Here is a 112,554-nt window from a genome sequence, read left to right as displayed (position 1 = left end):
GTCGAGGGGGTAAACACATAAACAAGGGTCAACGGCATCAATAGTGATGATCAACTGGCCGGAACTTCTCGAAATCAGCTCGTCGCGATACCGGCTCGGCATAGCGAGACGGCCCTTTGCGTCGAGACTGATAGCGTTAGCTCCGCGAAACACAGATGCGTTTCTCCAAATTTTAGCGTTTTACGTTCAAAAAACCCACTTTGTGCCACTTTCCGCCACTTGCGCACACTATAGGAATGCGCCCACCACACCGTCAAGGCACGGATTCAAGGAAAAGCCTTACAGAACGGAGATTTAGGAGCGTAAAAGGAGGAGAAACCAGAGTTCGGCGATAATTTTGACCCAACAAGCACAGCAAGCTCATAGAGCTATTGCTTGAAGTTAAAGTAATTTATTAAGAGTAAGATTTTTTTGGTATTACGAAGATGCATCTGCCAATGATTTGGCAGGGAGGGATTCTTGCGTTACTACCGGTTTTCTGCCCGAGATTCGGATAGAGGGAAATAAGGTGGAGAGTCGATCTATAAGCCGGGTTCTGTCTTGAACAGTCATTCGTCTACGATGGCCATCACTGGACATCTTTAGCAACCTACCCGGTCCCAGCGCGGGCCACGCCTTGGGACCCTATTTGGTCTTGCTCCAAGTGGGGTTTACCTAGCCACGAACTGTTGCCAGTCGTGCGGTGCGCTCTTACCGCACCTTTTCACCCTTACCGGCACCGAAGTGCTTAGGCGGTTATTTTCTGTGGCACTTTCCGTAGGCTCACGCCTCCCAGGCATTACCTGGCACTTCGCCCTATGGAGCCCGGACTTTCCTCCCCCCCCTAATTTTCATAGAGGGCAGCGACTGTCCAATCGACTCTCCGCCGCGCAGGTTAACGGCACGACGGCCTCAGGACAAGTATTAAAAGTACCCGACTGCCATCACCATCGGACGAAATGCTGCATTCAACCCGGAACTATTCGGCTTTCTGTTTATCCAGCGCCACTTGATACAGGACGTTCTTACGCACGCCGGTAATTTCCGCCGCCAGAGCCGCAGCCCGCTTGAGAGGCATCTCCTTGAGCAGCAAGTCCAGCACGCGCATGGCCTCGCTGCCGACGGCATCCTCGCTTTCCGGTGCCGTCCAGCCCGCCACCAGCACCACACACTCACCACGCTGTTGATTGCTGTCGCCTTCGACAAAGGCACGCAGCGCTTCCAGGGGCAGGCCTTTGAGGGTTTCGAAGGTTTTGGTCAGCTCACGCGCCAGCAACGCAAGACGCTCCCCGCCGAACACCAGCTCCATATCCTGCAGACATTCCAAGATGCGGTGCGGGGCTTCGTAAAAAATCAGCGTGCGCGGTTCTTCTTTCAACGCTTCAAGGCGCGCACGACGCCCAACGGCCTTGGCGGGCAGGAAACCCTCGAAGATAAAACGATCGGATGGCAGGCCAGCCGCTGACAGAGCCGCGATCAGCGCGCACGCCCCCGGAACAGGCACTATATTGATGCCTGCAGCGCGCGCTTGGCGGACGAGATGATATCCAGGGTCGGAGATCAGCGGCGTGCCGGCATCGGAGATCAACGCCACGTCATCGCCGGCCAGCAGACGCACGATAAAACGGCTGCCCTCTTCGCGCTCGTTGTGTTCGTGACAGGCGGCCAGAGGAGTACTGATGCCAAAATGCTGCATCAACCGCTGGGAGTGGCGAGTATCTTCCGCCGCGATCAATTTAACGTCGCGCAACACTTTCAATGCGCGGGCACTGATGTCGTCCAGGTTGCCAATGGGCGTCGCCACGACAAAAAGCGAGCCTGCAGTGGAATTCAGGGAACCTGGAGCAGTCAAAACGCACACCTCGATGAATGGCAAAAAAATCCATTGTAGCGCGTAGATGCCTCGAAAATATGCCATCGAAACCGATGATGTTTCAGCCATCAATGGTCAGCAGCGCACAATCAGCAACATTTGCACGACCTAAATCGACGGTTTCACGCCAGTAACATCGCGCCTGGGCCAGTGCTTGGGTACAATTCCACGCTAATTTGATCGGTATCAGGAACACTTACATGATCGCTTGTCTGCGGCTGCTCTCCGCCCTCTGCCTCGCTGCCTTACTGGCCGCCTGTGCCAGCTCGCCCTCGTCCAGCCTTGGCGACCTCCCCCGGACCCCGGACGCCAGTATCGAGCAACTGCTCGAACAGGCCACGACCGCCAAGACGCCAGAAAAGGCGGCATTATTGCGCTTGAGCGCGGCGGACATGGCCTATCACCAGAACAACCCTGGCCGCTCGTCGCAGATTCTTGCCCAAGTGCCCCTGGACGCTCTCAAACCGGCCGCACAAGTATTCGCCAGCACCCTGGCCGCCGAACTGGCCATGACCCGCAACCAGCCGAAGGCCGCGTTGACCGCCCTGAGCCACCCGAGCCTGCAGAGCCTCAAGGACTTGCCGGCCGAACAGCAGATTCGCACCGGCACCGTGCATGCCCGTGCTTACGAGGCCGACGGCCAGACCCTGGCCGCCGCCCGCGAGCGTGTCGCCATGGCGCCATTGCTGACCGGCGACGCCGCCCATAGCAACCATGAAGCCATCTGGGTCCTGATTGCCGCCGTGCCGGCCGACCAACTGCAAGCCAGCGGCAACCCGGTGCTCGACGGCTGGATCACCCTGGCGCAGTCGGTCAAGGCCGCCGGCACCCTGGAGCAACAGCAGGCCGCTATCGATACCTGGCGCGCGCAGAACCCGAACCATCCGGCAGCGTTGCAATTGCCGACCCCACTGATCAAGCTCAAGGAGCTGGCCAGCCAACCCCTGAACAAGATCGCCGTGCTGTTGCCACAGGACGGCCCGCTGGCTTCTGTCGGCAAGGCGTTGCGCGAAGGCTTCATGGCGGCTCACTACCAGGCCGAACAGGCCGGGCAAAAGCCGCCGGTCATCGAGTTCTATGACAGTTCCCGCCTGACCTCCATCGACGATTTCTATGCCAAGGCCCAGGCCGCCGGCGTGCAACTGGTGGTCGGTCCGTTGGAGAAGCCACTGGTCAAACAGCTCAGCGCGCGCCCTCAATTGCCGATCACCACCTTGGCGCTGAACTACAGCGAAACCGATCAAGCACCACCGCAGTTGTTCCAGTTCGGCCTGGCCGCCGAAGACGAAGCCCGCGAAGTATCGCGTCGTGCCCGTGCCGATGGCCTGCACCGCGCTGCCGCCATGGTGCCGCGTGGCGAATGGGGTGAGCGGGTCTACAAAGCCTTCCGTCAGGATTGGGAAGCTCATGGCGGTACGGTGATGGGTGTGGAATACGTGGACCAGCCGGTCGCCCTGGCCCAGCAAATTGCCGACCTGTTCCAACTGCGTAAAAGCGAAGGCCGCGCCAAGAGCCTGCAAAACACGGTGGGGACCGATGTGGCGGCACAACCTTCGCGTCGCCAGGACATCGAGTTCATCTTCCTGGCCGTGACCCCGCAACTGGCCCAGCAGATCAAACCGACCCTGAACTTCCAGTACGCCGGCGACGTGCCCGTGTATGCGACGTCCCACGTATTCAGCGCCAGCGGCGACAAGAACCAGTACCTGGACATGACCAACGTGATGTTCTGTGAAACCCCTTGGCTGCTCAACACCACCGACCCGCTGCGCAACCAGGTCGCCGCGCAATGGCCACAAGCCAATGGCAGCCTCGGGCGTCTCTACGCGATGGGCGTGGATGCCTATAGTCTGGCGCCACGCCTGGGCCAGCTCAAGGCGCTGCCGGACACTCGGATTGACGGTCTCTCGGGCAACCTGGGAATCAGCGGCAACCAACGCGTAGATCGCCAGATGCCGTGGGCGAAGTTCGTCGGTGGTCAGATCCAGCGCCTGCCGGACACCCCGCGCTGATGCCCGAGCGGTCCCGTGCGCAAAGCGGCAAGGATGCCGAACTTCAAGCTCTGAACTACCTGCAACAACAGGGTCTGCGCCTTTTGGCGCAGAACTGGTTATGTAAACGCGGCGAGCTTGATCTGGTCATGCTTGACGGCGATACAGTAGTATTCGTCGAAGTCCGCTACAGAAAACACGCACAATGGGGTGGCGCGCTCGCCAGTATCGACGGGCGCAAGCGTCAGAAGCTAATACTCGCCGCGCAGTTTTTCCTGCAAGAAGAGCATCGCTGGGCCGACGCCCCCTGCCGTTTCGATGTGGTTGCCATAGAAAGCACACCGTCGGGTACCGCTGATCTGAACTGGCTCCCGAACGCCTTCGACAGCTGATTCGCCGGACATCTTCACCACACACTTTTGCTCTTTGCTTTGCGGGCTGCACATTCCTGTGCCAAACAGCCGCGCTACTTAAGGTCACACAGATGGACATGCAATCCCGAATTCGCCAGCTTTTCCAGGCCAGCATCGACACCAAGCAACAGGCGATGGACGTACTTGCACCGCACATCGAGCAAGCCAGTCAGGTCATGGTCAATGCCTTGCTCAACGAAGGCAAAATGCTTTCGTGCGGCAATGGCGGTTCGGCCGGCGACGCCCAGCACTTTTCCTCCGAGCTGCTCAACCGCTTCGAGCGCGAGCGGCCGAGCCTGCCGGCCATCGCCCTGACCACCGACTCGTCGACGATTACCTCGATCGCCAACGATTACAGCTACAACGAAATCTTCTCCAAGCAGATCCGCGCCCTGGGCCAACCGGGCGATGTGCTGCTGGCGATTTCCACTAGTGGCAACTCGGCGAATATTATTCAAGCGATCCAGGCCGCACATGATCGCGAAATGATTGTCGTAGCATTGACCGGACGCGATGGCGGCGGCATGGCCTCGTTGCTGCTGCCTGAAGATGTGGAGATCCGCGTTCCGGCCAATGTCACCGCACGTATCCAGGAAGTCCACCTGCTGGCGATCCACTGCCTGTGCGATCTGATCGACAGCCAACTGTTCGGGAGTGAAGAATGACCGTTAACCGCCTCAGCCTTTTGGCCATCACGCTGTGCCTCGCCATCAGCGGCTGCAGCACGGCAATCACCGCGACACGTGACACCCCCATCCAGGACGACAAGGGCACGCGCACCTTCGGCAGCAAGATCGACGACTCACTGATCGAAACCAAGGTCGAGGTCAACGTCGCCAAGGCCGCGCCGGACCTCGGCAATGGCGCCTCGCGCATCGTCGTCACCAGCTTTAATGGCGTGGTGCTGCTGGCTGGCCAGACACCTCGCGCCGACCTCAAGGCTCAGGCCGAACAAGCCGCCGCGGCCGTGCAGCGCGTGAAGAAGGTTCACAACGAATTGCAGGTGATGGACCCGATCACCCTGCTGGCGATCAGTAACGACGCGCTGCTGACGACCAAAATCAAGGCCCAGATGCTGACAGACAACGCCATCCCAGGCTCGCGCATCAAGGTCGTCACCGATAACGGCATCGTCTACCTGATGGGCTTGCTGACCCAGGCGGAAGCCACTCGCGCGGCCAACCTGGTGCAAGGCGTATCCGGCGTACAGAAGATTGTGAAAGTGTTCGAGTACATCGACTGAAGTAAATGCCGCCCACTAAAAAGGGCGCCGTGCATGGATTGCACGGCGCCCTTTTTAATGCCTGCTGTTTATTGGTACTGCTGGTATGGATTGCCCTGGAACTGATTATTTTGCTGAGGAGCCTGCTGGCCCGGCTGACCGTATTGCTGGCCAGGGATCGGACCGAGGTTGACCTCCACGCGACGGTTCTGGGCGCGGCCATTGACGTCGGCGTTACTGGCAATCGGGTTATCCGGGCCGGCACCGCGAGCGCTCAGGTTGGCCGGGCTCACGCCTTGGGAGGTCAGATAATTAGCCACGCTCTGAGCACGGCGTTGGGACAGGTCCATGTTCAGTTGGCGGCTACCGGTGCTGTCGGTATAGCCCACAATCTGGATGGTGTTTTGATTGAACTGCTTGAGCGAGTTGGCCAGGTTGTTCAGCGGCTGGTAAAAGCTGCTGGAGATCGCGTCTGAGTTAGTCGCGAAGGTGATGTTACCCGGCATGATCAATTTGATCTGATCCCCCTGGCGCTGCACCTCAACCCCGGTATTGGCCATGCTTTCGCGCAGTTTCTTTTCCTGCTGGTCGGCGTAGTAGCCATACCCGGCGGCACCTGCACCTGCCACTACCGCGCCGATCAGCGCGCCCTTACCACGGTTGTTGTGGTCAATGGCAGCGCCCGCCAATGCCCCGGCCAGGGCACCCAGACCGCCGTATTTGGCGGTTTTGCTCATACCGCCGGATTCATTATTCGCCTGTCCCTGGCTGCTGCCGTCATAAGGATTAGGGGAAGCGCAGCCGGACAACAAGGCTACGGCGGTAGCGACAACAAGCAGACGACGCGGAGTGAACATGAAAGAAGCTCCTACTTTTGCATTCTGTGGTGCAAAGGGCATTGGTAATGGACCTGTGCCGAGTTTGGAACGCGACAAACGGCAAAAATTCCATGACCGTTGCCGCGGCTGTAACAAAACATTGGTCACATTTGCCGCTATCAAAACCCTAGCAGACGCCTCCTGAATAGAACCTGCGTTTTCGCTTTAACGATGCACTCACTTACATCAGGCCCGAACAAACGGATTTTCACGCATCTCATCCCCCAGCCGCGTGTCCGGCCCATGGCCGGTCACCACGGTGGCGCCTTCATCCAGGGTGTACAGGCGCTGCTTGATCGAACGCACGATGGTCGCCTGGTCGCCGCCCCAGAGGTCCGTGCGCCCCACGCCACGTCGGAACAAGGTGTCCCCGGCAATCAGCAATTTGGCCTCAGCGAACCAGAAACTCATCGAGCCCGGCGTATGCCCAGGGGTGTGCAAGGCCACGCCGCAACCGCAGGCCAGTTCTTCGTCATCGGCCAGCCAGCGGTCGGGCGACGGCACCGGGGTGTAGGGCACACCAAACATCTGACATTGCATCTCCAGGTTATCCCACAAGAATTGGTCATCCTTGTGCAGATGCAGGGTGGCGCCGGTTTTCTCTTTCAATTGACCCGAAGCGAGGAAGTGATCGAGATGGGCGTGGGTATGAATGATGCTCACCACTTTCAGCCCCAGCGCATCGAGCCGCGCCAGGATCAGCTCATGATTGCCGCCTGGGTCGACCACGATGGCTTTTTTAGTGACGGGGTCGCCGATGATTGTGCAGTTGCACTGCAACGGGCCGACGGGGAAGGTTTCGCGGATGAGCGTGGGCGATGTGGTGTCCATGGGCAGTCTTCCAGTGCAAATCAATCAGGTGTCTCAGGCAGGTAGCGCCGCAACAATCGCCCTATTAAACCAGACTGGAACGCTGCGCAGACCACTCCAAGCAGGCTCGCTTAATGCTTAACCAATCAAACGCAATTCCTGCGCCCGCGCCACCGCCTGAGTGCGCCGCTCCACGCCCAACTTGCTATTGATATGGCTCGCATGGGTTTTGACCGTGTGCAGTGAAATAAACAGCCGATTGCTGATTTCCTGGTTGGAACAACCTTCGGCGATCAGTTGCAGGACCGCCAGCTCACGCGCACTGAGAGCTTCATGGGTGGGCGTGGGCGACATCGCTACTGCCTTGGGCAGCAAGGCTAGCAAGCTTTGACTCAACAAGCCGTGAGGGTCTTGGCCCAGTTGCTCGCGCATCCAATCCGGGTGGGTGTCCAACAGACGCTGAAAAGGTTGCAGCGCACCGCCTGCTCCCGCCTCCAGTGCCCGCGCCAGAATCGGGCGCGCCTTGGTTTCCTGGCCTCCCTCGAGCAGTAACTGTGCCTGCTGAGTCAAGGCCATCAGGGCGATCATCTGGCGACCGCTGTCGTGGGCTTCCTGCGCCAGTTCTTCCAGGCGCTGCAACGCGACGTCGTGCTGATGGCGCGTGGCGTCGAGAGCCGCTTGTTGCAGGCCGATATGCTGCGGCAGGTGCGGGTGAAATTCCGGCGCGGCGGCGGCGTGCTCGCCGTTGTAGGTTTGCTCCAGCCGTGCCAGCCAGGCTTCGGCCAGATCGGTGCGGCCCTGGGCCAGCCACAACTCGCACTTGATCAGAGTGATCATGGCCAGGTAGTAGATCGGCGGCACGTCCCAGATATGCATCAAGCGTTCGGCCTCGGCGAGTTCGGCGAACGCCAAAGGGAAATCACCGCGCCGCCCTTCGAAACTGGCGATCACGCAATGCCCGATTAACACACTGATATCGCGACAGGCCCGGGCTTCAGCCAATCCAGCGCGCAGGCGGACCATGCCGGCTTCGGGCTGAAACCGCACCAGCAGCAAGTAACCTTCATACAGCGAGAGGCGAGCCCGTACCGCATACAGCCGTTGAGGCGCCAGACCGTGCAGGCGCTGCAGGCCCTGGCGCACTTCGTCGAGGGAACGCAGAATTTCGCCCCGCGCTTGCAGGACCCGCGCGCGATCATAGTGGGCCAAGGCCTCGAACAGCGGGTTGCCGACGCGCTGCGCCAACTCCAACGATTCGCGATTCAAGCCGCGGGCACGCCATAAATCCCCATCGGCAATCGCCAGATTGGACAGAGTCGATAGGCACATCAGTCGCTGGCCGTAACGGCGCTGCGGCAGGCTGTCCAAGGCCTCGCTGCAATAGCGCTGGGTCAGCTCGCGATCGCCGCGACCACGGGCGATGATGCCGCTGAGCGCCAGCCACTGCGCCAGCATGGATTTTTGCGCGGTGGCCGAGGGCGCCGGCAGAAACCGACTGAGGTAGCTGGACAACTCTTGCGCCGCATCCAACTGACAGGCCAACCCCAATGCCCAGCTGTAGAGCACGATCAAGCGCGGTGTGCTGATCAGCAGGCTGTCGGGCAAGTCCATTTTCCAGCGCAGCAGCATGCCGACATTCTGCTCGGCCAGCAGTTGTTCTTCGGACAGGTTTTGCACCAGGTTCGCCGCCACATCCAGATGGCCGGCGCGCAACGCTTGTTCCACCGCCTCGTCGATCAAACCCTGGGCGTTGAACCAACGACAGGCGCGCAGGTGCAGGCTGGCGGCCGGCAGCACAGGGCTGCTTTCGCGTCGGCTGCGCAGCAGGTCGGAGAACAAATGGTGATAACGGAACCAAACGCCCTGCTCGTCCAAAGGCACTAGAAACACTTGGTGAGATTGCAGGTAACGCAGGATCTCCGCGCTGTCATGGGCTTCGCGCACGGCGTCGCACAGGTCACTGCAAAAGCGCTCCTGGGGCGCGGTGTCGAACAGAAACGCCTGCACCTCGGCCGGTAGGCAATCGATCACCTCTTCCAGCAGGTAATCGCGGATCAACCCTTCGCCGCCGTGCAGGCTCTGGGGCAAGGCACTCTCGTTGCCGGCTTCGGAGGCCGCCAGCAACCAGAAACGCAAACCGGCCACCCAGCCTTCGCTACGACGGATCAAGTTATCGAGGGCTTCGCCGCGCAAGGAGTTGCTATGGCGATCCAGCACCGCCAGGGATTCGGCATGGGTCAGGCGCAGGTCGTGTTCGTTCAGTTCCAGCAAATGCCGCGACAGCCGCAGGCGCGCCAGATGCCAGTCCGGGCGCTGGCGGCTGGTCACCAGCACTACCAGGCCATCGGGCAAATGGTTGAGGAAAAACTGCAGGCAACGGTCCAGCACCGGCCCCTGGGCCAAGTGATAGTCGTCCAGCACCAATAATAGCGGCGCGCGGGTGGACAGATGGTGGGCCAACTCATCGAGCAGGCCATCGAGCCATTCTTCAAACGCAAAGGGTTGGTGACGCTGACGCATTTTCAGCAGGCCCAGGGACTGGGCACCGAGCGGCGAGAAGTACTGTTGCAGACCTTCGAGCAGGCGCTCGAGGAAACGACCGGGGTCGCTGTCCCGTGGGCCCAAGCCCAGCCACAGGCTTTGCCAATGGGCCGGCAGGCTTTGGCAGAACTCGACCGCCAGGGAACTCTTACCGAACCCGGCCGGCGCGCTGACCAGCAACAAACGACCCTGCAATCCGGCACTCAGCCGTTCGCACAGACGGGGTCGCAGCACGTAGCCGTCAGGCAGCGGAGGCCTGTAAAAGCGAGCTTCCAGAGACGGGATCACCGCACTGGCAGGCCCTTGGATTCGGGACAGATCAGTCATCGCCGGGCTCTTATTGAAGGCTATTGTCGGCATTGCAGATGTCCGCAGACTAGCGGTAAAAGCCGCCACTTTGTAGATCTTTGCAACAATTGCCTGAAAAAGAACTGCGACAAAAAATATCGCGATAGGCAAAAAGCGGGAGGGAGCTTGCTCCCGATAACGAGGTAACAGTCAACGTAAATGCCGACTGTTATCCCGCTATCGGGGGCAAGCCCCCTCCCACCCTTTGATCGAGCTTTGCCAAATTATCATTCAATCTGGAACCCATCCCATGTGTGAGGGGGCCTGCCCCTCACACATTGGGTCGTGCAACCTAGCGCACACCATCCTGACGCAGGGCCGCCGGGGTGAATTCGCTAGTGGAGGCGGTGAAGCCGAAATCGTAGGCCTGTTTCTCTTCGTTCTTCATGCCCAGCGCCAGGTAGCGGCCGGACTGCAGGTCGTAGAGGGTTTCCAGGGCGTACCACGGCACTTGCTTGTCGTAGTAGTTCTCGGCATGGGCTTCGGCGACGCGCCACAGTTGGCCACGGCCGTCGTAGTGGTCGATCACCGCCGCTTGCCAGGTGTCTTCGTCGATGTAGAAGTCACGCTTGGCGTAGATGTGGCGCTGGCCTTCCTTCAAGGTGGCGACCACATGCCAGACGCGGCGCAGCTCGTAACGCGCCAGGTCCTGGTTGATGTGACCGGCCTTGATGATGTCGGCGTACTTGAGCTTCGGATCGTCGATCTTGTAGCTGTTGGAGGCGATGTAGATTTCTTTCTTGCCCTCCAGCTTCCAGTCATAGCGATCCGGCGCGCCGTTGTACATGTCGAGGTTGTCGGAGGTACGCAGACCGTCGGCAGCGGTGCCCGGGCCGTCATAGGACACTTGCGGCGCCCGGCGCACACGGCGCTGGCCGGCGTTGTAGACCCATGCCGAACGCGGCTCCTTCACCTGGTCCAGGGTTTCGTGCACCAGCAGCACACCACCGGCCAGGCGTGCCGGCGCGGTCACTTGCTGCTTGAAGTAGAACAGCACGTTGCCCGGGTTCTTCGGATCGAAGTCCTTCATTTTGTCGCGAAACACGAACTGGTCGCGGAAGTACACCAGGCTGTAGGAACCATTGGTTTGCGGGGTAGCCTGGGTAACCAGACGCGTCACGCTGCCGCCGCGATAGCGGGTGATGTGGTTCCAGATCACCTCGACGCCGCTTTTCGGAATCGGGAATGGCACCGCGGTTTCGAAGTTCTCCAGGCCGTTGCCACCGGACACCAGGTTGGTGGTGGTGGCGTTCTTCTTGATCGAGGCAAACACCTCGGCCGGCACGGTAGCGCCACGATGGGTCGGGTAGACCGGCATCTTGAAGGTTTCCGGGTAGCGCTTGAACATCGCGTACTGCCCCGGCGCCAGTTTGTCTTTGTACTGCTCGACATTAGCCGCGGTGATGGTGAACTGCGGCTGCTCATTGGCGTAGGGGTTGGCCAGGAAGCCACGGGCATCCACAGCGCCGGCGTTGGTCGGCATCGGCGACCATTTCGGGATAGTGCCGGCAGCGTTACCGGCCATCTCTGCGCCCATCGGCGTCAGGGTGGTACCCAGCTTGGCAGCTTCATCGGCCGAGACCGCCGCCATGACGTTGCTCGCCAGGATCGACAGCCCCAGCACACCTACGTGCAACAGACTTTTAGTTATTTTCATATTCCGGTCTTCCTGAAATTCAGTGTGCTTAGAAGTTCGCGCCGACGCTCAGGGCGACAAAATCACGGTCATCCACGGTGCTGAACTTGCCGCCGAAGAAGTTGGTGTAGGCCAGGCTTGCGGTGTAGGTGTTCTGGTATTCGGCATCCAGCCCCAGGCTGACCGCTTTGCGACCTTCTTCGAAGTTACCGCCAGGGCCTGGCGAGTAGCCCTTCACGTCGTGGGACCACGCCACGTTAGGCTTGAGGTTCACACCGGCGAACACATCCGGGTATTCCCAGATGGCGCGAGCGCGATAGCCCCAGGAGGTGGCGGTGGTGAAGCCATCGTTGTTGCAGTTGGTGTTCAAGCCTGAGGCGTTGGGCAAGCCAGCGCCATTGGCGGTGGACAGGTTAAGCCTGTCGCAGAAGCCACCTGGCAAGGTGCCAGGGCCGAATACCGGGTCACGGCCATAACGGGCTTGGGACTTGCTTTCCAGGCCGCCCACGTGGGTCACACCGATTTCACCGACGGTGGTCAAGCGACTCGCGCCCATCACTTGGTCGAAGAAGTGCGTGAACGTGGTCTGGAACTGGGTCACTTCCTTGCGGTTGTAACCGTGCAGGTCCTGACCTGGGGTGCCTTTGAGTACGGACGCGTTGCCAAAGCCTGGGATCGGCGTCACGCCGGCGAAGAGGATATCGGTGGTGCTCAACTGCACCGGTGCGTTGGGACGGTAGCTCAGTTCACCACTCCATGCGGTGCCTGTCGGCAACGTGGTGGAGAAGCTCAAACCGTAGAGGCGGATATCTTCCGGGTACTCGACAAAGTAATTGGAGTTACCGGCCACGACCAGTGGGCGCAAGGCGCCAAGCGGTCCCAGAGGACGGGTGTAGGCCGACGACGGCGCACCCTGCGCACTGAAAATCGGCGCACGGCTGTGGTAGTTCATGAAGTACGCGCCGAACTCGGTATCCAGCGGTTCGAAGTTGTAATGCATCGCCACGCCGAACTGTCCGCTGTCGCGAGCATCACGGTCGGGGCCACGACGGACCAGTACGCCTTCGTTGTTTACGTCCACACCCAAGGCAGTCAAGGTCGGCAAGGCTGCGCCCGGGATGGTCGAACGCTTATTCAGCACCCGCAGGTTATTGCTGCAACCATCGGAAATCACATCCGGCTGCGAGAAGAACGTACCGCAGTTATCAGTAACGGTCTGGTCCCATTCCAGCTGGTAAAACGCTTCGGCCGAGAGGTTATCGGTCAGGGTTTGCGACACGTAGAACATGTTGACCGGAATCAGGCCTTCCTTGATCTCGGCACCCGGACGACGGAACGCAGACACATCGATCGGGTTGATAGAGTTGATGCCGCCGCCGATAAAGGTGCTTTCGCCCCAGCTCACTACCTGCTTACCGAAGCGCACGCTGCCCGGCTGATCGGCAATCGCATAGTTGTGATAAACGAAGGCGTCGAGAATCTGCCCGCCGGAAGACTTGGCGCCTTCCTTGCGATTGTTGTCGCTGATGTCCTTGAACTCACGGCTTTCATCCTTGAGTTCGAAGTCGTACCAGTATTTGCCCCGCACGAATACGCCGGTGTCGCCGTACTTCAGCTCCAGGTCGTGGATACCCTTGAAGATCTTGGAGAAGGTCTCGCCGCGCTTGAAGTTCAGGTGGCCGTCATCGGACGTCTGGGACAAGCCCCGACCGCCGTTGTTGGCGCCGATCAAGTCCTTGTTGGGCTTGGCTGTCGACCAGCTCGCCCCCACGGAAAGCGACGAGTCAAAATTCCCTTCGATTTCACCGATATTGAAGCTGACGCCGAATGCGGGCCCGGCGAGCGTAGAGGCGAGGCTGACGGCCAGAGGCAATTTTGCCCGGCGCCAGAACTGGTTTACTGAGGTCATCGACGCTACTCCATGTGCATTATTGTTATGGCAGTGAGTTCTAGATGATGCGTGTAACAGCCGGAATACAACGATTCCAATGCTGCCTGGCAACTGAACCTCCGTGGCCCGAAGCGGTGCATCCTTGAAAAACTCTGAGTGGGACTATAGCCAGCAGGGGGTACGGCTTGATCCCTCTAAAGTGTGATTTGCATCACCGAGCCGTCTGCCACAGTCCTTTCGCCATGTCGGCGGGGGCCGACGCGGGAAGGATGGCTGAAAATCGGCAAATCACAAGTGAAGGCGCGAGATAGAGCATCGCCGTGCCACAGGGGCACGGCAAATCAGCTCAGAGGGTGGACAGGAACGTGCTGTTGTTGGCCTGCCATTCGATGATGTCAATGCGGATACGCTTCTTGTCGAGCTTACCGACACTGGTCTTGGGAATTTCCGTAACAACGGCGATCTGACTCGGAATCGCCCACTTGCTCAAATGGCCCAGTTCCACGAACGGTTTGAGGTGTTCCTTCAGCTCGCGGGCGCCAATTGCATGGCCTTCGCGCACCACCACCAAGGCAAACGGGCGCTCGCCCCACTGCGGGTCGGCGATGCCCACCACCGCTACTTCGCGTACCGCCGGGTGACGGCTGACCAGGTCTTCGAGGGCCAGGGACGAGACCCACTCACCGCCGGTCTTGATCACATCCTTGATGCGGTCGCGGATATCGATCACACCAAAGGCGTCCAGCGTGGCCACATCCCCGGTGTGCATCCAGCCGCCCGCCCACAACTCGGCGCCCTTTTGCGGCTCCTTGAAATACCCCTCGGTCAGCCACGGCGCGCGCAGCACAAGCTCGCCCTGGGATTCGCCATCGGCCGGCAGGAAACGACCCTCGGCGTCAATGATCGCCGCCTCCACCAACGGCCCCGGCACGCCAGCCTTGATGCGGTAGGTAATGCGCTCGTCTTCGCTGCCGGCCAGCAGTTCTTCGTTGAGGTGCGCACAGGACACCAGCGGTCCGGTCTCGGACATGCCGTACGCAGCGGTGAGTTGAATCCCACGAGCCTTGGAAGCTTCATACAGCGAACGATTCAGCGCACTGCCACCGATGACGATTTTCCAACCGGCAAAATCCACCCCCTGAGCGGCCTTGGCGTTGAGTACCATCTGCAGGATGGTCGGCACGCAATGGGAGAACGTGACCTTTTCCTTGCGCCACAGCTCCACCAGCAATTCCGGGTCGTAGCGGCCAGGGTAGACCTGCTTGAGACCGAGCATGGTAGCCACATACGGCAAACCCCAGGCATGCACGTGAAACATCGGCGTGATCGGCATGTACACGTCGTTGGTGCCCAGCAATCGCACGCTATCGACGCTGCCCATGATGGTCGCCACGCCAATGGTATGCAGCACCAGCTGGCGATGGGTGAAGTACACGCCCTTAGGGTTACCGGTGGTGCCGGTGGTATAGAACGTGGTGGCGACCGAGTGTTCGTCGAAATCCTGGAAGTCGTACTGGGGGCTGGCGGCGGCCAGCAGGGTTTCATACTCGCCCACCAGGTCAGGCAGATCGGCGGTTTTGGCTTCTCCGTCGGTGAGCAGCAGGGTCTTGTCCACGGTGGTGAGCTGCCCGGCGATGGCTTGATAGAGCCCGACAAACTCACTGTTGACCAGCACGAAGCGGTCTTCGGCGTGGTTCATGGTGTACAGGATCTGTTCCGGCGACAGGCGCACGTTGATGGTGTGGATCACCGCGCCGATCATCGGGATGGCGAACATGCATTCCAGATAGCGATGGCTGTCCCAATCCATCACCGCCACCGTGTCACCGGCCTTCACACCGGCCTCGGTCAACACATTGGCCAGGCGCGCGACGCGTTCGATCAAGGTGGGGTAGGTGTAACGCAATTTGTCACGGTAGACGATTTCCCGGGTCTTCTCGTAACGGGTGCCGGACATCAGCAGGCGCTTGATCAACAGTGGGTATTGGTACGCACCTTCGGCGGGCGGGATAACACGGGTCTGCAACATACGAATCCCTTTTATGACTGCACGGTCTTGGCTTGAAGACCTGCACTGTAGAGACGTTATGTGTGCGCTAAATCAGCCAAAGGAATGATTTGCAGACCTCAGCAAATGCTAGCTTTGCGCCAGCATTTGCACCGATTACTGGCCATGCGCACCGGGTGGGCCAATGTTATTTCATGCTGGTAAACGCCAGCTTCACACCTATGGCAATCAATACCGCGCCCATGGTCCGGTCGAACCAATGCCCCATCCGCGCAAACCCGGCGCGCACGCGTTGCTGGCTGAACAGCATCGCCACCAGGCAGAACCACAGCGCCGTCGCCACCGCCAGGTAGACGCCGTAGCCGGCCTGCACCGCCAACGGCGTGTGTGGATTGATCACCACGGTGAACAACGAGAGGAAGAACAACGTGGCCTTAGGGTTCAAGCCATTGGTCACGAAACCGGCGGTGAAAGCGCCGCGCGGGGTGCGTTCACCGGCTTCGCGGTGCAGCTCGCCCTCGGCGGCGGGTTTGGCCGGCTGGGCGCGCAGGGCTTTGAAGCCGATGTACAACAGGTAAGCAGCCGCGGCCCACTTGAGGGCGTTGAACAGCACGATGGACTGGGACACGATCAGCCCAATACCCAGCAACGAATAGCCCACATGCAGGAAAATCGCCGAACCCACGCCCAGCGCGGTCCAGGTGCCGGCGCGGCGGCCGTGGGTCACGCTCTCGCGCACGACCACGGCGAAGTCCGGTCCGGGACTGGCCACCGCCAACAAGTGAATCAAGGCTACGGTCAAAAACTCGGCGAGGTACATGCTCACTCCATTAAGTAACTGATTATTTCATCTGATAGGCTCGGCAGATTACGCCTTCGAACTCTGTCGCAAAAGGTACAGTTGATGACTGACAATCGCCACGCCGTCTTCCTTGATCACCCTTCCCTGGACTTGGGGGACCTCGACCTCAGCCAATTGCGAGACAGCTTCACAGAGTTGCAGCTGTTTTCGGACACGACGCCGCAAAATGTGTTGGAACGCCTGCTAGGTGCCCAAGTGGCCATCAGCAACAAGATCGTGCTCAACGCGCAAACCCTGGCGGCTTGCCCCGATCTCAGACTGATCCTGGTGTCGGCCACCGGTACCAACAACATTGATCTGGCCGCCGCCCGCGCCCAGGGCATCACGGTGAGCAACTGCCAGGGCTACGGCACGCCATCGGTGGCGCAGCACACGATGATGCTGCTGCTCAACCTGGCGACGCGGCTGAAGGACTATCGGCAGGATGTAGCCGCCGGCAAATGGCAACAGGCCAAGCAATTCTGCCTGCTGGATCATCCGATCATCGAATTGGAGGGCAAAACCCTCGGCCTGCTGGGCCACGGTGAATTGGGCAGCGCCGTGGCGCGTCTGGCCGAAGCCTTTGGCATGCGCGTGGTGCTGGGCGCGATTCCGGGGCGCCCTGCCCGGGCCGACCGCGTGCCGTTGGATGAACTGCTGCCCCAGGTCGACGCGCTGACCTTGCACTGCCCGCTCAACGAGCACACCCGCCATTTGATCGGCGCCCGCGAACTGGCGCTGCTCAAGCCCGGCGCGCTGGTGGTCAATACCGCGCGTGGCGGCTTGATCGATGAGCAAGCCCTGGCCCATGCGTTGCGCAGCGGCCATCTGGGCGGCGCGGCTACCGATGTGTTGAGCGTGGAGCCGCCGGTCGACGGTAATCCGCTGCTGGCCGATGATATTCCGCGCTTGATCGTCACCCCACACAATGCCTGGGGCAGCCGCGAGGCGCGCCAGCGTATCGTCGGTCAACTGGTGGAAAACGCCCGTGGCTTTTTCAGCGGCGCCCCGCTGCGGGTTGTGAGTTGATAAACTGCGCCCCTTTTCAAGGAGCAGACCATGGATCCGCGCAGTGAAGTACTGCTTCGCCAGGCCGAACTTTTTCAAGGCAACCTGCTATTGGTGGGGTTGCCCGCCGACGACTTGCTGGGGCGCCTGCCCAATGCCCACGGCTGGTGCTGGCATGCCGGCGACCAGGCGGCGCTGGACGCCCGTTTCCCCGAGCGCAGCCAGTTCGGCGTCAGCGTGCCGCAGCGTGCGTTCGACGCGGCGGTAATCTTTCTGCCCAAATCCAAGGACCTGACCGACTACCTGCTCAAGGCCGTGGCCGCACGCCTTCCCGGCGCCGAGCTGTTCCTGGTGGGCGAAAAAAAAGCCGGTATCGAAAGCGCCGCCAAGCAAATGATCCCCTTGGGCAAACCACGCAAGCTCGACAACGCTCGGCATTGTCAGCTGTGGCAAGTCACCGTGGCCAATGCCCCGCAGGCGGTGGCGTTGGAGAGCCTGGCACAGACCTTCGACGTACCGCTGGCCGAAGGGCCGTTGAAGGTGGTGAGCCTGCCGGGCGTGTTCAGCCACGGTCGCCTGGATCGCGGCACCGAGTTGTTGCTGGCGCATCTGGATAAACTGCCGAGCGGTCACCTGCTGGACTTTGGCTGTGGGGCTGGCGTATTGGGAGCCGCAATCAAACGTCGCTACCCGCACAACACCGTCACTTTGCTCGACGTGGACGCCTTCGCCGCCGCCAGCAGCCGCCTGACCCTGGCCGCCAACGGCCTGGAAGCCGAGGTGTTGACCGGTGATGGCATCGACGCCGCGCCGATGGGATTGAATGCGATTCTGAGCAATCCACCGTTCCATGTTGGCGTGCACACTGACTATTTCGCCACCGAGAACTTGCTGCGAAAAGCGGCCAAACATCTGGCAAAAGGCGGCGAACTGCGCTTGGTGGCCAATAGCTTCCTGAAGTACCAGCCGCTGATCGAAGAGCATCTGGGCGTGTGTGCGATCAAGGCTGAAGGCAACGGTTTTCGTATCTACCGCGCCAAGCGCGGCTGATCGAGGTTTAGAAAAGAACGCTTGCCGAATGGAATTTGCCTAGGCAGAATCCGCTCCGTCCTAGGGGAGTAGTCTCCCACGAGCACCACGCTCGTCCGGCATACGTCAACATACTTGGTCAGCAGACCATGGCGTATGCGACCCAGGAGTCCGCACAGACGGACCGGGGTTTGACAAGACCTATGACACGCACACCTTACCCGGGGCGGGAAGGCTGTACGTGTCATAGCCGTGTCGACCCGCCCCTGGAAACCTACCTGATGCTGGATTCATTGCTCGTTCCCACCGCAATCGTTGCCTTGGCCGAAATCGGCGACAAGACGCAACTGCTCGCCCTCATCCTGGCCGCCCGCTTTCGCAAACCCTGGCCAATCATCGCCGGTATCGTCGCCGCCACCCTGGCCAACCACGCCGCCGCCGGTGCCGTGGGCGCCTGGTTCGGCAGTTTCTTCTCGGATGCGGTGCTGCACTGGATCCTCGCGGCCAGCTTCTGCGCCACCGCGCTGTGGACCTTGGTGCCGGACAAACTCGACGACGACGAAGCCAGCACCACGCGCAAGTTCGGGCCTTTCCTGACCACGCTGATTGCGTTTTTCCTCGCGGAAATCGGTGACAAGACGCAGATCGCCACGGTGATGCTCGCCGCGCAATATCCGGAACTGTGGCTGGTGATTATCGGTACCACTCTGGGCATGCTGATTGCCAACGTGCCGGTGGTATTGGCGGGGAATTTCGCCGCAGAGAAACTGCCGCTGACGTTGATTCGCCGACTGGCCGCCTCAGCGTTTTTCATCCTGGCGATCGTGGCGGTGTACAAAGCCATGCAGAGCAGTGGCTGGATCTAAGAGTCTCAGCCTGCAAACCCAATTCAACGTGGGAGGGGGGCAAACCCTCTCCCACCGTTGGATCGTCACAGGGTCAAGATTTTTTGGCCTGCTGATAGAGCGGCATGACCTTTGGAATGGCCGCCTGCAGCGAGGCGATGCGGCTGTCGGACGCCGGGTGCGTGCTCATGAACTCCGGCGGCGCGCCCTCGGACGCCTTGGCCATCTTGTTCCACAGCGTGATCGCGGCGTTCGGGTTGTAGCCGGCCCGGGCAGACAGTTCCAGGCCGATCAGGTCCGCTTCGTTTTCATTGCTGCGGCTGTTGGGCAAGGTCATGCCGTAGTTGGCTACAGTGTCGGCCAGCGCCAGGCTGTCCTGACCCAGGCCAAACAGCGCACCGGCGCCCTGCTTGGCCATTTCGATGCCGTAAGCCTTGGACATGGCTTCGCGGCCATGCTCACGCAGGGCATGGGCGATTTCATGGCCCATTACCGCAGCCAATTCGTCATCGGTGAGCTTGAGGTTGTCGATCAGCGCGCTGTACACGAAGATCTTGCCGCCAGGCCCGCAGTTGGCGTTCATCTCATCGCTTTTGATCAGGTTTACTTCCCAGTTCCACTGCGCCGCATCCGCACGGAAGGTCGGTGCCTGGGCGATCAGACGCTTGGCAATGGCCTGCACCCGCTTGGCGTTGGCACTGGTTTTATCCACCAAGCCTTTGCCGCTGGCCTCACCCAGGGTCTGCTGGTAGGACTGGGCATACATTTGGTCGACTTCCTGGCTCGACAGCATGCTGAACATGTACTGCTTGCGCTCTACCCCAACGGCGCCGCCGCTGGTGGTGTTGACCGATTGACACCCGGCCAGCAGGACCGCTGCCGCCAATACACTTACCGCCAGTGATTTCTTCATCAATACACTCTCCCTGAAAAGACGCCCTGAAAACATGGCGCGTATCGTAGGCGTTCAACTGTATCGACGCCAGATACACCAGACGTGTAACCGCTGAATTTCGGATACATCTCACACCTCCCGCTGCGGCGGCGGCTGTCCCGTTTGCGACAAACGGCCGGCTTTTGCCCGCCCACCGCTCATGACCTGCACGCCCCCGGCCGATAGAACGGGCAGCCCATCTCTTCTGCGCGTGGAGTGCTCATGAAATTCAAGTCGATTCAGTTTTCGGTCGCCGCATTGGCCGGGGCCATTGTGCTGACCGTGGTCGCGGTGCTGGTGCTCTACGCGTTGTTCGCCGGCGCGCGCACCCAAGAGATGGTCCAGCAACGCACTCAGGCGCAGTTCGAGCAGATCATCGAGCAGCGCCTGACGTCCCTGGCGCAAACCCAGGCCACCCAGATCCAGCGTGAGCTGGAGGCGCCACTGGTGACCGCCAAAGGTTTGGCCACCGCCAACGCCCTGATTGCGATGAAAGACGCCAAGGGCGAGCCCGCGCTGCAGATCGGCCGTGAGCAATTGATCAATCTGCTGCGTGAAAGTGTGGTGCGCAACCCAAAAATCCTCGGCGCCTACATCGGCTGGGAACCTAACGCAATCGATCATAACGACGCCGCCTACGTGAACAGCCCCATCGTCGGCATGGGCGCCGACGGCCGCTTTATCCCGTGGTGGTATCGCAACGCGGACGGCAGCCTGGGCCTGGATAAGCTCGCCGACGTGGCCGACCAGAAAATGCTCTCCACCGGCGTGCGCGCCAGCGAGTACTACCTGTGCTCCAAGGAAAACCAGAAGCCCTGCGCCATCGACCCCGCCCCGTATAAAGTCGGCGACGTCATGGTGATGCTGGCCTCGTTCATCGAGCCGATCATGGTCGATGGCAAGTTCCAGGGCATTGTGGGGGCCGATCTGTCGGTGAACTTCATTCAGGACATGCTCACCAGTGCCGACCAGAAGCTCTATAACGGCGCCGGCGAACTGGCGCTGATCTCCAGCAACGGCCGCCTGGTGGCCTACACCAAAGACGCCAGCAAACTCGGCGAAAAGGCCAGCGACCTGCTCGACGCCAGCGAACTGGCCAACCTCAAGCAGCTCAAACCCGGCGAAGTGCGCTACAACATCGACCGCGAGCACGGCCATATCGAGTTGTTCCTGCCCTTCGGCATCGGCCAGACCGACGCACGCTGGACCTTGATGATGCAATTGCCATTGGCGGCGGTGATGGCCGACTCGCAGAAACTGCAAAGCGACCTGCAAGCCCAGCGCAAAACCGATACCGTCGGCATGGCGATCGCCGGCCTGGTGGTGGCCGGGCTCGGCCTGCTGGTGATCTGGCTGGTTGGCCATGGGATCGCCCGCCCGCTCAAACAGATGGTGGCCATGCTCAATGACATCGCCCAAGGCGAAGGAGACCTGACACGCCGCCTGACCAGCGACCGAGCCGACGAGTTGGGCGCAATCGCCAGCGGGTTCAACACCTTCCTGATCAAATTGCAGGGCATGATTACCCAGGTGGTGAGCTCGGTGCAGAAGGTCAGCGATTCGTCGGAGCACACCGCCGATATTGCGATCCGCACCAACCAGGGCGTGCATAAGCAGATGGTGGAAATCGACCAGGTCGCCACTGCCGTGCATGAGATGACCGCCACTGCCCAGGACGTGGCGCGCAATGCCACCCAGGCCGCGCAAGCCGCCAGCCACGCCGATCAGGCCGCGAGTCAGGGCATGCGCATTGTGCGCGACACCTCGGCCTCCATCGGTGTGCTGGCCGAGGAAATCGGCAAAGCGGTGGCGGTGGTGCAAACGCTGGCCAAGGACAGTGAAAACATCAACGCGATCCTGACTGCCATTCGCGGGATTGCCGAACAGACCAACCTGCTGGCGCTGAACGCTGCCATCGAAGCCGCGCGCGCCGGCGAACAAGGTCGCGGGTTTGCCGTGGTCGCCGACGAAGTGCGCAACCTGGCGCAAAAAACCCAGCAGGCCACCGAAGAAATCCAGGCCATGATCCAGCAGTTGCAACAAGGCACACGGGACGTGGTACGGGTGATGGAAGAAAGTCAGAACCGCACCGACGAAAGCGTACAACACGCGGCCAAGGCGGCTGAAGCGCTGGAGACTATTACTCAGGCAGTGTCGGTGATCAACGACATGAACACTCAGATTGCCAGTGCGGCCGAGGAGCAGAGCGCAGTGGCCGAGGACATCAATCGCAACGTGATTAATATCGGCCAGGTGGCCAATGAAGTGGCGGGCGGCGCGGACGAATCCAGCGCGGCCAGTGCGGACTTGACCAAGCTGGCGGAGCAGCAGCGGCGGCTGATCAATCAGTTCAAGGTGTAGGGCGCGCCGACAGGCTCACGCCGGGGTCAGGCACTCCGGCCCATTGAGCTTGGGATCGTTGACCAGGTTGGCCAGGACCCGCTCGCGCAACGCGCTCGGTTCACTGGCCAGCAATGCCTGCAACGCCGGCAGCGGTGTGTCGGGGTTGAGCCAGGCCGCTTGCCCTGCCGCATCCAGGATCAACGGCCGACGCTGACTTTGCGCGGCCTGCGTCACCACCGCCGTGCTCAGCCACACCTGTTCCTGCACGGGGTAGGCTTCCCAGATTGCGGCAAAAAACAACGAGGAGCCCTCCCCCGGCGTCAGCCAGTACGGGCGTTTGCGCTGGGTTCCGCGCCATTCGTAGAAACCGTTGGCTGGCAAAAGGCAGCGGCGCTGGCGAAACGCTTCGCGAAACATCGGTTGCTCGGCCAGGGTTTCGGCGCGGGCATGGGCCGGGGTGCGGGACAGGTCGGTGAGCCAGGGCGGCGTCAGCCCCCAGCGAGCGCGGGCCAGGGTGAGCTGCTCGCCTTCCAGGCGCTGGATCAGCACCGAATCGTTCGGCGAAATGTTCCACTGCGCCTGCTGATCGGCCGGAAAGCCCGGCAAGGCCGCGAAGGTGGGGTTCCAGCGAAACAGGGCATAACGTCCACACATGGGGCAACACGACTCTTGGATAAACCGGCCGACAGCCTAACAGACCAGCACGTCGGGGAAGCTGTCGGGTTCATCGCCGGGCAGCGGTTGCGCGCCGACATAGGCAGTGATCAGCTCGCGGGCGTCGAGTGCGCGGTCGTTGTCCACTTCCAGGCCAAGCAGGCCGAAGATCGGCAATTCGCCGGTGCCGCCGAGCAAATGGCGGCCCATCAGGTGCGCCTCGATACCCTCGCTGGCGAGCATCTGCTGCAGCAGCTCGCCTTCCATCAGGTTTTCCGGTTCGTAGACTCGCTGCATAGGCGTACCTGTTATTCGTTCTCGCTGCGGGTGTCGAGCATCCACTCGTCGCCATGCACCTGCAGATTGAAAATGATCGGTCTGCAACACACCTGGCAGTCTTCAATGTAAATCTGGTCACCGCCAGACAAATCCACCGATGTTTCAACCGACTCGCCACAATAAGGACAATCGTACAGCGCAGTTTCCAGCATCGCAGTCTCCCAGGTGACTTGTGCGTATAATCGCCGGTCTATTTACAGGGTTATACCCCGGCTGAGCCAATGACTCGGGCCGTACCCTGGTATTTCTTCTACTTACCCTAGCCGTTTCTAACAAGAGAGCATGATGGGCGAATTCGATACCATCCGACCTTACAACGACAGCGAAGTCCCGGCGGTGCTGGCGCGGCTGTTCAGTGACAAGGCCTTTCTGGACATCCTGACCCACTTCCGCTTCCCCCGCTTCGCCGGCACCCTTGGCTGGCTGCTCAAGCCCATGATCGCCCGCAAATTGCGCCGCGAATTCGCCGGCGTCACCACCGTGGCGACGCTGCAGGACAAAGTCGAGTATTACGTCGACCACACCATCGACCGGGCGACCGACGGCGTCACCTACACCGGGGTCGAGCAGCTCAAATCGGGCACCGCCTACCTGTTTCTGGCCAACCATCGCGATATTGTGATGGACCCGGCCTTCGTCAACTACGCCGTGTACCACGCCGGCCTGCCGACGCCGCGCATCGCCATCGGCGACAACCTGCTGCAAAAGCCGTTCGTCAGCGACCTGATGCGCCTGAACAAGAGCTTCATCGTGCACCGCTCGATCACCGGGCGGAAGGAAAAGATGGCGGCGTTCAACCTGCTGTCGGCCTACATCAACCATTCGATCCTCAATGACGGCCAATCGATCTGGATCGCCCAGGCCGAAGGCCGCGCCAAGGACGGCGACGATCGCACCGAATCGGCGATCCTCAAGATGTTCCACGTCAGCCGCAAGGACGAACCGTTCGCCGAAGTGATCCAGTCGCTAAACCTGACGCCGGTGTCCATCAGCTACGAATACGACCCCTGCGATGCGGCCAAAGCGCGCGAACTGTATATCCGCGCCACCACCGGCACCTACACCAAGGCACCGGGCGAGGACGACGTGAGCATTGCCCTGGGCATCACCGGCTACAAGGGCCGGGTGCATATCAACTTCGCCCCGCCGATTACCGAGCGCTTCGAAGACACCAAGGTGCTGGCGGTGGAAATGGACCGGCAGATTCTCGGCGGCTACCGTTTGTTTCCGGTGCACTACCTGGCTTATGCCCAATGGAGTGACGCCGACCCGCAATTGCAGGTGCCCAAGGCCGAGGAGCTGTTCCCCGCCGATGAGTTGGCCAAGGCGAAGGCCGAGTGGGAGCGGCGCTTAAGCGAATGCCCGGCGGAACACCGGCCATTCCTGGTGGTGCAATATGCAACGCCGGTGCGCAATCAGTATCGGGTCAAGGCTGGAATCCCGCTGTAAACATCGGGCAAAAAATGGGCGGCCTGCACCTCCCACGGTTGTTTTGCGGTGTTTTAAAGGTGAGTGCTGACCCACGAGGTCAGCAGTGCCAGCCCCAGACAGGCGAACCCGATGCGATAAGCCACACGATGCGCCCGTACAAGGCGCACATCCAGAAACAGCATCGGCTGATCGATTGCGCGTTCTTCGCTTTGAGCGGCGAGCTTGGTCAAGGCGCGCTGCTCGCGCAGGCGGGTGACATACAGCAGCGCGGCGCCTGGGCAGGCAATTGCCAGCGCGACAGTGTTAATCAATAGTGCGGGCAGTGCCATCGCAAACCTCGGTAAAACGGTGCCTGGGTAACAGTTTGGATACAACCGCACGCGCACCTCCCCTGCCGCGCGTGAACGGTCCCACCCCATGGACGGCTAATCTATCCAGTAATTTACGGCGTCACCTGAACGTCACCTTAACAGTCCACTCTGTGGCCCTTCGGACGTTCGGGAGCTTGTCATGCTGCATGCACAAAACCAGGATCGGCTGTATCTGATCGCTCAAAGCGATGAACAGGAGGCGCTGATCGACGGCTTGGCGTTCAACGTTCAAGACCGCCATTGGCTGGTGTACTGCGCCCTGGGCGGGCATCCCCATGCGGACTTGCCGGAAACCGATCTGCTGACCGGGATCAGCCTGCTGGACTTCTGTATCGATACGGCGGCATGAAACCGGAGACGTAAAAAAACCGGGCCCTTGCGAGCCCGGTTTTTTGTGGTGCGCTTATTGCGAGCTGAGCAACTGGCCGATGCTCGGGTCCTTGAACAGACGGGTCAAGGCATCGCTCAGGACGTCGCTGACCAGCTTGGTGTTGGTCTCCTGGTTCGGCGACATGCCAAAGCGCTGGTTCAGGGATGCGGCGTAGCGGCCGCTGTAGCGACGGGTGCCGGCGTTGACGTCGGACTTGAAGGTCGCGCCGATGGACGCCTCGGTCACATACAAACCTTCCTTGGGCGACTGGTATTTCAGCTCAGCCAGGGTGACCGTCAACTGCGGCACGCCCGGCGAGTTGGAGGGGGTAAAGCCCAGCAGACGCACGGCCGCCTCGGCTTGGGCCTGCAGCTTGGGCAGCACATCCTGGGCGTTGACCGAAATCAGCGCAGTCTCCGGATACAGGCCCCCACGGGAACCCAAGGTCGGCGAGGGACGGCCATCCACCACCCGCACCGACACCGGCTGACCATGACCCACCGGGGCCAACTGCGTGGTGAGTTTCGGTTGCGGGCTGAGTTGTTGCGGGCTGTTGGCGCAGCCAACCAGGGACAACGTGGTCACAGTGATCAAACCGAACAACAGGCGTTGCAACATGCGCTTCTCTCCAGAAATCAGGTACCGACAGGCCGGCAGTATAACGGGGCGTCATCCCAGGGAACCAGCATCAGTTACAACCTATGACTCACGGCACTGTGCGCGGTTCGCTGTCACCGATGTGTCACAGCCGATACATCGCCGCGTCATCCCGCATCGGCATGCTTGGCCTCATTCACAGGAGGTTGATCGCCATGCAATATCTCTGGTCGTTGTTTACTCGCAAGCCCGCGCTTCGTCAGTTTGCCTTGCTCGATTCCCAGGGCCGCTGCCAAGCCTTCAAAGAATGCAGCCAGCCGCCGGTGGGCCAAGGCTGGGTGGAAATCGAAGAAATCCGCCTGAGCTGGATGCATCGACCGCTGCCGGCCCGGGCCCGTGTCAGCCCACGCGCGACACGGTCATCGCGCCACCCAGTGTTGGCCGCCTGACCAAACGCCTAATAAAAGTCATAAAACACGCCCATTTCCCTGACGTTCTTCGCTACAATCTCCCCCCGATTATAAGGACGTCTCCTGATCGGGCCTCGCAGCATCGTTAATGCCTCGGTATTAACCCCCAAGAATCGCCCACAGAGAGCCGCCCACACAGATCGAGTGAAGCCGGCGCGCTTGCTGTTCCTTTGCAAACCACCCGCCTTTACCGAATCTGCCAGAGCTGCCATTGCGCTCGGCCACTTGAGTTGTTTGCCCGTTTTGCTGCCTATCGGCAGAGGTTTACGGGCCAGGTGCCAGGCTGGGGCAGCCCTTTTTTGAGGTTCACGTCTTCAAAAGAGCGTGAAAAAACGGGTTTTCACAACTTCACAAGAGTGTGGCGAGCAAATGAATAGTTTGGCGTTTGTACAAGCACCATCAGCGTCTGGAACAGCCCAACCGCACAGGACCGAGCACTCATCAACCACTGGAGCTTGAGCCTGTCCGCTACGGATTGATTGCACGCATCGCACGCTTTGACCATAAGTCGAATTGCCACAGCCGCCCATGAATGCGTTCATAGGCAGATCAGGCCAGGCAGCAAGCGTGTGCTGAGTTGCAAAGAATTGCGAAACGGACATGGCGATCCTGGCCATGGGTAACCTGGGGCAATACGTGAACCGCCCCGTCACTCCTGGCAGCCATGCCGTCAATTTGGTGCTGCAGATTTTGGAGACGCGTTAAATGGCGCATAACGAAGCAGTCGATGTAGTACTGGTAGGGGCCGGCATCATGAGTGCCACCCTGGCCGTACTACTCAAAGAGCTCGACCCCGGCCTCAAGCTGGAAGTCGTTGAGCTGATGGACTCGGGTGCCGCGGAAAGTTCCAACCCATGGAACAACGCCGGTACCGGTCACGCCGGCCTGTGTGAGCTGAATTACACACCTCAGGCCGCCGATGGCTCCATCGACATCAAGAAAGCCGTGCACATCAACACCCAGTTTGAGGTGTCGAAGCAGTTCTGGGCGTACTTGACCAAAAAGGGCACCTTTGGCTCGTCCAGATCCTTCATCAGCCCTGTACCGCACCTGAGCTTCGTGCAAGGCGACAAAGGCGTGGAGTTCCTCAAGAAGCGCTTTGAGACCCTGAGCCAGCACCACGCGTTTTCGGACATGCACTACACCGAAGACCGCAGCGAGATGGCCGAATGGATGCCACTGATGATGCCGGGCCGCCCGCTCGACGAAAAAATCGCCGCCACCCGTGTCATGAACGGCACCGACGTCAACTTTGGCGCCCTGACCAATCAACTGCTCAACCACCTGACCAGCTCGGCCGACGCCCAGGTCAAGTATTGCAAGCGCGTCACCGGCCTCAAGCGCAACGGCGCCGGCTGGACCGTGAGCATCAAGGACGTCAACAGCGGCAACAGCCGTGAAGTGGATGCCAAGTTCGTGTTCCTTGGTGCCGGCGGCGCGGCCCTGCCGCTGTTGCAAGCCTCGGGCATCGAAGAAAGCAAAGGTTTCGGCGGTTTCCCGGTCAGTGGCCAGTGGCTGCGCTGCGATAACCCTGAAGTGGTCAAGCATCACCAGGCCAAGGTCTACAGCCAGGCCGCCGTGGGTTCGCCGCCAATGTCGGTGCCGCACCTGGATACCCGCGTGGTAGATGGCAAGAAATCTCTGCTGTTCGGGCCTTATGCCGGGTTCACCACCAAGTTCCTCAAGCACGGTTCGTTCCTCGACCTGCCGCTGTCGGTTCGCGCCGGCAACATCGGCCCGATGCTTGCCGTGGCTCGCGACAACATGGACCTGACCAAGTACCTGGTCAGCGAAGTGATGCAGTCCATGGAACAGCGCCTGGAATCCCTGCGCCGCTTCTACCCGGAAGCGAAAGCAGAGGACTGGCGCCTGGAAGTGGCCGGTCAGCGGGTGCAGATCATCAAGAAAGACCCGAAGAAAGGCGGCGTGCTGCAATTCGGTACCGAGCTGGTCGCAGCCAAGGACGGGTCGCTGGCGGCCCTGCTGGGCGCCTCGCCAGGCGCTTCGGTGACCGTCTCGATCATGCTGGAACTGATCGAGCGCTGCTTCCCGGACAAGGCCAGTGGGGAGTGGGCGGCTAAGCTGCATGAAATCTTCCCGGCGCGGGAAAAAGTGCTGGAGACCGATGCCGAGCTGTATCGCAAGATCAACGCCCAGAACAACATCAGCCTGCAATTGGTTGAGCAGAACAACGAGGCCGAGAGCTTCGCCTAAGGCCTTGCTGCAATAAAAAACGCCCCGCTCTCACGAGGAGAACGGGGCGTTTTTTTGCCTGGAATAATCAGCCGCGGGCGTTGTCGATCAGCTCGATGTATTCGGCGGCGTTACGCTGGTCTTTGATCAGGTCGACGAAGGTCTGGCCGTGCTCATCCTTGCCATCCAGGTCCAAGCCGGCGGCCTTGAAAAAGCCCAGGAAGCGCTCGAAGTCGTCGATGCGCAGGCCACGGTAAGCCTTGATCAGTTTGTGCAGGGACGGTGAAGTCGCGTCGACTGGCTCGAAGTCCAGGAACAACTTGATCTGATCGTCGCCGATCTCGTCGCCAATCACCTGTTTCTTATCTTTACGCATTACCGACTCCAGCCTGCAGACATTTACACGGGGCTTGAAGTCTACCTGCGGGGCACGGGCTTGTGTAGGCGCCGGCCTATCTGGACTTGAGCGTGCCGGTATGCAAATCCGCCCAGATATGACCGTTGGCATAACTGAGGAACTGCACATACAAAGTGTCATTGCGCAGCAGATCGACGATTACACGGTATTGAGCCACCGGGTACGACAAGGTCAGCGTGCGGGTTTTCTCGTCGAATACCGGCTTTTTCAGGCTTTTGCTTTCGGCATCGAAGTTGAGCATCACTTGGGCGATGGTCGCGCCTTTGTTCAGGGGCTTGCCCTTGAGGCGGATCATCAGCGGTGACGTAACCGGGATCGGCTGTTGATTGGACTGACGCTGATTGCCCACCACCACCGCGTACTCGGTGACCTGCAGCAATTGCTGCTGATCAGGAGCTTCGGCACGCAGGGCAAGGTCATCCGGCGGCAGGAATTGGCCGTGCATCGGCGCGGGCGCTGCGGCCAAGGGCAAACTGAAGAACAACGCCAGCATGGCGCAACTGCGTATCAACCGGCTCATGAGCCACTCCACGGCAAGGGGCCCAGCACTGTAGCTCAATCGAACTGCGCTAGCATCCAGCGTTGATACGCCGCCACGCCGGCGTCGCCTTCGCGCGGTGCCCACTCGGCCAGTTCGCCCTCGCCAACCGGCCGATAAGGCCCTGCCTTGCATTCGAACATCACCGTATCGGGCTGCAGCACCACCAGGCCATGGAACACGCCCGGCGGCAGATCGACGCCGGCGCACTCGCCGCCAGCCTGCATCACGCGCTTGGCGATTACCTCGCCGCGGTCATTGAACACCAGCAGGCCCAGACGGCCCTTGAGCACGAGCAAGGTTTCGGCCTTGTCCGCACTGAGGTGGCGATGAGGGGGCACGTAGGTGCTCGGTTGCAGGCCCACTGCCATGCGATGACACGGCTCGTCCATCGCATGGAAATTGTGATGATGCCGCCCACGGGTGCTGGCGTTCGCTTTCTCGGCCAGCTCGGTAAACAGTGTCTGATCCAGAAAGCGCGCCACGTATCACATCCCTTTGACGGCGTAGATGCCATTGGCGTTGCGCCAGTAACCCTTGTAATCCATGCCGTAACCGAAGATGTAACGGTCGATGCACGGCAGACCGACGAAATCGGCTTTCAGCTCAGGGCGAGCCTTGCGGTCGTGGTCTTTGTCGATCAGCACGGCAGTGTGCACTTTGCGTGCGCCGGCGTGTTTGCAGAAGTCGATGATTGCGCCCAGGGTGTGACCTTCATCGAGGATGTCGTCGATGATCAGCACGTCACGGTCAATAAACGAGACTTCCGGCTTGGCCTTCCAGAACAGGTCGCCGCCGCTGGTTTCATTGCGATAGCGGGTGGCGTGCAGGTAAGACGCTTCCAGCGGGAATTGCAGGTGAGTCAATAATTTGCCGGCGAAGATCAGACCACCGTTCATCACACAGAACACCACCGGGTTGGTATCGGCCATTTCGCGAGTGATGTGGGCGCCGACCTTGGCGATCGCTTCTTCGACTTGCGCTTCGGTGTACAGGCAGTCAGCCTCGCGCATGATTTGACGGATATGCTCGAGATCAGCGGACATGGCGCTCTCCAAGGGGTGCTGTGGCAAGAAAAGCGGGCGAAGGTACGCTTCTCATGCGCTCCGGGCAAGCCTTTATGGACTAACGTGCTACATGTCTATAGGACAACACCCTCGGATAGATTAATCTAGGCCGGTTTTTTTGCCCGCCGCCGGAGCCTTTCCCATGCCCACTCGCGAGATCCGCCACCCGCTGATCCGACACAAACTCGGCCTTATGCGCCGCGCCGACATCAGCACGAAGAACTTCCGTGAGCTTGCTCAGGAAGTCGGAGCGCTGCTCACATACGAAGCCACCAAGGATTTACCCCTGGAGAATTATGAGATTCCCGGTTGGGCCGGTCCTGTCCAGGTCGAGAAAATCGCCGGTAAGAAAATCACCGTGGTGCCGATCCTGCGCGCCGGCATTGGCATGCTCGAAGGCGTACTCAGCCTGATCCCGGGCGCCAAGGTCAGCGCCGTGGGCGTGGCCCGTAATGAAGAGACACTGCAAGCCCACACTTACCTGGAAAAACTCGTTCCGGAAATCGACGAGCGCCTGGCAATGATCATCGACCCGATGCTCGCCACCGGCAGCTCCATGGTCGCCACCATCGACCTGCTGAAGAAGGCCGGGTGCAAGGACATCCGCGCCATGGTGCTGGTAGCCGCGCCGGAGGGCATCGCCGCCGTCGAGAGCGCCCACCCGGACGTGCAGATCTACACCGCCTCCATCGATGAACGCTTGAACGAACACGGCTACATCATCCCAGGCCTGGGCGATGCCGGTGACAAGATCTTCGGCACCAAGCAGAAGGACGCGTGAGCATGCAGGATGAATTCAACGACCCGCTTTGGCGCCAGATCCTGTCTGGCGCACAAATGCTCTTCGTGGCATTTGGCGCGCTGGTGTTGATGCCGCTGATCACAGGTCTTGATCCAAACGTTGCGCTGTTCACCGCAGGTCTAGGCACCTTGCTGTTCCAAGTGGTGACCGGGCGTCAGGTGCCGGTATTCCTGGCTTCGAGCTTCGCCTTCATCACCCCGATCATCCTCGCCAAGGGCCAGTTCGGCCTCGCGGCGACCATGGGCGGCGTGATGGCGGCCGGTTTCGTTTATACGTTCCTGGGCCTGGCGGTGAAGATCAAGGGCACCGGCTTTATCGACCGCTTGCTGCCGCCGGTGGTGATAGGCCCGGTGATCATTTCCATCGGCCTGGCCATGGCGCCAATTGCCGCCAACATGGCCATGGGCAAGTCCGGCGACGGTGCCGAGCTGATTCATTACCAGACGGCGATGATGATCTCGATGCCGGCGCTGCTGACCACGCTGATCGTGGCGGTATTCGGCAAAGGCATTTTCCGCCTGGTGCCGATTATCTCCGGCGTGCTGGTGGGCTTTGCCATGTCGTTCTACTTTGGAGTGGTCGACACGGCCAAGATCGCGGCCGCTCCGTGGTTCGCCCTGCCCCACTTCACCGCGCCGGAATTCAACTGGCAGGCGATCCTGTTTATCGTCCCGGTGGCCCTGGCCCCGGCGATCGAACACATCGGTGGTGTGATTGCGGTGGGCAGCGTGACCGGGCGCGACTACCTGAAAAAACCTGGCCTGCATCGCACCTTGCTGGGTGACGGCATCGCTACCACGGCCGCCGGCCTGTTTGGCGGCCCGCCGAACACCACTTACGCCGAAGTGACTGGCGCGGTGATGCTGACCAAGAACTACAACCCGAAAATCATGACCTGGGCGGCTATCTTTGCCATCAGCCTGGCGTTTATCGGCAAATTCGGCGCGCTGCTGCAAAGCATTCCAGTGCCGGTGATGGGCGGAATTCTATGCCTGTTGTTCGGTTCGATTGCTGCTGTGGGGATGAACACGTTGATTCGCCATAAGATCGACCTGGGCGAAGCGCGCAATCTGGTGATTGTGTCGGTGACCTTGGTGTTCGGCATTGGCGGCGTGCTGGTGGGAACCGGCACCGGCCCGGATGATTTCGGTCTCAAGGGCATCGCCCTGTGCGCCGTGGTAGCGATCGGGTTGAACCTGCTGCTGCCGGGCAATGATAGCTGGAAGAACAAGAAGCCAGATGAGCCATTGATCTGACTGCCAAAGCACCAGCTAATGTGGGAGGGGGTTGCCCCCTCCCACATTTGATTTCACTGAGTGTTAGAGGTCGCCCAAGCCATCGATCAACGCCTGATTCTGCTCCGGCGTACCAATGCTGATCCGCAGGAACTGGGCAATCCGCTCCTGCTTGAAGTGCCGCACGATCACGCCTTGCTCGCGCAACTTCGCCGCCAGACCAGCCGCGTCGTGCCGTGGGTGGCGGGCAAAGATAAAGTTGGCCGCCGACGGCAACACCTCAAAACCCTTATCTTCCAACTGCGCGACCAACTGGTTGCGGCTGTCGATCACCTGTCGGCAGGTCTTCTCGAAGTATTCACGGTCCTCGAATGCGGCCGCCGCGCCGACAATCGCCAGGCGATCCAGGGGGTAGGAGTTGAAGCTGTTCTTGACCCGCTCCAGCGCCTCGATCAAGTCCGGGTGGCCCACCGCCAGGCCCACGCGCAAACCGGCCAGTGAGCGCGATTTGGACAGGGTCTGGGTCACCAGCAGGTTCGGGTAGCGGTCCACCAGGCTGATGGCGGTTTCGCCGCCGAAGTCGATATAGGCTTCATCGACCACCACCACCGAATCCGGGCTGGCCTTGAGGATCTGTTCCACGGCGTCCAGCGCCAGGACGCAGCCGGTTGGCGCGTTAGGGTTGGGAAAAATGATCCCGCCGTTAGGCTTGGCGTAGTCTTCCACGCGGATCTGGAACTGCTCGTCCAATGGCACCGGCGCAGACTGGATGCCGTAGAGGCCGCAGTAGACCGGGTAGAAGCTGTAGCTGATATCCGGAAACAGCAGCGGCAGCTCGTGCTGGAACAGGCCGTGGAAAATGTGCGCCAGCACCTCGTCGGAACCGTTGCCGAGGAATACTTTGCTGGCGTCGATCCCGTAATACGTGGCCACCGCCTGCTTGAGCAGGTCGCTGTTGGGGTCCGGATACAGGCGCAAGTTGTCGTTCAACTCGGCTTGCATCGCAGCCAATGCCTTGGGCGATGGACCGTAGGGATTCTCGTTGGTGTTGAGTTTGACCAGTTTGGTCATTTTCGGCTGCTCGCCGGGCACGTAAGGCACGAGGTTCTTGACGAAAGGGCTCCAGAATTTGCTCATGTCTTACTCTCCCTTGGCGATGCGATATTCGGCGCTGCGCGCGTGGGCGCTCAGCGATTCACCACGGGCCAGCACCGAAGCGGTCTTGCCCAGTTCGGACGCGCCCTGTGGCGAGCAGAAGATGATCGAAGATCGCTTCTGGAAGTCATACACCCCCAGCGGCGACGAGAAGCGCGCGGTGCCGGAGGTGGGCAGTACGTGGTTGGGGCCGGCGCAGTAGTCGCCCAGGGCTTCGCTGGTGTGGCGCCCCATGAAGATCGCACCGGCGTGGCGAATCGACGGCAGCCAGGCCTGTGGGTCAGCCACGGACAGCTCCAAGTGCTCGGGCGCGATGCGGTTGGCCACTTCGATGGCTTGCTCCATATCACGCACCAGGATCAACGCACCGCGGCCATTGATCGACTTCTCGATGATCTCGGCGCGCTCCATGGTCGGCAGCAGCTTATCGATGCTGGCCGCGACCTTATCGAGGAACTCGGCATCCGGGCTGACCAGGATCGCCTGAGCGTCTTCGTCATGCTCGGCTTGGGAGAACAAATCCATGGCGATCCAGTCCGGATCGGTCTGGCCGTCGCACACCACCAGGATCTCCGACGGGCCGGCGATCATGTCGATACCGACCTGGCCAAAGACGTGGCGCTTGGCGGTAGCCACGTAGATATTGCCGGGGCCGACCACCTTGTCGACCTTTGGCACGCTCTCGGTGCCATAGGCCAGGGCCGCCACGGCCTGGGCGCCACCGATGGTGAAGACGCGGTCGACACCGGCGATGCACGCGGCGGCCAGCACCAATTCGTTGATTTCACCGCGCGGGGTCGGCACCACCATGACCACTTCAGCCACGCCGGCAACTTTGGCCGGGATCGCATTCATCAGGACCGACGACGGGTACGACGCTTTGCCGCCCGGCACGTACAGGCCTGCACGGTCCAGCGGCGTGACCTTCTGGCCCAGCACCGTGCCATCGGCTTCGGTGTAGCTCCAGGAATCCTGCTTCTGTTTTTCGTGGTAACTGCGCACCCTTGCCGCCGCCACTTCCAAGGCTTCGCGCTGGGGGGCGGTGATGCGGGTCAGGGCCAGCTCCAGGCGTTCGCGAGGCAGGATCAGATCGGACATGGACTGGACGTCCAGACCGTCGAACTGTCGGGTGAAGTCCACCAGTGCCGCGTCGCCACGCTCGCGCACCGCCTTGATGATGTGGAGCACCCGCTGGTTGACCGAATCGTCGGACACGCTTTCCCAGCTCAGCAGATGATCCAGATGATGGGCGAAATCCGGATCGGCAGCGTTGAGTCGGGCAATTGCAGTGGACGTGGTCATAGCGAGGGCCTCATAGGATTGGCAAAAAACTCAGGCGCCCTAAACTACCGTTCGCTCCGCTTGGGCACCTGAGAATTCTGGCTATGAGGCGGATAGACGGGCGCAGCCTAAGGCCGCGCGGGTGGGTCAACCGCGGTGTCGAGACTCCACTGCCTTGCGCAGGGTATCGATCAACGCCTGGATACGGGCGTGCTGCATCTTCATCGATGCCTTGTTGACGATCAGGCGGGAGCTGATGTCAGCGATAAATTCCTGTGGTTCGAGACCGTTGGCACGCAGGGTATTGCCGGTATCGACTACGTCGATGATCTTGTCGGCCAGGCCGATCAGCGGCGCCAGCTCCATCGAGCCGTAGAGCTTGATGATATCGACCTGACGGCCTTGTTCGGCGTAGTAGCGCTTGGCGACGTTGACGAACTTGGTGGCCACGCGCAGCCGGCCCTTGGGTTCAACGTCACCGACGCGACCGGCGGTCATCAGCTTGCACAAGGCAATGCGCAGGTCCAGCGGCTCATACAGGCCCTGACCACCATATTCCATCAGCACGTCCTTGCCGGCGACGCCGAGGTCGGCCGCGCCATGCTCAACGTAGGTCGGCACGTCAGTAGCCCGCACGATCAACAGACGAACGTCGTCCTGGGTCGTGGGGATGATCAGCTTGCGGCTCTTGTCCGGATTCTCGGTCGGCACGATGCCCGCTTCAGCCAGAAGCGGCAAAGTGTCGTCAAGGATACGGCCCTTGGACAGTGCGATGGTCAACATGGGAAACGTCAATCCTTCATCAGGCTATTGCTGTCCGGTCGCAAACGGCGCCAGACACAGATCGAGGCCATGACAGCCTCGATTTGAAACAAACTCAGCATATCGCAAGCTAACACCGTCTGTAGCGAGCGGGTATGCCCGGCGCTGGGTTGCGTAGCGACCCCAAAGCGGGGACTGCTGCGCAGTCCAGCGCGGGGCAAGCCCGCTCACCACAGCAAGCCCACTCACCACAGCAAGCCCGCTCACTACAGTGGCGGTGTTTTCAGTTCCAGGACTAGCCCGGTACGCGGCGAATTTTTGCGCCGAGCATCTGCAGTTTTTCTTCGATGCACTCGTAACCGCGGTCTATGTGGTAGATGCGGTCGATCAAGGTGTCACCGTCCGCACACAACGCGGAGATCACCAGGCTGGCCGAGGCACGCAGGTCGGTGGCCATCACTGGCGCGCCCTTGAGCTTGTCGATCCCGGTCACGATGGCAGTGTTGCCTTCAACCTGGATCTTCGCGCCCATGCGGTGCAGCTCGTATACGTGCATGAAGCGGTTTTCGAAGATGGTCTCGATCACGGCACCGGTGCCTTCGGCAATCGCGTTCAAGGAAATGAACTGCGCCTGCATGTCGGTCGGGAACGCCGGGTACGGAGCGGTACGCACGTTGACGGCTTTTGGCCGCTTGCCGTGCATGTCCAGTTCGATCCAGTCTTCGCCGCAGGTGATTTCGGCACCGGCTTCACGGAGTTTTTCCAGGACCGCTTCCAAGATGGTCGGATCGGTATCCTTGACTTTGACGCGACCACCGGTGACGGCGGCGGCGACCAAGTAGGTGCCGGTCTCGATGCGGTCAGGCATAACCTTGTAGGTTGCGGTGTGCAGACGCTCCACGCCATCAATGGTGATGGTGTCGGTGCCAGCGCCGGAAACCTTCGCCCCCATGGCGTTCAGGAAGTTAGCCAGGTCGACTACTTCCGGCTCGCGGGCGGCGTTTTGCAGCACGCTGCGGCCGTTGGCCAGGGCAGCGGCCATCATGATGTTCTCAGTACCGGTCACGCTGACGGTATCGAAGAAGAAGTTCGCGCCACGCAGGCCGCCTTCAGGTGCCTTGGCCTTGATGTAGCCGCCTTCGACGTCGATGATCGCGCCCATCGCTTCCAGACCACGGATGTGCAGGTCCACCGGACGCGAGCCAATGGCGCAACCGCCAGGCAGTGCCACTTCGGCTTCGCCGAAACGGGCAACCATCGGGCCCAGCACCAGGATCGATGCACGCATGGTTTTCACCAATTCGTACGGAGCGATCAGGGTTTTGATGGTACGCGGGTCGATTTCGACAGCCAGTTTCTCGTCAATCACCGGCTCGATGCCCATGCGACCGAACAGCTCGATCATGGTGGTGATGTCGTGCAGATGCGGCAGGTTGGCCACGGTCACCGGGCCATCGCACAACAGGGTCGCAGCCAGAATCGGCAAGGCGGAGTTTTTCGCACCGGAGATGCGGATCTCGCCATCAAGGCGGGCACCGCCGGTAATAATCAATTTATCCATAAGAATCTCGACGCCTTGGGGGCTCAGGTGCGCTCGGCCCAGGCCGCGCGGCTGAAAAATTTCATAGTGACCGCATGGATGCTGCCATCGGTGATCCACGGGTTCAAATGGGCATAGATCTGCTGCTGACGCTTGACCGGGCTCAATGCCGCCAGTTCATCGCTAATCACGTTCAGCTGGAAATTGCAGCCTTCGCCTTCAACTACAACCTCAGTATTCGGCAGCTTTCCTTCAAGGAAGCTCTTAACTTCTAGGGCCTGCATGCTCAACCTCTATCGGCGCCCAGTGCGCGCGGGTCGCACATCATACAAAAAAGCCCCGCGCCTGCGAACCCCGCATAGCAGGACTCTGACGGGGGGCTTGCTTGAAAATGTGTATTAAGGATGCGCCAACAGCTCGGTCAGACCAGAAACTTCGGCAATTTCGCGCATGTCGTCGGGTAACGCCCGAATGCTGACCGACTTCTTGGCCGCCTCGGCATCGCGCATGAAGCACAGCAACAACGATAAGCCGACGCTGCTGGACTTGGTCACTGCCGAGCAATCCAGCACCAGCGTGGGCGCGGTACTGGTCTTGATCAGTGCCTGGCCCTGCTTGCGCAGGTCAGGCCCGGTGCGGTAATCCAGCACGCCGCTGAGAAACAGCTCGCCAGCATCGCCAAGACGAACAGCCGACTCGATCATTGCACAGTCTTCCCGGCTTCTTTGTCGGATGTTTCCTTGGCCTTGGCGACTTCCCCGGCCCAGCCATTGATGGTCTTGTCCAGGTCATTGCCATTGCGCTGCATCGCATCGGCGAACTGATCACGGAACAGCTTGCCGATATTGATGCCGTTGATGATCACGTTACGCAGCTTCCACTCGCCTTGGATCTTCTCCAGGGTGTATTGCACCGGGTAGATCGCGCCGTTGTTGCCTTTGACGCTCATATTGACGCTGGTGCGATTACCCGATTCGTCGCCGGCTGGCGCAACGGTAATGCCCTGGTTGTTGTACTCAAGCAATGCGTTGCCATAGAACTGAAACAGGCCGCGCTTGAAGTTTTCCTGGAAGCGCTGCATCTGCTCAGGCGTCGCCTTACGCGAATACTTGACCGTCATGATGCTGCGGGAGATGCCTTCAGCATCCACCACCGGACCAACAATAGAATTGAGTGCGTCGTAAAACTTACTCGGGTCTTGCTTGTACTGTTCTTTGTTAGCCGTCAGGTCAGCCAACATTTTGTTGGTCGTGTCCTGCACCAGATCGTGCGCAGAACCCGCCGCGTTAGCCATCAAAGGCAACGCTGCAAGCAGCACCAGAAGGCCACGTCGCAAGGTAGAGATCATGTACAGATTCCTCATTTGGCGTCTTTATTGACCGTATTGAGCAGGAATTTACCGATCAGGTCTTCGAGTACCAGCGACGACTGCGTGTCGTGGATGGTCGAACCATCCTTGAGCAGCTCTGTGTCACCGCCCACGCTGATACCGATGTATTTCTCGCCCAGCAGACCCGCGGTGAGGATGGACGCAGTGGAGTCGGTCGGCAGATTATCGACCTTCTTATCCAACTGCATCGTCACTCGCCCCGTGAAACTGTCACGATCCAGATCGATTGCCGTGACCTTGCCGATCGTCACGCCGGCCATGGTCACCTTGGCTCTGACAGTCAAACCGGCGATATTGTCGAAATATGCGTAAAGTTTATATGTGTCGGCGGTAGGGCTGGCCGACAGGCCGCTGACCCGCAGGGCCAGCAACAGTAAAGCCAGGATGCCAGCCAGTAAGAAAAGGCCGACACCGATTTCCACAGTGCGGTTTTGCATCAGAAATCTCCAAACATCAAGGCGGTCAAAATGAAGTCAAGGCCCAGTACCGCCAGCGAGGCGTACACAACGGTCTTGGTGGTGGCGCGACTGATCCCTTCTGAGGTGGGTTCACAGTCATAGCCTTGGAATACGGCGATCCAGGTCACTACAAAGGCAAATACGATGCTCTTAATGATGCCGTTGAGCACGTCACCGTTGAAGGTCACGCTGTTCTGCATGTTGGCCCAGTAGGAGCCGTCATAGACGCCCAGCCAGTCCACTGCGACCCATGAACCGCCCCAGATGCCTACCACGCTGAAGATCATCGCCAGCAATGGAAGAGAAATGAAGCCAGCCCACAGGCGCGGGGCAACAATGTATTTGAGCGGGTCCACGCCGATCATTTCCAGGCTGGACAACTGCTCGGTGGACTTCATATTGCCGATTTCGGCAGTCAGCGCGGAACCCGCGCGCCCGGCGAACAGCAATGCCGTAACCACCGGCCCCAGCTCGCGCAACAGTGTCAGGGCCACCATCTGCCCCACCGCCTGCTCCGAGCCGTAACTGGACAGGATATTGAAGCCTTGCAACGCCAATACCATGCCGATGAACACCCCGGAGACCACGATGATCACCAGGGACATCACACCCACTGCGTGCAACTGCTTGATCAACAGACCAAAACCGCCACCAATGCCGCCGCGGCCCAGTAACGCGTGAAATAGAAAAATCGTCGAGCGACCCAGCACTTCGACGATGTCGATGCCCGAGCGACCGAAAAGGCGAACCTTTTCGATAAGAGATGTCTTGCGCATCAGCGCTTCCCCAGAAGATCTGCGCGGTAGTCCGCCGCCGGAAAGTGAAAAGGCACGGGGCCGTCGGGATCGCCGGTCATGAATTGGCGAATGCGCGGGTTGTCGGCATTCATCAATTCCTCAGGCGTGCCCTGCCCCAGCACCTGACCATCGCCGACGACGTACAGGTAGTCGGCGATGCTCGCGGTTTCCGCCAGGTCGTGGGAGACCACGATACTGGTGATCCCCAATGCATCGTTGAGCAGACGGATCAGGCGCACCAGCACCCCCATGGCGATCGGGTCCTGACCAACAAAGGGCTCGTCGTACATAAGGATCTGGGGATCAAGGGCAATGGCGCGCGCCAGTGCGACGCGACGCTTCATGCCCCCGGACAGCTCGTCAGGCATCAGGTCGATGGCGCCGCGCAGGCCCACGGCCTGGAGCTTCAACAAAACAATGTCACGGATCATTTCATCGGACAGTTGCGTATGCACCCGCAGCGGAAACGCCACGTTCTCGAAAACATCGAGGTCGGTGAACAGTGCCCCACTCTGGAACAACACGCCCATGTGCTTGCGCGCATCGAACAGATCGCTGCGCGACAGCGTCGGCAGGTTCTGGCCGTTGACCCACACCTCACCGGCGTTCGGGCGCAATTGCATGCCCATCAAACGCAACAGGGTGGTCTTGCCGCAACCGGAAGGCCCCATGATGCCGGTGACCTTGCCGCGGGGAATGCGAATATCGACGTTATTGAAGATGCTGCGCGTCCCGCGCTTGAAGGTCAGTCCCTTCAGCTCGACCGCGTAGGCGTTATCGGCACTCATCTAAACTCCTTGGGATGCAGCTTCTCACTCAGACACCATCTATGCGACAAACGTTTGCAACGGCTGCGCAATATAGATAGCCACAGGGACTGAGCGGACCGAACTGGCCGCGAACTATATCACTGCTGGTACAACGCCCCCAAGGCCGGAACAGCGCCAGTTCAGTTTCGGGGCCAGGAAAAAACGTTGCTGAGCATGAATCTCAGGCGACTACCGAACAAACCCTGACGAACTTGCGTGAGGGAATTGAACATTACCGCTATAATCGCCGACTTTTCGTCAGGCTATACGATTTCAGACATGAGCCAATCCAGCGACCTTATTCAATCCGCACAACGCACTATCCGCCTCGAGCTTGAAGCCGTAGAAGGTTTGCTGGCCCATATCGACGCGGATTTCGTACGCGCCTGCGAGATGATTCTGGCCAGCAAGGGTCGCGTTGTCGTGGTGGGCATGGGCAAATCCGGCCATGTCGGCAACAAGATCGCCGCCACCCTGGCCAGCACCGGCACCACGGCGTTTTTCGTGCATCCGGCCGAAGCCAGCCACGGTGACATGGGCATGATCACCAAGGATGACATCATCCTGGCCCTATCTAATTCAGGCACCACCAACGAAATCGTGACGCTGTTGCCGTTGATCAAACGCCTGGGCATCCAGATGATCAGCATCACCGGCAACCCCGAATCGACCCTGGCGAGGGCTGCCGAAGTCAATCTGAACGTGCATGTAGCCCACGAAGCCTGCCCACTGAACCTGGCCCCGACCTCCTCCACCACTGCCGCGCTGGTCATGGGTGATGCCCTGGCTGTGGCGCTGCTGGAAGCCCGCGGGTTTACCGCCGAGGACTTCGCGTTTTCCCACCCGGGTGGTGCGCTGGGCCGTCGCCTGCTGTTGAAGGTCGAGAACGTCATGCATTCGGGCGATGAACTGCCCCACGTCCAACGCGGCACTCTGCTCAAGGACGCATTGATGGAAATGACCCGCAAGGGCCTGGGCATGACGGTGATCCTCGAAGCCGATGGCCGCCTGGCCGGCGTATTCACCGACGGTGATTTGCGTCGGACCCTGGACCGCACCATCGATATCCATACCGCCACCATCGATGCGGTGATGACGCCCCATGGCAAGACCGCGCGCCCTGACATGCTGGCAGCCGAAGCGCTGAAGATCATGGAAGACCACAAAATAGGCGCGCTGGTGGTGGTCAATAGTGACGACCGCCCGATCGGCGCCTTGAACATGCACGACTTGTTGCGTGCGGGAGTGATGTAAATGAGCAACGACCTGTTGCAGCGCGGCAAGCACATCAAGTTGGCCGTCTTCGACGTTGACGGCGTGCTGACCGACGGCCGCTTGTATTTCCTGGAAGATGGCAGCGAATTTAAAACATTCAACACGCTGGACGGCCAAGGCATCAAGATGCTGATGGCGGCCGGGGTACAGACCGCCATTATCAGCGGTCGCAAGACTCCAGTGGTGGAACGTCGCGCGCAAAACCTGGGGATTGCTCACCTGTATCAGGGCCGCGAGGATAAACTGGTGGTTCTGGACGAACTGTTGGGCCAACTCAACCTAAGCTATGAACAGGTCGCCTACCTCGGTGACGACCTGCCCGACTTGCCGGTGATCCGCCGGGTCGGGCTGGGCATGGCGGTGGCCAACGCGGCGGCGTTCGTTCGCGAGCACGCTCATGGCATCACCACTGCCCGTGGCGGCGAAGGTGCCGCCCGCGAATTCTGCGAGCTGATACTGCGCGCCCAAGACCGTCTTGAAGCGGCCCACGCCGCCTACCTATAGAGCGTTTTATGCTGAGCAAAAAGATTCGCAACTTCCTGTTATTCGGAGTCATCGCCGCGCTGTTCCTGGCGGTGGGCTACTGGAATATCAGCCCGGAGCGGTTTCTCGACCGACCTGTGGCGCAGGTCGACGATGGGGCTATCGACTATTACGCCACCAACGCCTACAGCGTGCAGTTCCTGCCCGATGGCAAGGTGCAATACGAAATGACCTCGGACAAAGTCGAACATTTGAAGGCCAGCGAGGTGACCCTACTGACCAATCCGGACTTGAACCTGTATCGCGGCACGGAGTTTCCGTGGCACGTCACTAGCAAGCGTGGCGAGGTGAACCCCGACGGCACCGAAGTCGAACTGATCGACTCGGTGCGCGTCGCGCGTACCGATGCGCAGAACCGCGACACCATTATTACCAGCAGTCGCATGACCGTATTCCCACAGAAGCAATATGCGCAGACCGAGCAAGACGTTAGAATCGACGGCGCTGGCGGTGTATCGACTGGCAAGGGAATGAAAGCGTATTTGAAAGAAAGCAGGATACACCTGCTATCGAACGTAAGAGGACAGTATGAGGCTCGTTAAAACTCTCCCGATTTTGCTCGGTCTTGGCGCAGCACTGGGAAGCGTGAGCGCCTGGGCTCTGCCGAACGATAGCGAGCAGCCTATCCGCATCCAGGCTGACGATGCTCAGCTGGATGACAAGCAAGGCGTTGCCACTTACAAGGGCGACGTGATCATTATCCAGGGCTCGATGAAGATCACCGGCAACACGGTAACTCTGACGCGCACCCCGGCAGGCGACATCGACGTGGTGACGTCGGTGGGCAACCTTGCCTACTTCGAACAGAAGCAAAAGGCAGAAGATCCAGGCCCGATGAAGGGCTATGGCAAGACCATCCAGTATCATGCGCAGCAGAACCGCATTGTGCTGATCGATCAGGCCAAGGTGCTGAGCGCCGACGGTAACTCCACCGAAGGCGAGAAGATCGTGTACAACACCAAGACTCAGGTCGCCCAGGCGGGCCGCGCCAACGGCACCAAGGTCAGCGCACCGCGCCCACGCATCGACATGGTTATCCAGCCGAAGAAGAAGGCCGAGTAATGGCAACCCTGAAAGCCCAGCATCTGGCCAAGGCCTATAAAAGCCGTCAGGTTGTGCGCGATGTCAGCCTGTCGATCGACAGCGGCCAGATCGTCGGCTTGCTCGGCCCCAACGGTGCCGGCAAGACCACCTGTTTCTACATGATCGTCGGCCTGGTTCAAGCGGACCAAGGCCGCGTGCTGATTGACGATCTGGACGTCAGCCACCAACCGATGCACGGTCGCGCCCGCGCCGGTATCGGCTATCTTCCGCAAGAAGCGTCGATCTTCCGCAAACTCTCGGTCGCCGACAACATCATGGCGATCCTGGAGACTCGCAAGGAGCTTGACCGCGATGGCCGTCGCGCGGAGCTGGAAAGCCTGCTGCAGGAATTCCACATCAACCACATTCGCGACAACCTTGGCATGAGCCTGTCCGGTGGTGAGCGTCGTCGCGTGGAAATTGCTCGCGCACTGGCCACCGCGCCCAAGTTCATCTTGCTGGACGAACCGTTTGCCGGCGTCGACCCTATTTCGGTTGGCGATATCAAACAGATCATCCATCACCTCAAGGCCAAGGGCATCGGGGTATTGATTACCGACCATAACGTACGTGAGACCCTCGATATCTGCGAAACCGCCTATATCGTCAACGATGGTCAACTGATCGCCGAAGGCGATGCCGCCACCATCCTGGCCAACGAACTGGTCAAGGAAGTGTACCTGGGCCACGAGTTCCGCCTGTAAACAGCCTTTAACAAGGCGTTGGCAGGACGTTAGCCTGGTGCGCGGATGCAATGAAAGCCTCTGGATTTTTATTGTTACCGCGCTCTAGGCAAAGCCCCCGATATCAGGCATATAATTTGCTTATGTTTGGCGCTCACGCGCCCTGTCGTGGATGGCGCATTGCGCCGGCGAATAAGGTGTTAAGCCCCTGCCATGAAACCATCGCTAGTCCTGAGAATGGGCCAGCAGCTGACGATGACACCGCAGCTGCAACAGGCCATCCGCCTGCTCCAATTGTCGACCTTGGACCTGCAACAGGAGATCCAGGAAGCTCTGGAGTCCAATCCGATGCTCGAACGCCAGGAAGAAGGCGACGACTTCGATAATGCAGATCCGTTGGCTGACAACATCGAGCAAAAACCCAACTCCGATGTGCAGGAACCCTCCTATCAGGAAACCGCCCCGACGGTGGATAACCTGGAGGAAGGTGAATGGAACGAGCGTATTCCCAACGAGCTTCCCGTGGACACTGCCTGGGAAGACGTCTACCAGACCAGCGCCAGCAGCCTGCCCAGCAGCGACGATGACGAGTGGGATTTCACCACCCGGACGTCCGCCGGCGAAAGCCTGCAAAGCCACCTGTTGTGGCAGTTGAACCTGGCGCCGATGTCGGACACCGATCGGCTGATCGCCGTGACCCTGATCGACTGCATCAACAACCAGGGCTATCTGGACGAAACCCTTGAGGAGATCCTTGAGGCCTTCGACCCGGAACTGGATATCGAGCTGGACGAAATCGAAGCCGTCCTGCACCGCATCCAGCAGTTCGAGCCTGCCGGCATTGGCGCCCGCAGCCTCAGCGAGTGCCTGCTGCTGCAATTGCGTCAGTTGCCCGCCAAGACCCCTTGGCTCAGCGAAGCCCAGCGTTTGGTCACCGATTACATCGATCTGCTGGGCAGCCGCGACTACAGCCAACTGATGCGACGCATGAAGCTCAAGGAAGACGAGCTGCGCCAGGTCATCGAGCTGGTGCAAAGCCTCAACCCTCGCCCAGGCTCGCAGATCGAGTCCAGCGAAGCCGAATACGTTGTCCCGGACGTTATCGTACGCAAGGACAACGAGCGCTGGCTGGTGGAGCTGAATCAGGAATCGGTGCCGCGCCTGCGCGTCAATCCGCAATATGCCGGGTTCGTGCGCCGCGCCGATACCAGCGCCGATAACACCTTCATGCGCAATCAGCTGCAAGAAGCGCGCTGGTTCATCAAGAGCCTGCAAAGCCGCAATGAAACCCTAATGAAAGTCGCCACCCAGATCGTCGAGCATCAGCGCGGCTTCCTGGAATACGGCGACGAAGCGATGAAACCGCTGGTGCTGCATGACATCGCCGAGGCGGTCGGCATGCACGAGTCGACAATTTCACGGGTGACCACGCAGAAATTCATGCATACCCCACGGGGTATTTATGAGCTGAAATACTTTTTCTCCAGCCATGTCAGCACTTCCGAAGGCGGCGAATGCTCGTCCACGGCGATCCGCGCGATCATCAAAAAACTGGTTGCCGCGGAAAATCAGAAAAAGCCGTTGAGTGACAGCAAGATCGCTGGTTTACTGGAGGCACAAGGCATTCAGGTCGCCCGTCGAACCGTCGCCAAATATCGCGAATCCCTTGGGATCGCGCCTTCCAGCGAGCGTAAGCGTTTGATGTGACGGGCGGGCCATAGCGTTCCAGTGGCAGGCATCCCGGCCTGCCGCTTTATGCACTGGCAACGAAGGAGAAGCTGTATGCAAGTCAACATCAGTGGACACCAGCTGGAAGTCACCAAGCCCCTGCGTGAGTACACCGAGAGCAAGCTGAACAAGCTTGCGGGGCATTTCGACAAAATTACCAATGTGCAGGTCATCATGGAGGTCGATAAGCTCAAGCAGAAAATCGAGGCCACCCTGCACATACCGAATGCCAAAGTCGTCGCCAATGCCGAACATGACGACATGTATGCCGCGATTGACTCGCTGTACGAAAAGCTCGACCGCCAACTCATAAAGCATAAGGAAAAGAATCTGCACCTGATGCAAGGTACAGGTCGTTAACTCTCCCCCCATGATCCGACTTGAAACTATCCTGACCCCCGGCCGTTCCCTCGTGAACGTGCCGGGCGGCAGCAAGAAAAAAGCCCTCGAACAAATTGCCAACCTGATCGCCCGCGAAGTGCCGGATCTGGAGATGCAAGATGTCTTCGAGGCGCTCGTCGCCCGTGAAAAACTGGGCTCCACCGGTTTTGGTAACGGCATCGCGATTCCACACTGCCGCCTCAAAGGCTGCGCAGATCCGATAAGCGCTCTGATACATCTGGAAGCCCCCATCGATTTCGACGCCATCGACGGCGCACCGGTCGACCTGCTGTTTGTCCTGCTGGTCCCGGAAGCTGCCACCGATGCGCATCTGGAGCTGCTTCGGCAGATCGCCAGCATGCTTGATCGCAAGGAAGTACGTAACAGACTACGCAGCGCCAGCAGCAATGAAGCGCTCTATCAGGTTGTTCTGGATGAACAAAACGAGAAGTAATCATGCGTTTGATCATCGTCAGTGGCCGCTCCGGCTCTGGTAAAAGTACTGCCCTGAATGTTCTGGAGGACAGTGGCTTTTATTGCATCGACAACCTGCCCGCCGGGTTGCTGCCGGAACTGGCCGAACGCGCACTGATCCACACTGAGCTAGCGCAGCCGCTGGTTGCCGTGTCGATCGATGCCCGCAACTTGCCCAGCCACCTTTCCCGGTTCCCTGAGCTGTTGGAGGAAGTGCGCGCCAAGCATATTCACTGCGATGTGCTGTACCTGGATGCCGACGAGGAGACCCTGCTCAAGCGCTTCTCCGAAACCCGGCGGCGCCACCCGCTCAGCAGCCCCCACCGCTCCCTTGCCGAAGCGATTGAGGACGAGACCAAGCTGCTGGGGCCGATCATCGATCTGGCCGACCTGAAGATCAACACCACCAGCCTCAACCTGTATCAACTGCGCGATGCCATCAAGCTGCGGCTGCTGAACCAGCCGGAGCCTGGTACGGCCTTTCTGGTGGAGTCCTTCGGGTTCAAGCGCGGCATGCCGGTAGACGCCGATCTGGTGTTCGATGTGCGTTGCCTGCCGAACCCTTACTGGAAGCCGGAATTGCGTGATCAGTCCGGGCTGGATCAGCCGGTCGCTGATTACCTGGCGGCGCAACCGGATGTGGAGGAGATGTTCCAGGACATCTCCACTTACCTGCTCAAGTGGCTGCCACGTTTTGCCGCAAGCAACCGAGCCTATGTGACCATCGCCATCGGCTGCACCGGCGGCCATCACCGCTCGGTTTACCTGACGGAGCGCTTGGGTCAGGTGCTGCAACAAACCCTCAAGAACGTCCAGGTTCGCCACCGCGACCTCAGCTGAAAGGAACACTCACGCGATGCCCGCTCGTGAAATTGAAATCATCAACAAGCTGGGCCTCCACGCCCGAGCCTCGGCAAAATTTGTCGGCGTTGCTGGAAAATACCCCTGCAAGATCCGCGCAGGACGCACGCCGGAGTCGATGGTTGATGGCAAAAGCATCATGGCGATGATGATGCTGGCGGCCGGCAAGGGCACTACGATTCACCTGGAGACCGAAGGCGATCAAGAAAAAGAGGCAATGGACGCCTTGGTGGAGTTGATCAACAACTTCTTCGACGAAGGGGAATAACCTCCCGGCGCTTTATCCCAACGCGGTATCCATCGCCATCATCACGCAAAATCCGATACATAGGCCCAAGCTGGCTAGCTTTTCGTGGCCATTGCGCCGCGACTCCGGGATCACTTCGTGAGTGACCACCAGCAGCATCGCCCCAGCGGCCAGCGCCAGCCCAAGGGGCAGCAGCATTTCCGCCAGGCTTACCAGCCAGGCGCAGAGCACGGCAAATACGGGTTCGACCAACCCCGACGCGGCGCCGATCATAAAGGCCTTGACCCGCGACATGCCCGCACCCGCCAGCACCAACGCAATCACCAGGCCTTCGGGCACATCCTGCAAAGCAATGCCCATGGCCAGGCTATCGGCATCCGGCATACCGCCCCCCGCCGATACGCCCACCGCCATGCCTTCCGGAATGTTGTGGGCGATGATCGCAAACACAAATAGCCAGATGCGTGGCGCAATCACCGGTTGCTCCGGCGTACCCACCAGCATTTCCGGGCTGGCGCCTGAGACCTTGCGGTCAACCAAATAAAGCCCGAATGCCCCCAGCATGATCCCGAAGCTGACCAGGCCACTGGCCCCCCAGGGCGAAAGCCCAAGGCTTTCAGCTGCCGCGATGCCCGGCACCACCAGCGAAAACGCGGTGGCAGCCAGCATCACACCCGCCCCGAAGCCTAGCAACGTATCGTTCAAGGCAGCCGGCATGCGCTTTATCACCAATACCGGCACCGCGCCCAGTGCAGTGCCCAGGGCGCAAATCGAACCACCCTGCAGCGCCCGCAGGATGCGCGGTTCCAAGTCGAGCCAGGCCAGACCATGGGCCACCAGCAATGCAGTACCTGCCAACAGCAGCAGCGAGCCAAATGCATAACGAAACAATCGCACGCTGCCGATCGCCAGAGTGTCAGTGCCCATAGTCGGCCTTAGTGTTTGTCATGGAGAGACGCATCAAGCCATGGCAGCCTGATAGCGGGCGGCGACTTCTGGCCAGTTGATAACACTGTAGAAGGCATTGATGTATTCCGGGCGGCGGTTCTGATAGCGCAGGTAATACGCGTGCTCCCAGACGTCCAGGCCAAGGATCGGCGTGTTGCCATTCATCAGCGGGCTGTCCTGATTGCCGCTGCTTTCCACCACCAGCGTCTTCTGCGGGGTGACGCTCAACCAGGCCCAGCCACTGCCGAAGCGGGTCAGCGCCGCTTTGGTAAACGCCTCTTTGAAACGCTCGAAACCGCCCAACTGCTGGTCAATTGCCTGACCCAGCACACCCTCCGGTTTGCCGCCGCCCTGGGGCGACATCACTTCCCAGAACAAAGAATGGTTGGCGTGCCCGCCCCCTTGGTTGATCACAGCCCCACGCAGTTTTTCCGGCAGTTGTTGTACGCTGGCGACCAGTTTTTCGACCGGCCAATCAGCGAACTCAGTGCTTTGCACCGCTGCATTGAGGTTATTGATGTAAGTCTGATGGTGCTTGGTGTAGTGAATTTCCATGGTTTGCGCATCAATGTGCGGCTCCAGGGCATCATAGGCATAAGGCAAGGCAGGCAAGGTGTAAGCCATATCAGTGTGCTCCGTAGTGAGGCGTGGTCGGTTGGGCTGCGGCACCTCCGAGCAAGCGATGGGTACGCGGGTACTCGCCGTGCTCGCTGATGAAATTCAACAGTTCAACGTAGGTTTTGCTGCTCTGGCGCGCTGCGGCCTCACGCAGTTGCGGGATGAGGCGTGGGTCCTGCATGGTCTGCAGCAAGCGTTGGTGAATGGCGCACAAGTACTCCGCGCTTTCTTCCGGCTGGTTGAGGCGCAGGTGCAGGTCCGCGAGGTTGTGATGGGAAATCACGCAGGCTGCCACGGCCTCGTCGGCATCCGCCCAGCGTTCGAACAGCACCTGGGCCAGGGCAAGGGCCTGCAGATACGCCTCGCGCGCGTCCACCCATTCGCCCTGCATGAAGCATCGATTAGCCCGTTCGATCGTGCGTTTCCAGTGCTCCATGGTGAGCCTCCAAAGCAGGGCGGGTGATTACACGCCGCCGGCGGTGAGTTTTTCCGGGTCCAACAGCGTTTCCAATTGGCTGCGCGGCAAATCGGTGTGTTCAAGCGCCACATCGAGCACCGGACGCCCCTGCTGATAGGCCTTCTTGGCGATTTCAGCGGCTTTCTGGTAACCGATGATCGGGTTGAGCGCCGTCACCAGAATGGGATTGCGCGATAACGCCTCGTTGAGCTTGGCTTCGTTGACCTTGAAGCTGGCGATGGCTTTATCGGCCAGCAGGCGGCTGGAGTTGGCCAGCAGTTGCAGGCTATTGAGCAGGTTCTGGGCAATGACCGGCAACATAACGTTCAACTCGAAATTGCCGGACTGACCGGCGACGGTGATCACGGCGTCATTGCCGATCACCTGCGCTGCGACCATGGCGGTCGCTTCCGGAATCACCGGATTGACCTTGCCCGGCATGATCGACGAGCCCGGTTGCAGCCCCTCCAACTCGATCTCACCCAGACCTGCCAGTGGACCGGAGTTCATCCAGCGCAGGTCATTGGCGATTTTCATCAGCGACACCGCAGTGGCTTTCAACTGGCCTGAAACGGCGACGGCGGTGTCCTGGGAGCCAATCAATGCAAACAGGTCCTTGCCCGGCGTGAACTTAACGCCGGTCAGGCTACTGAGTTGCTGGCTGAAGCGCGCCGCGAATTGCGGATGCGCGTTGATGCCAGTGCCCACCGCAGTCCCGCCTTGGGCCAAGGCTTGCAGGCTGGGCAGCAAATCCTGCAAGTGGCCGATATTGGCCTTGAGTTGCTGCGCCCAACCGTTGAGTACCTGGCTCATGCGCACGGGCATAGCGTCCATCAGGTGCGTACGGCCGGTCTTGATAAAGGGGTGAACCTCTTCAGCCTTGTGTTCGATCACCTGCACCAGATGCAGCAGGGCCGGCAGTGTTTGCTCATGCAGGACCAGTGCGGCACTCACATGGATAGTGGTGGGAATGATGTCGTTGCTGCTCTGGCCACAGTTCACATGGTCATTGGGGTTGACCGCCTCGCCCAGCAACCGGCTGGCCAAGGTTGCAATCACTTCATTGGCATTCATATTGGAGCTGGTGCCAGAGCCGGTCTGGAAGATATCCACCGGGAAATGGCGCATGTAATCGCCTTCCAGCAAACCCTGGGCGGCATCGACGATGGCCTTGCCCTGCCCTTCGCTGATTTGCTTGAGCTCCACGTTCACCTTGGCAGCCGCCGCTTTGGCCAGGATCAGCGCGCGAATGAACTGCGCGGGCATTGGCTGATGGCTGATCGGGAAATTGTTCACCGCGCGTTGGGTCTGGGCGCCATACAGGGCGTCGGCGGGGACATGCAGTTCGCCCATGCTGTCGCGTTCGATACGGGTGTTACTCATCGGAAGATCCTTGCACCAGGTCAGAAACAGAAAGGGACGGCAGCAACTGGCACGTTGCCAACTGCCAGGCAAAGGCCTGCCAGCGCTTGAGGCGACAGGCGCAATGAGAGAGTTTTTCCAGGTCGCGCAACGGGCGCCAGGCTTGATCCAGACACAGTGATCGCCAGTGCCAGGGCAAGGCGATATCACTGGCGGTGTCGATCAACAGGCGAAACGAGGTTTCAGCGATGGTCCACGGGTGCGTTGCCGTGCAGCACGCCAGGTATCGACCCTCGCTGAGGTAATGTTCGATCAGCCGCGGCTCGTTGGGGTCCAGACCGCAGCGGATCTGACGGCTCATCCAGCGCCAACTTTCCAGGTAAGGATCCTCGTGCAGGACAGAATTCATGATCCACGCTCGCTCGATAATGATATTTATTATTAAATGATATTGAGAATCAAAACAAGCTTGAGCGTTAAGTCGACTTTTCAGCCGCCCACAAAAAAGGCGCGCCATCTGTGAGATGGCGCGCCTTTTTTGTGGGCGGTCAGTCGGAAGGATCAGCTGCCGGCGACAGTCATCCGCTCAATCAATACCGAACCGGTGTGGATGTTGCTGCGCCGCTCTACGTCATTTCCCACCGCAATGATTTGCTTGAACATGTCACGCATATTGCCAGCAATGGTGACTTCCTGGACGGCAAACTGAATCTCGCCGTTCTCCACCCAGAACCCCGCCGCGCCGCGCGAATAGTCACCGGTGACCATGTTCAGGCCATGGCCCATCAACTCGGTGACCAGCAGGCCGCGGCCCATACGCCGCAACAGCGCCGCCTGATCTTCATCGCCGTGGGTCACGAACAGGTTATGCACGCCCCCCGCATTCGCGGTGCTGGGCAAACCGAGCTTGCGACCGGAATAAGTACCCAGCACATAGGACACCAACTCGCCTTTCTCGACGAACGGCTTGGCATAGGTCGCCAGGCCATCACCGTCGAACGAGGTGCTGCCCATGGCACGCATCAAGTGCGGGCGCTCATCGATGGTCAGCCATTCTGGAAACAGCGTTTGGCCGATTGCCCCTTCCAGGAACGAGGATTTGCGATACAGATTGCCGCCGGAAATCGCCCCGAGGAAACTGCCGAACAAACCGCCGGCCAGTTCCGCAGAAAACAGGACCGGCACTTCGCAGGTCGGCACCGGACGCGCGCCCAGGCGGCTCGCGGCACGCTGCGCGGCCTTCTGGCCGATGCTGACAGGGTCAGCCAGGAGTTCGCCCTGACGGTTCACGTCATACCAGTAATCCCGCTGCATCTGGCCATTGGCCTCGGCGATCATCACGCAGCTCAAACTATGGCGAGTGGACGCGTAACCGCCGATAAAACCGTGGCTGTTGCCGTATACACGGCAGCCTTGGTGGGTATTGAGCGTGGTGCCATCGGCGTTCTTGATCCGAGAATCGGCGTCAAACGCTGCGGCCTCACAGACCAGCGCCTGCTCGATGGCCTGTTCCGGGGTGATGTCCCAGGCATGAAACAGATCAAAGTCCTTCACATCCTTGGCCATCAGGGCTTTATCGGCCAGACCCGAACTTTCATCCTCGGAAGTGTGCTTGGCGATCGCCAATGCAGCGGCGACCGTCTCGCGGATAGCCTCCGCGCCACTGGCCGAGGTACTCGCCGAACCTTTGCGCTGCCCCACATACAAGGTGATGCCAAACCCTTGGTCGCGATTGAACTCAACGGTTTCCACTTCCCGCTGACGCACCGACGTCGACAGCCCCTGCTCCAGCGACACCGCGACTTCACAGGCACTGGCCCCCTGGCGCTTGGCCTCGGCAAGAATCTGCTCGACTTGTTCCTGCAGTGCCGGTAACGCTTGCGGACCGACGCTTTGGGCTGCACTCATGGTTTTCTCCACTCAAATTCTGCTTTCGGTTAAGGCCATCGAGCGACCGGGCCGGACAAGCGGCCCCCGACTGGTTATCATGGCGGCGTTTCTTTGCGGACTGCCACCATGGTTGATTCTTACGACGACTCCCTCGATGGGGAGAAAAGCAAATCCCAGGTCAAACGTGAGCTGCATGCTCTGGTTGACCTCGGCGAGCGCCTTACAACGCTCAAAAAAGACTTGATTGCCAAATTGCCACTGACCGACGAAATGCGCCGGGCGCTTGCGGATGCGCCCAAGCACACCTCGAATATCGCGCGCAAACGGCATATCTCGTTTATCGGCAAGCTGATGCGCGATCAGGACATTGACGCCATTCTCACCTTGCTCGATCAAACCGATGCCTCCACTCGCCAGTACAACGAACGCTTCCATAACCTGGAGCGTTGGCGTGACCGCCTGATCACGGGCGATGACGCGGTGCTGGAGAAGTTCGTGCTGGACTACCCGGACGCGGACCGCCAACAACTGCGCTCCCTGATCCGTCAGGCCCAGCACGAGCTGGCGCATAACAAGGCGCCGGCCACCAGCCGTAAAATCTTCAAGTACATCCGTGAGCTGGACGAGACTCAACGCGGCCTGCGCTGATCCTCTTCCTCGGGTGGCGGCCTCGCCACCCGAAGCTCCCGTGCTTACGAACCCGTGCCCCCCACGGTGATCGCATCAATCTTCAGCGTTGGCTGGCCGACACCCACCGGCACCGACTGCCCATCTTTACCGCACGTACCCACGCCGCTGTCCAGGGACAGATCGTTACCCACCATGGACACCTTGCTCATGGCTTCCGGCCCGTTGCCGATCAACGTGGCGCCTTTGACCGGCGCGGTGATTTTGCCGTCCTCGATCAAATACGCCTCGCTGGTGGAAAACACGAACTTACCGCTGGTGATATCCACCTGGCCGCCGCCAAGGTTGGCGCAGTAGATGCCGCGTTTGACCGAGGCGATGATCTCCGCCGGGTCGCTTTCGCCTGCGAGCATGTAGGTGTTGGTCATGCGCGGCATCGGCAGGTGCGCATAGGATTCGCGCCGACCGTTACCGGTACGCGCCACCCCCATCAGACGCGCGTTGAGCTTGTCCTGCATATAGCCCTTGAGCACGCCGTTTTCGATCAGGGTGGTGCACTCCGTGGGGGTGCCTTCGTCGTCCACGCTCAGCGAACCACGGCGACCGGCGAGGGTACCGTCGTCGACGATGGTGCACAGTGTGGACGCCACGCGCTCGCCCATGCGCCCGCTGTAGGCCGAGCTGCCCTTGCGGTTGAAGTCGCCTTCCAGGCCGTGGCCCACCGCTTCGTGAAGCAACACCCCGGACCAACCCGACCCCAGCACCACTGGCAACGTGCCCGCTGGCGCCGGAATGGCTTCCAGATTCACCAATGCCTGACGCAGTGCTTCACGGGCATAGCCCATGGCACGATCTTCATTGAGGAAATAACGGTAATCGGTTCGCCCGCCACCACCATGGCCGCCGCGCTCGCGACGGCCGTTCTGCTCGACGATCACGCTGACGTTGAAGCGCACCAGCGGCCGCACATCCGCCGCCAGGCTGCCATCGGTAGACGCCACCAATATGCGCTCCCACACACCGGCCATGCTGACGCTGACCTGCTGGATACGCGGGTCGAGGGCGCGAGTGGCGGCGTCGACACGCTTGAGCAGCTCGACCTTCTCGGCACGGCTGATCACTTCCAAAGGGTTATCCGGTGCGTATAGCTGGGCTACGTCCTGAGTGCTGAACGCCTGCACCGTGCCATGCTGGCCGGCGCGGGAAATCGAGCGCGCCGCGCGAGCCGCCAGACCCAGGGCTTCCAGAGTAATGGCGTTGCTGTAGGCAAAGCCGGTTTTTTCACCGGACTGCGCACGCACGCCCACGCCTTGGTCAAGGTTGAAACTGCCTTCCTTGACGATGCCGTCTTCCAGGGACCAGGACTCGGAAATCTGCCCCTGGAAATACAGGTCGGCCGCGTCGATGCCCGGCCCGGCCAGATCACCCAGCACCGTTTGCAAGTTTTCGATGGTCACGCCACCGGGTGCCAGGAGGTGTTCACTGACTGAGGACAACAACTCGCTCATAGATTTGGCCTTAAATTCATCGTTCCGAAGCAGGCCGCTGTGCGCCCTGCGAGAAAAAGCGCCGGTGGTTGACCACCGGCATGCGCGCCCGAATCGACGCTTGTTCACTGCTGTCGCGAGCGGCTAACAGCACCGCTTCGCCTTGATCCTGTTGTGCCAGCATCCGTCCCCACGGGTCGACAATCGCCGCGTGGCCGTAGGTTTCCCGTGGCCCCGGATGCACACCGCCCTGCGCCGCCGCGAGCAGGTAGCATTGGGTCTCGATGGCCCGTGCCCTAATCAGCACATCCCAATGCGCAGCGCCGGTCACTGCGGTAAACGCCGACGGCGCGGTAATCAGTTCGGCCCCCGCTGCACGCAATTCGCTGTACAGCTCCGGGAAGCGCAGGTCATAACACACCGACAAGCCCAAGCGCCCCACCGGCGTGTCCGCCACCACCACGTTGCTCCCAAAAGCATAGTCGTCGGACTCGCGATAGCGACCTCGCGCATCGGCAACGTCCACATCGAACAGATGCAGCTTGTCGTAACGGGCAACGATTTCGCCATGGTCATCGATCAACAGCGAGCAGGCGTTGGACTTGGCCTGCGGTTGGCCCTCCGGCGGCAACGGCAACGTACCGGCCACTATCCATAAGGTGAGGTCGCGGGCGGCTTGTTTCAACCATGGCAGGATCGGGCCTTCGCCCAGTGCCTCGGCGCGACCGATGTCCGCCACATCGCGACGGCCCATGGCAGCGAAGTTTTCCGGCAAAACCGCCAGTTTCGCCCCGCCCGCCGCCGCTTGCTCAAGCAGGCGCCGAGCCTGCGCCAGGTTGGCCAGCACGTCGCTCTGGCTGACCATTTGAATTACCGCAAAGGACATGGGGACTACTCCGCAATGGACATGCACCAGGAAAAAAGAGCCCCCATGCTACTGCGCAGGGACTCAGTTTGGTTTTTCGAATGGCTTGTCAAAGGTGATTTTGGGGTCCTTCCAGGGTCCTTCCACCTTGTATTGCACACTGGCGAAACGTGACACGCGGTCGCCGATCAGCTTGTCGATCAGGAACAGGGCTCCGCCCACCGCTGGCGCACCGACGATCAATGCGGCAATCGGAAGGTTGTTGGTGACCGGTAACGTCACCAGCAGCTTCGCGTCGACGCGATCGGCCACCAGGTCCAGCGTGCCATTGAGTTCCAGGTTGCTCGACGGCCCAGTCAGGGTGATCGGCTCACGGGTGACGAATACCCCATTGCTGGCCGCCAGCAGGCCTTTGACGCGGTCATAGCTCAACCCCTTGCCGAGCAGGTCGGAGAAGTCCAGACGCAGTCGACGGCCGATGGAGTTGAAGTTGAGCAAGCCAAACACTCGCAGGGCCTGGGCTCCGCCCTCCACTTCGACAAACTGGCCTTTGCGGAAGGTCGCGTCCAGACTGCCGGAGAAGCGCTTCGGCCCCACCCAGGCCGGCGACCCCGGCCAGCGACCGTCCACATCCAGATGGAAGTCCTCGCTGGTCACGGTTGGTGCAAAGCCCCAGCCCTTGAGCACGTCGGCAATGTTTTTGCCGTCCAGGCGACCTTTGTACCAACTGCTGCTATCGCCCGGCGCACCTTCCCAACCACCTGCCCCTTTGAGCTGCATGCCCTTGAGGCCCAGATCCAGATTGTTGAAGGCCAAGCCTTTGGCGGTAGGCCGGATCTTCAGCGACCAGGCCCCTATCAGGTCAGGCCCCTGGAACAACTGATCGATGCTGATATCCAGCGCCGGAATATCCTTGGGATCGATGCTCGCCAACGGGTCCGGCGCATTTTCATCCGCCTGGACGGTCGGATCCACGGCCGGCAGTTTTACGTACTGCAGGTCGACCACAATCGGCGCGCCCTTGGCGTCCGGCAAGCTCACGCGGCCCTTGGCCTGCTGGCTGTCGAGCTGCATGGCCCAGGCTGCGGGTTTGCGGTCCAATTGCAAACTGACCTGATCGAACTGGGTGCCCAGGCCGGTGAGCTTGCCGATTTTGAAATCGGCACTGCTCAGTAGTTGCTTGGCGCTGCCGCCTGGATCGTTGCCGGCGTACTGATTGACCAGTTTTTTCCAAGGGTCGATATCCAGCTCCGAGAGCACGCCACGAATTCGTAAACCCTTGCCACCCGGCAGCACCGCGTCACCGTCACCAAGGAACAGCTCACCGCGGCCCTCATTGAACTTGTCCGGCGGCGCGGCGAAGGTGAAGTTCGCCAGCTCGCCGTAGTCGAACCAGTAACGCCGCTCGGCGCCCTGTAAGGTCATGCGGAATGTGCTGTCACGCCCCTGACTGGCCGGCATGCCGAACGGTGCCGGCAAGTCCACCGCCACCCCTTTGAGGTTGGAACTGACCATCAATTGGCTGTCGGCTCCATCCAGATTGAGTTGCAACTGGTAGGGGATATCGCCGGACACGGGCAACGGCTGAGTGATTTTCAACCAGTCGGTCAGCCGCTTGACCGTGACCTGGCCCTTGGCAACCACGCGGGTGCTGATATTGCCCGGTTTGCCATCGGCGAAGATCTGCGCGGTGACCGGCCGCTCAAACGCCTGGGCGGAGATGTTCTGACCACTGAGCCCCTTGGCGCTGTCGAAACGGAAATCGCCCTTGAGCTGCGTCAGGTCCAGGGTTGGCTCGGCCAACTGCAGGCGTGCCTTGTCGGTCTGGAAATCCACCACGATCTTGGGCTCGGTGCCTTTGGCCAGGGGGATGTCCAGGTCGAGCTTACCTTGCAGATCGCCCTCGCCCTTCCAGCCGGCGAATGTCGACGCCGTGCCGATCGGCGCCTCTTGCAGGATTTTCAAACCGTCGCCCAGGCCGCCGGCGAAATTGCCGGTGAGCAGCAGGTGGCTGTCTTTGCCCGCCGGAGCGTGGGGAATGTTGACGTAGATGTCCTTGACCTGAGTGTCGAGCAACTGGCCCTTGCTGGCCAGAATGCGCACGCCGCTCTCCTCGACGAACACCTCGCCATCGACCTTGCTCACATGAGGCCAGCCCGGCTGGAAGGCCAGCTCCGCATCATGCACTTTGAAAAACAGGCTGATATTGCGCGCCGCCCGCACCGCATCGTGGTTCAGCGAGCCCTGGTACTGGAAGAAACCTTCGTCCACCGCCCCCTTGAGAATCGCCGTGCGCAGCCATTCATCCAGGGCCGGGCTCAACACCGCCGGCAGGTATTTGGGGGTAAAGCGTCCATCACCGTCCACCAGACCGACGCGCAGGTCCATGTAGTCTTCCTGGCTGTGGTCGAAATGCAGGCGGATCAGGAAGTCGGCGGCAATCTTGCCTTCCTCCCCCAGCACCTTGATGTAAGGCGCAATCAGGGTGAAACCTTGCTTGTCCAGGGTCCACGTGAGGCGCGCATTGGCCTGAATGTACTGCCAGGGCTTGGCGAAGATCGGGTCCAGGTGCAGGGAAAAATCCTTGCTGTCCATGCGTAGCTCGCCATGGCCCAGGTTACCGCTGATGCTGCCGGATACATTGCGCGCGGCCGGCGCGCCGAAATAGGCATCGAAACCCACGCGTTCGAGGTTGGCGGCGAAACTGACTTTTTCATCGGTGCTGTCCTGGGGGCGGAAGTCCACCAGCACATTACGCAGCAAGCCAGTCGCCTTGAGATGCTCGACGGTTTTGGCGAAACCCTCCGGCAGCGGCGCCAGCGCGTTGAGCAACGGGGTAATGGGGGTCAGGTCCAGCCGATCGGCCTGTAGTTTCCAGACTTCCTGGTCCTTATCGGTGGCCAAGGTCTGCTGCAATTGCAGGCGCGATTCCCAGCGGGTTTCCCCCAGGCTCATCGCCAGCGAATCGAACAGTACTTTGAGGCCTGTCTCGCTACGTTGCAGATACGCGGTAAGGGCAAGGTTTTCGATATGTACCGGCTTGCGCTCGGCGTAGCTGCCTTTGACCTGAGGCGAATTGAGGCGCGCGACGGCGCTTTGCACGGTGCCGTTGCCCCAGTTCAGCCAGAACTCGCCACCGGCCTTCAATTGCGTGAGTTTCCACTGCTGCGTCAGTCGAGCCGGAATCCACTTGGCCCAGTCGCTCTGAGGCAGGCTCAAGTACGCCTGGATCTCGGCATCCCTCCATTGGCTGGCGCGGATGCGGCTGCGCAGGCTCATGGCCAGCGGTTGGCCGTCGGGCAGGGTCAGGCGCGCGTCGAGGCGCTGGCGGGTCATGCCGGTGTGTAGGCTCAAACCGACGTAAGTCAGGGTCAGCGGCGCCTGATCGAACGGCTGCAAGGTTACCTGACTGTCGAGCAGCGACACACGCTTGACCATCTGCATGCGGGTCAACAGTTGCTGCGGGTCGAGGGGCTGATCATCCTGTAGCGGCAAGCCCTGCAAGGCCCAGTGGCCGTCCTTGTCTTCCTTGGCACTCAGTTGCAGCCCGCTGAGCTGCAGGTGGGCGATTCGCACTTCACGGGCGGTCAGGCTGGCCCAGATATCCGGCACCACTTCAACCTGATCCAGGCGCAAGGCACTGCTGCCCTCGCCCACCATCACGTCATGGGCGAGCAGCACGGGCGCGAAGCCGCTCCAGCGGCCTTCAAGGCTGCCGATGTGCATGGGCATGCCCAGCGCGGCCTCGGCCTTGGTCTGGACCTCGGCGCGATATTCGGCCACCAGCGGGGTCAATTCACGTCCAAGGCTTACGTACACCGCCGCCAACACCAGCAGCAAGGCGCACAGGCCCAGGCCCCAACGGGTCAAGGCGGCAAAAAAGCGTGTCAGACGCTCCATGTCAGGCGACCCTCAAGGCAGTAGTCGGGCGGCAGGTCAGTGCCGCCGGTCTCATTAAAAAGAAGCGATTGCGGGATCAGAGCAGCACCACGTCGTATTGTTCCTGGGAATACATGGTTTCGACCTGAAAGCGAATCGTGCGACCGATAAACCCCTCAAGTTCGGCGACGTTACCGGACTCTTCATCCAGCAAACGGTCGACCACTTTTTGATTGGCAAGCACTCTATAACCTTCGGCCTGGTAAGCCCGCGCCTCTCGTAAGATTTCCCGGAAAATCTCATAGCAAACCGTTTCAGGGGTTTTCAGCTTTCCACGTCCCTGGCAACTGCTGCACGGTTCGCACAGCACTTGTTCCAGGCTCTCACGGGTGCGCTTGCGGGTCATCTGCACCAAGCCCAGCTCGGTGATGCCGATGATATTGGTCTTGGCGTGATCGCGTTCCAGCTGTTTTTCGAGGGTGCGCAACACCTGGCGCTGATGCTCTTCATCTTCCATGTCGATGAAGTCGATGATGATGATGCCGCCCAGGTTGCGCAGGCGCAGTTGGCGGGCGATAGCCGTGGCCGCTTCGAGGTTGGTCTTGAAAATGGTTTCTTCAAGGTTGCGATGGCCGACGAACGCACCGGTGTTGACGTCGATGGTAGTCATGGCCTCTGCCGGGTCCACCACCAGATAGCCACCGGACTTGAGCGGCACCTTGCGCTCCAAGGCTTTCTGGATTTCGTCCTCGACGCCATACAGGTCGAAAATCGGCCGTTCACCGGGGTAGTGCTCCAGGCGGTCAGCGATTTCCGGCATCAGCTCTGCAACGAATTGCGTGGTGCGCTGGAAGGTTTCCCGCGAGTCGATGCGAATTTTCTCAATTTTTGGGCTGACCAAATCGCGCAGGGTACGCAGGGCCAGGCCCAAGTCTTCATAGATCACGCTGGGCGCACCGATAGTCTTGATCTGTGCGCCGATCTGGTCCCACAACCGCCGCAGATAACGGATGTCCATGAGGATCTCGTCAGCGCCGGCCCCTTCGGCGGCGGTGCGCAGGATAAAACCACCTGCTTCCTTGATGCCCTCGGCGGCTACGCAGTCGCTGACCACTTTTTTCAGGCGCTCGCGCTCGGCTTCGTCTTCGATCTTCAGGGATATGCCGACATGCGCGGTACGCGGCATATACACCAGGTAGCGCGACGGAATCGACAGTTGCGTGGTCAGGCGCGCGCCTTTGGAGCCGATGGGGTCCTTGGTGACTTGCACCACCAGGCTCTGCCCTTCGTGCACCAGGGCACTGATGCTTTCGACCGCCGGGCCTTCGCGCAGCGAGATCTCCGAAGCGTGGATGAACGCGGCACGGTCCAGGCCGATGTCGACGAATGCCGCCTGCATCCCCGGCAATACCCGCACGACTTTGCCTTTGTAGATATTGCCTACGATCCCGCGTTTCTGAGTACGCTCGACGTGCACTTCTTGCAGAACACCGTTCTCTACCACCGCCACGCGCGATTCCATCGGCGTGATATTGATCAGAATCTCTTCACTCATGGCTGGGTCTCGTTCAGGCGTTTTCACAATAGTGACCGATCGCTTAAGGCTGGGCGCTGGAGTCAGGCGTTCAGCGCACAGTAAGGTTTTGCCAACAGGGTATGCCGAATTGGGCGAGCAGTTGTGCGGTTTCGCACACCGGCAGGCCAACCACGGCGGAATAGCTGCCGTTGAGCCCGGTGACGAAAATCGATCCAAGCCCTTGAATAGCATAGCCGCCCGCCTTGTCCTGGGGCTCGCCACTGCGCCAATAGGCGGTCGCCTCTTCCACGCTAATTGCGCGGAAACGTACCAGGCTGCTGACACATTGCGTTTCACAACGCTGGCCGTCAGTCAGGGCAATCGCGGTTAGAACTTCATGCTCACGCCCTGCCAAGGCCATCAACATGGCCAAAGCGTCGGCCTGATCCACCGGCTTGCCGAGGATCAGGCCGTCCACGATCACAGCGGTATCGGCGCCCAATACACAAGCCGCCGAGGCTTGCCCAAGCGCGGCGAAACCTGCCATGGCCTTGCCGCGCGCGAGACGCTCGACGTAGGCAACAGCGGATTCATTGGCAAAGGGAGTTTCATCGATAGCGGCACTGACAACGGTGAAAGGCACACCGATCTGAGTCAGCAGTTCACGCCGCCGGGGAGAGCCGGAGGCCAGATAAAGGGTATTCATTGCAGACTCTCCCTGTAGGGTTCGATAACCAGGCAGAGCCTCGCAATCCGTTCAATTGATCTTGTAGCGACGACGTAACCCGCGCAGACCGAAACTGATCCACGGCCACAGCAAGGCACTGACCAGCGCGGGCAACACCAGCGCCAGGGTTGGTTGACGGTTGCCGGTCAGGGCACTGAGCCACAGCTGCACCAACTGCGCCAGGCCGAAAATCACCAGAATCACCAAGCATTGCTGCCACATCGGAAACATGCGCAGACGCTGCTGCAACGACAACACCAGGAACGTAATCAGGGTCAGGATCAACGCGTTCTGGCCCAGCAAGGTGCCATAGAGCACGTCTTCCGCCAAGCCCAGAAACATGGCGGTGACCATGCCCACTTTATGCGGCAGGTTCAGGGACCAGAACGCCAGCAACAGCGCCAGCCAGAGCGGGCGCAGGATCTCCATGAACTGAGGCAGCGGCGACACGCTGAGCAGCAAACCAATGGCAAAGGTCAACCACACTATCCACACATTTCGCGAATGATGACTGGCCATTATTCCTCCCTCTGCCGCGTGGTAGCTGGAGCCGCAGGGGGCTTGGCGGCCGGCGCGCTGGTTGCGGGCGGCTTAGTGGATGCGGGCTTGACCGAATGCGTGCCATGGGCCGCAGGCTTGGCCGGCGTGGCCACGGGGGCAGTCGCTGCCGGGGCTGCTGCTGGAGCCGCGGGGGTTGCCGAAGCGGGCTTGGGCACCGTTGCGGGGACAATCGGCGTGGTGCCGTTCTTTTGGTCTTCCGCCTCCTGGGCCTGCGCGGCATCATTGGCGCGCTCTTCAGGGGTGCGGTTATCGCTGAATACCAGCAACAGGTAGCGGCTGCGGTTCAAGGCAGCGGTAGGCACGGCGCGCACAATGGCGAAGGGCTGGCCGGAATCGTGGATCACTTCCTTGACCGTCGCCACCGGGTAACCCGCCGGAAAGCGCTGACCCAGGCCGGAACTGACCAACAGGTCGCCTTCCTTGATGTCGGCGGTATCGGCCACATGACGCAGCTCCAGGCGCTCGGGGTTGCCGGTGCCGCTGGCAATGGCGCGCAGCCCGTTGCGGTTGACCTGCACAGGAATGCTGTGGGTGGTGTCCGTCAGCAACAGTACCCGCGAGGTGTAGGGCATCAGCTCCACCACCTGGCCCATCAGGCCACGCGCATCCAGCACCGGCTGACCCAGGACCACGCCGTCGCGCTCACCCTTGTTGATGATGATGCGATGGGTAAAGGGGTTTGGGTCCATGCCGATCAACTCGGCCACTTCGACCTTTTCGTTGACCAGCGCAGAAGAATTGAGCAACTCGCGCAGCCGAACGTTCTGCTCGGTCAGGGCCGCGAGCTTTTGCATGCGCCCCTGCAGCAGCAGGTTTTCAGTCTTGAGTTTTTCGTTCTCGGCGACCAGCTCGGTGCGGCTGCCGAATTGGCTGGCCACGCCTTGGTAGAGACGTTGCGGCAGGTCGGTGATCCAGTAAGTCTGCATCAACACCAGCGACATCTGACTGCGCACCGGCTTAAGCAGTGCGAAGCGCGCATCCACCACCATCAGCGCGACCGAAAGCACGACCAGCACCAATAAGCGCACGCCCAATGAGGGGCCTTTGGCGAAAAGCGGTTTAATAGGCCGCTCCTCCCAGGCAAATATTCTCTTTATTCATACGGCATCAAACCGGCCTGGATGCAGATTGAAGAAGATAAACGCCAACAGGCAGCACTGCAAAGTGCTGCCTGCGGGCGACGCATGGGCAAACCAGCAATGTCTTATTCGCTGGAGAGCAGGTCCATGGTGTGTTTATCCATCATTTCCAGTGCACGACCACCGCCCCGGGCAACGCAGGTCAGCGGGTCTTCGGCAACGATCACCGGCAGGCCGGTTTCCTGGGCCAGCAACTTGTCGAGGTCGCGCAGCAAGGCGCCACCACCCGTCAGGACCAGGCCGCGCTCGGCGATATCGGACGCCAATTCCGGCGGCGATTGCTCTAGGGCGCTTTTCACCGCCTGAACGATGGTAGCCAGGGACTCTTGCAGAGCTTCCAGCACTTCATTGGAGTTCAGGGTGAAGGCGCGAGGAACACCTTCGGCCAGGTTGCGACCGCGAACGTCGACTTCACGCACTTCGCCGCCCGGGTAGGCCGTACCGATTTCCTGCTTGATGCGCTCGGCGGTGGATTCGCCGATCAGGCTGCCGTAGTTACGACGCACATAGGTGATGATCGCTTCGTCGAAACGGTCGCCGCCCACGCGGACGGATTCGGCGTACACCACTCCGTTCAGGGAAATCAGGGCGATTTCGGTAGTACCACCACCGATATCCACCACCATCGAACCGCGCGCTTCCTCAACCGGCAGGCCGGCACCGATGGCGGCAGCCATAGGCTCTTCGATCAGGAACACTTCGCGGGCACCGGCGCCGAGGGCCGATTCACGGATGGCACGACGCTCCACCTGGGTGGACTTGCAAGGCACACAGATCAGCACACGAGGGCTGGGCTGCAAAAAACTGTTTTCGTGAACTTTGTTGATGAAGTACTGCAGCATCTTTTCGCAGACGCTGAAGTCGGCGATCACGCCGTCCTTCATCGGACGAATGGCGGCAATATTGCCGGGTGTCCGGCCGAGCATGCGCTTGGCCTCGGTGCCGACGGCAACGACACTTTTCTGATTACCATGGGTCCGAATGGCCACAACCGATGGCTCATTCAGAACGATACCGCGCTCGCGCACGTAAATAAGGGTGTTGGCAGTGCCCAGGTCAATGGAAAGATCGCTGGAAAACATGCCACGCAGTTTCTTGAACATGGGAAAGGGACCCTAGGCAACGCGTGGGTAAAAAAGTGCGGCAAACTCTAACAACGACAGGGATTTTGGGCAAGGCGCCAATGTGCTAAATTGGCCGACTTTCTGTGCACCAACCCCCACAATCGCGGCCGTAAGACCGTAGAAATGCGGTAGTGTTCCGACAATCTAACACACGGACAGCCTCCGTTCTGTTTTCCACAGGAGATTCCCATGGCGCTTGAACGCTCCGACGTGGAAAAAATCGCTCATCTGGCCTCGCTTGGCCTGAATGAAGCCGATCTTCCACAGACCACCGCAGCCCTGAACAGCATTCTCGGGCTGGTTGACCAAATGCAGGCCGTCGACACCGACGGCATCGAGCCCCTGGCTCACCCGCTGGAAGCCAGCCAGCGCCTGCGCGCAGACGTGGTGACCGAGCGCAATAATCGCGAGGCCTACCAGTCCATCGCGCCAGCGGTCGAAAACGGCCTGTACCTGGTTCCGAAAGTCATCGACTAAAGGGAAAGAGCCTTTCATGCATCACATGACTCTGGCCGAGATCGCCCGCGGTCTCGCCGATAAAAAGTTTTCCTCCGAAGAGCTGACCAAGACCCTGCTGGCGCGTATCGCCGAGCTGGACCCCAAGGTCAACAGCTTCATCAGCCTCACCGAAGAACTGGCCCTGAGCCAGGCCAAGGCCGCCGACGCCCGTCGCGCCAGCGGTGAGACCGGCGTACTGCTGGGCGCCCCGATCGCCCACAAAGACCTGTTCTGCACCCAGGGCATTCGCACCAGCTGCGGCTCGAAGATGCTCGACAACTTCAAGGCGCCTTATGACGCCACCGTGGTGTCCAAGCTGGCGACAGCCGGGGCCGTGACCCTGGGCAAGACCAACATGGACGAATTCGCCATGGGGTCGGCCAACGAGTCCAGCTACTTCGGCGCGGTAAAAAACCCGTGGAACCTGGAACATGTGCCGGGCGGCTCCTCCGGCGGTTCGGCAGCCGCCGTTGCCGCACGTTTCCTGCCGGCCGCCACCGCCACCGACACCGGTGGCTCGATTCGCCAGCCGGCGGCGTTCACCAACCTCACCGGTTTGAAGCCCACCTACGGTCGCGTTTCCCGCTGGGGCATGATCGCCTACGCCTCCAGCCTCGATCAGGGCGGCCCGCTGGCACGCACCGCCGAAGACTGTGCACTGTTGCTGCAAGGCATGGCCGGCTTCGACCCGCAGGATTCCACCAGCATCAATGAACCGGTGCCGGACTACAGCGCCAGCCTCAACACTTCGATCAAGGGCTTGCGCATCGGCGTGCCGAAGGAATACTTCAGCGCCGGCCTCGACCCGCGCATTGCCGAGCTGGTGAACAACAGCATCAAGGAGCTGGAAAAACTCGGCGCCGTGATCAAGGAAATCAGCCTGCCGAACAACCAGCACGCGATTCCTGCCTATTATGTGATCGCGCCGGCGGAAGCCTCCTCCAACCTGTCGCGCTTCGACGGCGTGCGCTTCGGCTATCGCTGCGAGAATCCAAAGGATCTGACCGACCTGTACAAACGCTCCCGTGGCGAAGGCTTCGGTGCCGAAGTGCAGCGCCGCATCATGGTCGGCGCCTATGCCCTGTCGGCCGGCTACTACGACGCGTACTACCTCAAGGCGCAGAAAATCCGTCGTTTGATCAAGAACGACTTCATGGCCGCCTTCGAACAAGTCGACGTGATCCTCGGCCCGACCACGCCGAACCCGGCCTGGAAGATCGGCGCCAAGACCGGCGACCCGATCGCCGAGTACCTGGAAGACCTCTACACCATCACCGCCAACCTCGCGGGCTTGCCAGGCTTGTCCATGCCGGCCGGTTTCGTCGACGGTCTGCCGGTAGGCGTGCAATTGCTCGCCCCGTATTTCCAGGAGGGCCGCCTGCTCAATGTGGCGCACCAGTACCAGTTGCAGACTGACTGGCACACTCGCACCCCTACCGGCTTCTGAGGAGAACACTATGCAATGGGAAGTCGTGATCGGGCTGGAGATTCATACCCAGCTCGCCACCCAATCGAAGATTTTCTCCGGTAGCGCCACCACTTTCGGTGCCGAGCCCAACACCCAGGCCAGCCTGGTGGACCTGGGCATGCCCGGCGTGTTGCCGGTGCTGAACGAAGAAGCGGTGCGCATGGCGGTGATGTTCGGCCTGGCGATTGACGCCGAAATCGGCCAGCACAACGTATTTGCACGCAAGAACTACTTCTACCCGGACCTGCCCAAGGGCTACCAGATCAGCCAGATGGAGTTGCCGATCGTCGGCAAGGGCCACCTGGATATCCCGCTGGAAGACGGCACCATCAAACGTGTCGGAGTGACCCGCGCGCACCTTGAGGAAGACGCCGGCAAAAGCCTGCACGAGGAATTCCCTGGCGCCACCGGCATCGACCTGAACCGCGCCGGTACTCCGCTACTGGAAATCGTCTCCGAGCCGGACATGCGCAGCGCCAAGGAGGCCGTGGCCTACGTCAAGACCATCCACGCCCTGGTGCGCTACCTGGGCATCTGCGACGGCAACATGGCCGAAGGCTCGCTGCGTTGCGACTGCAACGTGTCGATTCGCCCAAAGGGCCAGGTCGAGTTCGGCACCCGCTGCGAGATCAAGAACGTCAACTCGTTCCGCTTCATCGAGAAAGCGATCAATAGCGAAGTGCGTCGTCAGATCGAACTGATCGAAGACGGCGGCAAGGTCATCCAGCAGACGCGCCTGTACGACCCGAACAAAGACGAAACCCGCGCCATGCGCAGCAAAGAGGAAGCCAACGACTACCGCTACTTCCCCGACCCGGACCTGTTGCCGGTGGTGCTGGAGGACTCGTTCCTCAATGACATCCGCGCCACCCTGCCGGAATTACCACAGCAGAAACGCGAGCGCTTCCAGGCGCAGTTCGGCCTGTCGGTCTATGACGCCAGCGTGCTGGCCTCCAGCCGCGAGCAAGCGAACTACTTCGAAAAAGTCGTGAGCATTGCCGGCGACGCCAAACTGGCGGCCAACTGGGTGATGGTCGAGCTGGGCAGCCTGCTGAACAAGCAGGGCCTGGAAATCGACGAAGCACCGGTCACCGCCGAGCAACTGGGCGGCATGCTGCTGCGCATCAAGGACAACACCATCTCCGGCAAAATCGCCAAGACCGTGTTCGAAGCCATGGCCAGCGGCGAAGGCAGTGCCGATGAGATCATCGAAAAGCGCGGCCTCAAGCAAGTCACCGACAGCGGCGCCATCTCGGCCGTTCTCGATGAAATGCTGGCGGCCAATGCCGAGCAGGTCGAGCAGTACCGTGCGGCGGACGAAGCCAAGCGCGGCAAGATGTTCGGCTTCTTTGTCGGCCAGGCCATGAAAGCGTCCAAGGGCAAGGCCAACCCGCAACAGGTAAACGAACTGCTCAAAAGCAAGCTTGAAGGCTGACAACGATGAATGGTCCGAGTGAGACTTCACGCTTAACTCGGACTCCCTGTGGGAGGGGGCTTGCCCCCGATAGCGGTGATTCAGTCAACCCAGTGGCGGCTGACAATCAGCTATCGGGGGCAAGCCCCCTCCCACATTTGTAACGGGGTAACCTGGAAATGAAGCGTCTACTCGGCCTCCTGGCCCTGTTCTCTCTTTTAGGCGGTTGCGCCAGCGGCATCATCGACCCCAACGGCTACGACGAAACCGGCACCGCTTCCTATTACGGCGCCAGACACCACGGCAAGAAGACTGCCAGCGGTGAACCCTTCAACCAGAACGCCCTGACCGCCGCCCATCGGCAACTGCCTTTCGGCACCCAGGTCAAGGTGACCAACCTGAACAACGACCGCTCCGTGGTGGTGCGCATCAATGATCGCGGCCCGCATACCCGTGGGCGACTGATCGACCTCTCACGCAAGGCAGCCGAGCAACTGGGCATGCTGAGCAGCGGCACCGCACGGGTTCGCGTGCAGGCCCTGAGCAACTGAACCACAACGCAAAGGAGCCCTGGCCATTTTCGGATTAACCGCCCTCTCCCCCTGGAGCCTGCTGGAACTGATCAGCGGCCTGTTGCTGCTGATCATCGGCGCCGAAATTCTGGTACGCGCCGCGGTGCGCCTGGCCGCCAGCCTCAAGGTGCGGCCATTGATCATCGGTCTGACGATCGTCGCCTTCGGCAGCAGCGCACCGCAGATGACGGTCAGCCTGCAAGCCACCTTGGCCGGCAATACCGACATTGCCGTGGGCAGTGTGATTGGCAGCAGCATCTTCAACATCCTGGTGACCCTGGGCCTTTCTGCGCTGATCATCCCGCTGCGGGTTTCGCGACAACTGGTACGCCTGGATATTCCGGTGATGATCCTCGCCGGGCTGCTGGTATTTACCCTGGCCGCCAACGAGGAACTTACGCCGGTCGATGGCGCGCTGCTGCTGGTGGCGCTGATCGCCTACCTCGGTGTGCTGCACTACCAGACCCGCCACTCACGGCGGCCGCGTACCCTCGACACCGTGGCCCAGGCACCATGGCTGAGCAGCGCGCTGCTGATGTTGGGCGGTTTGCTGGTGCTGGTGCTGGCCGGGCACTTGTTGCTCGGTGCGGCGGTGGATGTGGCGAGCGACCTGGGCCTGTCGGAACGCATCATCGGCCTGACGCTGATCGGCGTCGGCACTTCGCTGCCGTGCATGGCCACCTCCCTGATCGCCGCCCTGCGTGGGCAGCGGGAAATCGCCGTGGGCAACGTGATCGGCAGCAATCTGTTCAATCTGCTGGGTGTGCTGGGCCTGACAGCGGTGCTGGCGCCGTCGCCGCTGTCGGTCTCGCCCAACGCACTGGTTTTCGATTTGCCGGTGATGCTCGGCGTAGTGGTGCTGTGCCTGCCGGTGTTCTATACCGGCTACCGCGTGACCCGTGCCGAAGGTTTGGTGCTGCTGGGCTTGTACCTGGCGTATGGGCTGCATGTGATGTCGTTCACCACCGGCATGCCCCTGGCCAACAAACTTGAACACTTGATGGTGTATTACATCCTGCCAGTGCTGGTGGCGTTTCTGTTGTTCAGCACGCTGCGAGCCTGGCGCCGCCAACACAAGAGGGAATCGTCATGACCGAGCAGAAAACACCTGGAGTTGAGATGCGGCGCCAGGTGATGGGCGACGCGTTTGTCGACCGCGCACTGGGCAACGCCACGGACTTCACCCAGCCGCTGCAAGACTTCGTTAACGAGCACGCCTGGGGCGCCGTGTGGAACCGCGACGGTTTGCCCCTCAAGACCCGCAGCCTGATCACCCTCGCCGCCCTGACCGCGCTCAAGTGCCCGCAAGAACTCAAAGGCCACGTACGTGGCGCGTTGAACAATGGCTGTAGCGTAGAAGAGATCCGCGAGGCCCTGCTGCACTGCGCGGTGTACGCCGGGGTGCCGGCCGCCATCGATGCGTTTCGAGCGGCGCAGGAAGTGATCGACAGCTACCAGAAAGACGCCTAGATCCAGCCCCCGGCCTGCAACACGAAAATACCGATATTCGTGGTCACCGCCGCCATCAGCGTGGTGATCACGATAATCGCCGCCGCCAGTTCATGATTGCCCTCGGCCGCCCGGGCCATCACAAAGCTGGCAGCTGCGGTCGGCGCTCCGAAGTACAAGAACAGAATCCCCAGTTCCGCCCCACGAAAGCCCAGCAGCCACGCGCCGAGCGTGGCGAGCAGCGGCAGCCAGATCATTTTCATCAGGCTCGCGCTTAACGCCATGCTGCCACTCTTGCGCAGCGCCGCCAGGGACAAGGTGCCGCCGATGCAGATCAAGGCCAGTGGCAAGGTGGTGTCTGCCAGGTACTGTGCGGACTTTTCCAACCAGCCCGGTAAACCGATCTTGAAGTAAGCGAACGGCGCGGCTGTGATCACGCTGATGATCAGCGGGTTGGCGACCACGCTTTTGAAGATGCTCCACGGGTCGGACTTGATCACCGGGCTATACACCGCCAGCACGATGGTCGACAGCGTGTTGTAGAACAGGATCACCAACGCCGCGAGGATCGCGCCGAGGGAGATGCCGTAGTCGCCATACATGCTCGCCGCCAGTGCCAGGCCGATCACGCCGTTATTACCGCGAAACGCGCCTTGGGCGTAGATGCCGCGATCTTCCTTGGGGCAACGAAAGATCGCCCACCCCCAAGCCAGGGCAAAGCTCACCAGCGTGGCGACGCAAAAGTAGATCAGCAGGCCCGGCTTGAGCGCCGAGTGCAGGTCGGCATGCAGGATGCCCAGGAACAACAGCGCCGGCATGGTGACGTTGAACACCAGGGACGATGCAGTGTGGATAAAGTTGTCGTTGATCCAGTTGATGCGCTTGAGCAGCACTCCCAGAAACAGCATGGCAAACACCGGCGCGGTGATCGTAAGGGTGGTGAGGAAGATAGCCAGCATGCCGGAGAGAACCTTGGTGAGCGTCGTTAGGTGGCTAATGATAAGCCATACAGCTCAGGGGTGCCTGTTAGACCGCTATCGGGGGCAAGCCCCCTCCCACAGTTTGAATTGTGAATACCTTCAAGTGTGGGAGGGGGCTTGCCCCCGATGCAGACGCCTCGGTCTCAGGTAATCGGCGCCGGGTTGAACAACGTGATGTCGTTGTGCAGCTTGTGATGCTCGGCCCACGTTTTCTTCTTGCCGCTGGCCACGTCCAGGTAAAAGTGAAACAACTCCCAGCCCAGCTCCTCAATGCTTGCGCGCCCGGTGGCGATACGGCCGGCGTCAATGTCGATGAGGTCCGGCCAGCGTTGCGCCAGCTCCGTACGCGTCGAGACCTTAACCACCGGCGCCATCGCCAGCCCATAGGGCGTACCACGACCGGTGGTGAACACATGCAGGTTCATCCCCGCCGCCAGTTGCAACGTGCCGCACACGAAGTCGCTGGCTGGAGTGGCGCAGAAGATCAGGCCCTTGCCCTTGAAGCGCTCGCCAGGGCCGAGCACGCCGTTGATTGCGCTGCTGCCGGACTTGACGATGGAACCCAACGACTTCTCGACAATGTTCGACAACCCGCCTTTCTTGTTGCCCGGCGTGGTGTTGGCACTGCGATCTGCCTCGCCTTTGGCCAGGTAACGGTCGTACCAATCCATTTCTCTGACCAACTCTTCGGCCACTTCTTTCGTCTGTGCGCGAGAGGTCAACAGGTAGATGGCATCACGCACTTCGGTGACTTCGGAAAACATCACCGTCGCGCCGGCCCGCAGCAACAAGTCCGAGGCGTAGCCCAGGGCCGGGTTGGCGGTGATACCGGAAAACGCATCACTGCCGCCGCACTGCATGCCCAGGATCAGCTCGGACGCCGGCACGGTTTCCCGGCGGCGCTGGTCGAGCTTCTTCAAGCGCACTTCGGCCAGTTCCATGATCTGCTCGATCATCTCGGTGAAACCGTGGCTGGAGTCCTGCAGCCGATACAGCCACGGCTCGCTCAAGTCGACGGAACTGTCGTTGTCGTGCATCACCTGGCCGGCCTGCAATTTCTCACAGCCCAGGCTGATCACCAGGGCTTCGCCCCCCAGGTTCGGGTTGCGCGCCAGGTTGCGCACGGTACGGATCGGGATGTAGGCATCCGTCGCGGTGATCGCCACCCCACAGCCGTAGCTGTGAGTCAGCGCCACCACGTCATCGACATTGGGGTACTTGGGCAGCAACTCATCCTTGATGCGCTTGACCGCGTGGTCCAGCACGCCGGTCACGCACTGCACCGTGGTGGTGATGCCCAGGATATTGCGCGTGCCGACGGTGCCGTCGGCATTGCGGTAGCCCTCGAACGTATAGCCCTCCAGCGGCGCCTGGCCCTCGGGCACTTCGGTAGACAGCGGCAGGCTATCCAGCGGTGGCGCGGTGGGCATGCGCAGTTGATCTTCCTGGACCCAACTGCCACGCGGAATCGGCGCCAAGGCATACCCGATGGTCTGGCCGTAGCGAATAATCTGACCGCCCTCGGGAATATCTTCCAGGGTCACTTTGTGGCTCTGGGGGATGAAGTCCACGGTCACCAGGCCGTCCGGGAACTCGGTCCCGGCCGGCACGCCCTGGTCGTTGACCACGATCACTACGTTGTCGCGCTCGTGCAAACGAATCGAGCGCGGCGAGTCGGCATGTTCAATCAACTGCATTACACGAACCTCAGGAATGCGCTTGGGTAAGGTGGGTTACTTCAGGCCCCTGGGCGGGCGGCTCTTTGAGCACCACGCGCTTGATCGGACCGACGATCACCAGGTAGCTGAACACCGCCACCAGCGCGTTGGCGCCGACAAACACCAGGGCCCATTTGAAAGAACCGGTGGTGCTGATGATGTAGCCGATGACAATCGGTGTGGTGATCGACGCCAGGTTACCGAAAGTGTTGAACAAGCCACCACTGAGGCCGGCGATTTGTTTCGGCGAAGTGTCGGACACCACCGCCCAGCCCAGTGCGCCAACGCCCTTGCCGAAGAAGGCCAAGGCCATGAAGCCCACCACCATCCACTCCACATCCACGTAGTTGCACGCAATGATGCTGCTGGACACCAGCAGGCCGGCGATGATCGGCGCCTTACGGGCGAAGGTCAGCGAGTGGCCTTTGCGCAGCAGGTAATCGGAAATCACCCCGCCGAGCACGCCGCCGATAAAGCCGCAGATCGCCGGCAACGAGGCGATGAAACCGGCCTTGAGGATGGTCATGCCACGGTCCTGCACCAGATATACCGGGAACCAGGTCAGGAAGAAGTAGGTGATGCCGTTGATGCAGTACTGGCCCAGATACACCCCGAGCATCATGCGGTTGGTGAGCAACTGGCGGATGTAATCCCACTTCGGCCCGTCGGTTTTCTTACCCTTGGCCTTGTCCTGATCCATATCGACCATCGCGCCATTGGCGGCGATGTGATTGAGCTCGGCCTCGTTGATCATCGGGTGCTGGCGGGGGCTGTGGATCACTTTCAGCCAGATCAGCGAGAACACGATGCCGATCACGCCCATCACGATAAACACGTGCTGCCAGCCGAAGCGGTAGACGATCCAACCCATCAGGGGCGCGAACAGCACCGTGGCGAAGTACTGCGCCGAGTTAAATATCGCCGAGGCGGTGCCCCGTTCAGCGGTCGGGAACCAGGCCGCGACTATGCGTGCGTTACCCGGGAAGGAAGGCGCCTCGGCCAGGCCCACCAGGAAGCGCAGCATAAACAGCGCGACCACGGCGGTGGAAACACCGAACTCACCCACATAGCCTTGCAGCACGGTGAACAGGGACCAGGTGAAGATGCTCAGGGCATAGACTTTTTTCGAGCCGAACCGGTCCAGCAGCCAGCCACCGGGAATTTGCCCGGCCACATAGGCCCAACCGAATGCGGAGAAGATGTAACCGAGAGTGACCGCGTCGATGCCGAGGTCTTTTTGCAGGCTGGAGCCCGCGATGGCGATGGTGGCCCGGTCGGCGTAGTTGATCGTGGTCACCACAAAGAGCATGAGCAGGATCAAATAGCGGACGTGGGTCGGCTTGGTCGCTTGCATGTAGAAGTACTCCCACTAATTATTTTTTTTGCGGGTAATGGTTTTCTGTTTTGGTCGTGGGGCCGGCAGGCGTCCGGCCCCACGGGGTATTGCGTCTTACGAACCGATGTAGCTGGTTTTCACCACGGTGTAGAACTCTTGCGCATAGCGACCCTGCTCACGCGAACCATAGGATGAGCCCTTACGCCCACCGAACGGAACGTGATAATCCACGCCGGCGGTCGGCAGGTTGACCATCACCATTCCGGCCTGGGAGTGGCGCTTGAAGTGATTGGCGTACTTCAGCGACGTGGTGGCGATACCGGCCGACAAGCCGAACTCGGTGTCGTTGGCCATGGCCAGGGCTGCCTCGTAGTCCGCCACGCGCACCACGTTGGCCACCGGCCCGAAGATTTCTTCACGGCTGATGCGCATGGCCGCTTCGCTGTCGGCGAACAAAGTAGGCGCGAGGAAGTAACCCTCGGTGTCGCACGTCACCAGGCTGCCACCGCTGACCAACCGCGCGCCTTCGCTTTGGCCGATGTCGATGTATTTCATGTCCTGATCCAGTTGGGCCTGGGACACGACGGGGCCGATATCGGTGCCGCTCTTGAGGGCATGGCCAACCTTGATCGACTTCATGCGCTCGGCCATGGCCGCGACAAACTGGTCGTGGATACCGGCGGTCACGATCAAACGGCTGGACGCTGTGCAACGTTGCCCGGTGGAGTAGAACGCGCTCTGTACCGCCAGCTCGACCGCTTGTTTGAGGTCGGCGTCGTCGAGAATGATCTGCGGGTTCTTGCCGCCCATTTCCAATTGCACTTTGGCCTGGCGCGACACACAACTGACGGCGATCTGACGGCCGACACCGACGGAACCAGTGAAGCTGATGCCGTCGACTTTCGGGCTGTTGACCAGCACATCACCGACCACACGGCCGCTGCCCATTACCAGGTTGAACACACCGTCCGGGAAACCGGCGCGGGAGATGATTTCCGCGAGGGCCCAGGCGCAACCCGGCACCAGCTCGGCGGGTTTGATTACCACGCAGTTGCCGTACGCCAGGGCCGGGGCGATTTTCCATGCGGGGATGGCAATCGGGAAGTTCCACGGGGTGATCAAGCCAACCACACCAAGGGCTTCGCGGGTAACTTCGACGTTGACGCCAGGACGCACCGACGGCACGTAGTCGCCGGACAAGCGCAGGCATTCGCCAGCAAAGAATTTGAAGATATTGCCGGCGCGGGTCACTTCACCGATGGCTTCGGGCAGGGTCTTGCCCTCTTCACGGGCCAGCAGGGTGCCGAGTTCTTCGCGGCGGGCGAGGATTTCGCTGCCGACTTTATCCAGCGCATCGTGACGGGCCTGAATGCCCGAGGTGGACCAGGCCGGGAACGCGGCGCGTGCGGCGTCGATGGCGGCGTTGACTTGAGCAACATCAGCCTTGGCGTATTCGCCGATGACATCGGACAACTCCGACGGGTTGATATTGGTGCAATAGTCCGCACCGGCCACCCACTGGCCATTGATGTAGTTTTCAAAACGTTTGGCTTGGGACACAAATCTTCTCCTGACGCAAAAGGCCGCTGATTGCTCAGCGGCCTTGTAAATGTCTTATTGCGGGCCTTGCTTATCGATCAGCGCGGCGAGGGCTTCGTACTCTTCCGGCAGCAGGTCGGTCAGCGGTGTGCGCACTGGGCCGGCGTCATAACCGGCGATTTTTGCGCCGGCCTTGACGATGCTCACGGCATAACCGGCCTTGCGGTTGCGGATGTCCAGGTAAGGCAGGAAGAAGTTGTCGATGATCTTGCTGACGGTGGCGTGATCATCCTTGGCAATCGCGTGGTAGAAGTCCATCGCGGTTTTCGGGATGAAGTTGAACACCGCCGAGGAGTACACCGGTACGCCCAAAGCCTTGTAGGCAGCGGCATAAACTTCCGCGGTGGGCAGGCCGCCCAGGTAGCTGAAACGATCACCGAGGCGACGGCGGATCGACACCATCAGTTCGATGTCACCCAGGCCGTCCTTGTAGCCGATCAGGTTCGGGCAGCGCTCAGCCAGACGCTCCAGCAGCGGCGCAGTCAGACGGCAGACGTTGCGGTTGTAGACCACCACGCCAATCTTGACCGATTTGCACACAGCCTCAACGTGGGCCGCAACCCCATCCTGGCTGGCTTCGGTGAGGTAGTGCGGCAGCAGCAACAGGCCCTTGGCCCCCAGACGCTCGGCTTCCTGAGCATATTCGATAGCCTGACGCGTCGAACCGCCGACACCGGCGAGGATCGGCACGCTGGTGGCGCAGGTATCAACAGCAGTCTTTACCACTTGAGAATATTCGCTGGCGGCCAGGGAGAAAAACTCACCGGTGCCGCCGGCGGCGAACAAGGCGGTGGCGCCGTACGGGGCCAGCCACTCCAGGCGCTTGATGTAACCCGCCTGGTGGAAATCACCCTGCGCGTTGAAATCGGTCACGGGGAAAGACAGCAGACCGTGGGAAAGGATGGACTTCAGTTCTTGTGGATTCATTATTCGAACACCCTGGGTAAAGACTTTCTGTCGAAAGGTTTGTTGTTGGTTTTGATAATGTCGTACGTCATCGTACAACTATAAAAGTATTCGTCAACTGCAATTCATCAACCTCCCAGCAAAGAGTGTTGAAACACGCATTCTTGACGTAAGAAATTTATGCTCTATGCTCGCCGTAGCTGTATATACATACAGCAATCAAGGAAGATTCCTACGACTTAGCAAGGAGCTAACATGTCAGGTCTTGAACTCGTATTACCCGAAAAAAACCCACCGACCCTACGCTTCGAAGGCGGCGAACATACGGCGATTGGCGACGATACGCTGCTGCGCTTCGCCAAAGACGCCGCGCCGATACCTGCGCGAGAAGTTGAGCTGCATCTGCCCAACGGGCTGGCACTGACTTACGGCCAAGTGATCGCCCTGGGCGGCGACTTCTATGGCATCCCTGGCCAACCGATCAGCGATGGCGCCTCCCCCGCCGAGCGTGTGCAACGCTTCACGGCCGCGTTCAATTCCCTGGCCGTGTTGCCGGCGTCACGGGAAGAAGCACGCAACATCCTTGCGGTGATGCAAAAGGAGATCAACGCGGTCAACCAGGCAATCAAGGCAGGCAAACAGCCTCATGAGGCGTACGACGCCTTGGGCGATAGCTTGTCCGAGGAGTGGAACCGCATCACCGGTGGCGGCAGCGCGGTGTCGGCGCTGATTCCGCTGGGACGTTACTTGAAACTGGCGGCGGACAACGCCGACCACTTCGGCGAGTGGGCGCTATCGGCCTACCTCGCCGGGCATACCGCAGCCCTGCAACAGGCAGTGGTAGCTCATCAGACTGGCACCGACCAGGCGCTGGAACTGGCCTATGCCATGAACAGTTTTGCCGATCATTTTTTGACCGATCTGTTTTCCGCCGGCCACCTGCGCGTGCCACGCAAGCAATTGGCCGCCGTGGTTACCCCCGGAGAACTCGGCTCGCTGATCAGCCGTTTCATGCACGACGAAGACAGTAAATTCGGGCTCAAGGTGCGCAATGCCATGGGTGACGAATGGCATGCCTACGGGGATAAACGCTACTTCGACAGCACCGATGCGGCCAATCGGGCCCAAGTCAAACGCGCGGTGCAAGCCTCGGCGAACGAAATCTTCGACACTTTCCTCAGCGGCACCGCGCCCTCCCCGGCCACCTTCAAGGCGCCGCTGTACGTGCCGGACCTGAATGCCGCTCAAAACCCGGCAAACAACTTTTCGCCGTTGTTCAAGAGGGAGGGCGACAAGGTGCTGCGGCGCGAGGACGTAAATGACTTGAACGACAAGCAGTGGACGAATGATTGGTGGGGATGGAGTACGTACTTGTTGCTCAAGGACTACAAACCCAATACACCGGTCTGATCACAACCGTTGCCCCGTCGATGATCAAACCCTGAGACTCACCCGCGCTGCGCCTGCGCCTCTTCATGGGCATGGCGCAGCCGCTCGCGACTGTTGGTCAGGTGCAAACGCATGGCCGCTCGTGCCGCGTCCGAATCCTGGCGGGCAATCGCTTCGTAGATTTCTTCGTGCTCGCGGCTCAGGCGGTCCATGTAATGCTGTTGGTCATCATGGGCCAAGCGTGCGGAGTTCAGGCGGGTCCGAGGAATGATGCTGGTACCCAGGTGGGTCATGATGTCAGTGAAGTAACGGTTGCCGGTGGACAATGCGATTTCCAGATGGAACGCGAAGTCTGACGCAACCGCATCCCCCGCGTGCGCGGCGCTTTCGTTCAGCGCGTCGAGTGCCGCGCGCATGGCCGCCAATTGCTCATCGCTGCGACGCAACGCGGCGAGGCCGGCCGACTCCACTTCCAGGCTGATCCGCAGCTCCAGAATCGCCAACACATCGCGCAAGGTCACCACGGTGGCGGGGTCGATACGAAAGCCGCTGGGGCTTGGTGTATCCAGCACGAAAGTGCCGATGCCGTGCCGGGTCTCTACCTGGCCTGCGGCCTGCAAACGTGAGATAGCTTCACGCACCACCGTGCGACTGACCCCATGAGCTTCCATGATCGCCGACTCGGTGGGCAGCTTATCGCCACGTTTGAGCTGACCATCGCGGATTTGCTCAGATAACACCGTGACCAATTCCTGAGCAAGGCTGCGGCGCTTGCGGGGAAGACGAGGGGCGGTGTTGGCGTTTTCCATGTGGGGTCATCTTTGTCGGTGAACTGAAGGGGCATCATAGCCCATGACGGTTGTATGATCACCGCTCGCGCTGCACTTTCATCGGCTTTCGCGCGCGTAGTACATATCGCCGCCGTACCTACCCGTGTTCGGATAGACCCACCGGTTACTTCAGCCGCGGCAGTGAGTGCGAAACGTTCTTCTGCCCCTGTCAGATATGACAGCAGACAACCTCACCAGACCGTCGCAGAGTCAAGCCTGTTCCGACACCCAGGTGAGCGCTCATGAAACGCCTTACTTTGTTATGCGCAGCCATAAGCTGGCTGCTGACCTGCGTCGTTCTGGCTTCCCCGGGCGTACGCAACGGCGGGGGCGAGGACGTCATATTGCAGGGGTTCCACTGGAACTCCAGTCGCACGACCCCGCAAACGTGGTACGAAATACTGAAACAAATGGCCCCCACCATCGGGCGCGATGGCTTCACCAAAATCTGGTTGCCTCCCGCCTGGGTCGATAAATCCAGCTGGGTCGACGCGAACTCAGGGACTTCCGGCGGCGGGGAGGGTTACTTCTGGCACGACTTTGACAAAAACAGCAATTACGGCAGCGAACCCCAGCTCAAACAAGCGGTTGACGCCTTATCGAGCGCTGGCGTGCAAGCGGTGTACGACGTAGTGCCTAACCATATGAACGACAACCTCCCCGGCACCCAGGTGCGCTTTCTTCGGCGCCTCAAGCTGTGGCGCACTGACTGCATCTCCCCCACCCCTGCGTCAAGCTGCGACGAAGGCGACCCGTTTTATAGCGGCAAGGCCGACCTCAACACCAGCAGTCCGGAGGTTTCGTCACGCATGATGCAGGAGTTCAGGAACCTGCGGGATAACTACGGCGCCAAGGGCTTGCGCTTCGATTTTGTGCGCGGCTATGCGCCGGAGCGGGTCAACCTGTGGATGAAAGATTTTGGCGACCAAGCGTTCTGCGTTGGCGAACTGTGGAAAAGCCCTGGCGAGTTTCCCGCCAGCGACTGGCGCAATAAAGCCAGTTGGCAGGACATTCTCAAGGACTGGTCGGACAGATCGCGTTGCGCAGTCTTCGATTTCGCGCTCAAGGAGCGCCTGCAAAATGGCAGCCTCGCCGAATGGCGGCACGGCCTCAGTGGCAACCCGGACCCAGCCTGGCGGCAGATTGCGGTGACGTTCGTCGACAACCACGACACCGGCTATTCCCCGGGGCAATACGGCGGGCAGCACCACTGGCCTGTGCCCGAAGAGAAGCGCAACATCGCCTACGCTTACATTCTGCTGAGCCCCGGCATACCCACGGTGTATTGGCCCGACATGTACGACTGGGGCCGTGGCGATCTGATTCGCATGCTGATCAAACTGCGCAAGGACGCCGGCATTCGAGCCGACTCGCCCATCCGCTTTCAGAGCCACTATTCAGGATTGGTGGCTACGATCAATGGCAGTCGCCGGCGCTTATTGATCGCCCTGGACGCGGACCTCAGCATGATCCCGGAGGGTTTTACCCAGGCACTGTTCGCGGACGCAGAGCGTATTCGAGCCTGGCAAACTCGCTCGGCACCGGAAGACACCACGACGACACTACACTGCGACAATGCAAACCCTGGCAATGGGCAGGCAGTGTACGCCGTGGGTTCGCCGGTTGAACTGGGCGCCTGGGATCCGGCCCACGCCATCGCACTGAAGCCCACGGCGCCGCAGCGGTGGAGCGGCGCCGTGGTATGGCCGACCCAGCAAGCCATCAAATGGAAATGTGTGATCCGCAGCCTCAGCAACGCCAACCAAGCCTATTGGCAAAAGGACCCCGACAACTCGTTGACCACCGGTGCCGGCACCGAGGCCGTAGGCAGTTTTTGACAAAAAAATGCCCCGGCAAGACCGAGGCATTTTTCAACCGACGTGCGAACGACGCCGTTTTGTCACTTCACCACTTTCAGACTAGGACGACCGCTGGGACGCGGAGGCTCAGTGTCCGGTGGCGGCATATCGTCGCCCTCTTCGCTGTCGATCGTTTCGTCATCCTCGAAGGGCGACTCCAGATCAAACACCATGCCTTGCCCATTCTCACGGGCATAAATCCCGAGAATGGCGCCAATCGGCACATACAGCGTATGGGGCACACCGCCAAAACGCCCTTCGAAGCTCACCGCTTCGTTGTCCATGTGCAGATGACGCACGGCACTGGGCGAGATGTTCAGCACGATCTGTCCATCACTGGCAAACCCCTGCGGTACCTGAACCGCAGGAAATTCGGAATTGACCAGCATGTGCGGGGTGCAATCGTTGTCCACAATCCACTCATAGAGCGCGCGGACCAGGTAGGGTCGACTGGAGTTCATCAACGGCTCCTTAAGCCTTAGCGCATATCGCGTTCGACACCAGACAGACTCGCCTGGAAAGCCTCACGCGCAAACTGGCGCTCCATGTAATCAAGCAACGGCTTGGCAGGCCGAGGCAGTTCAATGCCCAGAATCGGCAAGCGCCAGAGTATGGGTAATAGGCAGCAATCCACCAAGCTTTGTTCCTCGCTGAGGAAAAAAGGTTTATCGGCGAACAACGGCGAAACGCCGGTCAGGCTTTCGCGCAATTCCTTACGCGCCTGCACCCGAGCGGGCTCTTTTGTACGCGAATCCAGAATCACATCCACCAACCCGCACCAGTCACGCTGGATCCGATGGATCAGCAGCCGGCTGTTGGCACGCGCCACCGGGTACACCGGCAGCAGAGGCGGATGAGGATAACGCTCATCCAAGTATTCCATCACCACGGTCGACTCCCACAACGCCAGGTCACGATCGACCAGGGTGGGCAAGCTGCCGTAAGGGTTCACTTCGATCAGCTTCGGCGGCTGACGGCCCGCCTCCACACTGATGATCTCGGCGCTGACACCCTTCTCTGCGAGCACAATACGTACTCGGTGGGAATAGTGGTCGGCGGGGTCGGAGTAACAGGCCAACCGATTGGTCACGCCCATGGCGGTCCTCCTCGCTTGTTGAAATTATCGAAAGCTCAAAAACGAGCGCGCCCAGAGAGCATCTCTGTAGTACCTGATGACCAGGTCGCTACGGTTCAGAGATGCCGCTGGGCGCGCAAGATTAACAGCAATTGCTTACGGTTGGATCAATGCACATCCTTCCAGTATTCGCGTTTGAGCAGATAGGCGAATACGAAGAAGAAGGCCAGGTACAGCAATACATAGGTACCGATACGCTGGTGTTGCAGTTTGACCGGGTTAGCCGAGTAGGCCAGGAAGGTCACCAGGTTCTTGACCTTCTCGTCGAACTGCTCTTCATTCAGTGCACCGGTCTTAGGCACGATGGTCAATTGATCGCAGGCCTCATGGGTCAGAGGCGTGCCGGTCAACGGATCATATTGCTTCTTACCGTTCTCAACGACCTGAACCTGCTTGCATCCTACCACTTGGCGCCCCTGCAGGCCGACCAGCACGTTAGGCATGCCGACGTTCGGGAACACTTTGTTGTTCACACCCCAGGGGCGTGTCGGATCTTCGTAGAACGACTTCAGATAGCTGTACAGCCAATCGGTGCCACGCACACGAGCGACCAGGGTCAGATCAGGCGGTGCAGCACCGAACCAGGCCTTGGCGTCCGCCGGCTGCATGCCGATGTTCATGTGGTCGCCGATCTTGGCGCCAGTGAACACCAACTTTTCCAGCATCATTTCATGAGGGATGCCCAGGTCATCGGCAACGCGCTCATAGCGTTGGAATTTGGCGCTGTGGCAACCCATGCAGTAGTTGGCGAACGTACGCGCACCGTCCTGCATGGCGGCTTTGTCGGATACGTCAATATCGACTTTTTCCAGTTCCGGCCCGCCATGTTCGGCAGCGAAGGACAGCAGCGGCAGTGCCGCAAGCATCAATGCAACGAATAATTTTTTCATCAGCCAGTCACCCTTTCCGGAACCGGTTTGGTCTTCTCTAGCCGGGTATAGAACGGCATCAGAATGAAGTAGGCGAAGTACAGGAAGGTGCAGACCTGCGACAGCAACGTCCGCCCCGGGGTTGGCGCCAGTACGCCCAATACGCCCAGGATCACGAAAGCAATGCAGAACACCCACAACCAGATCTTGCTCAGCCAGCCCTTGTAACGCATGGACTTGACCGGGCTTCGGTCGAGCCAGGGCAGTACGAACAACACCGCGATGGCCGCGCCCATGGCGATCACGCCCATAAGCTTGTCTGGGATGGCCCGCAAGATCGCGTAGAACGGCGTGAAGTACCAGACGGGAGCGATGTGCTCAGGTGTCTTGAAGGCATTGGCCTGTTCGAAGTTAGGCTTCTCCAGGAAATAGCCGCCCATCTCCGGGAAAAAGAACACGATCGAGCAGAACACGAACAAGAACACCACTACGCCGACAATGTCTTTGACGGTGTAGTACGGATGGAAGGGAATGCCATCCAGCGGGATACCGTTCTCGTCCTTGTGCTTCTTGATGTCCACGCCATCCGGGTTGTTCGAACCCACTTCGTGCAGAGCCAGGATGTGCAGCACCACCAGTCCCAGGATCACGATGGGCAACGCCACCACATGCAGGGCGAAGAAGCGGTTCAGAGTGATGCCGGAGATCAGGTAGTCACCCCGAATCCACTGGGTCAGGTCATTGCCGATCACGGGGATCGCGCCGAACAGCGAGATGATCACCTGGGCCCCCCAGTACGACATCTGGCCCCACGGCAGCAGGTAACCCATAAAGGCTTCGGCCATCAGCGCCAGGTAGATCAGCATGCCGAAGACCCACACCAGTTCACGCGGCTTCTGATAGGAACCGTAGAGCAGACCACGGAACATATGCAGATAGACCACGATAAAGAACGCCGAAGCGCCAGTGGAGTGCAACAACCGCAGGATCGAGCCGTACTCGACGTCACGCATGATGTATTCGACGGAGGCGAATGCCTCTTCCGCCGAAGGGTTGTAGCTCATGGTCAGCCACACGCCGGTGACAATCTGGTTGACCAGCACCAGCAGCGCCAGGGAGCCGAAGAAATAGAAGAAGTTGAAGTTTTTTGGAGCGTAGTACTTGCTGAGATGGTCTTCCCACATTTTGGTGGCGGGGAAGCGCGCATCCACCCAATCCATGAACTTGCTCATCACGCGTTCTCCTTATCGAGGCCAATGACAATAAGGTCGTCAGTTTCGTAGGTATGCGGTGGCACGGGCAGGTTCAGCGGAGCAGGTTGGGACTTGTAGACGCGGCCAGCGAGATCGTAGTGAGAACCGTGGCATGGGCAGAAATAACCGCCGACCCAATCCTGGCCCAGATCGGCAGGGGCCACTTCCGGGCGGAAGGTTGGCGAGCAACCCAAATGGGTACAGAGTCCGACCAGCAACAGAATCTCTGGTTTGATCGAACGCACTTCGTTCTTGGCGTAGGCGGGTTGGTCGGATTTCTCGGACTTCGGGTCAGACAACTGCCCCTCGATCTTTTTAAGATTTCCCAGGATTTCCTCGGTACGACGAACGATGAACACTGGCTGACCGCGCCATTCAGCAATCATCTGCTGGCCTGGCTCGATTTTGCTGACATTCACCTTCACCGGTGCACCTGCGGCTTTCGCCTTGGCACTGGGAAACCATGACCCCACGAACGGGACCGCAGCCCCCACCGCTCCTGCAGCACCCACCACGGATGTGGCTGCTACCAAGAAGCGACGCCGGCCTGCATTCACGCCGTCATTGCTCATTCAGTCCTCTCCCATCAGCTTTTTGGCCTGTTAAATCAGGCGTCTACTAAGTATTAAATCTGAACTTATAAAAATTTTGCCGAATGGTAATGAAAAGCCCCACCTCTGACAAGGGAATTACCCGGAGCTCCGGCTCCAGGCCTTGTAGTATAGGGGGTCTACGGATGTGGCAAGTTGTCACGCCAATTTTTATGCATAAATTGCAGGCAATAAAAAACGCCCAGCTCCGTGAGGAGGCTGGGCGTTCTTCTGGAACGTAAAGCGAATTAACGCTTCGAGTACTGCGGACGCTTACGCGCTTTACGCAGACCGACTTTCTTACGTTCAACTTCACGAGCATCGCGAGTCACGAAGCCAGCTTTGCGCAGAGCGCTACGCAGGGTTTCGTCGTAGCTCATCAGTGCGCGAGTGATACCGTGGCGGATTGCGCCAGCTTGACCACTTACACCGCCACCGATAACGGTGACGTAGATGTCGAACTTTTCAACGGTCTCGGTCAGTTCCAGCGGCTGACGAACTACCATGCGGGCAGTTTCGCGGCCGAAGAAGTTGTCCAGGGAGCGGTTGTTGATCGAGATGTTACCAGTGCCCGGACGCAGGAAAACGCGTGCGGTTGCGGTTTTGCGACGGCCAGTGCCGTAATTTTGAGTCGCCGACATAATGAACTATTCCGTTAAAACTTCAGTTCTTGGGGCTGCTGAGCAGCATGAGGGTGGACAGCGCCCGCATAGACTTTCAGCTTGCGAAACATATCGCGACCCAGTGGGCCCTTCGGCAGCATGCCTTTGACCGCGATTTCGATCGGGGCTTCAGGCTTCTTGGCAATCAGGCCTTCGAAGTTGGAAGACTTGATACCGCCTGGGAAACCGGAGTGACGGTAGTACATTTTGTCGCTTGCTTTGTTGCCGGTTACACGAACCTGCTCAGCGTTGATGATCACGATGTAGTCACCGGTATCGACGTGAGGGGTGTACTCAGGCTTGTGCTTGCCACGCAGACGGCTGGCGACTTCAGTGGCCAGACGACCCAGGGTCTGACCAGCGGCGTCGACGACAAACCAGTCGCGCTGAACTGTTTCCGGTTTTGCAGTAAAAGTTGTCATTCTTTAATAGCCTCAGGGGCCGCCCTGTAAATTAGACGGCGGATCTTACTGAATAGTGCGTACTTTGACAAGTCAAAGGCAGCCGGATACAGACGCTATCGGGGGCTCGGGTCGGCGCGTCCGTTCAACGGCAAGATTCTTCGGCAGGCGGCGCATCACTTCCACTGCAGAAAGAGGTGGGCAATTATGCAGATTGCGAAAAAAAATTCAACCTGCTTTTATGATTGTTTTCCCGAAGGAGTACCCGATGGATTATCGACAGCTGGGCCGTACGGATCTGAACGTGAGCGCGATAGCCTTGGGCACCATGACCTGGGGCGAGCAGAACAGCGAGGCAGAGGCCTTCGCGCAGATCGAACGAGCCAAGGCCGCGGGGATCAACTTTCTCGACACCGCTGAAATGTACCCGGTGCCGCCCAAGGCCGATACCTACGCCACCACCGAACGCTACATCGGCAATTACTTCAAAAGCCGCGGCGACCGTGCCGATTGGATTCTGGCCAGCAAGATCGCCGGCCCCGGCAACACCATCGACTACATTCGCGACGGCCATCTGCGCCACAACCGCAAGCACATCGTCCAAGCGCTGGATGCCAGCCTCAAGCGCCTGCAGACCGACTGGATCGACCTGTATCAATTGCACTGGCCGGAGCGCAGTACCAACTTCTTCGGCCAACTGAGTTACAAACACAAGGACGAAGACGACCTCACGCCGCTGGAGGAAACCCTCGAAGCGCTGGACGAACAGGTCAAGGCCGGCAAGATCCGCCACATCGGTCTGTCCAACGAAACCCCGTGGGGCACCATGAAATTCCTGGCCTTGGCCGGGGCCCGCGGCTGGACGCGCGCGGTATCGATCCAGAACCCGTACAACCTGCTCAACCGCAGCTTTGAAGTGGGCCTGGCGGAAGTCGCGATTCGCGAACAGTGCGGGCTACTGGCCTACTCGCCCCTGGCGTTCGGCATGCTCAGCGGCAAATACGAAAACGGTGCGCGTCCAGCCAAGGCGCGCCTGACCGAATACAGCCGCTTCAGCCGCTACTTCAACCCGCAGTCGGAGGCGGCGTGCAGCCGCTATGTGGCACTGGCGCGCGAACACGGCCTGGACCCGGCGCAGATGGCCTTGGCCTTCGTGACGCAACAGCCGTTCGTGACCAGCAACATTATTGGCGCAACGTCGCTGGCGCAACTGGACAGCAACATTGCCAGTGCTGATCTGAAGCTATCGAAGGAAGTACTGGAAGGGATTGAGGCGATTCAGAAGGATCATCCGAACCCGGCGCCCTGATTGGTCTGTAGACCGTTATCGGGGGCAAGCCCCCTCCCACATTCAAATGCATTCCAATGTGGGAGGGGGCTTGCCCCCGATGACGCATTCATGACCAGCAAAAATCAAAGCGACCGCGCAATGATCTCCTTCATGATCTCATTGGTCCCCGCATAGATCCGCTGCACCCGCGCATCCGCCCAGGCGCGGGCAATCGGGTATTCCCACATAAAGCCGTAGCCACCGTGCAGTTGCACGCACTCGTCGAGCACTTTGCATTGCAGGTCGGTGGCCCAGTACTTGGCCATTGCGGCGGTGGGCACGTCGAGTTTCCCTTCAAGGTGCAGCGCCATGCACTGATCGACAAACACCCGACCGACCTGAATTTCAGTGGCCATCTCCGCCAGCTTGAAACGGGTGTTCTGGAAATCGGCGATCGCCTTGCCGAACGCCTTACGCTCGCGGGTGTATTCCAGGGTCCACGCCAACGCCGCCTCGGCGGACGACAGCGCGCCGATCGCCACCGTCAAACGCTCCTGTGGTAACTCCTGCATCAGATAGGCAAAGCCCATCCCCGCCTGGCCCAAGATGTTCTCCTTGGGCACTCGCACATCCTGGAAGAACAGCTCGGAGGTGTCCTGCGCCTTCATGCCAACCTTCTCCAGACGCTTGCCCTTGGCAAAGCCCGGCGTATCGGCCTCCACCAGAAACAGGCTGGTACCCTTGGCGCCAGCCTTGGGATCGGTCTTGGCCACCACGATCACCAGGTCGGCGAGATAGCCGTTGGTGATAAAGGTCTTGGAGCCGTTGATCACATACTCATCGCCATCCAGCACGGCGGTAGTCTTGACCCCTTGCAGGTCGGAGCCTGCGCCGGGCTCGGTCATCGCGATGGCGGTGACCATCTCCCCAGAGATCAATTTCGGCAGGTATTTATGCTTCAGCGCCTCACTGCCGTAGTGCAGGATGTAAGGCGCAACAATGTCCGAATGCAGGGAGAAACCAATGCCGGTCAGCCCCAGCCGGCCGATCTCCTCGATCACCACGGCGCTGTAGAGAAAGTCAGCGTCCAAGCCGCCATAAGTGTCCGGCAAGTGGGAGCACAACATGCCGGCCTCCCCCGCCTTACGCCACAGGTCGCGATCGATATAGCCCTGCTTTTCCCACTGCGCATGGAACGGCACGGCTTCTTTTTCCAGAAAAGTGCGCACGCTCTCACGAAAGAGTTCGTGGTCGGGGCTGAACAAGGTTCTCGGGATCATGGCGCACCTGTTTGGATTGTCGGACAAGGACGAGCTCACAGAGCCTATGCCGCCAAAGCGTCACGGGACACTGGACACATGCGACAAAAAATAAGACGATCCAGCCGTCTGGTGACCACTTTCCCCTATAAGAATAATTGAAATTATGTCTAACCAAATCTCCACGCCATTACGGCGCGTCAGCATTTTGGCCATTGATCGGGTATTCGCTTCAACCCTCATGCAAGCCAAGGATTTCTTCCACCTCGCCAGCCTGCGCTATGGCAAGCAACAAGGCCTGGGCCTGACACCCGCGTTCGAAACGCGCCTGGTCAGCCCCGACGGGCAGTCGGTGCGCAGCTTCAGCGATGTGATCATGCCGGTGGACGGCGGGCTGGAAGACGCCGACATCATCGTGTTGCCGGCCTTCTGGGATGATTTCGACGCCCTGTGCGGCCGCTACCCCCAAGTGCTGCCCTGGCTGCGCGCGCAACACGCACGCGGCGCCGTGTTGTGCGGCGAAGCCACCGGGGTGTTCTGGCTGGCTGAAGCCGGCCTGCTCGATGGCAAGGAAGCCACTACGTACTGGCGTTTCTTCAACGCCTTCAGCGAACGCTTCCCCAAGGTGCAACTCAATCAGGACAAGCACCTCACCGACGCCGACAACCTGTACTGCGCCGGCGGCACCACCTCAGCGTGCGACCTCTATATCTATCTGATCGAACGCTTCTGCGGCGCCAACATCGCCCAGGCTGTGGCCCGGGACATTCTCTATGAAGTGCAGCGCAGCTATTCGCCTGGACGTATTGGCTTTGGCGGGCAGAAGTTGCACCAGGACGTGATCATCCTGCAGATCCAGCACTGGCTCGAAGAACACTTCGCCGACAAATTCCGCTTCGAAGACGTGGCCCGGGAACACGGCATGAGCATCCGCAACTTCATGCGGCGCTTCCAGACCGCCACCGGTGACAAGCCGCTGCATTACCTGCAACGGTTGCGCATCGAGACGGCAAAGGGCCTGCTCTCAGGCAGCCGCAAGAGCATCAAGACCATCAGTTATGAGGTGGGTTATGACGATGCGAGCTTCTTCGCGCGGCTGTTCAGGCAGCACACCGAGTTGTCGCCGAACCAGTATCGCCAGCAGTTCCAGCAGGCTGCTTAAACCAATGTGAGAGGGGGCAAGCCCCCTCCCACACTTAGGGTTTGTGGCCGCGCGAGAGGAACTCGTGGGACTGCATTTCCAGCAAGCGGCTCAAGGTTCGCTGGAATTCGAAGTTCAAACGACCGCCGGTGTAGAGGTCTTTGAGTTCGACTTCCGCCGAGATGATCAGCTTGACGTTGCGGTCATAGAACTCGTCGACCATGTTGATAAAGCGCCGCGCGATATCGTCGGTGGTGACGCTCATCTGTTCCACGCCGCTGAGGATCACCGCGTGGAAGATCTTGCCCAATTCGATGTAGTCGTTCTGGCTGCGTGGGCCGTCGCATAGCTGGCGGAACTCGAACCAGGCCACGTCGTCGCAGGTGCGTAGGGCGATGATTTCGCGGTTCTCGATCACCAGCTTGTCGTTTTCCACCGCCTGGGTGCATTCCGGCGTGAGCGCACGGAAGCTCTTACGCAAGCTTTCGTGGGCGGCTTCGTTCAACGGGAAGTGATACAGCTCCGCTTGTTCGAGATGACGCAGGCGGTAGTCGACGCCGCTGTCGACGTTGACGATTTCAGTGTGTTGCTTGATCAGCGCAATCGCCGGCAGGAAGCGCGCACGTTGAAGGCCGTCTTTGTACAGGCCGTCGGGCACGATGTTCGAGGTGGCGACCAGGGTCACGCCGTTCTTGAACAGCTCTTCCATCAACGTGCCGAGGATCATGGCGTCGGTGATGTCGGAAACGAAGAATTCATCGAAGCAGATCACCCGGGCTTCCTGGGCAAAACGTTTGGCGATGATGGTCAGCGGGTTTTTCTCGCCCGGCAGGGTCTTCATTTCTTCGTGCACACGCTTCATGAAGCGGTGGAAGTGGGTGCGGACTTTTTCCTTGAACGGCAGCGCTTCAAAGAAGGTGTCGACCAGGTAAGTCTTGCCACGGCCCACGCCGCCCCAGAAGTACAGGCCTTTGACCGGCGTGTGGTCTTTCTTGCCAAACAGCTTGCTGAGCATCCCCGGCTTGCTTTGCGAGGCCGCGAGCAGGTCGTCGTACAGACGCTGCAAATGACGCACCGCCGTTTCCTGGGCCGCATCATGGAAGAATTCAGGGCGTTTCAGATCAGCTTGATATCGTTCTAGGGGCGTCATAATTTCGTTAGCAAGGCAACAAAAACGGGCCGTCACTGTAACGACGGCCCTGGATAATGGCAATCAACCCTTGGTCGGGTTAATCCTCGAGGGGGGTCAATGCGACGCGCAGGGCTTCGATGGCCGCGTCAAGCGACGCAGGGTCGGCAAACTCGGCGCTGTCGGCCACCGCGGCGCCGTCCAGCCATACGCTGAAACGCAGACCTTCGGTGCGTACGTCCAACGCTTGACCGCTTTGCAGTTGTTTAGTCACCGCGCCCGCCGCCTTGCCATCGGCAAAGTTGCGTGACAGCAGCAATTGCTCGCCATCGGCGGCCAGCAGGCGGAAACGGAAACTTCCGTCGTCTTCGCGAAAGCTAACGAAGCGCGCCGTCTTGGCGGCTTTCTTCTTGGCACTGACCGGCGCGGCCGCCTGATTGACGAACGAACGCAAGCCTACCGCTTCACGCAACTCGGCGAGGAACGGTGCGGCCACGGCGCGAGCCTTTTTGGCGCCGACCAGCAGCAGGTCTTCCATGTCCGAAGGGCGTGACATCAATTGGTGATAACGCTCGCGGGCCTCACCCAACTGGCTGTCGAGCAGTTGGAACAGACGATTCTTCGCCTCGCCCCAGCCCAGGCCTTGCAGCAGTTCGCCACGGAACTCTTCTTCTTGCGCTTTAGTCGCAAACGCCTGGTACAGCGTGAACAGGTGCGAGTTGTCCGGATCCTTGGCTTCGCCCGGCGCACGCGAGTCGGTCACGATGCGCGAGATCGCGTCTTTCATGTCCTTGGCGCTGGTGAACAACGGGATGGTGTTGTCGTAGCTCTTGGACATCTTGCGGCCGTCCAGGCCCGGCAAGGTGGCGACGCTTTCTTCGATCAACGCCTCGGGCATGGTGAAGAATTCTTTACCGTTGCCGAATAGGTGGTTGAAACGCTGGCCGATGTCGCGGGCCATTTCCACGTGTTGGATCTGGTCGCGGCCCACCGGCACCTTGTGCGCGTTGAACATCAGAATGTCCGCCGCCATCAGCACCGGGTAGCTATACAGCCCCATGCTGATGCCCGCATCCGGGTCTTCACCGGCTTCCACGTTCTTATCCACCGACGCTTTGTAAGCGTGAGCGCGGTTGAGCAGGCCCTTGGCGGCGACGCAGGTCAGCAGCCAGGTCAGCTCGGGAATTTCCGGGATGTCGGACTGGCGATAGAACGTCACCCGGTTCACATCCAGGCCACCGGCCAGCCAAGTCGCGGCGATTTCCATGCGCGAGCGCTGGATGCGCTGCGGGTCATCGCATTTGATCAGGGCGTGGTAGTCGGCCAGAAAGTAGAAGGAATCGGCATTGGCATCCTGGCTGGCGAGGATGGCCGGGCGAATCGCACCGGCGTAGTTGCCCAGGTGCGGCGTGCCGGTGGTGGTGATGCCGGTGAGGATACGGGTACGAGTCGTCATGGGTAATCGCTTATCAGACTGCTATCAATTCGAGAGACGCGGCAGCACCAGATCCTTGAGGTCGGTGAGCTTGCCGTGAAAAAAGTGCCCGCATTCTGCCACTTTCAGCAGCTCATGGGGGCGTTTCAACGCGGCGGACCAGTCGTAAACCAACTGCGGCTCGACTACTTCGTCGGTTTCCGGCTGGATCAGGGTCAATGGGCAGTTCTGGGGCAGCACATCGCTATCGCTCAAACGCATCACGGCAGCGGCGACCATGAACAGGTGCGCGAGTTTTTCGCCTTTGGCCTCCAGGCGCCCGCCGAGGCTCGCCGCCACATAACCACCGAAGGAAAACCCGAGCAAGGTGATCGGCAGGTCCGGGTGTTTTTCCCGCAGCCAGGTGACGGCCGCTTCGGCGTCGTCCACTTCGCCGCTGCTCATGTCGTGAGTGCCGGCACTGGCACCGACGCCACGGTAATTGAAGCGCAGCGTGATCAAACCGGCATCGCGGGCGGTGCGTTGCAGGGTCGACACGACTTTATTGAGCATGGTCCCGCCCTGCACCGGGTTAGGGTGGCAGATCAGCGCCAGGCCACGTGGTTCGGGCTGATCCAGGTACAAGGCTTCCAACTGGCCTACCGGGCCATCGATCAAAACGGGGGTTTCACGCATGAGCAAGGAATGAACTCCGTGACCTCTCAATGGGTCGACTCGTCTAGCTAAAAATCTGTGCATGACATCATTGCGAGCTTAATCGCGGTATACAGCGCAGGTCCGAGCCGTTAACGTAAAGCAAAGCCGTTTATAGAGGAAGGACTCGTGGAACACTCGCTCTTAGTTTGGTTGTTGCCGACTCTTGCCCTGGTTGCCGGTGTCGCCATTGGATTCCTGGTTGCTCGCCTGCTGCCGAATGCCGCGCCTAACCGCACGCAGCGTCAGCTCGATGACATCCAGGAACGTTTTGACAGTTATCAGAACGAGGTTGTTACCCACTTCAATAGCACTGCGACCCTGGTCAAGAAGCTCACTCAGAGCTACCAGGAAGTACAGGATCATCTCGCCGATGGCGCTAACCGCCTGGCTCTCGACGACATTACCCGCCAGCGCCTGCTGGCCGCGCTGCACTCCGATGCACCGCAAACACCACGGGAACGCCTGACCCCGCCCCGGGAAAATCAGGAACCGCCACGGGACTACGCGCCAAAAACGGCGGATGCCCCCGGCATGCTCGATGAGCATTACGGCTTGAAGAAGTAAGTCTTTTCAAGCCGCAAAAAAGCCCGGTTGATCGATGATCAACCGGGCTTTTTGTTGGGCCTCGTTCTTTAGATATTGGACTTCAGGCCACGGGTTGCTCTTGAAGCCAGCCGCCTTCGATCCGCACATGCCGGCCATGGAAGCGCTTGAGGCTGCTGCGGTGACCGACGCTGACGATGCTCAACCCCGGCAGTTCATCGATCAATGCTTGATACAGCGTGGCCTCATCCTCTTCGTCCATCGCCGATGTGGCTTCGTCCATGTATAGCCATTGCGGGGCATACAGCAACGCGCGGGCGAAGGCCAAGCGCTGATGCTCGCCCGGTGAAAGCATGCGCTGCCAGTGGTTGGGCTCATCCAGACGGTCCACCAGATGCGGCAAGCGGCAGGTTTGCAAGACCTGTGCATAACGTTGCGCCGAATAGACGCCGTCGTCCTGTGGGTAACTCAACGCAGCCTTCAACGTGCCGATGGGCAGGTAAGGCTTTTGCGGCAGGAACAAGTAACGCTTGGCCGGCAGGCGAATGCTGCCGTGGCCGGCCGGCCACAAATGCCCCATCGCGCGCAGCAAGGTACTTTTACCGCTGCCAGAGCGGCCACTGAGCATCACACGCTGGCCCGGTTCGACCACCATGTTCGCATCGGTCAGCAGATGGCGGCCGTCCGCCAGGTTCATGCCCAACCCTTGCACCACAAGGCGCTCCCCCTCCGAGCTGACGTCGATGGCTGCCGGGCGCTGCTCGTTTTCACTCATGGCCTGCTGGAAGCTCAACAGACGATCGCTGGTGGCGCGCCAGCTGGCCAGCTCGGTGTACGCGCTGATAAACCAGCTGAAGTTATCCTGCACGTTGCCGAACGCCGAATTGATTTGCATCAGCTCGCCCAGCTCGATCTTGCCGGTGAAGTAACGCGGCGCGGCAACGATGAATGGAAAGATGATTGCGATCTGGCTGTAGCCGGCGGTGAAAAACGTCAAGCGCTTGGACACCTTCATAATGTCCCAGAAGTTATGCCAAACCTTGCTGAAACGTTCGCTCAAACGCTGGTTTTCGTTCGGTTCGCCGTTGTACAGGGCGATGCTCTCGGCATTCTCGCGCACACGCACCATGGAAAAACGCAGGTCCGCCTCGAAGCGCTGTTGCTGATTGCTCAAGCCGATCAAGCGTCGTCCGATCAGGTGGGTGAGCCAACTGCCGACGGCGGCATACAACAATGCGCACCAGAACATATAACCTGGGATGGTGATGCCGAACACTTCGATACTGCCCGAAACACCCCACAGGATGATCGAGAATGACACCAGGCTGACGACGTTGCGCAACAGCCCGAGCCCCAGGCTCAAGGTGCCGGTGGTGAAACTGTTGAGGTCTTCGGAAATCCGCTGGTCTGGGTTATCGGTGTAACCGCCCTGCTCCAGCTGGTAGTAGTTTTTGTGGGCGAGCCAGCGCGCAAAGTGCTTTTCGGTGAGCCAGGCGCGCCAGCGGATGGTCAGCATCTGGGTCAGGTACAAGCGATACACCGCGCCCAGGATCGCCACGGCGGCAATTGCACCGAAATAACCGATCAATTGCCAAAAAGCGGCCGTATCCTTCTTTTCGAGGGCGTTGTAGAAGTCCTTGTACCAATGGTTGATCCACACCGAGATCGCGACGCTGAACAGCGAAAGGCCGATCACCGCCACCAACAACAACCAAGCCTTGCCCTTCTCTTCACTGCGCCAATAGGGCGTGATCATCGCCCAGGTTCGTCGAAAGAATTGCCCCCGCACCGCGTCATTGACTGCGGAGTACTCAGCGTTCTGATTCATCGTTCAGGCTCGGTAGGAAAAACATCACAGGCGTTTGAGCCGATCATAGGCGATCGGTTCAGGACGTCCTACAAGCTGAAGCGATTCGTTCAGTCGGGGTTCAGCGCCGTACCGGGCGCTTCTGCAGCTTGCGCTGCAACGTCCGGCGATGCATGCCCAGAGCACGGGCGGTGGCGGAGATATTGCCTTCGTGCTCGGTGAGTACGCGCTGGATATGCTCCCACTGCAAGCGGTCCACCGACATCGGGTTTTCCGGCACCAGGGTGTCGAGGTCGGCATGTTCGGACAGTAGCGCGGCGAGCACGTCGTCGGCGTCCGCCGGCTTGCACAGATAATTGCAGGCACCGCGCTTGATAGCCTCGACCGCCGTGGCGATGCTGGAGTAACCGGTGAGAATGACCACGCGCATTTCCGGGTCCAATTCCAGCAATTTGGGCAGCAGCACCAGGCCGGAGTCGCCGTCCATTTTCAGGTCGAGCGCGGCGTAGTCCGGCAGGTCGGCCTGGGCGATGGTCAGGCCCTCTTCGGCGGAACCGGCGGTGCTTACCCGAAAACCGCGACGGCTCATGGCGCGCGCCATCACGCGGGTAAACGTGGCGTCGTCATCTACCAGCAACAGGTGCGGCAGTTCTTCGCCTTCGACTTGGATCTCATCACTCATCGATATCTCCTCGTGCGACACGGGGCAGGCGCAGCTCGGTGAGCGTGCCGCCGTCCTCATGACTATAGAGCTTCACTGAGCCGCCGGCGCGGGTCACGCTGGCCTTGCTCAAAAACAGACCGAGGCCGAAGCCCTTGCCCTTGGTGGTAAAAAACGGTTTGCCGATCTGCTCGGCAATGGCCAACGGCACGCCCGCACCGTGGTCGCGAATGCTGATGGTGAGGTTTTCCGTGTCCCAGTCCAACTGCACTTCGAGGCCTTCTGGGCAGGCATCAGCAGCATTGTTCAACAGGTTGAGCAGCGCCTGGGTCAAGTCCGGCGGCGGCGCCATGCGCGGCACCGGGCCCTGCCCCAGTAGATGGAATCGGTAACTGGCCTCGGGGCGCATCAGGTGCCAGCGGTTCAGGGCTTCGTCGAGCCACTGGGTCACGTCCTGCATCTCCACCGCCAGGCGGCGGTTGGCTTCGGCGGCGCGTACCAGTTGCTGCAAGGTTTGCTTGCACTGCTTGACCTGTTCGCGCAGCACGCCGAGATCCTCTTGCAGCGCCGGGTCGTGATGGTCCTGGGTCATCTCGTTGAGCAGCACGCTCATGGTCGCCAGCGGCGTACCCAATTCGTGAGCCGCGCCGGCCGCTTGAGTGGCCACGGCCAGCAATTGCTGGTCGCGCAAGCCTTCTTCACGGCGAATGGCCCGCAGTTCTTCCTGCCGGCGCAGTTCTTCGGCCATGCGCGCGGCAAAGAAAGTGATCACGGCGGCCGACAGGGCAAAGCTCAACCACATCCCGTAGATCTGCAGGTTTTCCCGAGCGATAGGGAACGTCTGCAACGGATAGAACTGAGCCAGCAACAGGGTATAGAGGGTCAGCGCGATCCCGGACAGCACCACCGAGTAGCGCCACGGCAAGGTCACGGCGGCGATGGTCAGAGGCACCAGGTAATACGAAACGAAGGGGTTGGTGGAACCGCCGGAGAAGTAAAGCAACACACTGTGGATAAACAGATCACAGGCCAGTTGCAGGGCGTACTCCAGCTCGGTCACCGGCCAGGTGGTGCGCAGCCGGATGGCGGTAAACACACATAGCACGGTGGAAAAACCCAGGGTCACGCCCAGTTGCAGCCACGGCAGCGGCAGCAGATCGAACCAATAGGCAAGCCCAACCGAGCCGGCCTGCGCGGCCAGTACCAGGATGCGAATGAACGTCAGGCGCCAGAGGTTCTGGCGAGTGGCGGAAGTCAGTTTTACGGCGGCGAGCATGAGCTCTCCCGATGAGTGCTGCAGGCGGATCGGCAGGAGTATAAACGAAGCAGACCGGCTGGCACGGCGTGTGTGGCTCTTTGACGCAGGCACGCTGCATGACCGTTCGTCGCCCACACGACAACCTGTAGTGAATGTGTAAACCCGAAGAACCCGACATCAACGTCTACAGTCATATCCACAGGATCAACCCAAGGAGCTTTTATGTCTCGTTTCATTCGCAGCGCAGCCGTTCTAACCCTTAGCGCCAGCACCCTGGCCAGCCTTTCGGCGATGGCGGCCGATGAACTGCACTACAACCAGATCTCCCTGCGTGCGGAGGTCAGCCAGGAAGTAGCCCGCGACAAGATGATCGTGACCCTTTACACCGAAGCTCAAAACGCCGACCCCGCCAAACTCGCAGCCGACATCACCACTACCTTGAACACAGCGTTGGGCCAGGCCCGCGAAGTCAAGGCCGTCACCTTGCGTCAAGGCAGCCGTAACAGCTACCCGATCTACGACAACAAGAACCAGAAAATCACCGGCTGGCGCGAACGTGCCGAGCTGCGCCTGGAAAGTGCGGATTTCCCGGCGCTGTCCAAGCTCACGGGCGAACTGCTCAACACCCTGAAAATGGCAAACATGGACTTCACCATCGCCGATAGCACCCGCAAGGCCAGTGAAGACGCCTTGCTCAAAGACGCCGTAGCAGCCTTCAAGGCCCGTGCCCAATTGGCCACCGATGCGTTGGGCGGCAAGGGTTACAAAATCGTCAACTTAAACTTCAACACCAATGGCTACCCGCAACCTTACGAGCGCGGCGCAATGATGATGAAGGCCGCCATGATGGATGCGGCACCGGCCCCCGAAGTGGAACCCGGCACCAGTAAGGTCACTATGTCGGCGGATGGGGTGATTGAAGTTCAGATCCCCTGATTACCCGAGCCCGACCTCTAATAACAACGCTGCCTCCGGGCAGCGTTTCTTGCTTTACCAAAAGCTGCCCGCATGACCACGCCATAAAGACTCCGCAGCCGTTTTTTCGCGCCCTGCTGGTGTCGCTAAATAGTCGTTGAAACGCCCCTTCCAATGTCGGCACGCCGATCAGGCTCAATCAGAGCTCGCGTTGTCACTACCTCACACCCCCAGAACGACGGTAACCTCGCAGACAGCCGTTTTCGTATGGCCAGCTTTTGTATGCCAGCCACTTCAGGGGTCTCCATGGAAAGAATTGCCTTCAAACCGCTGCTCCTCGCCGCCAGTCTCCTGGCCTGTATGCCCGCAGCGCACGCAGCCAGCACTCTGGTCTATTGCTCCGAAGCCAGCCCTGCCGGGTTCGACCCTAGCCAATACACCAGTGGCACCGACTTTGATGCGTCCGCCGAAACCGTGTTCAATCGCCTGACCCAGTTCAAGCGCGGCGGCACTGAGGTCGAGCCTGGGTTGGCGACCCGCTGGGAGGTATCCAACGACGGCCTGACCTACACCTTCCACCTGCGAGAAGGCGTCAAGTTCCACACCACTGACTTCTTCAAACCCACTCGTGATTTCAACGCGGATGACGTGCTATTCACCTTCAATCGCCTGTTGGACGCCGAAACCCCGTTCCGCAAGGCTTATCCTTCCGAGTCGCCGTACTTCACCGACATGGGCCTGAACACCACGATCAAGAGCGTCGACAAACTCGACGAGCACACCGTACGTTTCAGCCTGAACAACGTCGATGCCGCGTTCGTGCAGAACCTGGCCATGAGCTTTGCCTCCGTGCAATCGGCCGAGTACGCGGACCAGTTGTTGAAAGACGGCAAGGCCGAAGATATCAACCAGAAGCCGGTGGGCACCGGGCCGTTCGTATTCAAGCGTTATCAGAAGGACTCGCAGATTCGCTACGTGGCCAATAAACAGTATTGGAAACCCGAGGATGTGAAGCTCGACAACCTGGTCTTCGCGATTACCCCCGACGCCGCTTCGCGCCTGCAAAAACTCAAGGCCGGCGAATGCCAGGTCAGCGGCTATCCGCGCCCTGCCGACATTGAGGTGATGAAACAGGACCCGAATCTGCGCGTGCTGCAACAAGCCGGTTTCAACCTGGGCTTCTTGGCCTACAACGTGACGCATCCGCCGTTGGATCAGTTGAAAGTGCGCCAGGCTCTGGACATGGCCATCGACAAGCAGGCGATTATCAAAGCGGTGTATCAAGGTGCCGGACAATTGGCGCAGAACGCGCTGCCACCGGCCCAGTGGTCTTATGATCCATCGGTGAAGGACGCGCCCTACGACCCGGTCAAAGCCAAGGCGCTACTAAAAGAAGCAGGGGTTGCACCCGGCACCACCCTCAACCTGTGGGCGATGACCGTACAACGCGCATCCAACCCGAATGCGCGCATGTCGGCCCAGATGATTCAACAGGATTGGGCCAAGGTGGGCATCAACGCCAATATCGTCAGCTACGAATGGGGCGAGTACATCAAACGGGCCAAAAATGGCGAGCACGACGCCATGATTTACGGCTGGACCGGCGATAACGGCGACCCGGACAACTGGCTCGGCGTGCTCTACAGTTGTGCCGCGGTCAAGGGCAGCAACTACGCCAAATGGTGTAACCCGGCGTACGACAAACTGGTGCAGCAGGCCAAAGTGAGCAACGACCGCGAGCAGCGCATCAAGTGGTATCAACAGGCACAAAAAATTCTTAAGGAACAAGTACCTATAACGCCTATTGCGAACTCGACGGTTTTCCAACCTCTGCGCAAGGAAGTCAAAGACTTCAAAATCAGCCCCTTTGGGCTCACGCCCTTTTATGGCGTGAGTCTGGAGAAGTAACAGTGACGCCCCAACCGAGTGCGCTAGACGCCTCGGTTGGCCCTTCTTGGTGCAGCCTGCGCACCGAAAAAACCCTCAAAACAGGCGCAAATATGTCAAAACTTTCATAATTGCGACATTCCTGTACGCTCGTACCACTCTTTGCGCCTTGCAACAGTTCAACGTCTTGCATTGGGTATGGCGCCTGCATAAGTATCCGCAGGCCGACTCACGAGGTCGCCCTCACCACCAAAAATGACAACAAATCATGAGGCCAACATGCTTAAACACGCAGTCCTTCCGTTATTAGTGAGCGCGGGCCTTATGGCCGCGGCCCCATTCGCCCATGCGGCGACTAACCTGGTGTTCTGCTCCGAAGGGAGCCCGGCCGGTTTCGATCCAGGCCAGTACACCACCGGAACAGACTTCGATGCTTCGGCCGAAACCATGTTCAACCGTCTGAGCCAGTTCGAACGCGGCGGCACCGCCGTGGTACCTGGCCTGGCCACCAGCTGGGACGTATCCCCGGATGGCCTGACCTACACTTTCCATCTGCGCGAAGGCGTCAAGTTCCACACCACCCCGTACTTCAAGCCCACTCGTGAATTCTCGGCTGACGACGTACTGTTCACCTTCAATCGGATGATCAACAAAGACGATCCATTCCGTAAGGCCTACCCCACCGAGTTCCCGTATTTCACGGACATGGGGATGGACACCAACATCAAGAACATCGAAAAAATCGATGACCACACCGTCAAGTTCACCCTTGGCACCGTGGACGCGGCATTTATCCAGAACCTGGCCATGAGCTTCGCGTCGATCCAGTCGGCGGAATACGCGGCGCAGCTGCTGAAAGAAGGCAAGCCTGCGGACATCAACCAGAAGCCGATCGGCACTGGCCCGTTCGTGTTCAAGAGCTACCAGAAAGACTCCAACATCCGTTACACCGGCAACAAGGATTACTGGAAGCCTGAAGACGTGAAGATCGACAACCTGATCTTCGCCATCACCACTGACCCGTCGGTGCGTATCCAGAAGCTCAAGAAAAACGAATGCCAGATCACCTTGTTCCCACGTCCGGCCGACCTCAAGGCGCTGGGCGAAGACAAAGACCTGAAACTGCCGCACCAGGCCGGTTTCAACCTGGGCTACGTGGCCTACAACGTCATGGACAAAATCAAAGGCAGCGACCAGCCCAACCCGCTGGCTGACCTGCGCGTACGCCAGGCGCTGGACATGTCGGTGAACAAGCAGCAGATCATCGACTCCGTCTACCAGGGCGCAGGCCAACTGGCCGTCAACGCCATGCCGCCGACCCAATGGTCCTATGACACCACCATCAAGGACGCCAAGTACGACCCTGAGAAAGCCAAGGCGCTGCTCAAGGAAGCCGGCGTCAAGGAAGGGACCGAGATCGTGCTGTGGGCCATGCCGGTTCAGCGTCCGTACAACCCGAACGCTAAGCTGATGGCAGAAATGCTGCAGAACGATTGGTCGAAGATCGGCCTCAAGGTCAAGATCACCAGCTACGAGTGGGGCGAGTACATCAAGCGCTCCAAAGGCGGCGAGAACCAGGCCATGATCATTGGCTGGAGCGGCGACAATGGTGACCCGGACAACTGGCTGAACGTGCTGTTCGGCTGCGATTCGCTGGCCGGTAACAACTTCTCCAAGTGGTGTGACAAGAAATTCGACGGCATCGTGAAAGAGGCCAAGGCCACTTCCGACGTCGCTAAACGCACCGAGCTGTACAAGCAGGCGCAACATATCCTCAAAGATGCAGTCCCGATGACACCTATCGCGCACTCGACGGTGTATCAACCCATGCGTAACACCGTACAGGACTTCAAGATCAGCCCGTTTGGCTTGAACTCCTTCTATGGCGTGAGCGTAAGCGGCAAGTAAGGACCAGTGACGGCGACGTTTCATAACGTCGCCGTTATTGCATCCGCCAGACCAGTAGGAAACAGACCACGCCCGCATCCGTTGCGTCCTACAGCAACGAACTGCGGTCCGCGACTCCGTTGCCTACAAGGTCAATCCGATTTGGCGCATTTACTGCGAACTCCGCGACCCATAACGTCGTAGGACAGCAGCGGTAGCCATATGGGAAAGGCACTTGCTGTGCGTGGGATCAGTGATGTCTCCCAGTCCGAAAGGCTGGGCGGTTGCTCGCTGATGACAACTACAAACAAGGATCGGGATCGTCATGCGCCATACCACCGTTCTATCCGCAATTTTTGGCACCAGCCTGCTGGCTGTGGCCACGATGGGCCAAGCCGCCGACAAGAAGAGCCTGGTGTTCTGCTCCGAAGGCAGCCCCGCAGGGTTCGATACAGCGCAGTACACCACCGCCACCGACAACGACGTGGCCGAGCCGCTGTACAACCGCTTGGTCGAGTTCGAGAAAGGCGCGACCAACGTAATACCTGGGTTGGCGACCAAGTGGGATATTTCAGAAGATGGCCTGACCTACACCTTCCATCTGCGTGAAGGGGTGAAATTCCACAGCAACAAGGAATTCAAGCCGACGCGGGACTTCAATGCCGACGACGTGCTGTTCACCTTCAACCGCATGCTTGACCCGGATCATCCGTTCCGCAAGGCCTACCCCACCGAGTTTCCGTACTTCAACGGGATGAGCCTGAACAAGAACATCGCCAAGGTCGAGAAAACCGACCCGTATACCGTGGTGATGACCCTGAACACGGTGGACGCCGCGTTCGTGCAAAACATCGCCATGAGCTTCGCCGCGATTCTGTCAGCCGAATACGCCGAGCAATTGCTCAAGGAAGGCAAGCCCAGCGACATCAACCAGAAGCCGATCGGCACCGGGCCGTTCGTATTCCAGCGTTACCAGAAAGACTCGCAGATCCGTTACGTGGCCAACAAACAATACTGGGACCCGAGCCGCGTGAAGCTCGACCAGTTGATTTTCGCCATCAACACCGATGCCTCGGTGCGCGTGCAAAAACTCAAGGCAGGCGAATGCCAGGTGACCCTGCACCCGCGTCCGGCGGACGTCGATGCGCTCAAGGCCGACCCGAACCTGCAACTGCTGACCAAACCGGGTTTCAACCTCGGTTACATCGCCTACAACGTGCGTCACAAGCCCTTCGACCAGCTTGAAGTGCGCCAGGCGCTGGACATGGCGGTGAACAAGCAAAGCATCCTCAATGCCGTGTACCAGGGCGCCGGGCAGCTGGCGGTCAACGCCATGCCGCCGACACAATGGTCCTACGACGAAACCATCAAAGATGCCGCCTACAACCCGGAAAAAGCCAAGGAACTGCTCAAGGCCGCCGGCGTGAAGGAAGGCACCGAGATCACCCTGTGGGCGATGCCGGTGCAACGGCCGTACAACCCCAACGCCAAGCTGATGGCCGAGATGCTGCAAAGCGACTGGGCCAAGATCGGCCTCAAGGTCAAGATCGTCAGCTACGAGTGGGGCGAATACATCAAGCGCACCAAGAACGGTGAGCACGATGTCAGCCTGATCGGCTGGACCGGCGACAACGGTGACCCGGACAACTGGCTGGGCACCCTCTACAGCTGCGACGCCATCGGTGGGAACAACTACTCGATGTGGTGTGACCCGGCGTACGACAAGCTGATCAAGCAAGCCAAGGTCGTAACCGACCGTGAACAAAGGACTGTTCTATACAAACAGGCGCAGCAACTGCTCAAGCAGCAGGTGCCGATCACGCCCGTCGCCCACTCGACGGTCAACCAGCCGTTAAGCGTCAAAGTCGAAGGGTTCAAAGTCAGCCCCTTCGGCCGCAACGTGTTCTCGGGCGTCAGTATTACCCCATAAGAAAATAACCGGATTGCGCAGGGCGAAGGCTGCCCTGCTGCAAACGTGCAGCCTTTTATTGGGATTTTTCCTACGGCAAACGTTTGCAACAGCTTGAACGAGTTACACACCAATAGCCGGTTCACCTAAAAAGACCGGCATAAAAAAAGAGAACCAAAGGAGCTCCACCCATGAAACTGAGCAGCAAAGTGCTTCTGGCTATGGCCATCAGCAGCATCACGGCCACCGCCTACGCAGAACCGGCCAGCCAGGAATTCGTTCCGACGACATTGGCCGGCACCAGCGCGCAAAGCGAAGCCAAAGGCTTTATCGAAGATTTCAGCCTGGGCGGCACCACGCGTAACTGGTACTCCCATGAAAGCAAATACCGTGGCGGCACCTTCTCATACGAGAAACACGGCGAAACTCGCACCGACCGCAACCGTACCAACTGGGTGCAGGGCACTATCCTTAACGCAAGCTCGGGGTTCACCCAGGGCACTGTAGGTGTCAAGACAGAAGTAGCGGTTTACAACGCGCTGGTCTTGGACCGCAGCAAGCGTGACATCAAAGGCGGCTCCAACCGCACCCTGGCCGACTCCGACGGCAACGCCGTAGATCAGTGGAGCAAACTGGGCCTGGCCAACGTGCAATTCCGCGTGTCCAACACCACTCTGACCGCAGGTCGCCAGAACTTCAGCAGCGGCATCGTCGACACCATCGGCAACCGTGCACTGCCTTCAAGCTTCGAAGGTGTGAGCTTCAATAGCGAAGAGTTCAGCAACCTGTCGTTCCAGGGCGGTATCTTCGATCGCGTTTCGCCACGTACCGAACAAAGCCTGTCGAAATTCCGTAGCGAATACGGCAACGGCACCCAGGAAACCGACAAGGTATCGACCCTGGGCGTGAACTACCAGCCGCTGAAAAGCCTGAAAACCAGCTTCTTCGCCGCCAACGTGAAGGACTTCTGGAACCAGTACTACTTCGGTGCAACCCACGAATTGGGCGACACTTCGCAACTGGGGCTGACTACCGGCTTCAACTACTACAAGACTGTCGACGAAGGCAAAAAAGAGATGGGGGAAATCGACAACGATACCTTCTCCCTGTCCCTGGGCCTGACTCACCAGGCACACAGCCTGACCTTCGCTTACCAGCAAGTGAACGGTAACGAGTACTTCGACTACCTGCACGAAACCAACGGCATCTACCTGGCCAACTCCCTGACCTCGGACTTCAACGGCCCGAACGAGAAGTCTTTCCAGGTCGCCTACGCCATCAACATGGCGGAGTACGGTGTACCAGGCTTGAAATTCAACGCCTACTCGGCTCGCGGCTGGGGTATCGACGGTACTCACTACACCGGCAACAACGGCCGGGCCAAGTTCGCCTACGACGGCATCCAGTCCCAAGACGGCGAGAAGCATCAGGAATACGGTGTAGGCGCCTCTTACGCCCTGCAAAGCGGCCCCCTCAAAGCCACTACCGTACGCGCGACTTATGTAGAGCACCGTGGCAGCGAGTTCCAGGCGGACGGCAGCATCAAAGAGTTCCGTCTGGTCACCACCATCCCATTCAACATTCTTTAATTAGCACCAGGCAGACGGCAGGCTCAGGAAGAGCCTGCCGTCTACGCTTGTCTGGTCCCATCGATTGCAGAGGGCTCTGAATGAAAATGCTCCCGCTACAAGCTGCCGTTGCCGCCGCGCTATTGAGCGCAGCTATCGGCGTATCGGCCAAACCCCTGGTGGTCTGCACCGAAGCCAGCCCGGAGGGTTTTGACCCGGTCCTGTACACCACCGCCGTCACCGCGGACGCCGCGGCCGAAACCGTGTTCAACCGTCTGGTGGATTTCAAGCCCGGTACTACCGAAGTGGTTCCCGCGCTGGCCAAGGACCTGCCGGAAATCAGCGCCGATGGCCTGACCTACACCTTTCACCTGCGTGAAGACATCAAGTTCCACACCACCGATTACTTCAAACCCACGCGCAACCTGAATGCCGACGACGTGCTCTGGAGCTTCAAACGCCAGCTGGACCCGAATCACCCGTGGCATAACAAGTCCACCGTGGGCTACCCGTACTTCGAGAGCATGGGCTTCAAAGAACTGCTCAAGAGCGTAGAGAAAACCGACGATCACACCGTCGTCTTTACCCTGACCCGTCCTGAAGCACCATTCCTGGCCGACCTGGCCATGGCGTTCTCCTCGATTCACTCCGCCGAATACGCCGACCAGTTGCTCAAGTCCGGCAAGACCGATGAGCTGAACAGCAAGCCGATCGGCACCGGCCCGTTCATCTTCACCCGCTACGCCAAGGACGCCCAAGTGCGCTTCAAGGCCAACCCGGAGTACTTCCGTGGCAAGCCGCCGGCCGATCCGCTGATCCTGGCGATCACCACCGACAACAACGTGCGCCTGCAAAAGCTCAAGGCCAACGAATGTCAGATCGCGCTGTATCCCAAGCCCGACGACGTGCCGAGCGTGAAGGCCGACCCAAACCTGAAAGTGGCGGAATTGGCGGCGATGACCACCGCGTACACCGCCCTGAACACCACCCACAAGTACATGAGCGACGCGCGGGTGCGCCACGCGATCAATATCGCGTTCGACAAGAAAGGCTACAACGAATCCCTCTATGGCAAAGGCAACGCCATCGACGCCACCGGCCCGTATCCACCAACCCTGCTGGGCTTCAACAATAAGTTGAAGAACCCTGAGCGCGACCTGGACAAGGCCCGCGCCCTGCTCAAGGAAGCTGGCGTACCGGAAGGCACCGAGTTCACCCTGTTCACCCGTAACGGCGGCGGCCCGACCAACCCCAACCCGATGCTCGGCGCCCAGCGCATGCAGGCGGACCTGGCGCAGATCGGCCTGAAAGTGAACATCAAAGTCATGGAATGGGGCGAGATGCTCAAGCGCGCCAAGGCCGGCGAGCATGACATGGTGTCCGCGGGCTGGGCCGGCGATAACGGCGACCCGGATAACTTCCTCACGCCGAACCTGAGTTGCGATGCTGCGAAAAACGGCGAAAACTACGCCCGCTGGTGTAACAAAGAGTTTCAGGCTTTGATCGACAAGGCCCGCGCTGACGCTGAACCCGCTGAGCGCGCCGCACTCTATGAACAAGCCCTGGATGTTTTCGAGAAAGACCAACCATGGATTCCCATGGCCTACCCGAAAATGTTTACCGCCATGCGCAAGAACGTCGAAGGCTTTACCCAAAGCCCTCTGACGACTAATAACTTCGCCACCACCCAGGTGAAGTAAATAAGAAAAACGCTCGGCACCGTCGACATGGGCGGTGCCGAACCTGCCTAACCGGCTGATTGAGGTACACCACAAGATGTTTAGTTTTATTGCCCGCCGACTGGGGTTATTGATCCCCACGTTCTTCGGCATCACGTTGCTGACGTTTGCGTTGATACGCATGATTCCCGGCGACCCCGTAGAAGTCATGATGGGCGAACGCCGCGTCGACCCCGAGATGCACGCACAGGCAATGGAACGCCTTGGCCTTAACAAGCCGCTGTATGCGCAATACCTGGACTATGTCGGCAAGCTCGCCCAGGGCGATCTTGGTGAGTCCCTGCGCACCCGTACCAGCGTGTGGACCGAGTTCACCGCACTCTTCCCCGCGACCCTGGAACTGTCCATGGCCGCCCTGTTGTTCGCCGGTATCCTGGGCCTGTTGGCCGGGGTGATCGCGGCACTCAAGCGAGGATCCCTGTTCGACCACGGGGTGATGGGCATCTCCCTGGCGGGCTATTCGATGCCGATCTTCTGGTGGGGCCTGATCCTGATCATGTTCTTCTCGGTGAGCCTGGGCTGGACCCCGGTTTCCGGGCGCATCGACCTGCTCTACGACATCGAGCCGCGCACCGGCTTCATGCTGATCGACACGCTGCTGGCTGACGAGCCGGACGCGTTCTTCGACGCCCTGCACCACCTGATCCTGCCGGCCATCGTGCTCGGCACCATTCCGCTGGCGGTGATCGCGCGGATGACCCGTTCGTCGATGCTCGAAGTGCTGCGCGAAGACTACATCCGCACCGCCAAGGCCAAGGGCCTGTCGCCGACGCGCGTGGTGTTCGTGCACGGCCTGCGCAACGCGCTGATCCCGGTCTTGACCGTAGTGGGCCTGCAAGTCGGCACCCTGCTGGCCGGCGCTGTGCTGACCGAAACCATCTTCTCCTGGCCCGGCATCGGCAAATGGCTGATCGAAGCCATTGGCGCGCGGGACTACCCGGTGGTGCAGAACGGCATTCTGCTGATCGCCTGCCTGGTGATCCTGGTGAACTTCGTGGTGGATATCCTCTACGGCTTCGCCAACCCACGCATCCGTCACCAGCGCTGAGATCATGACCATGACCACACCTACTCCAGTGTCAGCAGTCGATCAAAGCCTGCTGTACCCGTCCCCGTACAAAGAATTCTGGCAAGCCTTTTCCAAGAACAAAGGCGCGGTTGCCGGCCTGCTGTTTATGTTGCTGATCGTGTTCTGCGCGATCTTCGCCCCGTGGGTCGCGCCCCATAACCCCAGCGAGCAATACCGCGACTTCCTGCTCACCCCGCCGGCGTGGCTGGAAGGCGGGCAGATGCAGTTTCTGTTGGGCACCGACGAACTGGGCCGTGACCTGCTCTCGCGCCTGATCCAGGGGTCGCGCCTGTCGCTGCTGATCGGTTTGTCGTCGGTGGTGATGTCGCTGATCCCGGGCATCCTGCTGGGCCTGTTCGCCGGGTTCTTCCCGCGTCTGCTGGGCCCGACCATCATGCGCCTGATGGACATCATGCTGGCCCTGCCGTCGTTGCTGCTGGCCGTGGCCATCGTCGCCATCCTCGGCCCTGGCCTGATCAACACCGTGATCGCTATCGCCATCGTGTCGCTGCCGTCCTACGTGCGTCTGACCCGCGCCGCGGTGATGGGCGAGTTGAACCGTGACTACGTGACCGCCGCGCGCCTGGCCGGTGCCGGCCTGCCGCGCCTGATGTTCATCACCGTGCTGCCCAACTGCATGGCGCCGCTGATCGTGCAGGCCACCTTGAGTTTCTCCTCGGCGATCCTCGATGCCGCGGCCCTGGGCTTCCTCGGCCTTGGCGTACAACCGCCGACCCCGGAGTGGGGCACCATGCTGGCTTCGGCCCGTGACTACATCGAACGCGCCTGGTGGGTGGTGAGCCTGCCTGGTTTGACCATTTTGCTCAGCGTGCTGGCAATCAACTTGATGGGCGACGGCCTGCGCGATGCGCTGGACCCGAAACTCAAGAACGCCGCCTGAGGAGATTCCCATGTCACTGTTAGAAATCAAGAATCTCAACGTACGCTTCGGCGACGCAACCGCCGTGCCGGTGGTCGACGGCCTCGACCTGTCCGTGGACAAGGGCGAAGTACTGGCCATCGTGGGCGAGTCGGGTTCGGGTAAATCCGTGACCATGATGGCGCTGATGGGCCTGATCGAGCACCCCGGCATCGTCACCGCCGATGCGCTGACCTTCGACGGCAAGGACATGCTCAAGCTGAGCAACCGTCAACGTCGCCAGATCGTCGGCAAAGACCTGGCCATGGTGTTCCAGGACCCGATGACCGCGCTGAACCCCAGCTACACCGTGGGTTTCCAGATTGAAGAAGTGCTGCGCCTGCACCTGAAAATGTCCGGCAAACAGGCACGCAAACGCGCGATCGAATTGTTGGAAAAAGTTGAGATCCCAGGCGCCGCCAGCCGAATGGACGCCTATCCGCACCAACTGTCCGGCGGTATGAGCCAGCGCGTAGCCATCGCCATGGCAATTGCCGGCGAGCCGAAACTGCTGATCGCCGACGAACCGACCACCGCGTTGGACGTGACCATCCAGGCGCAGATCATGGACCTGCTGCTGGCCCTGCAAAAAGAGCAGAACATGGGCCTGGTGCTGATCACCCACGACCTCGCCGTGGTGGCCGAAACCGCCCAGCGCGTGTGCGTGATGTACGCCGGCCAGGCCGTGGAAGTCGGCCAGGTGCCGCAACTGTTTGATATTCCCGCGCACCCTTATAGCGAAGCGCTGCTCAAGGCGATCCCCGAGCACAGCCTGGGCGCCACCCGCCTGGCCACGTTGCCTGGCATCGTGCCCGGCCGCTACGATCGCCCGCAGGGTTGCCTGCTGTCGCCGCGATGCCCGTATGTGCAGGAATCCTGCCGTGCCCAGCGCCCGGGCCTCGATCCCAAAACCAACAGCCTCGCGCGCTGCTTCTACCCCTTGAACCAGGAGGTGGCGTAATGGCCGTCGTTCTTACCGCCCGCGACCTGACCCGTCACTACGAAGTGTCCCGTGGCCTGTTCAAGGGCCACGCCACCGTGCGGGCCCTCAATGGTGTGTCCTTCGAGCTGGAAGCCGGCAAGACCCTCGCCGTGGTCGGCGAGTCGGGTTGCGGCAAGTCCACCCTCGCCCGCGCACTCACGCTGATTGAAGAGCCGTCTTCGGGCTCGCTGAAAATCGCCGGCCAGGAAGTCGCCGGTGCCGACAAGGCCCAGCGCAAGCAATTGCGCAAAGACGTGCAGATGGTGTTCCAAAGCCCTTACGCCTCGTTGAACCCACGGCAGAAAGTCGGCGATCAACTGGGCGAACCGCTGCTGATCAACACCAACCTGTCCGCCGCCGAACGCCGCGAGAAAGTGCAGGCGATGATGAAGCAAGTGGGCCTGCGCCCCGAGCATTATCAGCGCTACCCGCACATGTTCTCCGGCGGCCAGCGCCAGCGGATTGCACTGGCTCGGGCGATGATGCTGCAACCCAAAGTGCTGGTGGCGGATGAGCCGACCTCGGCGCTCGACGTGTCGATCCAGGCTCAGGTGCTCAACCTGTTCATGGATCTGCAGCAGGAATTCAATACGGCCTACGTGTTCATTTCCCACAACCTGGCGGTGGTGCAACACGTTGCCGACGATGTGATGGTGATGTACCTCGGTCGCCCGGTGGAAGTCGGTCCGAAGGAAGACATCTACGCGCGCCCGCTGCATCCCTACACCCAGGCGCTGCTGTCGGCCACGCCGACCATTCATCCGGATCCGAACAAACCGAAGATCAAAATCGTCGGCGAGTTGCCCAACCCCTTGAACCCGCCACCGGGTTGCGCGTTCCACAAGCGCTGCCCGTACGCCACCGAGCGTTGCAGCACCGAGGAGCCGCAATTGCGAGCGTTGGATAACCGTCAGGTGGCTTGCCACTACGCGGAACAATTCGTCGCCTGAGCGCGCCGGACCGATCAGTAGCAGAGTTTCACAGCCCTTCCCATCAGGTTGCGCATCAGCCTGGCGGGAGGGGCTTTCTTTTTGCGGCGGCTATTTGTTGCCATCGTCATAGGTTTCGCTGTCTTCCCCTTCGTTGTAGGGGTTTTCTGCGTCCTCTTTCGGAGCCGGTTGGGCCTGGGGTTGCCAGCTGCCGGAATTGACCTCTTTCTGCTTTTTCTTGGTGACCGGGCCGGTGTCTTTCCACTGAGGCGTGCCTGCGTCAGCCAGTGCCGGGAGGGTCGTCAGCCACAGGCAGGCCAGCAACAGCAGGGATATGGCGCATTGAGCCTTTCGCACGGTGGTCTCCTTGGCAGTCGGTGGTTAAACGCTAGACCGGATGCCGGATTCTCGCCAATCTAACGCCTGGTGGAGAAAAATGTGGGAGAGGGCTTGCCCCCGATGACTGTGTGTCAGCCAGTACATTCAGGGCTGACACACTGCTATCGGGGGCAAGCCCCCTCCCACATCTGGGCCAAGATGTGCTGGCAAATTCGCTACAATTTGGCCCGCTAGCTAATAGCCAATTTCCGCCTAACCAAGTTCCGGTTAGACACAACGCGGTAAAAAAAGTGGGAGGGGGCTTGCCCCCGATGGCTGTGTGTCAGCTAGCACATTCAGGGCTGACACACTGCTATCGGGGGCAAGCCCCCTCCCACATCTGGGCCAAGATGTGCTGGCAAATTCGCTACAATTTGGCCCGCTAGCTAATAGCCAATTTCCGCCTAACCAAGTTCCGGTTAGACACAACGCGGTAAAAAAAGTGGGAGGGGCTTGCCCCCGATGGCTGTGTGTCAGCCAGTACATTCAGGGCTGACACACTG

General features: G+C 60.1%; 111 protein-coding genes, 1 other RNA gene, 1 pseudogene and 1 riboswitch (1 of these 114 only partly in view). Of the genes and pseudogenes, 48 read left to right on the top strand and 65 right to left on the bottom strand.

The genetic code is table 11. The annotated features are described in order from the left end of the window. From mraZ to rsmI, 3 genes are all read right to left on the bottom strand, one after another. Positions 1 to 153 carry the 5' portion of a division/cell wall cluster transcriptional repressor MraZ gene (gene mraZ, locus QRN41_RS01230; RefSeq protein ID WP_003171868.1) on the bottom strand. The gene continues 303 nt to the left of window position 1, outside the view, so 153 of the gene's 456 nt are visible here — the first part of the coding sequence; it begins with the start codon at positions 151 to 153; its stop codon lies off the left edge, out of view. Positions 154 to 508: 355 nt separating this feature from the next. Then, positions 509 to 862, bottom strand: an RNA gene (gene rnpB, locus QRN41_RS01225) — RNase P RNA component class A. Positions 863 to 958: 96 nt separating this feature from the next. After that, positions 959 to 1,831 (bottom strand): 16S rRNA (cytidine(1402)-2'-O)-methyltransferase, encoded by an 873-nt coding sequence (gene rsmI / locus QRN41_RS01220; protein ID WP_167417324.1) that lies wholly within the window; start codon positions 1,829 to 1,831, stop codon positions 959 to 961. Between the two features lie 221 nt (positions 1,832 to 2,052). Between rsmI and QRN41_RS01215 the strand changes: the two genes are divergently transcribed. The 4 genes from QRN41_RS01215 to QRN41_RS01200 all read left to right on the top strand — a co-directional run bounded on the left by QRN41_RS01215 (position 2,053) and on the right by QRN41_RS01200 (position 5,499). Continuing rightward, positions 2,053 to 3,864: a penicillin-binding protein activator gene (locus QRN41_RS01215; protein ID WP_285421079.1), complete on the top strand. Its 1,812-nt coding sequence runs from the start codon at positions 2,053 to 2,055 to the stop codon at positions 3,862 to 3,864. After that, a complete protein-coding gene (locus tag QRN41_RS01210; protein WP_034111801.1) occupies positions 3,864 to 4,235 on the top strand; it encodes a YraN family protein in 372 nt (123 codons plus the stop codon). Before QRN41_RS01215 ends, QRN41_RS01210 begins: the two co-directional genes overlap by 1 nt. 92 nt (positions 4,236 to 4,327) lie before the next feature. After that, positions 4,328 to 4,921: a phosphoheptose isomerase gene (locus QRN41_RS01205; RefSeq protein WP_007904374.1), complete on the top strand. Its 594-nt coding sequence runs from the start codon at positions 4,328 to 4,330 to the stop codon at positions 4,919 to 4,921. Next, positions 4,918 to 5,499: a BON domain-containing protein gene (locus QRN41_RS01200; RefSeq protein WP_012722284.1), complete on the top strand. Its 582-nt coding sequence runs from the start codon at positions 4,918 to 4,920 to the stop codon at positions 5,497 to 5,499. The genes QRN41_RS01205 and QRN41_RS01200 overlap by 4 nt, the downstream gene beginning before the upstream one ends. 68 nt (positions 5,500 to 5,567) lie before the next feature. Here the strand turns inward: QRN41_RS01200 and QRN41_RS01195 are convergent, their stop codons facing one another. Next, a complete protein-coding gene (locus QRN41_RS01195; RefSeq protein WP_034095952.1) occupies positions 5,568 to 6,335 on the bottom strand; it encodes a YiaD family glycine zipper/OmpA-like lipoprotein in 768 nt (255 codons plus the stop codon). On the opposite strand from QRN41_RS01195, the gene QRN41_RS01190 reads away from it, so the two are divergent. Further along, complete coding sequence (locus QRN41_RS01190; RefSeq protein ID WP_167417285.1) at positions 6,334 to 6,501, top strand: hypothetical protein; 168 nt, start codon at positions 6,334 to 6,336, stop codon at positions 6,499 to 6,501. The genes QRN41_RS01195 and QRN41_RS01190 overlap by 2 nt on opposite strands. Positions 6,502 to 6,542: 41 nt before the next feature. Here the strand turns inward: QRN41_RS01190 and QRN41_RS01185 are convergent, their stop codons facing one another. The 6 genes from QRN41_RS01185 to QRN41_RS01160 all read right to left on the bottom strand — a co-directional run bounded on the left by QRN41_RS01185 (position 6,543) and on the right by QRN41_RS01160 (position 16,410). Continuing rightward, on the bottom strand, positions 6,543 to 7,187 hold the full coding sequence (locus tag QRN41_RS01185) for an MBL fold metallo-hydrolase (protein WP_167417286.1): 645 nt from the start codon (positions 7,185 to 7,187) through the stop codon (positions 6,543 to 6,545). Between the two features lie 117 nt (positions 7,188 to 7,304). Then, a complete protein-coding gene (locus tag QRN41_RS01180; protein ID WP_167417287.1) occupies positions 7,305 to 10,034 on the bottom strand; it encodes a winged helix-turn-helix domain-containing protein in 2,730 nt (909 codons plus the stop codon). A 313-nt stretch (positions 10,035 to 10,347) separates the two neighbouring features. Continuing rightward, on the bottom strand, positions 10,348 to 11,712 hold the full coding sequence (locus QRN41_RS01175; RefSeq protein ID WP_034095949.1) for a DUF1329 domain-containing protein: 1,365 nt from the start codon (positions 11,710 to 11,712) through the stop codon (positions 10,348 to 10,350). 28 nt (positions 11,713 to 11,740) lie between these two features. Then, a complete protein-coding gene (locus QRN41_RS01170; protein ID WP_034095948.1) occupies positions 11,741 to 13,600 on the bottom strand; it encodes a DUF1302 domain-containing protein in 1,860 nt (619 codons plus the stop codon). A gap of 328 nt (positions 13,601 to 13,928) precedes the next feature. Continuing rightward, on the bottom strand, positions 13,929 to 15,611 hold the full coding sequence (locus QRN41_RS01165) for a fatty acid--CoA ligase (RefSeq protein WP_123480682.1): 1,683 nt from the start codon (positions 15,609 to 15,611) through the stop codon (positions 13,929 to 13,931). A 166-nt stretch (positions 15,612 to 15,777) separates the two neighbouring features. Then, positions 15,778 to 16,410 (bottom strand): LysE family translocator, encoded by a 633-nt coding sequence (locus QRN41_RS01160; protein WP_034095946.1) that lies wholly within the window; start codon positions 16,408 to 16,410, stop codon positions 15,778 to 15,780. Positions 16,411 to 16,494: 84 nt separating this feature from the next. On the opposite strand from QRN41_RS01160, the gene QRN41_RS01155 reads away from it, so the two are divergent. The 3 genes from QRN41_RS01155 to QRN41_RS01145 all read left to right on the top strand — a co-directional run bounded on the left by QRN41_RS01155 (position 16,495) and on the right by QRN41_RS01145 (position 19,334). Then, positions 16,495 to 17,460, top strand: a complete 966-nt coding sequence (locus QRN41_RS01155; protein WP_285421078.1) for a 2-hydroxyacid dehydrogenase — start codon at positions 16,495 to 16,497, stop codon at positions 17,458 to 17,460. A gap of 30 nt (positions 17,461 to 17,490) precedes the next feature. Beyond that, positions 17,491 to 18,489 carry a methyltransferase gene (locus tag QRN41_RS01150; RefSeq protein WP_285421077.1) on the top strand — a complete coding sequence of 333 codons (999 nt, stop codon included), beginning with the start codon at positions 17,491 to 17,493 and terminating at the stop codon, positions 18,487 to 18,489. A 50-nt stretch (positions 18,490 to 18,539) separates the two neighbouring features. Then, positions 18,540 to 18,661: riboswitch (yybP-ykoY riboswitch) on the top strand. Positions 18,662 to 18,749: 88 nt separating this feature from the next. Continuing rightward, on the top strand, positions 18,750 to 19,334 hold the full coding sequence (locus QRN41_RS01145) for a TMEM165/GDT1 family protein (RefSeq protein WP_016978300.1): 585 nt from the start codon (positions 18,750 to 18,752) through the stop codon (positions 19,332 to 19,334). Between the two features lie 73 nt (positions 19,335 to 19,407). Here the strand turns inward: QRN41_RS01145 and QRN41_RS01140 are convergent, their stop codons facing one another. Next, entirely contained in the window at positions 19,408 to 20,226 is an 819-nt protein-coding gene (locus tag QRN41_RS01140) for a M48 family metallopeptidase (protein ID WP_034095942.1), read from the bottom strand. Positions 20,227 to 20,469: 243 nt separating this feature from the next. Here QRN41_RS01140 and QRN41_RS26200 point away from each other — a divergent pair. Beyond that, a pseudogene (locus QRN41_RS26200) lies at positions 20,470 to 21,750 on the top strand (methyl-accepting chemotaxis protein); the annotation flags it as partial. A gap of 15 nt (positions 21,751 to 21,765) precedes the next feature. After that, positions 21,766 to 22,608, top strand: a complete 843-nt coding sequence (locus QRN41_RS26195; protein ID WP_425326820.1) for a methyl-accepting chemotaxis protein — start codon at positions 21,766 to 21,768, stop codon at positions 22,606 to 22,608. Positions 22,609 to 22,623: 15 nt separating this feature from the next. Here QRN41_RS26195 and QRN41_RS01130 read toward each other — a convergent pair whose 3' ends face one another. The 3 genes from QRN41_RS01130 to QRN41_RS01120 are packed head-to-tail and all read right to left on the bottom strand — an operon-like array spanning position 22,624 to position 23,735. Further along, complete coding sequence (locus QRN41_RS01130) at positions 22,624 to 23,244, bottom strand: SOS response-associated peptidase (protein WP_034095940.1); 621 nt, start codon at positions 23,242 to 23,244, stop codon at positions 22,624 to 22,626. Between the two features lie 36 nt (positions 23,245 to 23,280). Further along, complete coding sequence (locus tag QRN41_RS01125) at positions 23,281 to 23,541, bottom strand: putative signal transducing protein (RefSeq protein WP_167417291.1); 261 nt, start codon at positions 23,539 to 23,541, stop codon at positions 23,281 to 23,283. An 11-nt stretch (positions 23,542 to 23,552) separates the two neighbouring features. Further along, entirely contained in the window at positions 23,553 to 23,735 is a 183-nt protein-coding gene (locus tag QRN41_RS01120; protein WP_034137002.1) for a CPXCG motif-containing cysteine-rich protein, read from the bottom strand. A 133-nt stretch (positions 23,736 to 23,868) separates the two neighbouring features. Between QRN41_RS01120 and QRN41_RS01115 the strand changes: the two genes are divergently transcribed. Further along, positions 23,869 to 25,032: a 1-acyl-sn-glycerol-3-phosphate acyltransferase gene (locus QRN41_RS01115; RefSeq protein ID WP_173603373.1), complete on the top strand. Its 1,164-nt coding sequence runs from the start codon at positions 23,869 to 23,871 to the stop codon at positions 25,030 to 25,032. A 53-nt stretch (positions 25,033 to 25,085) separates the two neighbouring features. Here the strand turns inward: QRN41_RS01115 and QRN41_RS01110 are convergent, their stop codons facing one another. Then, positions 25,086 to 25,343: a hypothetical protein gene (locus QRN41_RS01110; protein ID WP_034137000.1), complete on the bottom strand. Its 258-nt coding sequence runs from the start codon at positions 25,341 to 25,343 to the stop codon at positions 25,086 to 25,088. Between the two features lie 181 nt (positions 25,344 to 25,524). Between QRN41_RS01110 and QRN41_RS01105 the strand changes: the two genes are divergently transcribed. Next, entirely contained in the window at positions 25,525 to 25,734 is a 210-nt protein-coding gene (locus tag QRN41_RS01105; protein ID WP_034136999.1) for a hypothetical protein, read from the top strand. Positions 25,735 to 25,788: 54 nt separating this feature from the next. Here the strand turns inward: QRN41_RS01105 and QRN41_RS01100 are convergent, their stop codons facing one another. Beyond that, complete coding sequence (locus QRN41_RS01100) at positions 25,789 to 26,373, bottom strand: YajG family lipoprotein (protein WP_034111785.1); 585 nt, start codon at positions 26,371 to 26,373, stop codon at positions 25,789 to 25,791. Between the two features lie 194 nt (positions 26,374 to 26,567). Here QRN41_RS01100 and QRN41_RS01095 point away from each other — a divergent pair, with 194 nt between their 5' ends. Together QRN41_RS01095 and mqo are read left to right on the top strand one after the other, a co-directional pair. Beyond that, a complete protein-coding gene (locus tag QRN41_RS01095) occupies positions 26,568 to 26,801 on the top strand; it encodes a hypothetical protein (protein ID WP_034095933.1) in 234 nt (77 codons plus the stop codon). 726 nt (positions 26,802 to 27,527) lie between these two features. Continuing rightward, positions 27,528 to 29,036, top strand: a complete 1,509-nt coding sequence (gene mqo / locus QRN41_RS01090) for a malate dehydrogenase (quinone) (protein ID WP_034136998.1) — start codon at positions 27,528 to 27,530, stop codon at positions 29,034 to 29,036. 67 nt (positions 29,037 to 29,103) lie between these two features. On the opposite strand, the gene QRN41_RS01085 is transcribed toward mqo, so the two are convergent. The 4 genes from QRN41_RS01085 to QRN41_RS01070 form a co-directional block, all read right to left on the bottom strand. Next, positions 29,104 to 29,391 carry a PA4642 family protein gene (locus tag QRN41_RS01085; RefSeq protein WP_017845962.1) on the bottom strand — a complete coding sequence of 96 codons (288 nt, stop codon included), beginning with the start codon at positions 29,389 to 29,391 and terminating at the stop codon, positions 29,104 to 29,106. A 76-nt stretch (positions 29,392 to 29,467) separates the two neighbouring features. After that, a complete protein-coding gene (locus tag QRN41_RS01080) occupies positions 29,468 to 29,953 on the bottom strand; it encodes a hypothetical protein (protein WP_285421076.1) in 486 nt (161 codons plus the stop codon). Positions 29,954 to 29,988: 35 nt separating this feature from the next. Next, positions 29,989 to 30,456 carry a WbuC family cupin fold metalloprotein gene (locus QRN41_RS01075; protein WP_167417294.1) on the bottom strand — a complete coding sequence of 156 codons (468 nt, stop codon included), beginning with the start codon at positions 30,454 to 30,456 and terminating at the stop codon, positions 29,989 to 29,991. A gap of 3 nt (positions 30,457 to 30,459) precedes the next feature. Continuing rightward, the gene (locus QRN41_RS01070; protein ID WP_012722254.1) at positions 30,460 to 31,017 is read right to left on the bottom strand and encodes a hypoxanthine-guanine phosphoribosyltransferase; all 558 of its coding nucleotides are present in this window, start codon (positions 31,015 to 31,017) and stop codon (positions 30,460 to 30,462) included. 163 nt (positions 31,018 to 31,180) lie between these two features. Here QRN41_RS01070 and upp point away from each other — a divergent pair, with 163 nt between their 5' ends. Together upp and QRN41_RS01060 are read left to right on the top strand one after the other, a co-directional pair. After that, positions 31,181 to 31,819 carry a uracil phosphoribosyltransferase gene (gene upp, locus QRN41_RS01065; RefSeq protein ID WP_034095929.1) on the top strand — a complete coding sequence of 213 codons (639 nt, stop codon included), beginning with the start codon at positions 31,181 to 31,183 and terminating at the stop codon, positions 31,817 to 31,819. Positions 31,820 to 31,821: 2 nt separating this feature from the next. Next, positions 31,822 to 33,096 carry a uracil-xanthine permease family protein gene (locus QRN41_RS01060; RefSeq protein ID WP_167417295.1) on the top strand — a complete coding sequence of 425 codons (1,275 nt, stop codon included), beginning with the start codon at positions 31,822 to 31,824 and terminating at the stop codon, positions 33,094 to 33,096. Between the two features lie 63 nt (positions 33,097 to 33,159). Here the strand turns inward: QRN41_RS01060 and hisC are convergent, their stop codons facing one another. The 10 genes from hisC to QRN41_RS01010 form a co-directional block, all read right to left on the bottom strand. After that, the gene (gene hisC, locus QRN41_RS01055) at positions 33,160 to 34,212 is read right to left on the bottom strand and encodes a histidinol-phosphate transaminase (protein WP_034136995.1); all 1,053 of its coding nucleotides are present in this window, start codon (positions 34,210 to 34,212) and stop codon (positions 33,160 to 33,162) included. Between the two features lie 3 nt (positions 34,213 to 34,215). Continuing rightward, on the bottom strand, positions 34,216 to 35,532 hold the full coding sequence (gene hisD, locus QRN41_RS01050; protein ID WP_167417296.1) for a histidinol dehydrogenase: 1,317 nt from the start codon (positions 35,530 to 35,532) through the stop codon (positions 34,216 to 34,218). Positions 35,533 to 35,658: 126 nt separating this feature from the next. Next, the gene (gene hisG / locus QRN41_RS01045; protein ID WP_010213102.1) at positions 35,659 to 36,294 is read right to left on the bottom strand and encodes an ATP phosphoribosyltransferase; all 636 of its coding nucleotides are present in this window, start codon (positions 36,292 to 36,294) and stop codon (positions 35,659 to 35,661) included. A 274-nt stretch (positions 36,295 to 36,568) separates the two neighbouring features. Continuing rightward, complete coding sequence (gene murA, locus QRN41_RS01040; RefSeq protein ID WP_034095925.1) at positions 36,569 to 37,834, bottom strand: UDP-N-acetylglucosamine 1-carboxyvinyltransferase; 1,266 nt, start codon at positions 37,832 to 37,834, stop codon at positions 36,569 to 36,571. 23 nt (positions 37,835 to 37,857) lie between these two features. Beyond that, positions 37,858 to 38,097, bottom strand: a complete 240-nt coding sequence (locus QRN41_RS01035; RefSeq protein WP_034095924.1) for a BolA family protein — start codon at positions 38,095 to 38,097, stop codon at positions 37,858 to 37,860. 114 nt (positions 38,098 to 38,211) lie between these two features. Then, entirely contained in the window at positions 38,212 to 38,517 is a 306-nt protein-coding gene (locus QRN41_RS01030) for an STAS domain-containing protein (RefSeq protein ID WP_167417297.1), read from the bottom strand. Continuing rightward, positions 38,514 to 39,161 (bottom strand): MlaC/ttg2D family ABC transporter substrate-binding protein, encoded by a 648-nt coding sequence (locus tag QRN41_RS01025; protein ID WP_034136993.1) that lies wholly within the window; start codon positions 39,159 to 39,161, stop codon positions 38,514 to 38,516. The genes QRN41_RS01030 and QRN41_RS01025 overlap by 4 nt, the downstream gene beginning before the upstream one ends. 11 nt (positions 39,162 to 39,172) lie before the next feature. Beyond that, positions 39,173 to 39,640, bottom strand: a complete 468-nt coding sequence (mlaD, locus tag QRN41_RS01020) for an outer membrane lipid asymmetry maintenance protein MlaD (protein WP_034136992.1) — start codon at positions 39,638 to 39,640, stop codon at positions 39,173 to 39,175. After that, complete coding sequence (gene mlaE, locus QRN41_RS01015) at positions 39,640 to 40,437, bottom strand: lipid asymmetry maintenance ABC transporter permease subunit MlaE (RefSeq protein ID WP_167417298.1); 798 nt, start codon at positions 40,435 to 40,437, stop codon at positions 39,640 to 39,642. The genes mlaD and mlaE overlap by 1 nt, the downstream gene beginning before the upstream one ends. Next, positions 40,437 to 41,246 carry an ATP-binding cassette domain-containing protein gene (locus tag QRN41_RS01010; RefSeq protein ID WP_034095919.1) on the bottom strand — a complete coding sequence of 270 codons (810 nt, stop codon included), beginning with the start codon at positions 41,244 to 41,246 and terminating at the stop codon, positions 40,437 to 40,439. The genes mlaE and QRN41_RS01010 overlap by 1 nt, the downstream gene beginning before the upstream one ends. Positions 41,247 to 41,546: 300 nt before the next feature. Between QRN41_RS01010 and QRN41_RS01005 the strand changes: the two genes are divergently transcribed. The 10 genes from QRN41_RS01005 to QRN41_RS00960 all read left to right on the top strand — a co-directional run bounded on the left by QRN41_RS01005 (position 41,547) and on the right by QRN41_RS00960 (position 48,563). Further along, a complete protein-coding gene (locus QRN41_RS01005; protein WP_094065306.1) occupies positions 41,547 to 42,521 on the top strand; it encodes a KpsF/GutQ family sugar-phosphate isomerase in 975 nt (324 codons plus the stop codon). Continuing rightward, on the top strand, positions 42,522 to 43,046 hold the full coding sequence (locus tag QRN41_RS01000) for a KdsC family phosphatase (RefSeq protein WP_034136989.1): 525 nt from the start codon (positions 42,522 to 42,524) through the stop codon (positions 43,044 to 43,046). It abuts the gene before it with no gap. An 8-nt stretch (positions 43,047 to 43,054) separates the two neighbouring features. After that, complete coding sequence (gene lptC / locus QRN41_RS00995; protein ID WP_034095916.1) at positions 43,055 to 43,627, top strand: LPS export ABC transporter periplasmic protein LptC; 573 nt, start codon at positions 43,055 to 43,057, stop codon at positions 43,625 to 43,627. After that, positions 43,614 to 44,147: a lipopolysaccharide transport periplasmic protein LptA gene (gene lptA, locus QRN41_RS00990; protein WP_034095915.1), complete on the top strand. Its 534-nt coding sequence runs from the start codon at positions 43,614 to 43,616 to the stop codon at positions 44,145 to 44,147. Before lptC ends, lptA begins: the two co-directional genes overlap by 14 nt. Beyond that, on the top strand, positions 44,147 to 44,872 hold the full coding sequence (gene lptB / locus QRN41_RS00985; protein WP_094065304.1) for an LPS export ABC transporter ATP-binding protein: 726 nt from the start codon (positions 44,147 to 44,149) through the stop codon (positions 44,870 to 44,872). Before lptA ends, lptB begins: the two co-directional genes overlap by 1 nt. A 192-nt stretch (positions 44,873 to 45,064) precedes the next feature. Further along, positions 45,065 to 46,558: an RNA polymerase factor sigma-54 gene (locus tag QRN41_RS00980; RefSeq protein WP_034111779.1), complete on the top strand. Its 1,494-nt coding sequence runs from the start codon at positions 45,065 to 45,067 to the stop codon at positions 46,556 to 46,558. A gap of 75 nt (positions 46,559 to 46,633) precedes the next feature. After that, the gene (hpf, locus tag QRN41_RS00975) at positions 46,634 to 46,939 is read left to right on the top strand and encodes a ribosome hibernation-promoting factor, HPF/YfiA family (protein ID WP_034095912.1); all 306 of its coding nucleotides are present in this window, start codon (positions 46,634 to 46,636) and stop codon (positions 46,937 to 46,939) included. Positions 46,940 to 46,949: 10 nt separating this feature from the next. Beyond that, positions 46,950 to 47,414: a PTS IIA-like nitrogen regulatory protein PtsN gene (gene ptsN, locus QRN41_RS00970; protein ID WP_034095911.1), complete on the top strand. Its 465-nt coding sequence runs from the start codon at positions 46,950 to 46,952 to the stop codon at positions 47,412 to 47,414. A 2-nt stretch (positions 47,415 to 47,416) separates the two neighbouring features. Then, positions 47,417 to 48,274, top strand: coding sequence for an RNase adapter RapZ (gene rapZ, locus QRN41_RS00965; protein WP_034095910.1), 858 nt, complete (start codon positions 47,417 to 47,419; stop codon positions 48,272 to 48,274). A gap of 16 nt (positions 48,275 to 48,290) precedes the next feature. Further along, on the top strand, positions 48,291 to 48,563 hold the full coding sequence (locus QRN41_RS00960; RefSeq protein ID WP_034095909.1) for an HPr family phosphocarrier protein: 273 nt from the start codon (positions 48,291 to 48,293) through the stop codon (positions 48,561 to 48,563). Between the two features lie 12 nt (positions 48,564 to 48,575). On the opposite strand, the gene QRN41_RS00955 is transcribed toward QRN41_RS00960, so the two are convergent. The 6 genes from QRN41_RS00955 to pmbA all read right to left on the bottom strand — a co-directional run bounded on the left by QRN41_RS00955 (position 48,576) and on the right by pmbA (position 53,835). Then, positions 48,576 to 49,469 (bottom strand): ZIP family metal transporter, encoded by an 894-nt coding sequence (locus QRN41_RS00955; protein WP_285421075.1) that lies wholly within the window; start codon positions 49,467 to 49,469, stop codon positions 48,576 to 48,578. Positions 49,470 to 49,502: 33 nt separating this feature from the next. After that, a complete protein-coding gene (locus QRN41_RS00950) occupies positions 49,503 to 50,114 on the bottom strand; it encodes a superoxide dismutase (protein WP_094065301.1) in 612 nt (203 codons plus the stop codon). A gap of 1 nt (position 50,115) precedes the next feature. Continuing rightward, a complete protein-coding gene (locus QRN41_RS00945; RefSeq protein WP_285421074.1) occupies positions 50,116 to 50,544 on the bottom strand; it encodes a DUF2753 family protein in 429 nt (142 codons plus the stop codon). 27 nt (positions 50,545 to 50,571) lie between these two features. Continuing rightward, the gene (locus tag QRN41_RS00940; RefSeq protein WP_094065300.1) at positions 50,572 to 51,948 is read right to left on the bottom strand and encodes a class II fumarate hydratase; all 1,377 of its coding nucleotides are present in this window, start codon (positions 51,946 to 51,948) and stop codon (positions 50,572 to 50,574) included. Further along, the gene (locus QRN41_RS00935) at positions 51,941 to 52,336 is read right to left on the bottom strand and encodes a hypothetical protein (RefSeq protein WP_034095904.1); all 396 of its coding nucleotides are present in this window, start codon (positions 52,334 to 52,336) and stop codon (positions 51,941 to 51,943) included. The genes QRN41_RS00940 and QRN41_RS00935 overlap by 8 nt, the downstream gene beginning before the upstream one ends. 152 nt (positions 52,337 to 52,488) lie before the next feature. Further along, positions 52,489 to 53,835 carry a metalloprotease PmbA gene (pmbA, locus tag QRN41_RS00930; RefSeq protein WP_034095903.1) on the bottom strand — a complete coding sequence of 449 codons (1,347 nt, stop codon included), beginning with the start codon at positions 53,833 to 53,835 and terminating at the stop codon, positions 52,489 to 52,491. 108 nt (positions 53,836 to 53,943) lie between these two features. Here pmbA and yjgA point away from each other — a divergent pair, with 108 nt between their 5' ends. Next, on the top strand, positions 53,944 to 54,465 hold the full coding sequence (gene yjgA, locus QRN41_RS00925; protein WP_034095902.1) for a ribosome biogenesis factor YjgA: 522 nt from the start codon (positions 53,944 to 53,946) through the stop codon (positions 54,463 to 54,465). Between the two features lie 44 nt (positions 54,466 to 54,509). Here the strand turns inward: yjgA and tldD are convergent, their stop codons facing one another. The 8 genes from tldD to mreB all read right to left on the bottom strand — a co-directional run bounded on the left by tldD (position 54,510) and on the right by mreB (position 65,721). Then, the gene (gene tldD / locus QRN41_RS00920; protein ID WP_167417301.1) at positions 54,510 to 55,952 is read right to left on the bottom strand and encodes a metalloprotease TldD; all 1,443 of its coding nucleotides are present in this window, start codon (positions 55,950 to 55,952) and stop codon (positions 54,510 to 54,512) included. Between the two features lie 16 nt (positions 55,953 to 55,968). Beyond that, positions 55,969 to 56,817 carry a carbon-nitrogen hydrolase family protein gene (locus tag QRN41_RS00915; protein ID WP_167417302.1) on the bottom strand — a complete coding sequence of 283 codons (849 nt, stop codon included), beginning with the start codon at positions 56,815 to 56,817 and terminating at the stop codon, positions 55,969 to 55,971. A 63-nt stretch (positions 56,818 to 56,880) separates the two neighbouring features. After that, positions 56,881 to 60,696 carry a YhdP family protein gene (locus tag QRN41_RS00910; protein ID WP_285421073.1) on the bottom strand — a complete coding sequence of 1,272 codons (3,816 nt, stop codon included), beginning with the start codon at positions 60,694 to 60,696 and terminating at the stop codon, positions 56,881 to 56,883. 76 nt (positions 60,697 to 60,772) lie between these two features. Next, a complete protein-coding gene (rng, locus tag QRN41_RS00905; protein WP_010213134.1) occupies positions 60,773 to 62,230 on the bottom strand; it encodes a ribonuclease G in 1,458 nt (485 codons plus the stop codon). A gap of 70 nt (positions 62,231 to 62,300) precedes the next feature. Beyond that, positions 62,301 to 62,897, bottom strand: a complete 597-nt coding sequence (locus tag QRN41_RS00900; protein ID WP_285421072.1) for a Maf family protein — start codon at positions 62,895 to 62,897, stop codon at positions 62,301 to 62,303. 51 nt (positions 62,898 to 62,948) lie between these two features. Further along, complete coding sequence (mreD, locus tag QRN41_RS00895; RefSeq protein ID WP_034136979.1) at positions 62,949 to 63,437, bottom strand: rod shape-determining protein MreD; 489 nt, start codon at positions 63,435 to 63,437, stop codon at positions 62,949 to 62,951. Continuing rightward, positions 63,437 to 64,543: a rod shape-determining protein MreC gene (gene mreC, locus QRN41_RS00890; protein ID WP_167417325.1), complete on the bottom strand. Its 1,107-nt coding sequence runs from the start codon at positions 64,541 to 64,543 to the stop codon at positions 63,437 to 63,439. The genes mreD and mreC overlap by 1 nt, the downstream gene beginning before the upstream one ends. 140 nt (positions 64,544 to 64,683) lie before the next feature. Beyond that, positions 64,684 to 65,721, bottom strand: coding sequence for a rod shape-determining protein MreB (gene mreB, locus QRN41_RS00885; RefSeq protein ID WP_002555108.1), 1,038 nt, complete (start codon positions 65,719 to 65,721; stop codon positions 64,684 to 64,686). A gap of 210 nt (positions 65,722 to 65,931) precedes the next feature. Here mreB and gatC point away from each other — a divergent pair, with 210 nt between their 5' ends. From gatC to QRN41_RS00855, 6 genes are all read left to right on the top strand, one after another. Beyond that, positions 65,932 to 66,219 carry an Asp-tRNA(Asn)/Glu-tRNA(Gln) amidotransferase subunit GatC gene (gene gatC, locus QRN41_RS00880; RefSeq protein WP_167417305.1) on the top strand — a complete coding sequence of 96 codons (288 nt, stop codon included), beginning with the start codon at positions 65,932 to 65,934 and terminating at the stop codon, positions 66,217 to 66,219. A 16-nt stretch (positions 66,220 to 66,235) separates the two neighbouring features. Next, positions 66,236 to 67,687, top strand: a complete 1,452-nt coding sequence (gene gatA / locus QRN41_RS00875) for an Asp-tRNA(Asn)/Glu-tRNA(Gln) amidotransferase subunit GatA (protein WP_285421071.1) — start codon at positions 66,236 to 66,238, stop codon at positions 67,685 to 67,687. A 10-nt stretch (positions 67,688 to 67,697) separates the two neighbouring features. Further along, positions 67,698 to 69,143, top strand: coding sequence for an Asp-tRNA(Asn)/Glu-tRNA(Gln) amidotransferase subunit GatB (gatB, locus tag QRN41_RS00870; RefSeq protein ID WP_034095893.1), 1,446 nt, complete (start codon positions 67,698 to 67,700; stop codon positions 69,141 to 69,143). 158 nt (positions 69,144 to 69,301) lie between these two features. Next, positions 69,302 to 69,673: a septal ring lytic transglycosylase RlpA family protein gene (locus tag QRN41_RS00865; protein WP_034095892.1), complete on the top strand. Its 372-nt coding sequence runs from the start codon at positions 69,302 to 69,304 to the stop codon at positions 69,671 to 69,673. A gap of 67 nt (positions 69,674 to 69,740) precedes the next feature. Further along, the gene (locus QRN41_RS00860) at positions 69,741 to 70,787 is read left to right on the top strand and encodes a calcium/sodium antiporter (RefSeq protein ID WP_167417326.1); all 1,047 of its coding nucleotides are present in this window, start codon (positions 69,741 to 69,743) and stop codon (positions 70,785 to 70,787) included. Beyond that, positions 70,784 to 71,164 carry a carboxymuconolactone decarboxylase family protein gene (locus QRN41_RS00855; protein ID WP_034095890.1) on the top strand — a complete coding sequence of 127 codons (381 nt, stop codon included), beginning with the start codon at positions 70,784 to 70,786 and terminating at the stop codon, positions 71,162 to 71,164. Before QRN41_RS00860 ends, QRN41_RS00855 begins: the two co-directional genes overlap by 4 nt. Here the strand turns inward: QRN41_RS00855 and QRN41_RS00850 are convergent. The 5 genes from QRN41_RS00850 to kdgD form a co-directional block, all read right to left on the bottom strand. Beyond that, the gene (locus tag QRN41_RS00850) at positions 71,161 to 72,102 is read right to left on the bottom strand and encodes an AEC family transporter (protein ID WP_034136974.1); all 942 of its coding nucleotides are present in this window, start codon (positions 72,100 to 72,102) and stop codon (positions 71,161 to 71,163) included. The two genes, QRN41_RS00855 and QRN41_RS00850, sit on opposite strands and share 4 nt — an antisense overlap. Before the next feature lie 164 nt (positions 72,103 to 72,266). Next, on the bottom strand, positions 72,267 to 73,820 hold the full coding sequence (gene garD / locus QRN41_RS00845) for a galactarate dehydratase (protein WP_034095888.1): 1,554 nt from the start codon (positions 73,818 to 73,820) through the stop codon (positions 72,267 to 72,269). 10 nt (positions 73,821 to 73,830) lie between these two features. Further along, the gene (locus tag QRN41_RS00840; RefSeq protein ID WP_034136973.1) at positions 73,831 to 75,195 is read right to left on the bottom strand and encodes an MFS transporter; all 1,365 of its coding nucleotides are present in this window, start codon (positions 75,193 to 75,195) and stop codon (positions 73,831 to 73,833) included. Positions 75,196 to 75,291: 96 nt separating this feature from the next. Further along, entirely contained in the window at positions 75,292 to 76,737 is a 1,446-nt protein-coding gene (locus QRN41_RS00835) for an aldehyde dehydrogenase family protein (RefSeq protein ID WP_034095886.1), read from the bottom strand. A gap of 54 nt (positions 76,738 to 76,791) precedes the next feature. Beyond that, positions 76,792 to 77,703, bottom strand: coding sequence for a 5-dehydro-4-deoxyglucarate dehydratase (kdgD, locus tag QRN41_RS00830; protein WP_034095885.1), 912 nt, complete (start codon positions 77,701 to 77,703; stop codon positions 76,792 to 76,794). A gap of 234 nt (positions 77,704 to 77,937) precedes the next feature. Here kdgD and QRN41_RS00825 point away from each other — a divergent pair, with 234 nt between their 5' ends. Further along, positions 77,938 to 79,092, top strand: coding sequence for a phospholipase (locus QRN41_RS00825; RefSeq protein ID WP_167417307.1), 1,155 nt, complete (start codon positions 77,938 to 77,940; stop codon positions 79,090 to 79,092). Positions 79,093 to 79,130: 38 nt separating this feature from the next. Here the strand turns inward: QRN41_RS00825 and QRN41_RS00820 are convergent, their stop codons facing one another. Further along, positions 79,131 to 79,880 carry a FadR/GntR family transcriptional regulator gene (locus QRN41_RS00820; protein WP_034095883.1) on the bottom strand — a complete coding sequence of 250 codons (750 nt, stop codon included), beginning with the start codon at positions 79,878 to 79,880 and terminating at the stop codon, positions 79,131 to 79,133. 263 nt (positions 79,881 to 80,143) lie between these two features. Here QRN41_RS00820 and QRN41_RS00815 point away from each other — a divergent pair, with 263 nt between their 5' ends. After that, the gene (locus QRN41_RS00815; RefSeq protein WP_167417308.1) at positions 80,144 to 81,739 is read left to right on the top strand and encodes a glucan 1,4-alpha-maltotetraohydrolase domain-containing protein; all 1,596 of its coding nucleotides are present in this window, start codon (positions 80,144 to 80,146) and stop codon (positions 81,737 to 81,739) included. 62 nt (positions 81,740 to 81,801) lie between these two features. Here the strand turns inward: QRN41_RS00815 and QRN41_RS00810 are convergent, their stop codons facing one another. The 7 genes from QRN41_RS00810 to rplM all read right to left on the bottom strand — a co-directional run bounded on the left by QRN41_RS00810 (position 81,802) and on the right by rplM (position 86,691). Further along, a complete protein-coding gene (locus tag QRN41_RS00810) occupies positions 81,802 to 82,221 on the bottom strand; it encodes a ClpXP protease specificity-enhancing factor (protein WP_034111756.1) in 420 nt (139 codons plus the stop codon). A 17-nt stretch (positions 82,222 to 82,238) separates the two neighbouring features. After that, entirely contained in the window at positions 82,239 to 82,856 is a 618-nt protein-coding gene (locus QRN41_RS00805) for a glutathione S-transferase N-terminal domain-containing protein (protein ID WP_034136968.1), read from the bottom strand. Between the two features lie 146 nt (positions 82,857 to 83,002). After that, positions 83,003 to 83,785: a cytochrome c1 gene (locus QRN41_RS00800; protein ID WP_034095879.1), complete on the bottom strand. Its 783-nt coding sequence runs from the start codon at positions 83,783 to 83,785 to the stop codon at positions 83,003 to 83,005. After that, positions 83,785 to 84,996 (bottom strand): cytochrome b, encoded by a 1,212-nt coding sequence (locus QRN41_RS00795; protein WP_034136967.1) that lies wholly within the window; start codon positions 84,994 to 84,996, stop codon positions 83,785 to 83,787. Before QRN41_RS00795 ends, QRN41_RS00800 begins: the two co-directional genes overlap by 1 nt. Next, positions 84,996 to 85,589, bottom strand: a complete 594-nt coding sequence (petA, locus tag QRN41_RS00790; RefSeq protein WP_034136966.1) for a ubiquinol-cytochrome c reductase iron-sulfur subunit — start codon at positions 85,587 to 85,589, stop codon at positions 84,996 to 84,998. The genes QRN41_RS00795 and petA overlap by 1 nt, the downstream gene beginning before the upstream one ends. Positions 85,590 to 85,855: 266 nt before the next feature. Beyond that, positions 85,856 to 86,248, bottom strand: coding sequence for a 30S ribosomal protein S9 (gene rpsI, locus QRN41_RS00785; protein ID WP_016971570.1), 393 nt, complete (start codon positions 86,246 to 86,248; stop codon positions 85,856 to 85,858). Positions 86,249 to 86,262: 14 nt separating this feature from the next. Next, positions 86,263 to 86,691 (bottom strand): 50S ribosomal protein L13, encoded by a 429-nt coding sequence (rplM, locus tag QRN41_RS00780; RefSeq protein WP_003188508.1) that lies wholly within the window; start codon positions 86,689 to 86,691, stop codon positions 86,263 to 86,265. Between the two features lie 247 nt (positions 86,692 to 86,938). Here rplM and QRN41_RS00775 point away from each other — a divergent pair, with 247 nt between their 5' ends. Next, complete coding sequence (locus QRN41_RS00775; protein WP_167417309.1) at positions 86,939 to 87,979, top strand: NADP(H)-dependent aldo-keto reductase; 1,041 nt, start codon at positions 86,939 to 86,941, stop codon at positions 87,977 to 87,979. 104 nt (positions 87,980 to 88,083) lie between these two features. On the opposite strand, the gene QRN41_RS00770 is transcribed toward QRN41_RS00775, so the two are convergent. Further along, on the bottom strand, positions 88,084 to 89,220 hold the full coding sequence (locus tag QRN41_RS00770; RefSeq protein ID WP_094065285.1) for an acyl-CoA dehydrogenase family protein: 1,137 nt from the start codon (positions 89,218 to 89,220) through the stop codon (positions 88,084 to 88,086). Positions 89,221 to 89,440: 220 nt separating this feature from the next. Here QRN41_RS00770 and QRN41_RS00765 point away from each other — a divergent pair, with 220 nt between their 5' ends. Next, on the top strand, positions 89,441 to 90,361 hold the full coding sequence (locus QRN41_RS00765) for a GlxA family transcriptional regulator (RefSeq protein ID WP_169868007.1): 921 nt from the start codon (positions 89,441 to 89,443) through the stop codon (positions 90,359 to 90,361). 34 nt (positions 90,362 to 90,395) lie between these two features. Here the strand turns inward: QRN41_RS00765 and zapE are convergent, their stop codons facing one another. From zapE to QRN41_RS00750, 3 genes are all read right to left on the bottom strand, one after another. Further along, positions 90,396 to 91,490, bottom strand: a complete 1,095-nt coding sequence (gene zapE / locus QRN41_RS00760; RefSeq protein WP_034095873.1) for a cell division protein ZapE — start codon at positions 91,488 to 91,490, stop codon at positions 90,396 to 90,398. A 79-nt stretch (positions 91,491 to 91,569) separates the two neighbouring features. After that, entirely contained in the window at positions 91,570 to 92,925 is a 1,356-nt protein-coding gene (locus QRN41_RS00755) for a tryptophan--tRNA ligase (RefSeq protein WP_034136963.1), read from the bottom strand. A 24-nt stretch (positions 92,926 to 92,949) separates the two neighbouring features. Next, a complete protein-coding gene (locus tag QRN41_RS00750) occupies positions 92,950 to 93,579 on the bottom strand; it encodes an alpha/beta hydrolase (protein WP_094065283.1) in 630 nt (209 codons plus the stop codon). 147 nt (positions 93,580 to 93,726) lie between these two features. Between QRN41_RS00750 and QRN41_RS00745 the strand changes: the two genes are divergently transcribed. After that, positions 93,727 to 94,164 (top strand): Z-ring associated ZapG family protein, encoded by a 438-nt coding sequence (locus QRN41_RS00745; RefSeq protein WP_034095870.1) that lies wholly within the window; start codon positions 93,727 to 93,729, stop codon positions 94,162 to 94,164. Between the two features lie 82 nt (positions 94,165 to 94,246). Here the strand turns inward: QRN41_RS00745 and QRN41_RS00740 are convergent, their stop codons facing one another. The 3 genes from QRN41_RS00740 to QRN41_RS00730 all read right to left on the bottom strand — a co-directional run bounded on the left by QRN41_RS00740 (position 94,247) and on the right by QRN41_RS00730 (position 97,887). Further along, positions 94,247 to 95,971: an ABC transporter ATP-binding protein/permease gene (locus tag QRN41_RS00740; protein ID WP_167417311.1), complete on the bottom strand. Its 1,725-nt coding sequence runs from the start codon at positions 95,969 to 95,971 to the stop codon at positions 94,247 to 94,249. A 100-nt stretch (positions 95,972 to 96,071) separates the two neighbouring features. Further along, the gene (locus QRN41_RS00735) at positions 96,072 to 96,632 is read right to left on the bottom strand and encodes a response regulator transcription factor (protein ID WP_003171731.1); all 561 of its coding nucleotides are present in this window, start codon (positions 96,630 to 96,632) and stop codon (positions 96,072 to 96,074) included. Then, positions 96,625 to 97,887: an ATP-binding protein gene (locus QRN41_RS00730; protein WP_034095868.1), complete on the bottom strand. Its 1,263-nt coding sequence runs from the start codon at positions 97,885 to 97,887 to the stop codon at positions 96,625 to 96,627. The genes QRN41_RS00735 and QRN41_RS00730 overlap by 8 nt, the downstream gene beginning before the upstream one ends. Before the next feature lie 204 nt (positions 97,888 to 98,091). Between QRN41_RS00730 and QRN41_RS00725 the strand changes: the two genes are divergently transcribed. From QRN41_RS00725 to QRN41_RS00680, 10 genes are all read left to right on the top strand, one after another. After that, on the top strand, positions 98,092 to 98,805 hold the full coding sequence (locus tag QRN41_RS00725; protein WP_034136960.1) for an SIMPL domain-containing protein: 714 nt from the start codon (positions 98,092 to 98,094) through the stop codon (positions 98,803 to 98,805). Positions 98,806 to 99,090: 285 nt separating this feature from the next. Further along, positions 99,091 to 100,692 (top strand): ABC transporter substrate-binding protein, encoded by a 1,602-nt coding sequence (locus tag QRN41_RS00720; protein ID WP_167417312.1) that lies wholly within the window; start codon positions 99,091 to 99,093, stop codon positions 100,690 to 100,692. Between the two features lie 258 nt (positions 100,693 to 100,950). Next, on the top strand, positions 100,951 to 102,579 hold the full coding sequence (locus tag QRN41_RS00715; RefSeq protein WP_034136958.1) for an ABC transporter substrate-binding protein: 1,629 nt from the start codon (positions 100,951 to 100,953) through the stop codon (positions 102,577 to 102,579). Between the two features lie 364 nt (positions 102,580 to 102,943). Next, positions 102,944 to 104,488, top strand: a complete 1,545-nt coding sequence (locus tag QRN41_RS00710; RefSeq protein ID WP_425326819.1) for an ABC transporter substrate-binding protein — start codon at positions 102,944 to 102,946, stop codon at positions 104,486 to 104,488. A 170-nt stretch (positions 104,489 to 104,658) separates the two neighbouring features. Further along, entirely contained in the window at positions 104,659 to 106,056 is a 1,398-nt protein-coding gene (locus tag QRN41_RS00705) for an OprD family outer membrane porin (RefSeq protein ID WP_167417314.1), read from the top strand. Positions 106,057 to 106,136: 80 nt separating this feature from the next. Then, on the top strand, positions 106,137 to 107,735 hold the full coding sequence (locus QRN41_RS00700) for an ABC transporter substrate-binding protein (protein ID WP_034136955.1): 1,599 nt from the start codon (positions 106,137 to 106,139) through the stop codon (positions 107,733 to 107,735). A gap of 76 nt (positions 107,736 to 107,811) precedes the next feature. Then, a complete protein-coding gene (locus QRN41_RS00695) occupies positions 107,812 to 108,822 on the top strand; it encodes an ABC transporter permease subunit (RefSeq protein WP_025856266.1) in 1,011 nt (336 codons plus the stop codon). 10 nt (positions 108,823 to 108,832) lie between these two features. Continuing rightward, a complete protein-coding gene (locus QRN41_RS00690; RefSeq protein WP_010213191.1) occupies positions 108,833 to 109,744 on the top strand; it encodes an ABC transporter permease subunit in 912 nt (303 codons plus the stop codon). A 10-nt stretch (positions 109,745 to 109,754) separates the two neighbouring features. Further along, positions 109,755 to 110,723, top strand: a complete 969-nt coding sequence (locus QRN41_RS00685) for an ABC transporter ATP-binding protein (protein WP_034136954.1) — start codon at positions 109,755 to 109,757, stop codon at positions 110,721 to 110,723. After that, a complete protein-coding gene (locus QRN41_RS00680) occupies positions 110,723 to 111,694 on the top strand; it encodes a peptide ABC transporter ATP-binding protein (protein ID WP_034095859.1) in 972 nt (323 codons plus the stop codon). Before QRN41_RS00685 ends, QRN41_RS00680 begins: the two co-directional genes overlap by 1 nt. A 90-nt stretch (positions 111,695 to 111,784) precedes the next feature. On the opposite strand, the gene QRN41_RS00675 is transcribed toward QRN41_RS00680, so the two are convergent. Beyond that, positions 111,785 to 112,030, bottom strand: a complete 246-nt coding sequence (locus QRN41_RS00675) for a hypothetical protein (protein ID WP_167417315.1) — start codon at positions 112,028 to 112,030, stop codon at positions 111,785 to 111,787. Positions 112,031 to 112,554 lie beyond the last annotated feature (524 nt).

The sequence above is a fragment of the Pseudomonas sp. efr-133-TYG-23 genome (genome assembly GCF_030209215.1).
GTDB classification, from domain to species: Bacteria; Pseudomonadota; Gammaproteobacteria; order Pseudomonadales; family Pseudomonadaceae; genus Aquipseudomonas; species Aquipseudomonas rhodesiae.
This window is presented reverse-complemented; position numbering and strand designations above follow the sequence as displayed.

Coding starts and splice junctions, on each gene's coding strand:
- QRN41_RS01215 (WP_285421079.1), top strand. CDS start 2,053: ATGATCGCTTGTCTGCGGCTGCTCTCCGCCCTCTGCCTCGCTGCCTTA.
- QRN41_RS01210 (WP_034111801.1), top strand. CDS start 3,864: ATGCCCGAGCGGTCCCGTGCGCAAAGCGGCAAGGATGCCGAACTTCAA.
- QRN41_RS01205 (WP_007904374.1), top strand. CDS start 4,328: ATGGACATGCAATCCCGAATTCGCCAGCTTTTCCAGGCCAGCATCGAC.
- QRN41_RS01200 (WP_012722284.1), top strand. CDS start 4,918: ATGACCGTTAACCGCCTCAGCCTTTTGGCCATCACGCTGTGCCTCGCC.
- QRN41_RS01190 (WP_167417285.1), top strand. CDS start 6,334: ATGAAAGAAGCTCCTACTTTTGCATTCTGTGGTGCAAAGGGCATTGGT.
- QRN41_RS01195 (WP_034095952.1), bottom strand. CDS start 6,335: ATGTTCACTCCGCGTCGTCTGCTTGTTGTCGCTACCGCCGTAGCCTTG.
- QRN41_RS01185 (WP_167417286.1), bottom strand. CDS start 7,187: ATGGACACCACATCGCCCACGCTCATCCGCGAAACCTTCCCCGTCGGC.
- QRN41_RS01180 (WP_167417287.1), bottom strand. CDS start 10,034: ATGACTGATCTGTCCCGAATCCAAGGGCCTGCCAGTGCGGTGATCCCG.
- QRN41_RS01175 (WP_034095949.1), bottom strand. CDS start 11,712: ATGAAAATAACTAAAAGTCTGTTGCACGTAGGTGTGCTGGGGCTGTCG.
- QRN41_RS01170 (WP_034095948.1), bottom strand. CDS start 13,600: ATGACCTCAGTAAACCAGTTCTGGCGCCGGGCAAAATTGCCTCTGGCC.
- QRN41_RS01165 (WP_123480682.1), bottom strand. CDS start 15,611: ATGTTGCAGACCCGTGTTATCCCGCCCGCCGAAGGTGCGTACCAATAC.
- QRN41_RS01160 (WP_034095946.1), bottom strand. CDS start 16,410: ATGTACCTCGCCGAGTTTTTGACCGTAGCCTTGATTCACTTGTTGGCG.
- QRN41_RS01155 (WP_285421078.1), top strand. CDS start 16,495: ATGACTGACAATCGCCACGCCGTCTTCCTTGATCACCCTTCCCTGGAC.
- QRN41_RS01150 (WP_285421077.1), top strand. CDS start 17,491: ATGGATCCGCGCAGTGAAGTACTGCTTCGCCAGGCCGAACTTTTTCAA.
- QRN41_RS01145 (WP_016978300.1), top strand. CDS start 18,750: ATGCTGGATTCATTGCTCGTTCCCACCGCAATCGTTGCCTTGGCCGAA.
- QRN41_RS01140 (WP_034095942.1), bottom strand. CDS start 20,226: ATGAAGAAATCACTGGCGGTAAGTGTATTGGCGGCAGCGGTCCTGCTG.
- QRN41_RS26195 (WP_425326820.1), top strand. CDS start 21,766: ATGATTACCCAGGTGGTGAGCTCGGTGCAGAAGGTCAGCGATTCGTCG.
- QRN41_RS01130 (WP_034095940.1), bottom strand. CDS start 23,244: ATGTGTGGACGTTATGCCCTGTTTCGCTGGAACCCCACCTTCGCGGCC.
- QRN41_RS01125 (WP_167417291.1), bottom strand. CDS start 23,541: ATGCAGCGAGTCTACGAACCGGAAAACCTGATGGAAGGCGAGCTGCTG.
- QRN41_RS01120 (WP_034137002.1), bottom strand. CDS start 23,735: ATGCTGGAAACTGCGCTGTACGATTGTCCTTATTGTGGCGAGTCGGTT.
- QRN41_RS01115 (WP_173603373.1), top strand. CDS start 23,869: ATGGGCGAATTCGATACCATCCGACCTTACAACGACAGCGAAGTCCCG.
- QRN41_RS01110 (WP_034137000.1), bottom strand. CDS start 25,343: ATGGCACTGCCCGCACTATTGATTAACACTGTCGCGCTGGCAATTGCC.
- QRN41_RS01105 (WP_034136999.1), top strand. CDS start 25,525: ATGCTGCATGCACAAAACCAGGATCGGCTGTATCTGATCGCTCAAAGC.
- QRN41_RS01100 (WP_034111785.1), bottom strand. CDS start 26,373: ATGTTGCAACGCCTGTTGTTCGGTTTGATCACTGTGACCACGTTGTCC.
- QRN41_RS01095 (WP_034095933.1), top strand. CDS start 26,568: ATGCAATATCTCTGGTCGTTGTTTACTCGCAAGCCCGCGCTTCGTCAG.
- mqo (WP_034136998.1), top strand. CDS start 27,528: ATGGCGCATAACGAAGCAGTCGATGTAGTACTGGTAGGGGCCGGCATC.
- QRN41_RS01085 (WP_017845962.1), bottom strand. CDS start 29,391: ATGCGTAAAGATAAGAAACAGGTGATTGGCGACGAGATCGGCGACGAT.
- QRN41_RS01080 (WP_285421076.1), bottom strand. CDS start 29,953: ATGAGCCGGTTGATACGCAGTTGCGCCATGCTGGCGTTGTTCTTCAGT.
- QRN41_RS01070 (WP_012722254.1), bottom strand. CDS start 31,017: ATGTCCGCTGATCTCGAGCATATCCGTCAAATCATGCGCGAGGCTGAC.
- upp (WP_034095929.1), top strand. CDS start 31,181: ATGCCCACTCGCGAGATCCGCCACCCGCTGATCCGACACAAACTCGGC.
- QRN41_RS01060 (WP_167417295.1), top strand. CDS start 31,822: ATGCAGGATGAATTCAACGACCCGCTTTGGCGCCAGATCCTGTCTGGC.
- hisC (WP_034136995.1), bottom strand. CDS start 34,212: ATGAGCAAATTCTGGAGCCCTTTCGTCAAGAACCTCGTGCCTTACGTG.
- hisD (WP_167417296.1), bottom strand. CDS start 35,532: ATGACCACGTCCACTGCAATTGCCCGACTCAACGCTGCCGATCCGGAT.
- hisG (WP_010213102.1), bottom strand. CDS start 36,294: ATGTTGACCATCGCACTGTCCAAGGGCCGTATCCTTGACGACACTTTG.
- murA (WP_034095925.1), bottom strand. CDS start 37,834: ATGGATAAATTGATTATTACCGGCGGTGCCCGCCTTGATGGCGAGATC.
- QRN41_RS01035 (WP_034095924.1), bottom strand. CDS start 38,097: ATGCAGGCCCTAGAAGTTAAGAGCTTCCTTGAAGGAAAGCTGCCGAAT.
- QRN41_RS01030 (WP_167417297.1), bottom strand. CDS start 38,517: ATGATCGAGTCGGCTGTTCGTCTTGGCGATGCTGGCGAGCTGTTTCTC.
- QRN41_RS01025 (WP_034136993.1), bottom strand. CDS start 39,161: ATGATCTCTACCTTGCGACGTGGCCTTCTGGTGCTGCTTGCAGCGTTG.
- mlaD (WP_034136992.1), bottom strand. CDS start 39,640: ATGCAAAACCGCACTGTGGAAATCGGTGTCGGCCTTTTCTTACTGGCT.
- mlaE (WP_167417298.1), bottom strand. CDS start 40,437: ATGCGCAAGACATCTCTTATCGAAAAGGTTCGCCTTTTCGGTCGCTCG.
- QRN41_RS01010 (WP_034095919.1), bottom strand. CDS start 41,246: ATGAGTGCCGATAACGCCTACGCGGTCGAGCTGAAGGGACTGACCTTC.
- QRN41_RS01005 (WP_094065306.1), top strand. CDS start 41,547: ATGAGCCAATCCAGCGACCTTATTCAATCCGCACAACGCACTATCCGC.
- QRN41_RS01000 (WP_034136989.1), top strand. CDS start 42,522: ATGAGCAACGACCTGTTGCAGCGCGGCAAGCACATCAAGTTGGCCGTC.
- lptC (WP_034095916.1), top strand. CDS start 43,055: ATGCTGAGCAAAAAGATTCGCAACTTCCTGTTATTCGGAGTCATCGCC.
- lptA (WP_034095915.1), top strand. CDS start 43,614: ATGAGGCTCGTTAAAACTCTCCCGATTTTGCTCGGTCTTGGCGCAGCA.
- lptB (WP_094065304.1), top strand. CDS start 44,147: ATGGCAACCCTGAAAGCCCAGCATCTGGCCAAGGCCTATAAAAGCCGT.
- QRN41_RS00980 (WP_034111779.1), top strand. CDS start 45,065: ATGAAACCATCGCTAGTCCTGAGAATGGGCCAGCAGCTGACGATGACA.
- hpf (WP_034095912.1), top strand. CDS start 46,634: ATGCAAGTCAACATCAGTGGACACCAGCTGGAAGTCACCAAGCCCCTG.
- ptsN (WP_034095911.1), top strand. CDS start 46,950: ATGATCCGACTTGAAACTATCCTGACCCCCGGCCGTTCCCTCGTGAAC.
- rapZ (WP_034095910.1), top strand. CDS start 47,417: ATGCGTTTGATCATCGTCAGTGGCCGCTCCGGCTCTGGTAAAAGTACT.
- QRN41_RS00960 (WP_034095909.1), top strand. CDS start 48,291: ATGCCCGCTCGTGAAATTGAAATCATCAACAAGCTGGGCCTCCACGCC.
- QRN41_RS00955 (WP_285421075.1), bottom strand. CDS start 49,469: ATGGGCACTGACACTCTGGCGATCGGCAGCGTGCGATTGTTTCGTTAT.
- QRN41_RS00950 (WP_094065301.1), bottom strand. CDS start 50,114: ATGGCTTACACCTTGCCTGCCTTGCCTTATGCCTATGATGCCCTGGAG.
- QRN41_RS00945 (WP_285421074.1), bottom strand. CDS start 50,544: ATGGAGCACTGGAAACGCACGATCGAACGGGCTAATCGATGCTTCATG.
- QRN41_RS00940 (WP_094065300.1), bottom strand. CDS start 51,948: ATGAGTAACACCCGTATCGAACGCGACAGCATGGGCGAACTGCATGTC.
- QRN41_RS00935 (WP_034095904.1), bottom strand. CDS start 52,336: ATGAATTCTGTCCTGCACGAGGATCCTTACCTGGAAAGTTGGCGCTGG.
- pmbA (WP_034095903.1), bottom strand. CDS start 53,835: ATGAGTGCAGCCCAAAGCGTCGGTCCGCAAGCGTTACCGGCACTGCAG.
- yjgA (WP_034095902.1), top strand. CDS start 53,944: ATGGTTGATTCTTACGACGACTCCCTCGATGGGGAGAAAAGCAAATCC.
- tldD (WP_167417301.1), bottom strand. CDS start 55,952: ATGAGCGAGTTGTTGTCCTCAGTCAGTGAACACCTCCTGGCACCCGGT.
- QRN41_RS00915 (WP_167417302.1), bottom strand. CDS start 56,817: ATGTCCTTTGCGGTAATTCAAATGGTCAGCCAGAGCGACGTGCTGGCC.
- QRN41_RS00910 (WP_285421073.1), bottom strand. CDS start 60,696: ATGGAGCGTCTGACACGCTTTTTTGCCGCCTTGACCCGTTGGGGCCTG.
- rng (WP_010213134.1), bottom strand. CDS start 62,230: ATGAGTGAAGAGATTCTGATCAATATCACGCCGATGGAATCGCGCGTG.
- QRN41_RS00900 (WP_285421072.1), bottom strand. CDS start 62,897: ATGAATACCCTTTATCTGGCCTCCGGCTCTCCCCGGCGGCGTGAACTG.
- mreD (WP_034136979.1), bottom strand. CDS start 63,437: ATGGCCAGTCATCATTCGCGAAATGTGTGGATAGTGTGGTTGACCTTT.
- mreB (WP_002555108.1), bottom strand. CDS start 65,721: ATGTTCAAGAAACTGCGTGGCATGTTTTCCAGCGATCTTTCCATTGAC.
- gatC (WP_167417305.1), top strand. CDS start 65,932: ATGGCGCTTGAACGCTCCGACGTGGAAAAAATCGCTCATCTGGCCTCG.
- gatA (WP_285421071.1), top strand. CDS start 66,236: ATGCATCACATGACTCTGGCCGAGATCGCCCGCGGTCTCGCCGATAAA.
- gatB (WP_034095893.1), top strand. CDS start 67,698: ATGCAATGGGAAGTCGTGATCGGGCTGGAGATTCATACCCAGCTCGCC.
- QRN41_RS00865 (WP_034095892.1), top strand. CDS start 69,302: ATGAAGCGTCTACTCGGCCTCCTGGCCCTGTTCTCTCTTTTAGGCGGT.
- QRN41_RS00855 (WP_034095890.1), top strand. CDS start 70,784: ATGACCGAGCAGAAAACACCTGGAGTTGAGATGCGGCGCCAGGTGATG.
- QRN41_RS00850 (WP_034136974.1), bottom strand. CDS start 72,102: ATGCTGGCTATCTTCCTCACCACCCTTACGATCACCGCGCCGGTGTTT.
- garD (WP_034095888.1), bottom strand. CDS start 73,820: ATGCAGTTGATTGAACATGCCGACTCGCCGCGCTCGATTCGTTTGCAC.
- QRN41_RS00840 (WP_034136973.1), bottom strand. CDS start 75,195: ATGCAAGCGACCAAGCCGACCCACGTCCGCTATTTGATCCTGCTCATG.
- kdgD (WP_034095885.1), bottom strand. CDS start 77,703: ATGAATCCACAAGAACTGAAGTCCATCCTTTCCCACGGTCTGCTGTCT.
- QRN41_RS00825 (WP_167417307.1), top strand. CDS start 77,938: ATGTCAGGTCTTGAACTCGTATTACCCGAAAAAAACCCACCGACCCTA.
- QRN41_RS00820 (WP_034095883.1), bottom strand. CDS start 79,880: ATGGAAAACGCCAACACCGCCCCTCGTCTTCCCCGCAAGCGCCGCAGC.
- QRN41_RS00815 (WP_167417308.1), top strand. CDS start 80,144: ATGAAACGCCTTACTTTGTTATGCGCAGCCATAAGCTGGCTGCTGACC.
- QRN41_RS00810 (WP_034111756.1), bottom strand. CDS start 82,221: ATGAACTCCAGTCGACCCTACCTGGTCCGCGCGCTCTATGAGTGGATT.
- QRN41_RS00805 (WP_034136968.1), bottom strand. CDS start 82,856: ATGGGCGTGACCAATCGGTTGGCCTGTTACTCCGACCCCGCCGACCAC.
- QRN41_RS00800 (WP_034095879.1), bottom strand. CDS start 83,785: ATGAAAAAATTATTCGTTGCATTGATGCTTGCGGCACTGCCGCTGCTG.
- QRN41_RS00795 (WP_034136967.1), bottom strand. CDS start 84,996: ATGAGCAAGTTCATGGATTGGGTGGATGCGCGCTTCCCCGCCACCAAA.
- petA (WP_034136966.1), bottom strand. CDS start 85,589: ATGAGCAATGACGGCGTGAATGCAGGCCGGCGTCGCTTCTTGGTAGCA.
- rpsI (WP_016971570.1), bottom strand. CDS start 86,248: ATGTCGGCGACTCAAAATTACGGCACTGGCCGTCGCAAAACCGCAACC.
- rplM (WP_003188508.1), bottom strand. CDS start 86,691: ATGACAACTTTTACTGCAAAACCGGAAACAGTTCAGCGCGACTGGTTT.
- QRN41_RS00775 (WP_167417309.1), top strand. CDS start 86,939: ATGGATTATCGACAGCTGGGCCGTACGGATCTGAACGTGAGCGCGATA.
- QRN41_RS00770 (WP_094065285.1), bottom strand. CDS start 89,220: ATGATCCCGAGAACCTTGTTCAGCCCCGACCACGAACTCTTTCGTGAG.
- QRN41_RS00765 (WP_169868007.1), top strand. CDS start 89,441: ATGCAAGCCAAGGATTTCTTCCACCTCGCCAGCCTGCGCTATGGCAAG.
- zapE (WP_034095873.1), bottom strand. CDS start 91,490: ATGACGCCCCTAGAACGATATCAAGCTGATCTGAAACGCCCTGAATTC.
- QRN41_RS00755 (WP_034136963.1), bottom strand. CDS start 92,925: ATGACGACTCGTACCCGTATCCTCACCGGCATCACCACCACCGGCACG.
- QRN41_RS00750 (WP_094065283.1), bottom strand. CDS start 93,579: ATGCGTGAAACCCCCGTTTTGATCGATGGCCCGGTAGGCCAGTTGGAA.
- QRN41_RS00740 (WP_167417311.1), bottom strand. CDS start 95,971: ATGAATCAGAACGCTGAGTACTCCGCAGTCAATGACGCGGTGCGGGGG.
- QRN41_RS00735 (WP_003171731.1), bottom strand. CDS start 96,632: ATGAGTGATGAGATCCAAGTCGAAGGCGAAGAACTGCCGCACCTGTTG.
- QRN41_RS00730 (WP_034095868.1), bottom strand. CDS start 97,887: ATGCTCGCCGCCGTAAAACTGACTTCCGCCACTCGCCAGAACCTCTGG.
- QRN41_RS00725 (WP_034136960.1), top strand. CDS start 98,092: ATGTCTCGTTTCATTCGCAGCGCAGCCGTTCTAACCCTTAGCGCCAGC.
- QRN41_RS00720 (WP_167417312.1), top strand. CDS start 99,091: ATGGAAAGAATTGCCTTCAAACCGCTGCTCCTCGCCGCCAGTCTCCTG.
- QRN41_RS00715 (WP_034136958.1), top strand. CDS start 100,951: ATGCTTAAACACGCAGTCCTTCCGTTATTAGTGAGCGCGGGCCTTATG.
- QRN41_RS00710 (WP_425326819.1), top strand. CDS start 102,944: ATGGGCCAAGCCGCCGACAAGAAGAGCCTGGTGTTCTGCTCCGAAGGC.
- QRN41_RS00705 (WP_167417314.1), top strand. CDS start 104,659: ATGAAACTGAGCAGCAAAGTGCTTCTGGCTATGGCCATCAGCAGCATC.
- QRN41_RS00700 (WP_034136955.1), top strand. CDS start 106,137: ATGAAAATGCTCCCGCTACAAGCTGCCGTTGCCGCCGCGCTATTGAGC.
- QRN41_RS00695 (WP_025856266.1), top strand. CDS start 107,812: ATGTTTAGTTTTATTGCCCGCCGACTGGGGTTATTGATCCCCACGTTC.
- QRN41_RS00690 (WP_010213191.1), top strand. CDS start 108,833: ATGACCACACCTACTCCAGTGTCAGCAGTCGATCAAAGCCTGCTGTAC.
- QRN41_RS00685 (WP_034136954.1), top strand. CDS start 109,755: ATGTCACTGTTAGAAATCAAGAATCTCAACGTACGCTTCGGCGACGCA.
- QRN41_RS00680 (WP_034095859.1), top strand. CDS start 110,723: ATGGCCGTCGTTCTTACCGCCCGCGACCTGACCCGTCACTACGAAGTG.